This is a genomic window from Streptomyces sp. KL109B, from assembly GCF_030766935.1.
In the GTDB taxonomy this organism is placed as follows: domain Bacteria; phylum Actinomycetota; class Actinomycetes; order Streptomycetales; family Streptomycetaceae; genus Streptomyces.
The window spans coordinates 56,495-167,439 of the sequence record NZ_JASERL010000012.1; the positions used below are offsets into that span (position 1 = coordinate 56,495).

106 protein-coding genes (2 of these 106 running past the window's edge) are annotated in these 110,945 nt (G+C 72.2%); 55 read left to right on the forward strand and 51 right to left on the reverse strand.

Annotation, left to right across the window (positions count from 1 at the left end):
• Positions 1–150 carry the 3' portion of a hypothetical protein gene (locus RBJ65_RS32335; protein ID WP_306322760.1) on the forward strand. 99 nt of this gene lie to the left of the window's left edge, so 150 of the gene's 249 nt are visible here — the last part of the coding sequence; its start codon lies off the left edge, out of view; it ends in the stop codon at positions 148–150.
• Here the strand turns inward: RBJ65_RS32335 and RBJ65_RS32340 are convergent, their stop codons facing one another.
• The 3 genes from RBJ65_RS32340 to RBJ65_RS32350 form a co-directional block, all read right to left on the reverse strand.
• On the reverse strand, positions 151–1,797 hold the full coding sequence (locus RBJ65_RS32340) for a hypothetical protein (RefSeq protein ID WP_372341422.1): 1,647 nt from the start codon (positions 1,795–1,797) through the stop codon (positions 151–153).
• 189 nt (positions 1,798–1,986) lie between these two features.
• Positions 1,987–2,493, reverse strand: coding sequence for a nitroreductase family deazaflavin-dependent oxidoreductase (locus RBJ65_RS32345; protein WP_306322758.1), 507 nt, complete (start codon positions 2,491–2,493; stop codon positions 1,987–1,989).
• Between the two features lie 46 nt (positions 2,494–2,539).
• Positions 2,540–3,709 (reverse strand): NAD(P)/FAD-dependent oxidoreductase, encoded by a 1,170-nt coding sequence (locus RBJ65_RS32350; protein ID WP_306322757.1) that lies wholly within the window; start codon positions 3,707–3,709, stop codon positions 2,540–2,542.
• A 96-nt stretch (positions 3,710–3,805) separates the two neighbouring features.
• Between RBJ65_RS32350 and RBJ65_RS32355 the strand changes: the two genes are divergently transcribed.
• Positions 3,806–4,492 (forward strand): TetR/AcrR family transcriptional regulator, encoded by a 687-nt coding sequence (locus RBJ65_RS32355; protein ID WP_306322756.1) that lies wholly within the window; start codon positions 3,806–3,808, stop codon positions 4,490–4,492.
• Positions 4,485–5,069: a MarR family winged helix-turn-helix transcriptional regulator gene (locus RBJ65_RS32360; protein WP_306322755.1), complete on the forward strand. Its 585-nt coding sequence runs from the start codon at positions 4,485–4,487 to the stop codon at positions 5,067–5,069. The genes RBJ65_RS32355 and RBJ65_RS32360 overlap by 8 nt, the downstream gene beginning before the upstream one ends.
• Here RBJ65_RS32360 and RBJ65_RS32365 read toward each other — a convergent pair.
• A complete protein-coding gene (locus RBJ65_RS32365) occupies positions 5,066–6,802 on the reverse strand; it encodes a chloride channel protein (protein ID WP_306322856.1) in 1,737 nt (578 codons plus the stop codon). The genes RBJ65_RS32360 and RBJ65_RS32365 overlap by 4 nt on opposite strands.
• Positions 6,803–7,059: 257 nt before the next feature.
• On the opposite strand from RBJ65_RS32365, the gene RBJ65_RS32370 reads away from it, so the two are divergent.
• Positions 7,060–8,058 (forward strand): NAD(P)-dependent oxidoreductase, encoded by a 999-nt coding sequence (locus RBJ65_RS32370; protein WP_306322754.1) that lies wholly within the window; start codon positions 7,060–7,062, stop codon positions 8,056–8,058.
• Positions 8,059–8,067: 9 nt separating this feature from the next.
• On the opposite strand, the gene RBJ65_RS32375 is transcribed toward RBJ65_RS32370, so the two are convergent.
• The 4 genes from RBJ65_RS32375 to RBJ65_RS32390 form a co-directional block, all read right to left on the reverse strand.
• Positions 8,068–8,409, reverse strand: coding sequence for an ankyrin repeat domain-containing protein (locus tag RBJ65_RS32375; RefSeq protein WP_306322855.1), 342 nt, complete (start codon positions 8,407–8,409; stop codon positions 8,068–8,070).
• Between the two features lie 56 nt (positions 8,410–8,465).
• A complete protein-coding gene (locus tag RBJ65_RS32380; protein WP_306322753.1) occupies positions 8,466–9,929 on the reverse strand; it encodes a catalase in 1,464 nt (487 codons plus the stop codon).
• Between the two features lie 180 nt (positions 9,930–10,109).
• A complete protein-coding gene (locus tag RBJ65_RS32385) occupies positions 10,110–11,228 on the reverse strand; it encodes a sensor histidine kinase KdpD (RefSeq protein WP_306322854.1) in 1,119 nt (372 codons plus the stop codon).
• A 2-nt stretch (positions 11,229–11,230) separates the two neighbouring features.
• Positions 11,231–11,989, reverse strand: coding sequence for a response regulator transcription factor (locus RBJ65_RS32390; protein ID WP_306322752.1), 759 nt, complete (start codon positions 11,987–11,989; stop codon positions 11,231–11,233).
• Positions 11,990–12,103: 114 nt separating this feature from the next.
• Between RBJ65_RS32390 and RBJ65_RS32395 the strand changes: the two genes are divergently transcribed.
• The 3 genes from RBJ65_RS32395 to RBJ65_RS32405 all read left to right on the forward strand — a co-directional run bounded on the left by RBJ65_RS32395 (position 12,104) and on the right by RBJ65_RS32405 (position 14,370).
• A complete protein-coding gene (locus RBJ65_RS32395; RefSeq protein WP_306322751.1) occupies positions 12,104–12,805 on the forward strand; it encodes a glycosyltransferase family 2 protein in 702 nt (233 codons plus the stop codon).
• Between the two features lie 40 nt (positions 12,806–12,845).
• Entirely contained in the window at positions 12,846–13,484 is a 639-nt protein-coding gene (locus RBJ65_RS32400) for a DUF2064 domain-containing protein (protein WP_306322750.1), read from the forward strand.
• 124 nt (positions 13,485–13,608) lie between these two features.
• Positions 13,609–14,370, forward strand: a complete 762-nt coding sequence (locus tag RBJ65_RS32405) for a class I SAM-dependent methyltransferase (protein ID WP_306320366.1) — start codon at positions 13,609–13,611, stop codon at positions 14,368–14,370.
• Positions 14,371–14,698: 328 nt separating this feature from the next.
• On the opposite strand, the gene RBJ65_RS32410 is transcribed toward RBJ65_RS32405, so the two are convergent.
• Positions 14,699–15,931, reverse strand: a complete 1,233-nt coding sequence (locus RBJ65_RS32410) for a molybdopterin-dependent oxidoreductase (RefSeq protein WP_306320352.1) — start codon at positions 15,929–15,931, stop codon at positions 14,699–14,701.
• Between the two features lie 113 nt (positions 15,932–16,044).
• Between RBJ65_RS32410 and RBJ65_RS32415 the strand changes: the two genes are divergently transcribed.
• Positions 16,045–17,394 (forward strand): hypothetical protein, encoded by a 1,350-nt coding sequence (locus RBJ65_RS32415; protein WP_306320351.1) that lies wholly within the window; start codon positions 16,045–16,047, stop codon positions 17,392–17,394.
• A 22-nt stretch (positions 17,395–17,416) separates the two neighbouring features.
• Here RBJ65_RS32415 and RBJ65_RS32420 read toward each other — a convergent pair whose 3' ends face one another.
• The 4 genes from RBJ65_RS32420 to RBJ65_RS32435 form a co-directional block, all read right to left on the reverse strand.
• Complete coding sequence (locus tag RBJ65_RS32420; protein WP_306320350.1) at positions 17,417–18,043, reverse strand: NADPH-dependent F420 reductase; 627 nt, start codon at positions 18,041–18,043, stop codon at positions 17,417–17,419.
• Positions 18,044–18,107: 64 nt separating this feature from the next.
• Positions 18,108–18,839: a phosphoribosyltransferase gene (locus RBJ65_RS32425; protein ID WP_306320349.1), complete on the reverse strand. Its 732-nt coding sequence runs from the start codon at positions 18,837–18,839 to the stop codon at positions 18,108–18,110.
• Positions 18,840–18,852: 13 nt separating this feature from the next.
• Entirely contained in the window at positions 18,853–19,266 is a 414-nt protein-coding gene (locus RBJ65_RS32430; protein ID WP_306320348.1) for an SseB family protein, read from the reverse strand.
• 129 nt (positions 19,267–19,395) lie between these two features.
• Positions 19,396–19,809, reverse strand: a complete 414-nt coding sequence (locus RBJ65_RS32435) for a GNAT family N-acetyltransferase (protein WP_306320347.1) — start codon at positions 19,807–19,809, stop codon at positions 19,396–19,398.
• A gap of 199 nt (positions 19,810–20,008) precedes the next feature.
• On the opposite strand from RBJ65_RS32435, the gene RBJ65_RS32440 reads away from it, so the two are divergent.
• Complete coding sequence (locus tag RBJ65_RS32440) at positions 20,009–20,761, forward strand: response regulator transcription factor (protein WP_306320346.1); 753 nt, start codon at positions 20,009–20,011, stop codon at positions 20,759–20,761.
• On the opposite strand, the gene RBJ65_RS32445 is transcribed toward RBJ65_RS32440, so the two are convergent.
• Positions 20,731–21,405 (reverse strand): TetR/AcrR family transcriptional regulator, encoded by a 675-nt coding sequence (locus RBJ65_RS32445; protein ID WP_306320345.1) that lies wholly within the window; start codon positions 21,403–21,405, stop codon positions 20,731–20,733. The two genes, RBJ65_RS32440 and RBJ65_RS32445, sit on opposite strands and share 31 nt — an antisense overlap.
• Before the next feature lie 223 nt (positions 21,406–21,628).
• On the opposite strand from RBJ65_RS32445, the gene RBJ65_RS32450 reads away from it, so the two are divergent.
• The 4 genes from RBJ65_RS32450 to RBJ65_RS32465 all read left to right on the forward strand — a co-directional run bounded on the left by RBJ65_RS32450 (position 21,629) and on the right by RBJ65_RS32465 (position 28,644).
• Complete coding sequence (locus RBJ65_RS32450) at positions 21,629–22,114, forward strand: ATP-binding protein (protein WP_306320344.1); 486 nt, start codon at positions 21,629–21,631, stop codon at positions 22,112–22,114.
• Positions 22,115–22,264: 150 nt separating this feature from the next.
• Positions 22,265–23,653 (forward strand): hypothetical protein, encoded by a 1,389-nt coding sequence (locus RBJ65_RS32455; protein ID WP_306320343.1) that lies wholly within the window; start codon positions 22,265–22,267, stop codon positions 23,651–23,653.
• A gap of 176 nt (positions 23,654–23,829) precedes the next feature.
• Complete coding sequence (locus RBJ65_RS32460) at positions 23,830–27,465, forward strand: bifunctional glycosyltransferase family 2 protein/CDP-glycerol:glycerophosphate glycerophosphotransferase (RefSeq protein WP_306320342.1); 3,636 nt, start codon at positions 23,830–23,832, stop codon at positions 27,463–27,465.
• A gap of 39 nt (positions 27,466–27,504) precedes the next feature.
• Positions 27,505–28,644: a hypothetical protein gene (locus RBJ65_RS32465; protein ID WP_306320341.1), complete on the forward strand. Its 1,140-nt coding sequence runs from the start codon at positions 27,505–27,507 to the stop codon at positions 28,642–28,644.
• Here the strand turns inward: RBJ65_RS32465 and RBJ65_RS32470 are convergent.
• A complete protein-coding gene (locus tag RBJ65_RS32470) occupies positions 28,610–29,722 on the reverse strand; it encodes a Pr6Pr family membrane protein (protein WP_306320340.1) in 1,113 nt (370 codons plus the stop codon). The genes RBJ65_RS32465 and RBJ65_RS32470 overlap by 35 nt on opposite strands.
• A gap of 434 nt (positions 29,723–30,156) precedes the next feature.
• Between RBJ65_RS32470 and RBJ65_RS32475 the strand changes: the two genes are divergently transcribed.
• The gene (locus RBJ65_RS32475) at positions 30,157–30,687 is read left to right on the forward strand and encodes a flavodoxin domain-containing protein (protein WP_306320339.1); all 531 of its coding nucleotides are present in this window, start codon (positions 30,157–30,159) and stop codon (positions 30,685–30,687) included.
• On the opposite strand, the gene RBJ65_RS32480 is transcribed toward RBJ65_RS32475, so the two are convergent.
• From RBJ65_RS32480 to RBJ65_RS32490, 3 genes are all read right to left on the reverse strand, one after another.
• A complete protein-coding gene (locus RBJ65_RS32480; RefSeq protein ID WP_306320338.1) occupies positions 30,661–31,560 on the reverse strand; it encodes a GNAT family N-acetyltransferase in 900 nt (299 codons plus the stop codon). The two genes, RBJ65_RS32475 and RBJ65_RS32480, sit on opposite strands and share 27 nt — an antisense overlap.
• 29 nt (positions 31,561–31,589) lie before the next feature.
• Positions 31,590–32,654 carry a hypothetical protein gene (locus tag RBJ65_RS32485; protein ID WP_306320337.1) on the reverse strand — a complete coding sequence of 355 codons (1,065 nt, stop codon included), beginning with the start codon at positions 32,652–32,654 and terminating at the stop codon, positions 31,590–31,592.
• A 117-nt stretch (positions 32,655–32,771) separates the two neighbouring features.
• On the reverse strand, positions 32,772–33,395 hold the full coding sequence (locus RBJ65_RS32490) for a TetR/AcrR family transcriptional regulator (protein WP_306320336.1): 624 nt from the start codon (positions 33,393–33,395) through the stop codon (positions 32,772–32,774).
• Between the two features lie 203 nt (positions 33,396–33,598).
• On the opposite strand from RBJ65_RS32490, the gene RBJ65_RS32495 reads away from it, so the two are divergent.
• Positions 33,599–34,483, forward strand: a complete 885-nt coding sequence (locus tag RBJ65_RS32495; protein WP_372341322.1) for an aldo/keto reductase — start codon at positions 33,599–33,601, stop codon at positions 34,481–34,483.
• A 66-nt stretch (positions 34,484–34,549) separates the two neighbouring features.
• Here the strand turns inward: RBJ65_RS32495 and RBJ65_RS32500 are convergent, their stop codons facing one another.
• Positions 34,550–35,680: an NDMA-dependent alcohol dehydrogenase gene (locus RBJ65_RS32500; RefSeq protein ID WP_306320334.1), complete on the reverse strand. Its 1,131-nt coding sequence runs from the start codon at positions 35,678–35,680 to the stop codon at positions 34,550–34,552.
• Positions 35,681–35,879: 199 nt separating this feature from the next.
• Between RBJ65_RS32500 and RBJ65_RS32505 the strand changes: the two genes are divergently transcribed.
• The 3 genes from RBJ65_RS32505 to RBJ65_RS32515 all read left to right on the forward strand — a co-directional run bounded on the left by RBJ65_RS32505 (position 35,880) and on the right by RBJ65_RS32515 (position 39,640).
• Positions 35,880–36,950 carry an AraC family transcriptional regulator gene (locus tag RBJ65_RS32505; RefSeq protein ID WP_306320333.1) on the forward strand — a complete coding sequence of 357 codons (1,071 nt, stop codon included), beginning with the start codon at positions 35,880–35,882 and terminating at the stop codon, positions 36,948–36,950.
• Positions 36,951–37,070: 120 nt separating this feature from the next.
• Positions 37,071–38,621 (forward strand): acyl-CoA synthetase, encoded by a 1,551-nt coding sequence (locus RBJ65_RS32510; protein WP_306320332.1) that lies wholly within the window; start codon positions 37,071–37,073, stop codon positions 38,619–38,621.
• Complete coding sequence (locus RBJ65_RS32515; RefSeq protein ID WP_306320331.1) at positions 38,618–39,640, forward strand: phosphotransferase family protein; 1,023 nt, start codon at positions 38,618–38,620, stop codon at positions 39,638–39,640. Before RBJ65_RS32510 ends, RBJ65_RS32515 begins: the two co-directional genes overlap by 4 nt.
• A 15-nt stretch (positions 39,641–39,655) precedes the next feature.
• Here the strand turns inward: RBJ65_RS32515 and RBJ65_RS32520 are convergent, their stop codons facing one another.
• From RBJ65_RS32520 to RBJ65_RS32550, 7 genes are all read right to left on the reverse strand, one after another.
• Positions 39,656–40,543, reverse strand: coding sequence for an enoyl-CoA hydratase-related protein (locus tag RBJ65_RS32520; protein WP_306320330.1), 888 nt, complete (start codon positions 40,541–40,543; stop codon positions 39,656–39,658).
• Positions 40,544–40,597: 54 nt separating this feature from the next.
• Positions 40,598–41,428 carry a crotonase/enoyl-CoA hydratase family protein gene (locus RBJ65_RS32525; RefSeq protein ID WP_306320329.1) on the reverse strand — a complete coding sequence of 277 codons (831 nt, stop codon included), beginning with the start codon at positions 41,426–41,428 and terminating at the stop codon, positions 40,598–40,600.
• A gap of 33 nt (positions 41,429–41,461) precedes the next feature.
• Positions 41,462–42,826: a phosphotransferase family protein gene (locus tag RBJ65_RS32530; RefSeq protein ID WP_306320328.1), complete on the reverse strand. Its 1,365-nt coding sequence runs from the start codon at positions 42,824–42,826 to the stop codon at positions 41,462–41,464.
• Positions 42,823–44,022 carry an acyl-CoA dehydrogenase family protein gene (locus tag RBJ65_RS32535; RefSeq protein ID WP_306320327.1) on the reverse strand — a complete coding sequence of 400 codons (1,200 nt, stop codon included), beginning with the start codon at positions 44,020–44,022 and terminating at the stop codon, positions 42,823–42,825. Before RBJ65_RS32535 ends, RBJ65_RS32530 begins: the two co-directional genes overlap by 4 nt.
• The gene (locus RBJ65_RS32540) at positions 44,015–45,601 is read right to left on the reverse strand and encodes an AMP-binding protein (RefSeq protein WP_306320326.1); all 1,587 of its coding nucleotides are present in this window, start codon (positions 45,599–45,601) and stop codon (positions 44,015–44,017) included. Before RBJ65_RS32540 ends, RBJ65_RS32535 begins: the two co-directional genes overlap by 8 nt.
• Before the next feature lie 116 nt (positions 45,602–45,717).
• Positions 45,718–47,433 (reverse strand): PP2C family protein-serine/threonine phosphatase, encoded by a 1,716-nt coding sequence (locus tag RBJ65_RS32545; protein WP_306320325.1) that lies wholly within the window; start codon positions 47,431–47,433, stop codon positions 45,718–45,720.
• Between the two features lie 149 nt (positions 47,434–47,582).
• Positions 47,583–48,407, reverse strand: coding sequence for a triphosphoribosyl-dephospho-CoA synthase (locus RBJ65_RS32550; protein ID WP_306320324.1), 825 nt, complete (start codon positions 48,405–48,407; stop codon positions 47,583–47,585).
• Positions 48,408–48,673: 266 nt separating this feature from the next.
• On the opposite strand from RBJ65_RS32550, the gene RBJ65_RS32555 reads away from it, so the two are divergent.
• Entirely contained in the window at positions 48,674–48,895 is a 222-nt protein-coding gene (locus RBJ65_RS32555) for a hypothetical protein (RefSeq protein WP_306320323.1), read from the forward strand.
• A 57-nt stretch (positions 48,896–48,952) separates the two neighbouring features.
• Here RBJ65_RS32555 and RBJ65_RS32560 read toward each other — a convergent pair whose 3' ends face one another.
• Positions 48,953–49,648: a DUF899 family protein gene (locus tag RBJ65_RS32560; RefSeq protein ID WP_306320322.1), complete on the reverse strand. Its 696-nt coding sequence runs from the start codon at positions 49,646–49,648 to the stop codon at positions 48,953–48,955.
• Positions 49,649–49,925: 277 nt separating this feature from the next.
• On the opposite strand from RBJ65_RS32560, the gene RBJ65_RS32565 reads away from it, so the two are divergent.
• From RBJ65_RS32565 to RBJ65_RS32575, 3 genes are all read left to right on the forward strand, one after another.
• Positions 49,926–51,440, forward strand: coding sequence for an NAD(P)/FAD-dependent oxidoreductase (locus tag RBJ65_RS32565; RefSeq protein ID WP_306320321.1), 1,515 nt, complete (start codon positions 49,926–49,928; stop codon positions 51,438–51,440).
• Positions 51,441–51,526: 86 nt separating this feature from the next.
• A complete protein-coding gene (locus RBJ65_RS32570; protein WP_306320320.1) occupies positions 51,527–52,495 on the forward strand; it encodes a diiron oxygenase in 969 nt (322 codons plus the stop codon).
• A gap of 55 nt (positions 52,496–52,550) precedes the next feature.
• Positions 52,551–54,167 carry an FAD-dependent oxidoreductase gene (locus tag RBJ65_RS32575; RefSeq protein ID WP_306320319.1) on the forward strand — a complete coding sequence of 539 codons (1,617 nt, stop codon included), beginning with the start codon at positions 52,551–52,553 and terminating at the stop codon, positions 54,165–54,167.
• 15 nt (positions 54,168–54,182) lie between these two features.
• Here the strand turns inward: RBJ65_RS32575 and RBJ65_RS32580 are convergent, their stop codons facing one another.
• Positions 54,183–54,899 carry a TetR/AcrR family transcriptional regulator gene (locus tag RBJ65_RS32580; protein WP_306320318.1) on the reverse strand — a complete coding sequence of 239 codons (717 nt, stop codon included), beginning with the start codon at positions 54,897–54,899 and terminating at the stop codon, positions 54,183–54,185.
• A gap of 147 nt (positions 54,900–55,046) precedes the next feature.
• Here RBJ65_RS32580 and RBJ65_RS32585 point away from each other — a divergent pair, with 147 nt between their 5' ends.
• A complete protein-coding gene (locus RBJ65_RS32585; protein ID WP_306320317.1) occupies positions 55,047–55,907 on the forward strand; it encodes a universal stress protein in 861 nt (286 codons plus the stop codon).
• Positions 55,908–55,952: 45 nt separating this feature from the next.
• Here RBJ65_RS32585 and RBJ65_RS32590 read toward each other — a convergent pair whose 3' ends face one another.
• Genes RBJ65_RS32590 through RBJ65_RS32600 form a run of 3 tightly spaced genes read right to left on the reverse strand, consistent with a single transcriptional unit; the run spans position 55,953 to position 57,923 of the window.
• The gene (locus RBJ65_RS32590; protein ID WP_306320316.1) at positions 55,953–56,768 is read right to left on the reverse strand and encodes an SAM-dependent methyltransferase; all 816 of its coding nucleotides are present in this window, start codon (positions 56,766–56,768) and stop codon (positions 55,953–55,955) included.
• Positions 56,769–56,805: 37 nt separating this feature from the next.
• The gene (locus RBJ65_RS32595) at positions 56,806–57,057 is read right to left on the reverse strand and encodes a DUF397 domain-containing protein (RefSeq protein WP_306320315.1); all 252 of its coding nucleotides are present in this window, start codon (positions 57,055–57,057) and stop codon (positions 56,806–56,808) included.
• On the reverse strand, positions 57,054–57,923 hold the full coding sequence (locus RBJ65_RS32600) for a helix-turn-helix transcriptional regulator (RefSeq protein ID WP_306320314.1): 870 nt from the start codon (positions 57,921–57,923) through the stop codon (positions 57,054–57,056). The genes RBJ65_RS32595 and RBJ65_RS32600 overlap by 4 nt, the downstream gene beginning before the upstream one ends.
• 169 nt (positions 57,924–58,092) lie before the next feature.
• Between RBJ65_RS32600 and RBJ65_RS32605 the strand changes: the two genes are divergently transcribed.
• Entirely contained in the window at positions 58,093–58,473 is a 381-nt protein-coding gene (locus RBJ65_RS32605; protein WP_306320313.1) for a hypothetical protein, read from the forward strand.
• A 25-nt stretch (positions 58,474–58,498) separates the two neighbouring features.
• On the opposite strand, the gene RBJ65_RS32610 is transcribed toward RBJ65_RS32605, so the two are convergent.
• Positions 58,499–59,263: a dienelactone hydrolase family protein gene (locus RBJ65_RS32610; RefSeq protein WP_306320312.1), complete on the reverse strand. Its 765-nt coding sequence runs from the start codon at positions 59,261–59,263 to the stop codon at positions 58,499–58,501.
• Between the two features lie 413 nt (positions 59,264–59,676).
• On the opposite strand from RBJ65_RS32610, the gene RBJ65_RS32615 reads away from it, so the two are divergent.
• Positions 59,677–59,805, forward strand: a complete 129-nt coding sequence (locus tag RBJ65_RS32615) for a hypothetical protein (protein ID WP_306320311.1) — start codon at positions 59,677–59,679, stop codon at positions 59,803–59,805.
• On the opposite strand, the gene RBJ65_RS32620 is transcribed toward RBJ65_RS32615, so the two are convergent.
• A complete protein-coding gene (locus tag RBJ65_RS32620) occupies positions 59,806–60,567 on the reverse strand; it encodes an ankyrin repeat domain-containing protein (RefSeq protein ID WP_372341316.1) in 762 nt (253 codons plus the stop codon).
• A gap of 218 nt (positions 60,568–60,785) precedes the next feature.
• Here RBJ65_RS32620 and RBJ65_RS32625 point away from each other — a divergent pair, with 218 nt between their 5' ends.
• Positions 60,786–61,610, forward strand: a complete 825-nt coding sequence (locus RBJ65_RS32625) for an alpha/beta fold hydrolase (protein ID WP_372341315.1) — start codon at positions 60,786–60,788, stop codon at positions 61,608–61,610.
• Positions 61,611–61,822: 212 nt separating this feature from the next.
• On the opposite strand, the gene RBJ65_RS32630 is transcribed toward RBJ65_RS32625, so the two are convergent.
• Entirely contained in the window at positions 61,823–62,797 is a 975-nt protein-coding gene (locus RBJ65_RS32630) for a threonine/serine dehydratase (protein ID WP_372341314.1), read from the reverse strand.
• Positions 62,798–63,021: 224 nt separating this feature from the next.
• Here RBJ65_RS32630 and RBJ65_RS32635 point away from each other — a divergent pair, with 224 nt between their 5' ends.
• The 3 genes from RBJ65_RS32635 (at position 63,022) to RBJ65_RS32645 (ending at position 66,007) form a co-directional block, all read left to right on the forward strand.
• Positions 63,022–63,465 carry a hypothetical protein gene (locus RBJ65_RS32635; protein ID WP_306320309.1) on the forward strand — a complete coding sequence of 148 codons (444 nt, stop codon included), beginning with the start codon at positions 63,022–63,024 and terminating at the stop codon, positions 63,463–63,465.
• A gap of 128 nt (positions 63,466–63,593) precedes the next feature.
• Entirely contained in the window at positions 63,594–64,754 is a 1,161-nt protein-coding gene (locus RBJ65_RS32640) for a PLP-dependent cysteine synthase family protein (RefSeq protein WP_372341313.1), read from the forward strand.
• On the forward strand, positions 64,751–66,007 hold the full coding sequence (locus RBJ65_RS32645; RefSeq protein WP_306320308.1) for an MFS transporter: 1,257 nt from the start codon (positions 64,751–64,753) through the stop codon (positions 66,005–66,007). The genes RBJ65_RS32640 and RBJ65_RS32645 overlap by 4 nt, the downstream gene beginning before the upstream one ends.
• Before the next feature lie 65 nt (positions 66,008–66,072).
• On the opposite strand, the gene RBJ65_RS32650 is transcribed toward RBJ65_RS32645, so the two are convergent.
• Together RBJ65_RS32650 and RBJ65_RS32655 are read right to left on the reverse strand one after the other, a co-directional pair.
• Complete coding sequence (locus RBJ65_RS32650; RefSeq protein WP_306320307.1) at positions 66,073–66,507, reverse strand: RNHCP domain-containing protein; 435 nt, start codon at positions 66,505–66,507, stop codon at positions 66,073–66,075.
• Entirely contained in the window at positions 66,507–66,902 is a 396-nt protein-coding gene (locus RBJ65_RS32655) for an RNHCP domain-containing protein (RefSeq protein WP_306320306.1), read from the reverse strand. The genes RBJ65_RS32650 and RBJ65_RS32655 overlap by 1 nt, the downstream gene beginning before the upstream one ends.
• Positions 66,903–67,323: 421 nt before the next feature.
• Here RBJ65_RS32655 and RBJ65_RS32660 point away from each other — a divergent pair, with 421 nt between their 5' ends.
• The 7 genes from RBJ65_RS32660 to RBJ65_RS32690 all read left to right on the forward strand — a co-directional run bounded on the left by RBJ65_RS32660 (position 67,324) and on the right by RBJ65_RS32690 (position 74,880).
• The gene (locus tag RBJ65_RS32660; protein WP_306320305.1) at positions 67,324–68,286 is read left to right on the forward strand and encodes an acyl-CoA thioesterase II; all 963 of its coding nucleotides are present in this window, start codon (positions 67,324–67,326) and stop codon (positions 68,284–68,286) included.
• Positions 68,287–68,421: 135 nt separating this feature from the next.
• Positions 68,422–69,579: an acyl-CoA dehydrogenase family protein gene (locus RBJ65_RS32665; RefSeq protein WP_306320304.1), complete on the forward strand. Its 1,158-nt coding sequence runs from the start codon at positions 68,422–68,424 to the stop codon at positions 69,577–69,579.
• Positions 69,580–69,635: 56 nt separating this feature from the next.
• Entirely contained in the window at positions 69,636–70,394 is a 759-nt protein-coding gene (locus RBJ65_RS32670) for a 3-hydroxyacyl-CoA dehydrogenase (protein WP_306320303.1), read from the forward strand.
• 52 nt (positions 70,395–70,446) lie between these two features.
• Positions 70,447–71,607 (forward strand): thiolase family protein, encoded by a 1,161-nt coding sequence (locus RBJ65_RS32675; protein ID WP_306320302.1) that lies wholly within the window; start codon positions 70,447–70,449, stop codon positions 71,605–71,607.
• A 37-nt stretch (positions 71,608–71,644) separates the two neighbouring features.
• Positions 71,645–72,787, forward strand: coding sequence for an acyl-CoA dehydrogenase family protein (locus RBJ65_RS32680; protein ID WP_306320301.1), 1,143 nt, complete (start codon positions 71,645–71,647; stop codon positions 72,785–72,787).
• Positions 72,788–72,796: 9 nt separating this feature from the next.
• Positions 72,797–73,975, forward strand: coding sequence for an acyl-CoA dehydrogenase family protein (locus RBJ65_RS32685; RefSeq protein WP_306320300.1), 1,179 nt, complete (start codon positions 72,797–72,799; stop codon positions 73,973–73,975).
• Complete coding sequence (locus RBJ65_RS32690; RefSeq protein ID WP_306320299.1) at positions 73,972–74,880, forward strand: MaoC family dehydratase N-terminal domain-containing protein; 909 nt, start codon at positions 73,972–73,974, stop codon at positions 74,878–74,880. Before RBJ65_RS32685 ends, RBJ65_RS32690 begins: the two co-directional genes overlap by 4 nt.
• Positions 74,881–74,886: 6 nt before the next feature.
• On the opposite strand, the gene RBJ65_RS32695 is transcribed toward RBJ65_RS32690, so the two are convergent.
• Positions 74,887–76,071, reverse strand: a complete 1,185-nt coding sequence (locus tag RBJ65_RS32695) for a CaiB/BaiF CoA-transferase family protein (protein WP_306320298.1) — start codon at positions 76,069–76,071, stop codon at positions 74,887–74,889.
• A gap of 202 nt (positions 76,072–76,273) precedes the next feature.
• On the opposite strand from RBJ65_RS32695, the gene RBJ65_RS32700 reads away from it, so the two are divergent.
• Together RBJ65_RS32700 and RBJ65_RS32705 are read left to right on the forward strand one after the other, a co-directional pair.
• Positions 76,274–76,891 carry a TetR/AcrR family transcriptional regulator gene (locus RBJ65_RS32700; RefSeq protein ID WP_306320297.1) on the forward strand — a complete coding sequence of 206 codons (618 nt, stop codon included), beginning with the start codon at positions 76,274–76,276 and terminating at the stop codon, positions 76,889–76,891.
• Between the two features lie 136 nt (positions 76,892–77,027).
• Positions 77,028–77,402, forward strand: coding sequence for a hypothetical protein (locus RBJ65_RS32705; RefSeq protein ID WP_306320296.1), 375 nt, complete (start codon positions 77,028–77,030; stop codon positions 77,400–77,402).
• Positions 77,403–77,409: 7 nt separating this feature from the next.
• On the opposite strand, the gene RBJ65_RS32710 is transcribed toward RBJ65_RS32705, so the two are convergent.
• A complete protein-coding gene (locus tag RBJ65_RS32710) occupies positions 77,410–77,640 on the reverse strand; it encodes a hypothetical protein (protein WP_306320295.1) in 231 nt (76 codons plus the stop codon).
• A gap of 189 nt (positions 77,641–77,829) precedes the next feature.
• Complete coding sequence (locus RBJ65_RS32715; RefSeq protein WP_306320294.1) at positions 77,830–78,795, reverse strand: pirin family protein; 966 nt, start codon at positions 78,793–78,795, stop codon at positions 77,830–77,832.
• A gap of 111 nt (positions 78,796–78,906) precedes the next feature.
• On the opposite strand from RBJ65_RS32715, the gene RBJ65_RS32720 reads away from it, so the two are divergent.
• The 4 genes from RBJ65_RS32720 (at position 78,907) to RBJ65_RS32735 (ending at position 82,487) form a co-directional block, all read left to right on the forward strand.
• A complete protein-coding gene (locus RBJ65_RS32720; protein WP_306332189.1) occupies positions 78,907–79,602 on the forward strand; it encodes an ABC transporter permease in 696 nt (231 codons plus the stop codon).
• The gene (locus RBJ65_RS32725; RefSeq protein ID WP_306320292.1) at positions 79,599–80,276 is read left to right on the forward strand and encodes an ABC transporter permease; all 678 of its coding nucleotides are present in this window, start codon (positions 79,599–79,601) and stop codon (positions 80,274–80,276) included. The genes RBJ65_RS32720 and RBJ65_RS32725 overlap by 4 nt, the downstream gene beginning before the upstream one ends.
• Positions 80,273–81,229: an ABC transporter substrate-binding protein gene (locus RBJ65_RS32730; RefSeq protein WP_306320291.1), complete on the forward strand. Its 957-nt coding sequence runs from the start codon at positions 80,273–80,275 to the stop codon at positions 81,227–81,229. Before RBJ65_RS32725 ends, RBJ65_RS32730 begins: the two co-directional genes overlap by 4 nt.
• 85 nt (positions 81,230–81,314) lie before the next feature.
• A complete protein-coding gene (locus RBJ65_RS32735) occupies positions 81,315–82,487 on the forward strand; it encodes an FAD-binding oxidoreductase (protein WP_306320290.1) in 1,173 nt (390 codons plus the stop codon).
• A gap of 23 nt (positions 82,488–82,510) precedes the next feature.
• Here RBJ65_RS32735 and RBJ65_RS32740 read toward each other — a convergent pair whose 3' ends face one another.
• The 7 genes from RBJ65_RS32740 to rhaI form a co-directional block, all read right to left on the reverse strand.
• A complete protein-coding gene (locus tag RBJ65_RS32740; RefSeq protein WP_306320289.1) occupies positions 82,511–83,674 on the reverse strand; it encodes an ABC transporter ATP-binding protein in 1,164 nt (387 codons plus the stop codon).
• Positions 83,675–83,697: 23 nt separating this feature from the next.
• Complete coding sequence (locus tag RBJ65_RS32745) at positions 83,698–84,345, reverse strand: lactate utilization protein C (protein WP_306320288.1); 648 nt, start codon at positions 84,343–84,345, stop codon at positions 83,698–83,700.
• Positions 84,342–85,820 carry a LutB/LldF family L-lactate oxidation iron-sulfur protein gene (locus RBJ65_RS32750; protein WP_306320287.1) on the reverse strand — a complete coding sequence of 493 codons (1,479 nt, stop codon included), beginning with the start codon at positions 85,818–85,820 and terminating at the stop codon, positions 84,342–84,344. The genes RBJ65_RS32745 and RBJ65_RS32750 overlap by 4 nt, the downstream gene beginning before the upstream one ends.
• Entirely contained in the window at positions 85,817–86,590 is a 774-nt protein-coding gene (locus RBJ65_RS32755) for a (Fe-S)-binding protein (RefSeq protein WP_306320286.1), read from the reverse strand. The genes RBJ65_RS32750 and RBJ65_RS32755 overlap by 4 nt, the downstream gene beginning before the upstream one ends.
• Before the next feature lie 62 nt (positions 86,591–86,652).
• On the reverse strand, positions 86,653–88,101 hold the full coding sequence (locus RBJ65_RS32760; protein ID WP_306320285.1) for a rhamnulokinase family protein: 1,449 nt from the start codon (positions 88,099–88,101) through the stop codon (positions 86,653–86,655).
• Between the two features lie 314 nt (positions 88,102–88,415).
• Positions 88,416–90,455, reverse strand: a complete 2,040-nt coding sequence (locus RBJ65_RS32765) for a bifunctional aldolase/short-chain dehydrogenase (RefSeq protein WP_306320284.1) — start codon at positions 90,453–90,455, stop codon at positions 88,416–88,418.
• Positions 90,456–90,507: 52 nt separating this feature from the next.
• Complete coding sequence (gene rhaI, locus RBJ65_RS32770) at positions 90,508–91,674, reverse strand: L-rhamnose isomerase (protein ID WP_306320283.1); 1,167 nt, start codon at positions 91,672–91,674, stop codon at positions 90,508–90,510.
• Between the two features lie 254 nt (positions 91,675–91,928).
• Between rhaI and RBJ65_RS32775 the strand changes: the two genes are divergently transcribed.
• From RBJ65_RS32775 to RBJ65_RS32795, 5 genes are read left to right on the forward strand one after another with little or no spacing between them, the layout of a single operon-like run.
• Positions 91,929–93,449, forward strand: coding sequence for a sugar ABC transporter ATP-binding protein (locus tag RBJ65_RS32775; RefSeq protein WP_306320282.1), 1,521 nt, complete (start codon positions 91,929–91,931; stop codon positions 93,447–93,449).
• Complete coding sequence (locus RBJ65_RS32780; protein WP_306320281.1) at positions 93,446–94,501, forward strand: ABC transporter permease; 1,056 nt, start codon at positions 93,446–93,448, stop codon at positions 94,499–94,501. Before RBJ65_RS32775 ends, RBJ65_RS32780 begins: the two co-directional genes overlap by 4 nt.
• Positions 94,494–95,480, forward strand: a complete 987-nt coding sequence (locus RBJ65_RS32785) for an ABC transporter permease (protein WP_306320280.1) — start codon at positions 94,494–94,496, stop codon at positions 95,478–95,480. The genes RBJ65_RS32780 and RBJ65_RS32785 overlap by 8 nt, the downstream gene beginning before the upstream one ends.
• A 48-nt stretch (positions 95,481–95,528) precedes the next feature.
• On the forward strand, positions 95,529–96,608 hold the full coding sequence (gene rhaS / locus RBJ65_RS32790; RefSeq protein ID WP_306320279.1) for a rhamnose ABC transporter substrate-binding protein: 1,080 nt from the start codon (positions 95,529–95,531) through the stop codon (positions 96,606–96,608).
• A 36-nt stretch (positions 96,609–96,644) separates the two neighbouring features.
• A complete protein-coding gene (locus tag RBJ65_RS32795; protein ID WP_306320362.1) occupies positions 96,645–96,965 on the forward strand; it encodes an L-rhamnose mutarotase in 321 nt (106 codons plus the stop codon).
• An 18-nt stretch (positions 96,966–96,983) separates the two neighbouring features.
• Here the strand turns inward: RBJ65_RS32795 and RBJ65_RS32800 are convergent, their stop codons facing one another.
• The gene (locus tag RBJ65_RS32800; protein ID WP_306320278.1) at positions 96,984–100,091 is read right to left on the reverse strand and encodes an alpha-L-rhamnosidase; all 3,108 of its coding nucleotides are present in this window, start codon (positions 100,089–100,091) and stop codon (positions 96,984–96,986) included.
• Between the two features lie 239 nt (positions 100,092–100,330).
• On the opposite strand from RBJ65_RS32800, the gene RBJ65_RS32805 reads away from it, so the two are divergent.
• From RBJ65_RS32805 to hemC, 5 genes are all read left to right on the forward strand, one after another.
• Positions 100,331–101,359, forward strand: a complete 1,029-nt coding sequence (locus RBJ65_RS32805) for a LacI family DNA-binding transcriptional regulator (protein ID WP_306320277.1) — start codon at positions 100,331–100,333, stop codon at positions 101,357–101,359.
• 85 nt (positions 101,360–101,444) lie between these two features.
• A complete protein-coding gene (locus RBJ65_RS32810; protein WP_306320276.1) occupies positions 101,445–101,933 on the forward strand; it encodes a nitroreductase/quinone reductase family protein in 489 nt (162 codons plus the stop codon).
• Positions 101,934–101,975: 42 nt separating this feature from the next.
• Positions 101,976–103,280: an alpha/beta fold hydrolase gene (locus tag RBJ65_RS32815; protein ID WP_306320275.1), complete on the forward strand. Its 1,305-nt coding sequence runs from the start codon at positions 101,976–101,978 to the stop codon at positions 103,278–103,280.
• A gap of 29 nt (positions 103,281–103,309) precedes the next feature.
• Positions 103,310–104,062 carry a PIG-L deacetylase family protein gene (locus RBJ65_RS32820; protein WP_306320274.1) on the forward strand — a complete coding sequence of 251 codons (753 nt, stop codon included), beginning with the start codon at positions 103,310–103,312 and terminating at the stop codon, positions 104,060–104,062.
• Positions 104,063–104,111: 49 nt separating this feature from the next.
• Positions 104,112–105,044, forward strand: a complete 933-nt coding sequence (gene hemC, locus RBJ65_RS32825; protein WP_306320273.1) for a hydroxymethylbilane synthase — start codon at positions 104,112–104,114, stop codon at positions 105,042–105,044.
• A 65-nt stretch (positions 105,045–105,109) separates the two neighbouring features.
• Here hemC and RBJ65_RS32830 read toward each other — a convergent pair whose 3' ends face one another.
• From RBJ65_RS32830 to RBJ65_RS32840, 3 genes are read right to left on the reverse strand one after another with little or no spacing between them, the layout of a single operon-like run.
• Complete coding sequence (locus RBJ65_RS32830; protein ID WP_306320272.1) at positions 105,110–106,498, reverse strand: MFS transporter; 1,389 nt, start codon at positions 106,496–106,498, stop codon at positions 105,110–105,112.
• Positions 106,495–107,082: a TetR/AcrR family transcriptional regulator gene (locus RBJ65_RS32835; RefSeq protein ID WP_306320271.1), complete on the reverse strand. Its 588-nt coding sequence runs from the start codon at positions 107,080–107,082 to the stop codon at positions 106,495–106,497. Before RBJ65_RS32835 ends, RBJ65_RS32830 begins: the two co-directional genes overlap by 4 nt.
• Positions 107,083–107,142: 60 nt before the next feature.
• Positions 107,143–107,688 (reverse strand): TetR/AcrR family transcriptional regulator, encoded by a 546-nt coding sequence (locus RBJ65_RS32840; RefSeq protein WP_306320270.1) that lies wholly within the window; start codon positions 107,686–107,688, stop codon positions 107,143–107,145.
• Positions 107,689–107,751: 63 nt separating this feature from the next.
• Here RBJ65_RS32840 and RBJ65_RS32845 point away from each other — a divergent pair, with 63 nt between their 5' ends.
• The 3 genes from RBJ65_RS32845 (at position 107,752) to RBJ65_RS32855 (ending at position 110,142) form a co-directional block, all read left to right on the forward strand.
• Positions 107,752–108,750: an SDR family NAD(P)-dependent oxidoreductase gene (locus RBJ65_RS32845; protein ID WP_306320269.1), complete on the forward strand. Its 999-nt coding sequence runs from the start codon at positions 107,752–107,754 to the stop codon at positions 108,748–108,750.
• 76 nt (positions 108,751–108,826) lie between these two features.
• Positions 108,827–109,669 (forward strand): enoyl-CoA hydratase/isomerase family protein, encoded by an 843-nt coding sequence (locus RBJ65_RS32850; protein WP_306320268.1) that lies wholly within the window; start codon positions 108,827–108,829, stop codon positions 109,667–109,669.
• Between the two features lie 41 nt (positions 109,670–109,710).
• Positions 109,711–110,142 (forward strand): PPOX class F420-dependent oxidoreductase, encoded by a 432-nt coding sequence (locus RBJ65_RS32855; RefSeq protein WP_306320267.1) that lies wholly within the window; start codon positions 109,711–109,713, stop codon positions 110,140–110,142.
• A 10-nt stretch (positions 110,143–110,152) separates the two neighbouring features.
• Here RBJ65_RS32855 and RBJ65_RS32860 read toward each other — a convergent pair whose 3' ends face one another.
• Positions 110,153–110,945, reverse strand: the 3' portion of a protein-coding gene (locus RBJ65_RS32860; protein ID WP_306320266.1) for an SDR family oxidoreductase. The gene runs 152 nt beyond the window's last position; 793 of the gene's 945 nt are visible here — the last part of the coding sequence; the start codon falls outside the window, past its right edge — the gene reads right to left on this strand; it ends in the stop codon at positions 110,153–110,155.

Below are 110,945 nucleotides of genomic sequence, written 5' to 3' on the forward strand. Positions count from 1 at the left end.
CCGCGCCCGCACTACGCGTTGGACGGGACGACGTGGCACGACGGGCTGTGCGGGGCCTGTCACGGCAGCGGGAGGCGCGGCGGCGCGGGGGAGGAGGTGTGTGCCGATTGCCGGGGCGGTGGATTCTGCCTGTTGGAGGAGCAGGACTGATCAGCGGCCGGTCGCGGTCGTTGTCTCCAGGCGGCAGTGGCACGACGAGCGCACCGGGACGTCCGTCACCGCCAGGGCCGTCGTCAGTTGCGGGGCGATGATCCGGGCCTCGGCGGCGCGCCCGAGGCGGAGCAGGCACTCGTGGTAGCCGTGCAGCGCCCACACGTTGTTCGGGTGTCGCAGGGAGCGCGGCAGGGTGTCGTCGAGGCCCAGGTCGGCGGCGTAGACGTCGGCGGCCTCCGCGACCCTGCCCTGTTCCAGGAGCAGCGCCCCGTACGCGTGCCGGGTCGGCTGCATCCAGCCCCACGGCTCGTCGTAGGGGAGGGAGTCGTCCAGGTGAATGGCGCGGCGCAGGTCGGCGAAGGCGCGGTCGAAGTCGCCCGTGCGGTAGGCGAGTTCGCCGTCGAGCATGGCGGCGGCGATGGCGAGGAGGTCGCGGCACGTGTTGTTGTAGATGGTGCGGGATTCCGGTGCGCGCTCGCATGCCGACGTGAAGCGTTCGCGTTCGGCCGCCGCCTCCCGGGTGCGGCCGGTCGCGGCGAGGGCGACGCCCTTGCCGTAGTGGAGCATCGCCGTCGTCACGCGGTAGAGGTCGGGGTCGCGGGGCAGCGGCAGATCGACGAGGTCCTGCCAGCGGCCGAAGCGGACCAGGGCGTGCACCCGCATGCCAAGGAAGCCCTCCAGCCAGTCCGCCATCGGCGGGGACTCGACGCGCAGCAGGTCCTCGGGCACCGCCGCCTCAAGGCGGTCCACGGAGTCGAACGCCACCTCGGACTGGCCCGCGAACATCGCGGCGTAGAGCCGGAAGTGGAGGTTGTGGCAGCGGTACAGCGTGTAGAAGTTCATCGCGCCGCCGCGCGCGAGCGCCAACTCGTCCGCCTTCATGGCGCGGGTGTTGGCCGCGATGGTGCGCCGGTAGTCGCCGCACAGCACGTCGATGTGCGTGGGCATGTGGTGGAGGTGGCCCGCGTCCGGGACCAGGCCCCGGAGCCGGTCGGCGACCGGCAGGGCCTGCTCCGGAGTCGGGGACATCTCCATGAGGTGGATGTAGAGGTGCAGCAGGCCGGGGTGGTCGCGGCCGTCGGGGCGGGCGAGCGCGCGCTCCAGGGCCTCCCGCGCCTCCACCGTGCGGGCGCCGTCGGCGGGGCGGCCGGACGGCAGGTCCCACAGGGCCCACGGCGTCAGGTTCATCAGGGCGTCGGCGTACAGGGTCGCCACGTCGGGATCGTCCCGGTGGTTCGCGTAGACCTTGCCCATGGCCTGCGCGTACTCCTCGTTCCACACCGACTGGTCGGGGGCCGGAGCGGCCGACGGGTAGCGGGACTTGAGGGCGTCGATCAGCGCCTGCTCGGGCGCGGTGGCGCGCGCCGCGGCGAGCGTGGCGCGCCGCACCGCGTGGTGCGTGCGCTCGACGGTCGACACCAGGTCCAGTTCGTCGAACGCCTCCCACTGCTTGTTGTAGTTCGGGCCCAGGGCGTAGGCGAGCCCCCAGTGCGCCATCGCGCAGTCCGCGTCGGCCTCGACGGCCCGCTCGAAACAGGCGACGGCCTCCTCGTGGTGGAAGGCGTACACCCACACCAGGCCGCGGTCGAACCAGAGTTGGGCCTCGGGGGAGCCGGTGGTGATCTCGCGGTGGAACGTTCCCAGGTCGTAATAACCGTTGTCGAAGCCGTTGTCGAAGCCGTTGCCGTAGCCGTCGTTGCAGCCGTCGTCGCTCACGGGCGCCACCTTCGGCGAGTGTGCCGGGTCCGTCCCGGCGAGGGGCAGATCCGGCAATTGTCCCGCCGCGCTCGGCGTCGCACCATGGGCCCTGCCGACGTACGCGCGGTGGACGGGCTACGACCGCCGGGCGTCGTCCACCCGCTCCAGGCGTACGAAGGGAATCTGTCGCCCTGCCGCCCGGAAGGACTCCTCGCCGCCGTCGGTGTCGAAGCCCATGAAGGAGCACAGCGTGCGGGCGGCGCGCGGGTGTTCGGGGGCGTAGCGCGCCATGACCTCGGCGCCCTCCTCGGGCGTGAGGAAGTGCGCGTCGACGAGATACCGGTGGGAGCCGTGCTGGATCAGGGTGCGCGGGGTGTTCCTGAGGTTCTGGTACCAGGCGGACTTGGGGCCGAAGCCGGAGGCGACCGTCCAGGTGCCCTGCTCCTGGTCGTGCGCGACGACCTCCAGGACCACGCGCCGGTGCCGGCCCGACACGCGGCCCTTGTGGTGCAGCAGCAGGAGCCGCTTGCCGAGCAATGGGCCGAGGCCCGCGCGGTACAGGCCGATGGGGAGGCGGGCAAGCCGGCGCTGGAGGCCGGTGGGCAGCGCCGGACGTCCTTCGGGGGTGCGGGGGAGGGGCATCGTCGGCGCCTTTCGCTGGGCTGCGGGACTGTTGGCCGGTGCCGGGTCACGCCCTCGTCGGGGTCCGCTCCGCCTCGCGCGCGCCGGTGAAGAAGTCAACGAGCCCGTACGGCGCACGGTCACCGAGGCAGAGGTCCAAGATGTCACGCGCGTCCTCGTAGAACCCGGAGGTGCGGGCGAACATCGCCGTCTCGTACGCGGTGAGCGCGGCCTCGATGTCGCCCGGGTGCGCGGCGATGAGCCTGCCGAGTTCGGCGCCGTCGAACATGGCCAGGTTGGCGCCGTCGCCGGACGGCGGCATCAGGTGCGCGGCGTCGCCCAGCAGCGTCACTCCCGGCACCCGGTCCCAGCGGTGCCCGTCGGGCAGCGTGTGGACCGGGCGCGCGACCGGGGCGGACCCGCCGTCCGTGATCAGCGCCGTCAGCTCGGGCGCCCACCCGTCGAACTCGGCCACGACACGGGCCTTCGCCGCGTCCGCGTCCGCGAAGTCGATGGCGGCGAACCAGTCGGCGGGGCGGGTCAGTTGGACGTACGTGTGGATGATCCCGCCGGCCTCGCGGTGCGCGTTGATGCCCTTGCCGGGGGACGGGGCGAGCATGGCGCCGGAGCCGACCGCCTCGGCGGTCGCCGCGTGCCGCTCGTCGACGTCGTGCAGGTAGGTCTCGACGAACGTGGTGCCGGTGTACGCGGGTGTGGCGTCGGAGACGAGCGGGCGCACCTTCGACCAGGCGCCGTCGGCGCCGACGAGCAGGCCCGTGGTCACGGTCGAACCGTCGGCGAAGGCCAGCTCGTGGCGGCCCTCGCCGAGCGTACGGACGCCGGTGATCTTGTGTCCCCACTGGACGGTGCCCTCGGGCAGCGAGTCGAGCAGGATCCGGCGCAGGTCGCCGCGGAGCACCTCGGGGCGCTTCTCGTCGCCGTCGTCGGGCTCGTCGAGCAGCACCTCGCCGTGCTGGTCGAGTACGCGCAGCGCCTCGGCGCCCTCGTGGATGATCGCGCGGAATTCCTCGGTGAGACCCGCCGCCGCGAGCGCGGCCTGCCCGTCGGCCTCGTGTATGTCGAGCTGGCCGCCCTGGGTGCGGGAGTCCGGCGAGGGGTCGGCTTCGTAGACGGTCGCGGGAATGCCGTGGACGTGCAGGACGCGGGCGAGGACGAGCCCGCCGAGGCCCGCGCCGACGATGGTGATGGGGGTGGTGGTCTTCGTGGTGGTCTTCATGGTCTTGCTCCTTTACCAGTGCTACTGTCAGTGCTGCTGGAACGTTGTTCCAGAACCAGTTTGGAACAACGTTCCAGTCATGTCAAAATGGGACCCATGGCGACCAGGGCACAGCGCACCGAGCGGCGCGGCGACGCGCTCTCCAAGGGGCGGATCGTCGAGGCGGCGATCGGGATCCTCGACACCGAAGGCGAGAAGGGGCTGACCTTCCGCGCGCTCGCGGCGCGCCTCGCGACCGGCGCCGGAGCGATCTACTGGCACGTCGCGAACAAGGACGAGCTGCTCGCGACGGCCGCCGACGGTGTCATCACGCAGGTCGTGACGGACGTGGCCCGGGGAGCCGAGCCGCGCGAGGGGATCCGGCTGCTCGCGCTCGGCGTCTTCGACGCGATCGACGCGCACCCCTGGGTGGGCACGCAGCTCTCCCGCGAGCCGTGGGGTTCCGCGCTGCTGCAGATCTTCGAAGGGCTCGGCGGTCGGCTGCGGGAGCTGGGCGTTCCCACGGCCGAGCAGTTCAACTCCGCCTCCGCGCTGCTGAATTACGTACTGGGGGCCGCCGCGCAGAACTCCGCGAACGCCCGCCTCGTGCTCCCGGGCGCGAGCGACCGCTCGGCGTTCCTCGGCGGGATCGGCGCGCGGTGGGCGGAACTCGACGCCGCGCGCTATCCGTTCCTGCGTCAGGTGGCGGCGGAGTTGTCCGAGCACGACGACCGCGCGCAGTTCCTCGCCGGGATCGACCTGATTCTGGCGGGCATCGACACGGCGAGGAGGGCGCATGGCTGAGCGCGGGAACGGGGGCCCGACCGAAGGCGAGGGCGGGGACGAGGACGGGGACGAGTACGGGTACGGGGATGCCGACGTCGACGCGGTGACTCGCGCGGTGCTCACCGCGTCGCGACTCCTCGTCGCGGTCTCGGCCCGGTCGCTCGCCGAGGTGGAGGACCGGGTGACGCTGGCTCAGTTCCGCATGCTGGTGGTGCTGTCGACGCGCGGCGCCACCAAACTCGTCACGCTCGCCGAGCAGTTGGGCGTGGCGCCGTCGACGGCGATGCGGATGGTGGACCGGCTCATCGCGGCGGGCCTCGCCGACCGCCGCGCCAACCCCGCCAACCGCCGGGAGACGCTCCTGCAGTTGACCGACGAGGGCCGCCGCACCGTGGAGAACGTGACGGCGCGGCGCCGCCAGGACATCGCGGGGATCGTGCGGCGTCTCGCCCCGGAGCAGCGGGCCTCGCTGATCGGCGCGCTGGACGCGTTCAACGAGGCGGGCGGCGAGCCCTCGGCGCCCGGCACCCCCGACCCGACCCTGCATCCACTGGGCTGGGCCGACCTGCCGACGGGGTCCGTGGGCCCCAACTAGGCGGGCTGTGCCTGTGCGGGCGGTGGAAGCGGTGCCGGGTCCCCGGCCGCGTCCGGCTCCGGATGGTGCAGGGCCCGCAGCGCCCCTTGGTGGCTGAGCCACCCCACCGGCCCGTCCGCCCCCGCGGCCAGCACCGGAAGACCCGTCCCTGGCGCCGCGAGCAGGGTGTGCAGCGCCGTCGCGAGCGGCTGGTCCGTGGTCACGCTTGGCGTGTGCAGGGTGAGTTCGCCCACGGTGGCGGGCGCGCCGTCCGGCTGCTCCGCCAGCGCCTCGGCCACGGCCTGCGCCGTCACTACGCCGAGGTGGGCGCCGTTCCCGTCGCGCACCGGCAGGGCGCCGTGGCCCGAGCGGCTCAACTGGTCGGCGGCGTCGGCGAGTTCAAGGGGTGCGGGCAGCGGAGTGGGGAGCGGTTCCAGGACGTCGGCGACCAGTTGACCGCCCAGCGGAGCGTCCGGCGCGGGGCCGTCCAGGTCGATGCCGCGGCGGCGCAGCTTGAGCGTGTAGATGGTGTCCCGCGTGAGGAGCCGGCTGATGGCGGTGGCCAGCACGATCGCCAGCATCAGCGGCAGGATGATCGAGTACTCGCCGGTCAGCTCGAAGAGGATCACCACGGCGGTGATCGGGGCCCGGGACGAGCCCGCGAAGACGGCGCCCATGCCGATGAGCGCGTACGCGCCGACGGGCCCCGCCGTACCGGGCAGCAGGCCGTGCGCGACGGCGCCGAACGCGGCGCCCAGCATCGCCCCGATGAACAGGCTCGGCGCGAACACCCCGCCGGAGCCGCCGATCCCGATGGTCAGGCTCGTCGCGATCATCTTGCCGACGAGCAGGAGCAGCAGGAACCCGATGGCGTACCCGCCCTCCGTCGCCTTCTCCAGGACCGGGTACCCGACCCCGTACATCTCGGGAAGCGCCAGCAGGACGAGTCCGAGCGCCAGGCCACCGACCGCCGGGCGCAGCCACTCGGGGCCGCGCCACAGCCAGTCGCAGGCGTCCTCGATCGCGTACAGGACGCGGGAGAAGCCGACGCCGACCGCGCCCGCGACGACCCCGAGGACCGCGAACAGGGCGTACTGGCCCAGGTGTTGGACCGGGAAGTCGGGCAGGTTGAGGAACGCCACGTCGCCGAACGCGGCCCGGCCGATCACGCTCGCGGTGACGCTGGCCAGGACCGTCGCGCCGAACGCCTCGACGGTGAAGGCCCGCAGGATGAGCTCCATCGCGAAGAACACGCCCGCGAGCGGCGCGTTGAAGGTCGCCGCGATGCCGCCCGCAGCGCCGCACGCCACGAGCAGCTTCAGCCGCTCCTCGGTCAGGCCGGTGATCCGGCCGAGCGTCGAACCGAGCGCCGAACCGATCTGCACGATCGGCCCCTCCCGGCCCACCGAACCGCCCGAGCCGATGGTCAGCGCCGACGCCAGCGTCTTCACCACGGCGACCTTCGGGCTGATCCGGCCGCCGCGCTTGGCGACCGCGAGCATCACCTCCGGGACCCCGTGCCCGCGCGCCTCCTTGGCGAACCGGTTGACCAGCGGGCCGTACAGGAGACCGCCGACCACGGGAGCCACGACGACGAAGAAGGGGCCGAGCCAGGGCACGTGCGGATTGGCGCTGCCGGGGGCCGCCGCGTAGTCGGTGTGTCCCGACAGCAGCCGCGTGAACGTCTGGATGCACCAGCGGAAGACGATCGAGCCGAGGCCCGCCCCCGCGCCGACGAGCACCGCGAGCATCATCGTCGAACCCCGGCCGCCCAGCATCGGGCGCCTTGCGCCCAGCGTCGGGCGCGGCGCCCGCAGGGCGCCTCCTGTGCCGCTCACTCTTTTCCCTACCTTACTTTTGCACCGTGCAAGACTCTGACCTTTGCATTATGCAAAACGTGTCAAGGGGGCGAGCGGGAGGGGGCATGCGTCGGGCGGGAGGGGTCTTACGGAGTCGTGACGCATCGGCCCGGTGGCGTGGTGCGCGGGGCCGGGGACCCTAGCGTGGCGGCATGCGAGTTCTGGTTACCGGCGGTGCCGGGTTCATCGGGTCCCATGTCGTCGAGGCGCTGGCCGCGCGCGGGCATGAACCCGTGGTGTTCGACGCGCGGGAAGACCCCGGCGCCGACGTGCGGGATCCGGAGGCGGTCGCCCGCGCGCTGGCGGGCGTGGACGCCGTGTGTCATCAGGCGGCGATGGTCGGGCTCGGCGACGGGGTCGCGGACGCGGCCGAGTACGTCTCCCGCAACGACCTCGGGACGGCCGTGCTGCTCGCCGCGATGGCCGACGCCGGAGTGCGGCGGCTCGTGCTCGCCGGGTCGATGGTCGTCTACGGCGAGGGGCGCTACGCCTGTCCCCGGCACGGCGACGTACGGCCGGGGCCGCGCGCCGTCGCCGATCTGGACGCGGGCCGCTTCGAGCCCACGTGCCCGCGCTGCGCCGCCGAGTTGGAGCCGGGGCTCGTCGGCGAGGACGCCCCCGCCGACCCGCGCAACGTGTACGCCGCGACCAAGCTCGCGCAGGAGCACCTCGCCGCCGCCTGGGCGCGCGCGAGCGGCGGTACGGCGGTGTCGCTGCGCTACCACAACGTGTACGGACCGCGGATGCCCCGCGACACCCCGTACGCCGGCGTCGCCTCCTTCTTCCGCTCGGCGCTCGCCCGCGGCGAGGCACCCCGGGTCTTCGAGGACGGCCGCCAGCGCCGCGACTTCGTGCACGTACGCGATGTCGCCGAGGTCAACGCGGTGGCGCTTGAGGTCGACGCCGAGCCGGGCGCGCTGCGCGCCTACAACGCGGGCAGCGGCACCCCGCACACCGTCGGCGAGCTGGCGCACGCGCTCGCGGCGGCGTACGGCGGGCCCGAACCCGTCGTGACGGGGGAGTACCGGCTCGGCGACGTCCGGCACATCACGGCGGACTCGGCGCGGCTCCGCGCCGAGCTCGGCTGGAAGCCGGAGGTGCAGTTCGACGACGGCGTACGGGAGTTCGCGCGGGCCGCGATGCGGCGGTGACCCCGGCCCTCAGCCGGCCCGGTCGGCCAGCAGGTGCTCGCGGCCGAACAGGGTGGCCGCGGCGCGCGCCGTCGGGGTGCCGGCGTCGAGGTCGGCGCCCGCTTCGATGAGCACCGCCACCACGCCGTCCTCGCCCTTGAACAGGGCCCCCGCGAGCGGGGACTGGTCGCGGGCGTTGCGCAGGTCCGGGTCGGCGCCGAGGCGGAGCAGGGTCCGGACCGTGTCGGCGTGACCGTGGTAGGCGGCCAGCATCAGCAGGGTGTTGGCCTGCGCGTCGGCCGCGTCCACGGGGAGCCCGTGGTCCACGAACTCGACGAGCTCGGCGGAGCGGCCCGCCCGCGCCAGATCCATGGCGAGGGCGAGGACACGCTCCGTCTGCTCGGGCGTCAGGGCGCTCCCGCTCACGCTCAGAGCTCTCCCGCCGCCAGGGCCTCGACCGCCTTGCGGACGCCCTCGCCGTAGGCCGGGTCGGCCTGCGTGCAGTTGGCGATGTGCCGCTCGACGGTCGCCTGGGACGCGCCGTTGATCGCGCGCGCCGTGTTCGCGAACAGCGCCTGCTGCTGCTCGGGGTTCATCAGCCGGAACAGGTTGCCGGGCTGCTCGAAGTAGTTGTCGTCGTCCTCGCGGAAGTCGAACCGGTCGGCGACGGCGCCCACGGCCTGGCTCGGCTCGCGGTAGGCGGGCTGCTCCTGCCAGCGGCCGTACGAGTTCGGCTCGATGCCCGGCGTGGACCCCTGGTTGCCGTCGACGCGCATGGAGCCGTCGCGGTGGTAGGAGTTCACGGGGTTCTTCGGCGCGTTGACCGGGATCTGGTGGTGGTTCACGCCGAGCCGGTAGCGCTGCGCGTCACCGTAGGAGAACAGCCGGCCCTGCAGCATCTTGTCGGGCGAGAAGCTGATGCCCGGTACCACGTTCGCGGGCGTGAACGCGGCCTGCTCGACGTCCGCGAAGTAGTTGTCGGGGTTGCGGTTGAGCTCCCACTCGCCGACCTCGATCAGCGGGTAGTCCTTCTTCGACCAGACCTTGGTGAGGTCGAAGGGGTGGAAGCGGTAGTTCTCCGCGTCGGCCTCCGGCATGACCTGGATGAACAGCTTCCACTTCGGGAAGTCGCCGTTCTCGATCGAGTCGTAGAGGTCGCGCTGGTGGGACTCGCGGTCCTTGCCGACCAGGGCCTCCGCCTCGGCGTCCGTGAGGTTCTTGATGCCCTGCTGCGTGCGGTGGTGGAACTTCACCCAGAACCGCTCGCCCTCGGCGTTGACCAGGCTGTACGTGTGCGAGCCGAAGCCGTGCATGTGCCGGTACGAGGCCGGGATGCCGCGCTCCGACATGATGATCGTGACCTGGTGCAGGGCCTCCGGGAGGTTGGTCCAGAAGTCCCAGTTGTTCTCGGGGTCGCGGAGGTTGGTGCGCGGGTCGCGCTTCACCGCGTGGTTGAGGTCCGGGAACTTCAGCGGGTCGCGGAAGAAGAACACCGGCGTGTTGTTCCCGACCAGGTCCCAGTTGCCCTCGTCCGTGTAGAACTTCAGGGCGAAACCGCGGATGTCGCGCTCGGCGTCGGCGGCGCCGCGCTCGCCGGCGACCGTGGAGAACCGGGCGAACATGTCGGTCTTCTTGCCGACCTCGGAGAAGATCTTCGCGTTCGTGTACCGCGTGATGTCGTGCGTGACCGTGAACGTGCCGAACGCGCCGGAGCCCTTGGCGTGCATACGGCGCTCGGGGATGACCTCGCGGTCGAAGTGGGCGAGCTTCTCCAGGAACCACAGGTCCTGCAGCAGCATCGGCCCACGGGGACCCGCGGTCACCGAGTTCTGGTTGTCGGGAACCGGCGCACCGGCAACCGTGGTCAGCGGCTTCTGGTTGTTCTCGGGCAAGGCTGGCTCCTTCGGTGCGATCAGTGATGAATCGGATCGTGATTCCGATCCTAACTTGGACTATGTCTAAGTCAAGCATGGATCCAGGCGTCGTTTTCCGTCCGACACGATCACGTCCATTGGAACGCGGACCCGGTGCGCGCGCGAGCGGCGGCGCGATCGGGCCCGCGTCGCCGCAGATCAGGAGGGTGTGGGCGCGTTCGGCAGCGTCACCTCGAATCGGCAGCCGCCGGGGATGTTCCGGACCGTCGCACGGCCCGCGTGCGCCTCCACGATTCCGCGCACGATCGCGAGTCCGAGGCCCGCGCCCGCCGGGGGCGTACGGGCGTGGCTGCCGCGCCAGCCGGTGTCGAAGACGCGCGGCAGGTCGTCCTCCGGGATGCCGCCGCAGCCGTCCGACACCGACACCACGACGCCGTCCGGCGAACGGTGCGCGGCGACGGCGACCGTGCCGTCCGCCGGGGTGCGGCGGATCGCGTTCACCAGGAGATTGCCCAGGACCCGGCTCATCTCCTTGCCGTCCACCTCCACCGGCAGCGGCTCCACCTCATCGCCGACGAGCCGCACCCCGTGCTCGCGCGCGAGCGGGTCCGCGCCCGCCAGCGCGTCGCTGACCAGGTCGTACAGGGAGAGCCTCGCCGGGGCGAGCGGCAGCGCCCCCGCGTGGATGCGGGACAGCTCGAAGAGGTCGCCCACCATGCCGCCCAGTCGCTCGACCTCCGTACGCATCTGCCGCAGATAGCGGTCCGGGTCCGCTGCGACCCCGTCCTCCAGGGCCTCCGCCATCGCGCGCAGGCCCGCGAGCGGGGTGCGCAGATCGTGCGAGATCCAGGCGACCAGCTCGCGCCGCGAGGTCTCCAGGGCGCGCTCGCGCTCCCGGGACGCCGCGAGCTTGGCGCTGGTCGCCGCCAGCTCCCGGCTGAGCTCCTCCAGTTCGGCGGTGGCCGGGGCCGCGGGCGCCGCGAAGTCGCCGCCGTCCCCGAACGAGCGGGCCGCCACGGCCAGTTCGCGGCTGCGCGCCACCACCCATCGGCCGAGTACGAGGGCGGTGCCGAGCGAGACGACCGCCGCCATCGCGACCACGAGCGTCACCACGGTCAGGTCGTGCGGCGACAGGAACATCGCCCATGCCACGGCGAGGGTCCCCGCCAGCATCGCGACGACGCCGACCGTCGAGACCACGGCGAGCGAGGCGGTGAGCGAACGCCGCCGCAGCAGCCGCAGCGCCCCCGCCCCCGCGAGACCCGTGGCGGCGGCGCCCGCGAACGCGTACAGGGCGATGAGGAGGGTGTCGCGCACGGTCACGGTCGGTCCTCCCGCGCGGCGGGCTCGACGCGCGCGTCCGGCTCGAAGCGGTAACCCACGCCCCACACCGTCCGGATCAGGCGCGGCCGGGCCGGATCGGCCTCGACCTTGCCGCGCAGCCGGCGGATGTGGACGGTGACCGTCGACAGATCGCCGAACTCCCAGCCCCACACCTCCCGCATCAGATCCTCCCTGCTGTACGCCCGCCCCGGATGCCGCAGGAAGTACGTCAACAGGTCGAACTCGCGCAGCGTGAGGGCGAGTTCGGCGCCGTTCCGGGTGGCCGTGCGCGCCGCCGGGTCGACGGTGAGGCCCGCCGCGTGCAGCGGGAGCTGCCGGTCCGTGGCGGGGCGGGCGCGGCGCAGCACCGACTCCACGCGCAGCACCAGCTCGCGCGGGCTGAACGGCTTCGTCACATAGTCGTCCGCGCCGACCTCCAGGCCGAGGATCCGGTCGTCCTCGTCGCCGCGCGCCGTCAGCATGATGACCGGCACGGGCCCGCGCGCACGCATCCGGCGGCACACCTCAAGGCCGTCCATGCCGGGCAGCATCAGGTCGAGCACCACCAGGTCCGGGCGGTGCGCGGCGGCGCGGGCGAGCGCCGCGGGGCCGTCGTCGGCGCGGTCCACGCGATACCCGGCCCGGTCCAGATAACCCGCCACCACCTCGGCGACGGTCGGGTCGTCGTCGACGACCAGGACGCGGGCCGCCCCGCCGTCCTGGTCCGCGCCCGTGGGCTCGTATGACTGCTGCATACGTCCAGACTCGCACCACGTCGCGGCCGCGTGACGCCGCGACCGGGCGACGGCGGCCGACGTCCGTGTTTCGTAAGGAACCAGTGTCCGGTATGTCGGAATCCGGCTCGTAGGGTGAGAGCCGTGACAAGCCCACCCACCACGGTCGACGTGGTCCTTCCCTGTCTGAACGAGGCCGAGGCCCTGCCCTGGGTGCTGGAGAGGATCCCGCCGCACTGGCGGGCCCTGGTCGTCGACAACGGCTCCACCGACGGGTCCGCGGGCATCGCCCGCTCGCTGGGAGCCCGCGTCGTGCGCGAGGAGCGGCGCGGGTTCGGCGCCGCCTGCCACGCCGGGCTCACCGCGTCCGACGCCGACATCGTGTGCTTCTGCGACTGCGACGCCTCCCTCGACCCCGGCCGGCTCGTCCCCTTCGTACGCGAAGTGGCCGGCGGAGAAGCCGACTTGGTGCTCGGCCGACGCCGCCCCACGGCCCGTGGCGCCTGGCCGTCCCACGCCCGCGCGGGCAACCTCGCGCTCGCCCGCATGCTGCGCCGCAGGACCGGCCTTCGCCTGCACGACCTCGGACCGCTGCGCGCCGCACGGCGCGACGCGCTGCTCGGCCTCGACCTCACCGACCGGCGCAGCGGCTACCCGCTCCAGATGGTGGTGCGCGCCGCCGACGCCGGGTGGCGGATCGCCGAGCACGACGTGCCGTACCTGCCGCGCACCGGCGCGTCCAAGGTGACCGGTACCTGGCGCGGCACCTGGCACGCGGTGCGCGACATGAGCCGGGTCCTCAACGAGACCCCCGTACGAGAAGGGAGTTCGAGGTGAGCGCACCCCGCACGACCCCTGTACGGGAAGGGAGTTCACGGTGAGCACACCCCGCACCGCGCCGGTCGACCTCCTCGTCATCGCCAAGGAGCCGCGCCCCGGCCGCGTCAAGACCCGCCTCACCCCGCCGTTCACCCCGCAGGACGCGGCGGGGCTCGCCGAGGCCGCGCTCGCCGACACCCTCGACGCGGTCGCCGCGACCCCGGCCGCCCGCCGCGTCCTCGTCCTCGACGGCGCCCCCGGCCCCTGGCTGCCGCCCGGCTTCGAGGTCGTCCCGCAGTGCGCGGGCGGCCTCGACGAGCGCCTCGCCGCCGCCTTCGCCGCGTGCTCCGGGCCCGCGCTCCTCATCGGCATGGACACCCCGCAGGTCCGCCCCGACCTCCTCACGGTCGACTTCGCGGACTGCGACGCCTGGTTCGGCCCTGCGCTCGACGGCGGCTTCTGGGCCCTCGGCCTGGCCGCTCCCGACCCGGAACTGCTGCGCGGCGTCCCCATGTCGACGGCGCACACCGGCGCCGCGCAGCGCGCCCGGCTCGTCGAAGCGGGCCTGCGCGTACGCGAGTTGCCGCCACTGCGCGACGTGGACACCGCGGCGGACGCCGCGATCGTGGCAGCGCAGGCCCCGCACGGCCGGTTCGCGGCGCGCCTCGCGCGCTGTACGGCGGGGGCCGGACGGTGAGCGCGCGCACGACCGCCCGGTGTCCGCGCGTCGAAGCGCCCCCGGGCGGGCGGCCACCCGCCACCGCCGGCACGCCCCGGCCGCCCGCCGCCCGCCTGTCCGCCCGCACGACGAAGGCCCCCCGATGAGCGCCCCACCCGCCGCCCCCTGGGCGAGCGCCGACCCGTACTCCACCGCCCTGCGCACCGGCCGCGGCCCGCTCTTCCTGCGCCGCACCGACGGCTGGCTGCTGCCGCTGGAGGTCGAACGCTGGTGCGCGCGGGCCGACACCGTGGACCGGCGGGTGCTCGACCGCTGCGAGGGCGCCGTGCTCGACGTCGGCTGCGGGCCCGGACGGCTCGTCGCGGAACTCGCCGCGCGGGGCCGCGCCGCACTCGGCGTCGACGTCAGCGAGACCGCCGTCGCACAGACCCGCGGCCTCGGCGGTCAGGCCCTGTGCCGCTCGGTGTTCGACCCGCTGCCGGGCGAGGGCCGTTGGGGCACCGTGCTCCTGATGGACGGCAACATCGGCATCGGCGGCGATCCGCACACCCTCCTCGCCCGGGTCGCTCAACTCCTCACCCCGGGCGGCCTGTTGATGGCGGAGGCCGCGCCCGTCGACGTGGACGAGCGCGCCAGCGTCCAGGTCACCGACTCACCCGGACACCTGGGACACCCTGGCGACCACCCCTTCCCCTGGGCCCGCCTCGGACTCCCCGCCCTGCTCCGGTACGCCGCCGGGGCCGGGCTGCGCCCCGCCGGTCAGTGGTCCGTGGGCGGCCGCAGCTTCGCCGCCCTGCGCAGCCGCACCGCGAGCAGCACCCCGGACCCCGCGAACAACGCCGCCGTGACCAGCAGCCAATGGCCCAGGTACACCTCGGCGGAGCGGCCCGTCGCCGACCGGTAGCGCTCGTCCACCGCCCCGCCGATCAGCGGGAACCAGACGAGCAGCAGCAGCGCCGACAGGGCGGCAGGCACCCGCACGTACCCCACCCGCTCGCGCCGCCCCGCCGCCGCGCACCCCCGCACAAGGAGACGGTCCACCCCCGCGTACAACGGCACCAGCACCAGATCGTGCACGAGCGCCGCCCCCACGAACCACAGCGCCACGCCGAACCAGTCGTCGGCAAGGAGTCGCACCCCCGCGTACCCGGCGAGCGCGAACGAGCAGAGCAGCAAAAGGAGTTGGAGAGGACTGCCGAAAGGAATCCGGCGTACGGGGATCGCCATGCGGATCACACCTTTCCGAAGGTGAGCCGGGCGACCCACTTGGTGTTGAGGACACCCGGCGCGGCGGGCACGATCACCCGCGCCGGATAGCCGTGGTCGGCGGAGAGCGGCTCCCCGTTGACGTACAGGGCGAGCAGTGAGCGCGGGTCGGCGACCTGGTTGCCGCGCAGCGCCGCGCGGCGGAAGGCGCCGCGCCGTTGCAGCGACTCGACGAGCACGTCCGGCGGATCGTCGCCCTCGGCCGGAAGGTCCACAAGCGCCGCCAGATCCCGCAGCCGTACGCCGCGCCACCACTGGTCGGACGTCGACCAGCCCTCCACGCACGCGATGGGCAACGCCGAGCTGTACAGGGGGAGTTGGGTGAGTTCGGTGCGGCCGAGGCGCACCGTGCGCCCCGCCCGCCCGACCACGACGAGCCGCCACGCGTCCTCGGCCGTCTCCGCGCGGTCGATCCCCGCGTAGGCCGCCGTCTTGTTGATCTGGAAGCCGTTCGGTCCCGAAGCCGGATCGGCGCCGCCGTGCGGGGCCAGCAGCGCGGTGCGGCGCAGCGGACCGTCGAATCCCTGCCCCACCGTCGTACCGAACAACAGCAGCGAGCCACCTCCCACGAACCACAGCGCACCCCGCCGCGACACCGTCGGCGGATCCGGCCGCGACGCCACCAACTCGCCCTCCTCCCGCGCCTTTCGCACATTGCGCACCGCCGCGGGCACCTTCAGCACGGCATGCGCCACGAACGCGGCGAAGAACACCCACGCCCCGTAGAAGTGCAGCGGATAGAACGAGCCGGGGAAGAGATAGTCGAGCTGCACGTTCAGCACACCCGTCACGAACTCGAACAGCCCGCCGCCGACCAGGAGCAGCAGCGAGACACGTTCAAGCGCGTGCGTCAGCGAGCGGGCGGGCGGCAGCGCGAACAGCTTCGGCACCACCGACCACAACTTCGCCAGCAGTACGGGAATCAGCGTGACACCGAGCGTGACATGGACGCCCTGCGTCAGCCGGTACAGCCAGTGCGGGTCCGTCGGCCACGCGAAGAGGTAGAAGCCGAGCAGCCCCTTGTCCGGTGTCTTGTCGTTGATCCGGGACAGATCCGGGTTGTACGCGGCGTACGAGACGAGGCCCGTCACGAACAGCACGGTGATGCCGAGGAGGAGGACGAGGCCGAGGACCGAGGTGAACCACGGGCCGCGCAGCGGGCTGCGCCAGAAGGAGGGCGAGGCGGGAGTGTCGCGCATGCCTCGACCGTAGAGCGGCGCCGCGCCTCAAAGGGGTGCGCGACTCATGACGAAACGCTGACATCAGGGCCGGTCGGCGCAGTACCGACCGCCTCTCGGCCTAGCGTTCCCCTGTGACCCCCCGCACCGAACCCCGCGGCACGCGCCGCGACCTGTACGCCGCCGCGGCCGCGCTCCTCCTCGTCCTCGCCGCCGTGGTCGTCGGCCGCCACATCGAGAACACCTACGGCACTTTGCACGTCGGCGTCCCACCCCTGTACGGGAAGTGGCTCCCGCACATCGGCCCCGGCACGCCCGCCGCGCTCGCCGTCGCCGCCGCCGTCGTGGCGTACGGGCCCCCGCTCGCGGCCCGCCTGCGGTGGGGCGCACTGCTCGCGGCCGTCTGGGCCACCGCCACGGCCTGGATCCTCTCCCTCGCCCTCATCGACGGCTGGCACCGAGGCATCGCGAAGAGGCTCACCACCAAGTACGAGTACCTCCAGGTCATCGACCGCTTCCACGACATCCCGGCCACCCTGCGCGACTACACGCGGCACATCCTCATCGACTCGCCCGACCACTGGCCCGCCCACACCGCCGGACACCCGCCCGCCGCGCCGCTCACCTTCGTCCTCCTCGACCGGATCGGACTCGGCGGCGGGGCCTGGGCGGGCATGTGGTGTGTCGTCGTCGGGGCGACGGCGGGGGTGGCCGTGCTCGTCGCCGTGCGGGCGCTCGCCGGGGAGGAACTGGCGCGCGGCGCCGCCCCGTTCCTCGTCCTCGTGCCCGGCGCGGTGTGGATGGGGGCATCGGCCGACGCGTACTTCGCCGCCGTCGCCGCGTGGGCGGTGGCGCTGCTCGCGCTCGCCGTCAGCGGGAGATCGGTCGGGTGGGCCGCCGGGTCGGGGCTGCTGTTCGGGCTCGTCTGCTATCTCTCGTACGGGCTGACGCTGTTCGCGGTGATCGGGCTCGCCGTGGTGTTCCTGGGGCGGGCGAGGGTGCGGGAGCGGCCGGTCGCGTTGGTGGGGTTGTTCGGTGCCGGGCTGGTCGTCGTGCCGCTCGCGTTCACGCTCGCGGGGTTCGACTGGTGGGAGGCGTACCGCCTGTTGAGCACCCGCTACTACCAGGGCGCGGGCGGCATCCGGCCGTACGGCTACTGGGTGTGGGCCAATCTCGCGTGCACCGTCCTCGTCGTCGGCACGGCGACGGTGGCGGGGCTGCGGCGGGCGGCGGGGCGGCTCGTCCGGACGCAGGAGCGGGGCGGGGGAGCGGGACGGCTCGCGCTCCTGGTGACCGCCGCGCTGCTCGCCCTGCTCGTCGCCGACCTGTCCGGCATGAGCAAGGCGGAGACCGAGCGCATCTGGCTGCCCTTCGCCCTGTGGCTGATCCCCGCCTGCGCCTTCCTGCCCCGGGCCCGGCCGTGGCTCGCCGCGCAGGCGCTGCTCGCGCTGCTCGTGAACCACCTGCTGCTCACCGGCTGGTGACGGCGACCCGTGACGGCGCCGCTCATCTCACGTGCAGCCACGCGTCCATGTCGCGGGCCGACAACTCCGAGGCGTACACCGGTGTTCCGGGCTGGTGCCTGCGCCCGCCGCCGCCCAGGTAACCCGCGTCGACCGGGTCGAAGCCGATGTCGCGGATCAGGCCCGACACGACGGCCTTGGCCTCCTCGTCGTCCCCGGACAGCGGGATGGCGAGGCGCTCCGGGCTGCCCCTGGGGGCGCGGCGGTCGCGCAGGTTCTCCCAGAAGATCGCGTTGAACGCCTTCACGAGGTTCGCGTCCGTGATGCCGCGCAGCTTCTCGCTCGACGTGGTGGCGTCGGTGTCCAACTCGGCGTCGTGGCCGTCCCGTTCGGGATCGTAGTTGCAGGTGTCGACGACGACCTTGTCGCGCAGTTCGGCCGTGGGCAGTTCGTAGATGCGGCCGAAGGGGACCGACACCACGACCACCTGCCCGAAGCGCGCGGCCTGCGCCGCGTCCACGGCGGTGACCGGGCCGTGGATGTCGGCGACGACGTCCTTGAGGGTGGCGGGGTCGCGGGAGTTGGCGAGGGCGACGTCGTGCCCGATGCCGGCGAGGTGCCCGGCCAGCGTGGAACCGATGTGTCCCGCTCCGATGATCCCGATGCGCATGGGTGCCTCCTGGTGGGGTCAGTGGCTCCTGGTGGGAGGGTCGGTGGCCTCCCGGCGGGAGGGGTCAGTGGCCGCGCCCGCTCTTCTCGTGGCGCTCGTGGTGTTGGCGGTGTTCGTGGTGTTCGTGGCGCTCCTCCTGGGCGTGGAACGCGTTCAGTACGTCCATCACCTCCGTGTCCGAGACCTGCGGGAACCGTTCGTAGCCGGCGCTCACCGCGTGGAAGTGCGGCGGCTGGTCGAGGCAGAGCACGTCGTCGGCGTGGCCGCGCAGGTCCGCAACGGTGTGCGGGCTGCCCACGGGGGCCGCGAGGACGAGGCGGGCCGGGCCCCGGCGGCGTAGCGAGAGCAGGGCGACGGTGGCGGTGAGTCCGGTGGCGAGGCCGTCGTCGACCAGGACCACCGTGCGGCCCTCGACCCGAGGGGCGGGGCGGTCGGAGCGGTACAGGTGCTCGCGGCGGCGCAGTTCGTCGCGGGCCTCGGCGACGTCGGGGCCGAGCCGGTCCTCGCTCAGGCCCAGGAGTTCGAGGGCCGCCCGGTCGAACAGCGGGGGCTCCTCGCCGACGAGGGCGCCGATCGCGGTCTCGCGGCGGCCCGGCACGCCGATCTTGCGGGCGACCAGGACGTCGAGGCGCGCGTGCAGCGCGTGCGCGACGGGCGCCGCCACCGGGACACCGCCGCGCGGCAGCGCGAGCACGACCGGGTCGACGAGCCCGCCCGCCTCGGACCTGGAGTCGGCCCATTCCAGCATCCGCAGGGCGAGTTCCTCGCCGGCGTGGGTGCGGTCACGAAAGGGCACGGGGCACTCCGGCTCAGGAGCGGTGGCCGAGGAGTTCCCTGACGCCCTCGCCGTTGAGCGTCAGGGCGTCGGGCGAACCCGCGTCGATCGTCATGGACAGCTCCGTCGGCCAGCGCGCGGCGAGCGCGCCCAACGGCACGGGTGTGCAGCGCGAGATGAACGGCAGCAGCTCCGACATGCGCAGCTCCGACGTGAACAGCGGCACCAACTGCTCGCCGCCGGGCTGCTCGATGACCGGCAGGGACAGCGAGGGGGATTCCGAATCCGGCTCCTCGGCCATCTCGTCGGGCACGGGCACCAGGACCTCGCACTCGGCGAGCGTGTCGAGCGCGCCCTGGTCCTCGGTGTTCAGGCTGAGGGCGCTGAGCGCCTGTTGAGCGGTGGAGGGGCCGTTCTGCGGGATGTCGTTCATGTCGTTCAGGTTCATGGTCGAGTCGCCTCTGGTCTGTGGACGGGTGGCGCCCCGTGTACCCGTGGGGCGCCGGTCCATGCCAGGGGAGTCCGGGGAGGTCCGAGGAGGTCCGGGGGCGGTGACCGGGAGGCGACGGCGGTCGGGTCAGGCCGCCGTCCGTCTCGCCCAGGCGCGGCCCCACCGCCCCATCATGTGCGGGCACAGCGGCCGGCCGTGCAGCAGCTCGACACCCTCCGACGCGCTCGTGGCGACGAAGAAGCGGCGCCCCATCGACGACTGCAGTGTGGTGGTCCAGCGGAAGCCGTCGCCGACGGCGATCGCGCCGCGCAGCAACTCGTGTCCAATGCCCTCGCGGCGCCACGCCTCGTCCACCCAGATCGCCTGGATCCGGCCGACCGCGCAGTCCGCGCACAGCCGGAAGCTGACCTCGGCGATCTGCCGGCCGTCCTGGGTGCGGGCGGTGATCCGCCACAGGCCGTCGGCGCCGGGGCGCTCTTCGGCGAGCATCACCACCGTTCCGTCACCAGTGGTGAACAGCCCGCCCGTTCTCCTGCGCATGCGGAGCCTCCTGCGGGCGTGCTGTGTGGGAGTTGTGCCCGCGCATCCTTTCACGCGGCGGGTCGGTGGGGACAGGGGGTGCGCAGGGTGAAGAGGCGCGCAGGGTGAAGAGGTGCGCAGGGTGAACCAGGGGCCCGGTCGGAGGGGGCGCGCGGGGCGGCACCGCCCGCTCGTGCTGCCCGTCTGCCTAAGGTGAGGCGTGCATTCCGCCTATCTTGGACACTTTCGCAAGGCTCTCCTCGGCTGCGGCGAGCACCTCCCGACCGAACGCGCGGCCATGCTGTGCAAGGAGTTCCTCGGCCTCGACGCCGTGACCGCGATGACGGCCGCCGAACTCGTCGGGCGGGCCGCGGACTCCGCCCCCGACGTGCTGATCAGCGTGACCGACCTGCCGGACGGCAGCGCGATCGACGTGGTGCGGGAGCTGCGCGGCGGCGGGGACTTCGTGCCCGTCGTCCTGCTCACCCGGCACACCGAGGTCAACCGGCGGGTGGCCGCGTTCGCGGCGGGCGCGGACGAGTACATCGTCGTGCCCGCCGACCTCACCGAGATCCAGATGCGCATCCGTGCGCTGATCCGGCGCTGCGTGTGGGAGCGCGAGGGCGCGGCCCCGAAGGAGTCGCCGCGGACCGAGGAGCCGGAGGCCGCGACCGGCGTGCGGGTCGGTGACATCCTGCTGGTCCCCGAGACGCGCGCGGTCACCCGCGACGGCACCCCCGTCGAGCTGACGCCCACCGAATACGGCCTGCTCGCATTCCTCATGGCGCACCCACGGCAGGTGCTGTCGCGGCAGCAACTCCTCGACGCCGTGTGGGGCCCGCACCACCAGGGCCGCGACGCCGTCGACACCTACATCCGGTATCTGCGCCGCAAGCTCGACCCCCTGGGGCCGCCCGCGATCCACACCAAGCGCGGCTACGGCTACGTATTCGACCCCGACCGCGGGCCCTGACCCTCGCCGCCCTCCGCCGCGGCCGGCCCGTCGACCCCCGCGCTCATCCGCTCCAGGAGCGCGACGAACCGCTCGTCGAGCTCCCGCACCCCGATGCCGAACTCCTTGGCCAGCGAGGAACGCGCCAGTACGTAGCCGTAGTTGACCGACTGCAGAAAGGCGTGCAGCGCGACGGGGTCCGCGTCCGCTGCCAGGTGCCCGCTGTCGATGTCGGCGCGCAGCCGCTCCTGGGTGCGCTCGCGGTGCGGCATCGTCTTGAGTTTCGTGTCGCCGTCCAGCATCAGCAGCATGAGCAGCCGGATCGACGACGCGAACCGCACGCAGCCGCGCACGGACCGGGCCACCCGGTCGCCGAAGCGCCGCGGCCCGTCCTCGACCAGCAGCCGGGCCCGCCGCTCGGCGGCCGTGCGGCGCAGCGCCGCACGCACCAGGTCGCGGCGCGAGCCGAAGTAGTGGTAGACGAGGCCGCGGTTCACCCCGGCCCGGTCGGCGACCTCGCGCAGGTTCAGACCCGCCAACACGCCGTCCCGCTCGATCAGTTCGAGGGCGGCCTGCTCCAGGAGCCTGCTCGTGGCCTCGCTGTCCATGGCGGCCTTCTTGCGGGGCGCCGCCGCGCCCGCCGTGCCGTGTCCGCTGTCCGCCAAGTCCGCCTCCCGAGACCGCCTCGCCACTCCGCTGAGCTGCGCTCACCGTACGCGACGCGCGGCGCGGGGCCGGTTCCCGGCGGATTCCCACAGAACTCCCGGCGTTCGCCCGGCGCATCCAAGACGGTTTCCCGGCTACTCCGAATGTCATGGAAAGGGTGCCACCCGGCCACCGGCCATCCGGCCACCAGTCACTCACACGTACGGATCCGGAGGAACCGTCATGTACGTCTACCGCGCGAACGGGGCGAGGGAACAGTCGAGGGATTCAGGACCCGCGCCCGGCCGGCAGGCGCTGCCCGAATACGCCGAGCGCTCCCGCCCGTTGCTGACCTGGAACCAGGCCGTCGAATTGGCGGCGGCGCAGGCCCGGGAGCGGGTGCGGCGGGCCCTTGAGGCGTACGCCGTGGACGCGCGGACCCTCGACGCGGCCGTCCTCGTCGCCAGCGAACTCGTCGCCAACGCCTGCGAACACGCCCGCGGCCCCTACCAGTTGCGCCTCAGCGTGAGCCGCACCCTGTGCGTCGAGGTCATCGACCGCGGCCCCGGACTGCCCGCCGCTGTCCTGCGCCGCGCGCCCGTCGCGCCGGGATCGGTCGAGCGGGGGCGCGGGCTGCTGCTCGTCGACCGTCTCACCGGCGGGGCCTGGGGCAGCCGCTGCCTCGCGGGCGGACGGCACTGCGCGTGGGCCGAGATCCCGGCGCGCTGAACGCTGAACTCCCGTACGACTCCGGTGCAACTGCCGTACGCGGCCCTGACCTTGCGCAGATCATTGACGGAACGCTAAACGCTGCCTAGATTCGCGCCACCGTGGGACCGAGTTCGTCCAGCGGTCCACATGACGTGATTTGGGAGCGCCATGCGATTGAGATTCCCGACGAGACTTCCGGCGAGGTTCCCGCGAGGGAAGGGGCACCGGCTGCTGCCCGCCGCCGCTGCCTGCCTGCTGCCCGCCGCCGTCCTCGCCGCCCCGCCCGGCTCGGCCGCCGCGGAGCGCCACGAACCCACCACCGCCACCGACAGCGCGAGTTCCTGCTTCTGGACGGGCCCGTTCACCCCCGACCAGGACAAGTTCAACTACGCCTATCTCGACACCGGCGCCCTGTACTGGTCGAGCCACTACACGCTCCCCAAGGGCGCGAAACTGACCCTCGACGGCGCCTACGCGCACGCCCGCTACCAGTCCCTCAACTCCTACGAACCCGTCGCCGCCACCCCGCTCACCGCCCTCAACGACCAGCAGATCCAGCCCGACCGCGGCTCCCGGAACCCGTTCCTCGCGGGCGCCAAGCGCACCTTCCCGCACCGCGACTGGACGGTCCGGGTCGACCCGGGGACCCCGCCGAAGGACCCGGCGGACCAGGAGCCGAACACCCTGTACGCGGGCAGGCCGGGCAGCAGCGCCCAGTCGCTCGTCTACCGCGTCTACGTCCCCGACCGCGGCCGCGACGCGTCCGGCGGCGTCGGACTGCCCGAGCCGGTCCTCACCCTGGCCGACGGCACGAAGGTGACCGGCTCCAAGGTGTGCGACACCCTCGAACCCGGCGAGCCCGGCGGTCCCCGGATCCAGCCCATCGACGAGTACAACAAGCTGCGCGAACAGCCCGGCAAACCGGCCGGCTTCCCGGCCTCCGACCCGGTGCGCTGGCACGCCGCCTACACCACGCAGTGGCAGCGCGACTGCGCCTACCACGACCAGTGCGTGCCGGCCCCGCCGCGCTCCGTCGGCCAGTACTCCAACCTCGACAACGCCTACGTCGCCGCCCACCTCAGCCGCGACCTCGGCCCCGTCGCCGTCCTGCGCGGCAAACTGCCGACGACCCCGGCGACGTACGACGGCGACAAGCGGATGGGGACGGGACAGCTGCGGTACTGGTCGATGTGCTCGTACGAAACGTGGAGCACCCGCGTCGAGGGCAAGCGGAGCTGTCTGTACGACGAGCAGGTGCACCCCGACAAGGACGGCTACTACACCGTGGTCGTGAGCCGGCCAGGGGACCGGCCGCGCAATGCCACGGCCGCGTGCGGCGTCGACTGGATCGCCTGGCCGGAGAACGGCGACGGGGCCGGGCACGTGAACGACGCCTATGTGCTGATGCGCAACATGCTCCCGGACAAGGGCTTCACGCACGTTCCGCAGAACACGAGGACCGGTGACGACGAGAAGCGGGTGATGGGCCCGTACCTGCCCGACGGCAGCCACACCAGCACGGCCGCCTTCGAGAAGCGGGGGTGCTCGGCGGGGTGACCCGCTCCGTTTCCGTGAATCCGCCGGGAGCCGCCGCGCGCGGTTCCCGGCGGACTGCCAGGCGATGCCCCGACGTCTCCCACGGATACCCCGGACTGCCCCGCTTTGATGGAAATGGCTGGTCGCAGAGCTTCCGCTCCTGCCCGTGACCGGCGTCCGTCCAACCCGGAGGCACCATGTCCGAGTCCGCCCCGCGACTCAGCGTCGTCGTACCGTTCCAGAACGTGGACACCTATCTCGAGGAGTGCCTGCGGTCGATCGCCTCGCAGACCTTCCAGGACTTCGAGGTCGTCCTCGTCGACGACGGGTCCACCGACGGCTCCGCCGGGCTCGCCGCCCGGCACTGCGCCGCCGACCCGCGCTTCCGGCTGATCCGCCAGGACGCGCACGGCCCCGGCCACGCCCGGAACACCGGGCTGCGGGCCGTCCACCCGGACGCCGAGTTCCTCGCCTTCGTGGACGGCGACGACGTCATCCCGGAGTACGCCTACGAGCTGCTGATCGGGACCCTGGCCAAGAGCGGCTCCGACTTCGTGTCCGGCAACGTACGCATGATGAACTCCCGCACGTCCTGGCCGTCCACCCTGCACCACAAGCGGCTCTCCCGGGACCGGCGCGGCACCCACATCACCCGCCACCACGACCTGATCTTCGACCGCACCGTGTGGAACAAGGTGTTCCGCCGCTCCTTCTGGGACCGCACCGGCATCACGTACCCGGAGGGCATCCTCTACGAGGACGTGTGGGTCAACCTCGTCGCCCACTACAGCGCCGAGCGCGTCGACGTCGTCGCTGCGCCCGTCTACTACTGGCGGCGCAGGGACCGGGGCGCCGCCCCGTCGATCACGCAGACCAACCAGGCGCTCGGCAACGTCCGCGACCGGATCACCGCTGTCGGCTCGGTGAGCCGCTATCTCGCCGAGCGGGCGCGCGAGGACGCGGCGTACGTCCAGCACAAGCGGCGCTACGACCGGGCCTGCCTGGAGTCCGACCTCATGATCCACCTCAACGTGCTGCCCGACGCCGACGACGAGACCCGCGGCTACTTCATGCGGCACGCCGCCGACTTCGTCGAGGGCGCGAGCGAGGGCATCGTCGAGGAGCTGGGCGCCGTCGACCGCGTGAAGTGGAGCCTGGTGCGCGCGGGCAGGCTCGACGAGCTGCTGTCCGTCCTTGAATTCGAGCGCGGGAACCGTGGCTCGCTGCCGGTGCGCCGACGGCTGCGCCGCCACCTCGCCTACCCGCACCTCGGCGACCGCCGCACCGGCGTGCCCAAGAGCGCCTACCGGCTGGGCCCCGAGTTCACCCTGCGCGGCTCCCTGGTCAGCGCCGAGTGGGAGGACGGCAGGCTGAAGCTCGCGGGCCGCGCCTACATCCGCAACCTCGACGTCAGCAAGCGCCGCCACTCCCTCAAGGCCGTGGCCCTGCGCCAGAAGAAGCAGGGCCGGTTCCTCGCGCTGCCCGCCCGGACGACGTACGCGCCGGAGGCCACCGAGCACTCGGGCCAGCAGCGGTACTCCTACGACTGGTCGGGCTTCGAGGCGACCATCGACCCCGAGCGGCTCAAGCGCAACGGGCAGTGGGTGGAGGGGACTTGGGACGTCGCGGTCGGCGCGTTCAGCCGCGGCCTGTTCCGCTACAAGTCGATCATCGCCGGTGACGCGGGCAGCGCCTCCCACCCCAGGGACTTCTACGTCGACAAGAACGTCCGCGTCGTCCCCCTCTTCGTGGGCGGCGCGCTCAAGCTCCGCGTGGAGATCGTGCGCGCCCGCGTCACCGGGCACCGGGTCAGCGGCGACCACCTTGAGCTGCGGGGCGTACTCCTCGCGCCGGAGACACCCGAGACCGCGGTGTTGCGGGTGCGCGCGCTCACCGGGGCCGCCGAGCACGCGGCGCCCGTCGACTTCACGGACGGCGGCGAGGGCTGGTGCACGTTCCGCACCCGGATCCCGCTGCGTGAACTCACCGCGCAGGGCACCGCCACCGCCCTGGGCGCGGGCAGCAACGGCTGGAAAACCACGCTGCACATACCCGGCCGCAAGCGTCCGCTGTACCCGGTCGTCGCCCCCGACACCGCCGACGGCGCCCACCCGCTGCCCGAGCGGGTGGCCGCCGACCGCGAACTCGTCGTGCTCCGCAACGCCTCCGGCTACCTGGTGCTCTTCGTACGCGACGAACTGCCGGTCGCCGACCGCTGCACCTGGTCGGACGACGGCACCCTGACCGTCGAGGGCGCCTTCCCCGGGCAGGCGAACCTGACCGCCGACGAGCGGGCCGGGCTGCGCCTCGTGGTGCGTTCGCGCGCCAAGGGGGAGGAGCGGGAGTTCCCCGTGGCATGTGTGGCCGGGCGGTTCCGGTTCGCACTCGACCCCGCGCGCGTGCACGGGCTCTCCGGTGCGGTGCCGCTCGCGGCGGGCCGCTGGGACTTCGCTTTCCGCGTGCCGGGCCGCGAACGCGACCTCGTACTGAAGGCGCGCCGCGACCTGATCGCCGCGCTGCCCAGCGAACACACCGTGGCCGGACGCCGCTTCGAGGTGCAGTCGCAGCAGCACGACCGGTTCACGCTGCGCTCCCACTCCGGCATCCCGGCCGCCGCCCGAGGCCCGTACGGCCAGCGGCAGTTGCGCACCCGCCACTACCCGGCCTGCCGCAAGCGCCCGGTGCGCGCCGCCGTCCTCTTCGACAGCTTCCGCGGCGCGCAGATCGCCGACAGCCCGCGCGCCATCTACGACGAACTGGTGCGCAGGGGCTCGGAGTTGGAGCTGCTGTGGGTCGTCCGCGACGACCAGGTCGAGGTGCCCGAGGGCGCCCGCGCCGTCCGCATGTGGTCGCCCGAGTGGTACGAGGCCCTGGCCCGCTCCCGCTACCTCGTCTACAACAACCACTTCCCGGCCTGGTTCCGGCGCCGCGAGGGCCAGAGGGTCGTCCAGACCTGGCACGGCACCCCGCTGAAGAAGATCGGCCACGACATCGAGTCCGTGCACTTCTCCGACCAGGGCTACCTGGACCGCCTCGGCACCGAGGTCGGCCAGTGGGACATGCTCGTCTCGCCCAACTCCTTCAGCACACCCATCCTGCGCCGCGCCTTCGGCTTCGAGGGCGAGATGCTGGAGACCGGCTACCCGCGCAACGACGTGCACCACCACGCGCCCGCCGAGCAGGAGCGGCGCGCGGCGATCGTGCGGCGGCGTCTCGGTCTGCCCGCGGACAAGAAGGTGGTCCTGTACGCGCCGACCTGGCGCGACGACCAGTACCACGCCGCCGGCAAGTACACGCTCGACTTCCGTGTCGACCTCGACGACGCGCGGGCCCGGCTCGGCGACGACCACGTCCTCCTTGTGCGCCGCCACCCCAACGTCGTGGACCCGGTGCCGGGCGCGGGCGACGGATTCGTCTTCGACGTGTCCACGTACAACGACATGGCCGACCTGATGCTGGTCACGGACGTGCTGGTCACCGACTACTCGTCCTTGATGTTCGACTTCGCGAACACCGGCAGGCCGATGCTGTTCTTCACGTACGACCTCGACCATTACCGCGACACGCTGCGCGGCTTCTACTTCGACTTCGAGCGCTCGGCGCCGGGCCCGCTCCTCGACACCTCGCGTCAACTCGTCGACGCCGTACGGGACATCGACGCGATCTCCGGTACGTACGCCCTCAAGTACCGCCACTTCAAGGAGCGTTACTGCGACCTGGAGGACGGTTCGGCCGCCGCCCGGGTCGTCGACCGGATGCTCGGGGTGCCCGAGCGCCGCGCCCTGCCCTCCCGCACCCTGCCCTCCCGCACCCGCTTCCGCCGCGCGGCCTGACCGCCCACCCCACACACCATCAGCAGAGGAACACCCCGCATGTCCCGCACCGCCACGTCCCACGGCCGCCGCCTGTTCACCGGTACCGACACCACCGGAGCCGTCCCCGTCGACTACCGCTTCTTCCACGCCAGGGGCGGCAACCGGCGCCTGGTCGTCGTCTTCGCCAACTTCGACGCCCCCGACGAGTACGGCTGGTCCACCGGCGTCCTCGACACCGTCCGCGCCAACGTCCTGTGGATCCGTGACAGCTTCGACGGCCACAACAGCTACTACCTGTGCAGGGACGGCGAGTTCGGCATCGAGGACTCCGTCGTCGCGCTCATCGACCGCTTCGCCGCCGCCCTCGACCTGACCCGCGAGGACTGCGTCCTGCTGGGTACGTCGAAGGGCGGCAGCGCGGCCCTGTACTTCGGCCTCAAGTACGGCTACCGCGACGTCGTGTCCGTCGTACCGCAGTTCAGGATCGGCTCGTACGTCATGAACCGGCATCCCCGCACCGCCGCGTACATGCTGGGCCGTAATGCCGAGGCGCGCGCGGTCGAGCTCGACGAAGCGCTGCCCGCGCTGGTGCGCGACAGCGCACACCGCGACACCAACATCTACCTGGTCTCCGCCGTCGGCGACCCCCAGTACCGCACGGAGATCGAGCCGCACCTGACGCTGTTCTCGGACTACGCCAACTTCAACTTCATCCTGACCGACTCCCCGCACGCCCCCGCCCACGACCGCGTGGCCCGCCGCAACGTCCCCGTCGTCATGGGCCTGCTCAACCTCCTGATCGACGGCATCGCGCCCCGAATCGGCTTCGCGCGCAACGGCTACGAGGACCCGGGGACGCCCCGCCCCGACCTCGACGCCCACCTCAAGTCCACGGCCGCGCCCGGCACTTGGGTGGACGCCCCGCGCGTCACGGCACCCGCGACCGGCGCGGAAGCGGTGCGCTTCGAGGGCGTGGCGGCCGGCGCCGCCGAGGTCCAGCTCTGGGAGAACGCCCGGTTCCTGGGCAAGGTGCCGGTCGCCGCGGACGGGGCCTGGGCGTGGACGCCCGGCATGCCGCTCGCGCGCGGCGAACACGTCGTCAAGGTCCTGGCGCTGAACGCCGACGGCGTCGACTCCGAGCGCACCGTCGTACGCTGCCGCGTCACATGTGATCGGGAAGTGGCAGCGGCCGCTTGAGCCGCCGCGTGATCACCCGGTCGAGCCACGCGAACAGACAGACCAGCACCACCGCGACGACGATCACCCCGGCGATGTTCCGCAACGCGAGCCCGTACCCGCGCGCGTGCACGTCGAGGAACGGATACGGATACCAGTCCGTGACGGCGCCGTGTGCGAGCGTGTACGCGATCCACAGCACCGGCCACACGAACGCCCACGCCACGGACCCGGCGTCGATCCGCCCCCGCGGCCCGAACGCGAGCCAGCCCACGAGCGTCATCGGCGGTGCCACGTAGTGCAGCCCCACGGTGACCCACAACGACACACCTTCGAGGTGCACCTGCGGCGCCAGCACGATCGCGAACACCAGGCCGGTGATGGTGATTCCGAGCAGCGCGTCGAGCCGCAGGACCCGCCACACCGGCCCGTCACGCTGGGGCCGCAGCACCAGTGACACGGCGCAGAGCAACACAAGAATGTTGCTCTGAATGGTGAAGTAACTGAACATCCGCACCAGCCGGGTCCCCACCTCCGCCTGATCCCGCGTCGTGTCCCCGGCCCCGGCGGCCGAGCCGCCGGTGAACACGAGCGCGAGCTGCGTGACGAGCGCCGCCAGGACGACGACGGCCAACACGCCGTGCCACAGCCGGGAGGCACCGGAGGCCCGTTCAACGGCCGCACTGTGCGCGGGTCCTGTGATGGTGATGACGGCCTCCTCAGGCAGTGACGTCGTGCATGTTGTGCCGATTATGACCGATATGGGGATGGTGGTGAAGGTGGGGTGCGAGGGAGTCGTTGCAGGCACCACGGGATGCCGTTCGGCGTGTTCATAGAAAACGGTCGCGACAGCGGCCGTCCATGGGACACAGGCCGAGGACGTCGTGTCCGGCGGGAAGCTGCCGCCCAGCCGCCGCTTCCAGCTCAACAGCGACGGCAGCCGCAGGCTGAGCCGCATGTACCTCGGCGGCTTCGGGCACGGCGCGCAGATCGGCGTCGAACCGACCGCGTACGGGGCGCCGCCGCGCATCTGGGTCGAGTACGCGTCCACGCCCAGCAAGGACGGCGAAGGGTTCGGCACGGCGCTGTGCCGGATCACGTACAAGGGCACCCCCGAAGGGCACGGGCACCCGCGCGCCTTCCACTGGAACAGCACCGCGGACGCGAAGGGGTGCGACGTCTACGGCCTGGACACGGTCACCTCGGGCCGCTTGGGGACGCCGCTGCTGCGCCGCCAGAACCTCTTCGTCCCGCCGCAGACCCCGCAGGGCTTCTGCCTGTTCGGCTCGAACCTGTATCTGCTATCGGGAACCGGAAGGCATGGGCATCCGGATCGGGACCGGGCCGATGCCCCGGCCACAGCTCTGCTTCGGCTTCTCCTCGCACTACAAGGCCCGGCGCGCGACCATCGCGTACAAGGAACGACTCGTGTAACGCCCGCACCAGGGCCGATGGGCCCAGTGACAGCGCGCCGCCCCTGCGCGAGATTTCTCCCTGTCGGTATCGGTACCGGTGTCGAGGGGGTCGGGGCAGATGGGTTCACAGGAGCCGAGGGTGCTCGTCGCCTACGCGACGAAGAACGGGTCCACCGCAGAGATCGCCGAACACGTGGCGGGGGAGCTGGCCAAGGCCGGCTGCGCCGTCACGGTGCGGCCGGCCGCGCAGGCCTGGCGGATCGTCGGCGAGTACGACGCCGTGGTGCTCGGCGGCGCGCTCTACGCGGGCCGCTGGCACCGGGACGCCCGCCGCTGCGCGTGGCGGGCCCGCCACGAACTGGCCGCCCGCCCGGTGTGGTTGTTCAGCAGCGGACCGCTGGACGCCTCGGCGTCGGAGCGTGACATCGCGCCGGTGGCGGGAGTGCGTCGGCTGGCGGACCGGACGGATGCTCGCGGGCATGTCACGTTCGGCGGGCGCCTCGACGAGAACGCCCGCGGCCGGATGGCCCGGATGATCGTCAAGAACGGCAGGGGCGGTGACTTCCGGGACTTCGAGCGCATCGGGGCGTGGGCACGCGGGATCGCGGGCGAGTTGGTGACGTCATCCGACGGCAGCCGAAGCCACTGAGTCCCGGTAGGCGAACCGGAACCCGGCGAAGTCCGCGACGTGGACGTAACCGATGCGCTGATACAGGGCGTTGCTCGTCGGGTTGTCCGGGTCCGTGAACAGGACGACGTCCGTCGCCCCCGCGGCGAGCGCGGCGCGGCTCGCCGCGGTCGTCACGGCGCCCGCGTAGCCACGGCCGCGGAGCGGCGCCGGGGTGTAGACCGGGTCGATCCGGGTCACGCCGCCGACGAGCGAGGTCGCGGCGGCCATCGCGGCGGGGGAGCCGTCCGGGGCCTCCCAGAGGGTGAAGTGCCGGTCGCCGAAGCGGGATTCGGCCCAGGATCCTGCGTCGATCAGATCGATGGAGCGCTGCTCGCCGACGTCGACGCAGAACGCGCGGCACCAGCGCACGACGTGCTCGTGGTCGGCCCCGCCCGCCGTCCGCGCCCGTCCCCCGGGGTGCGGACTCGGCGGGGTGAGCGTGCCGAGCCGGTAGAGGTGGGTCCGCCAGAAGGGCTCGGGCTCCGCGCCGGTGTGCCGCTGCCACGCGTCGGCGAACGCGGTGGCGGTGTCGTGGTCCGCGATGACGTCGGCGGGCGTCTCGCCGAGGGCCGCGAGGCGGGCGGCGAGGTGGTCGGCCTGCGGGGCGGAGAGGGGCGTGAGGCCGAGGCGGCCGCGCGGGGTGCGGTAGCAGGCGGCGCGGACCTCGCCCTCCGACTCCAGTCGGCCGAAGACCGGGGTTTCGGGGCCGCGTGTCTGCGGGGCGCGGGTGCGCAGCTTCTCGATGTCCGTCAGTGGTGTGTTGTGGAGCGCGGGGCGGGAGGAGAGGAAGTCCCCGGCCCGGGAGAGGAAGTCGTCGACGTCTTCGGTGAGTTGCCAGTCGTCAGGGAGCATGCCTCATGATCCCGTACGCCTGGCCCGGCTCACTCGTACATCACGTACGAAGGACGTGGGCGCAGGCCGAGGACCTGGTCGGGGGTCATCAGGTGGCTGCCGCCCTCCGTGTCCTCTTCGAAGAACAGCTTGAAGCCGGTGCGGAGGCGGTCGGGCATGCGGTCGACGAGGCGTTCCCAGGTGTGCCGTTTGAGGCTGGGGTCGCCTATGCCGTCGGCGCTCTTGACGACGGCGACGCCTTCGGGGATGTCGAGTTCGCGCTCGTCGTGCACGACCGACTCGGCGACCTGGTGGTAGACCAGCACCTTCTCCGGCAGGTCGTGGCGGTCCACGAGGGAGGCCAGGTGGGCGGCGACGCGGGTGAGTTCGGGGCCCGTGGTGTGGCCGTACGTGTCGCCGGGGATCTGGCCGGGATCCATCTCCCACTCGGGGTCGAGGGCGATGCCGACATCGGGGTGTGCCAGCCACTTGTCCAGGGCCTTCACCTCGTCGAGCGGATCCGCGCGGCCCGGCTGGATGTTGAGCAGGAGCAGCGCGTCGTGCCGGCGCGCGGCCTCGTGGAAGGTGCGGATCGTCTCATCGGGCGTGCGTGTGCGGTACGTGCCGTCGGGGCCCGCGGTGGGGTTGGCGACGGTGGCGAGCAGTTCGAGGACCGGCAGTACGCGGCGCCCGTCGGCGTAGGCGCGTCCGCGCCGTTCGAGTTCCTTCACCCGGTCGTCGAGGTCACCCGTGCCGAGCCGGCCGAGCGCGGTGGCACCCGGTAGTCCGCAGTATCCGACGAGCCGGTGCTCGGGGAACACGCGGCGGCCACCGCGCGGGAGTTCGGGCCTGCGGCGGGTGGGGCGCGGCGAGGGGGAGCGCGAGGTGTGTGCGGGGGAGGGGGCGGCCCGGCCGGCGCCGGGTGGTTTCTCGTCGGCGCCCGAGGTGCCGCATCCCGTCAGGAGTCCCGCCGCGGTCGTGGCTCCGGCGGCCAGCAGGGTCCGCCGCCTGGTCGTCCCGCTCGCCCGGAAGCTCGTCCCGCTCGCCCGGAAGCTCGTACCGCTCGCCCGGAAGCTCGCATCGCCGTCGCTGTCGCCGTGCCCGCTCGCCCGCACATGGCCTCCCGTCCGCGGCCGCGCGGGTGCCGGGGCCGCAGGTCGTGATCATCGTCCGGGGCGCATTGCCTACGTGTGCGGGGGTGAAACCTGAGCCGGGCGGACGGGCGGTGCGGTTCAGCCACGTCCCGGCGGGCGCAGCGCGTCGACGACGAGGTCGAGGAGCGGGCCGGTGCGTTCCGAGCGGTCGCCCTTCGACGTGGACAGGAAGATGCCGAGCAGCATCGTGATCACGTCGTCGGCGGGGACGTCCCCGCGGAGCGTGCCCGCCCGCGCCCCCGCGTCGAGGAAAGAGGCGACCGACGCCGTGAGGCGCTCCCGCGTGTTCGCCGTGACACCGCGCCCGGAGGCAGGCGCGAGGGTGAGGCTGCCGGCCATGGCGCGCTTGGCCGTGACGAGGTCCGCGTACCGGTCGAGCCAGGCCCGCAGCGCGTCCCGCGGCGGCAACTCCGCGAGCAGCGGCTCGACCGCGGCCGTGACCGCGTCCAACTCGGCCGAATACACGGCCTCGACGAGGGCCTCGCGGGTCGGGAAGTGCCGGTAGAGGGTGCCGATGCCGACCCCCGCCTCGCGGGCCACCGCGTCGAGCGGCACGGTCGTGCCGTCCCTGGTGAAGGCGGTACGGGCGGCGGCGAGCAGCCTTTCGCGATTGCGGCGCGCGTCCGCGCGGGCGGGGCGCTCGGCGGCCGCCTTGGCGGACGGCGGTTTCGGGTCACTCGGCTCAGAAGTGGACGCGGGCAAAGCGGAGGCTCCTCCGGTTGTGCTACCTTCGACGTAACGGAGGATCCTCCGTTTTCTCCATCTTCGCACGAGGCGGGATTTCCATGACCTCTTCCGCGTCTTCTTCCAATTCCTCTGCTTCTTCGTCCTCTGCTTCTTCTGCTTCTTCTGCTTCACCTTCCGTCACGGCTCGCGGCGTCGCGCGCCCCGGTGGCGCCGGGCGGCTGCTCGGCCGTGACGTCTCGCGCGTCGGGTTCGGCGCGATGCAGCTGCCGCGCCTGGCGCCCGACCGTGCCACGGCCGTCGCGCTGCTGCGTCGCGCCGTCGAGCTCGGCGTCGACCACGTCGACACCGCCGAGTTCTACGGACACGGCTTCTCCAACGAGGTCATCCGCGAGGCGCTGCGCCCCGAGGACGACGTCCTCGTCGTCAGCAAGGTCGGCGCCGCCCCCGACACGGAGGGCCCGCTGCCGCTGCGGCTCGCCCAGCGGCCCGAGGAGCTGCGGGCCGGTGTCGAGGCCAACCTCAAGAGCCTCGGTGTCGACCGGATCCCGCTCGTCAATCTGCGGCGCGCCGAGAAGGCCGGGCCGGGACTGCGGGCCGAGGGCGACCAGGTCGTCGACATGGACGACCAGATGGCCGTCATGACCGAGCTGCGCGACGAGGGCAAGATCGGCGCCATCGGGCTCAGCAACGTCGACCTCCACGAGCTGCGCCGCGGCCTGCCCGCCGGGATCGCCTGCGTACAGAACGCGTACAGCCTCGTGGCCCGCGACGACGAGGAGCTGCTGCGGCTCTGCCTCGCCGAGGGCATCGCCTGGGTGCCGTTCTTCCCGCTGGGCAGCGCCTTCCCCGGCATGCCCAAGGTCACCGACGAGCCCGCCGTGATCGCGGCCGCCGACTCGGCGGGCGCGACCCCGGCGCAGGCCGGCCTCGCCTGGCTGCTGCACCACGCGCCGAACGTGCTGCTGATCCCCGGCACCGCCGACCCCGAGCACCTCGTGGCGAACGTCGCGGCGGGCGCGCTCACCCTCGACGCGGAGTCGCTGGCCGCGCTGGACGCCGTACCGACACGCTCGGGCGACATCGAGATCGACGGGCACGAGTGAGCGGGCCGGCGGCCGGGTGGGAGAGCCGGCGGCCGGTCGAGTGCGCCCGCGGTCAGTAGCGCGCGGTCAGTAGTCCGCGTCGCCGTAACGGACCACGCCGCGCAGGTTCTTGCCGTCCCGCATGTCCTGGTAGCCCTGGTTGATCTCCTCAAGGGTGTAGGTGCGCGTGGTCAGTTCGTCGAGTTTGAGCTGACCCGTGCGGTACTGCTCCAGCAGGCGGGGGATCTGGGTGCGGGGGCTGATGCCGCCGAAGATGGCGCCCTGGATCCGCTTCTGCAGCAGCGCGAGTTCGAACAGGCCGACCTTGGCGTCGAGCTGCGTCATGTCCGCGATGGCCGTCACGACGACCTGGCCGCCCTTGGCGGTCATCGCGAGCGCCGGGGCGAGCTGATCGCCCTGCAACTCGCCGACGGTGAGGATGACGGTGTGGGCCTGGGCGCCCCAGGTCAGTTCGGTGACCGGCCCCGCCGCCTCCTCCATGGAGGCGAAGGTGTGCGTGGCGCCGAACTCCAGTGCCTTGGTCCGCTTGAACTCGACCGGGTCCACCGCGATCACGAACCGCGCCCCGGCCGCCGCCGCGCCCTGCACCGCGTTGATGCCGACGCCGCCCACCCCGACGACCACGACCGTGTCGCCGGGCCGGGTGTCGCCGATGGAGACGGCGGAGCCCCAGCCCGTGGAGACACCACAGCCGAGCAGGGCGGCCGTCTCCAGGGGGATGTCCTTCTCGATTTTGATGACGGAGGACTGGTTGACGGTGACGTACGGGGCGAACGTGCCGAGCAGACACATCGGCGTGACCGGGTCGCCCGAAGCGGTGTGCGTACGGAACGTGTTGTCGGCGATCGACTGGCCGGTGAGCAGGTTCGCGCCCTGGTCGCACAGGTTCTGCAAGCCCTGCGAACAGGGGCGGCACACACCGCACGCCGGGATGAACGCGAGGACGGCGTGGTCGCCCTCCTCGATGCCGGAGACACCCGGGCCGACCTTCGTCACCACGCCCGCGCCCTCGTGCCCGCCGAGCAGCGGATAGGAGGCGGCCAGGTTGGCGCCGCCGCGGAAGTGCTCGTCGGAGTGGCACAACCCCGAGGCGGCCAGGCGCAGTTGCACCTCTCCCGCGATCGGGTCGCCGACGTCGATGGGCTCGACCGTCCAGTCCTCGCCGGGCTTGTGGAGCAGCGCTCCCTTGGTCCGCATTCGTCCTCCCAGGGGGTGGTCGGGGCCGACGCCACCTGCCTCATATGCCTCAAGGCAGGCTTTCCACGCTATGGGGCGCCGCGCCGACGCCTCCATGACCGAAGCGGACAACGGCGGGACAGATTCGGACACGACGCCGGGTTGTGACCGCTGAGAGCCGCGTGCTGTCATGAACTCCCCGGGAGACGGAGGGCCGGTCATGACCGTGTCGGTGGACACGGCTGCCGCGCAGCCGGAGGTCATCGCCGAAGGATTCACCGACTGGGACTTTCCGCGCGCCGCCTCCGGCGTGGTCCTGCTGCTCGACTTCGCGGCGGAGCGCGGCATGGGCGCCGCCGACTGCCTGGCGGGCTCCGGCATCGCAGCGGACGCGCTCCGCGACCCGCACCACCTGGTCGAGGCCGCACAGGAACTCGCCGTCGTCCGCAACCTGTTGCGCGGCCTCGGTGACCGTCCGGGCCTCGGCATCGAGGTGGGGGCGCGCTACCACGTCACCACGTTCGGCCTGTTCGGGTACGCGCTGCTCAGCGCCCCGACGCTGCGCGACGTGTTCCGCTGCGGACTGCGCTATTCGGCGCTGACCTTCGGCTTCGCCCGGCACAGCGCCGTGCTCGACGCGGCGGGTCAGGTCGAGCACCGCATGGACGGCGGCCGGATCCCCGCCGACGTACGCCGCTTCCTCGTCGAACGGGACTGCGCCGCCAACCTCGCCCTCGGCCGCCAGGTGTTCGCCGGCGGCCCGCCCGTCCCGCTGCGCCGCGTCGACCTCGCCTTCCCCGAGCCCCGGGGCGGCGAGCAGCCCGCGGCTCTCGACGGCGCGCCCGTCCGCTACGGCGCCGGGACGACCGCCCTCGTCTACGACGCCGCCTTCCTCGACCACCCGCTGCCGCACGGCAACCCGCACACCGCGCAGATCTGCCGCGAGCTGTGCGAACGCCTCGTGGCGCAGCGGGCGGGCGGCGGCAGCGGCGCCGCCCGCACCGTGCGCCGGCACCTGCTGGCGGGCGGCGGCCCCGACCCCGGCATCGAGCACGTCGCCCGCCGCATGAACCTCACCTCGCGCACCCTGCGCCGCAGACTCGCCGCCGAGGGCACCACCTACCGGCGCCTCCTGGACGACGTACGGCTCACCCTCGTACAGGACGGACTGCGCCACGAGCGGCTCTCCGCCGCCGAGTTGGCGCACCGGCTCGGCTACTCGGAGCCCTCCAGCTTCATGCGGGCCTTCCGCCGCTGGACGGCCGCCACCCACGGCGACACCAGCCCCTGAACGAACGATCAATTCATGGTGTCGCACGTCTTGCTGACGCCTCGCACGGTGACTTAGAAAGAGTCAACGGCCACCAGAGTCAACGACCACCGGCGTCCACGTCCCCGCGAAAGGCGTCCCGTGTATCCAGGTGCTCATGCCCGTCAGCATCCGCAGCGCCCCGCCGTCGTCATGGCGTCGACCGGCGACCAACTGACCTACGCCGAGCTGGACGAACGCTCCATCCGGCTCGCCCACGTGTTCAGCGCGGCGGGCCTGCGGCGCGGTGACGTCGTCGCCCTGCTCACCGACAACTCCCCGCACACGTACGAGGTGTACTGGGCGGCGGTGCGCTCCGGGCTCTACATCACCCTGGTCAACCACCACCTGTCCGCGCCCGAGATCGCGTACATCGTCGAGGACTCCGGCGCCGCAGCCCTCGTCGTCTCCGCCGCCCTGGAAGACCTCGCGCGGGACGTCGCCGGGCAGGTCCCGGACGCGGTGCGGGTACGGCTCGCCTACGGCGGGAGCGTCGAGGGCTACGACGACTACGCGGCCGCCCTCGCCGGGGCCTCGGCGCAGCCGCCCGCCGACCAGCCGCGCGGCGCCGACCTGCTGTACTCGTCCGGCACCACGGGCCGCCCCAAGGGCATCCGCCCCGAACTCCCGGACCGCCAGGTCGGCGACCCGGGCGACACCCTCGTCGAACTCCTGCGCCTCTTCTACGGCTTCGACGAGAACGCGGTGTACCTGTCGCCCGCGCCCGTCTACCACGCCGCACCGCTGCGCTACGGCGCCTCCGTGCACGCGCTCGGCGGCACCGTCGTCATGATGGAGCGCTTCGACCCCGAGGACGCGCTGCGCGCCATCGAGCGCTACCGCGTCACGCACAGCCAGTGGGTGCCGACCCACTTCATCCGCATGCTGCGCCTGCCGGATGCGACCCGCGCCGCCTACGACCTCTCCAGCCACCGGGTCGTCGTGCACGCCGCCGCGCCCTGCCCGCCCGACGTCAAGCGCGCGATGATCGACTGGTGGGGCCCGAAGCTGTACGAGTACTACTCCGCGACCGAGGGCATCGGCATGACGCTGATCACCTCCGAGGAGTGGCTGAAGAAGCCCGGTTCGGTCGGCCGGCCCATCCTCGGCCAGCCCAGGATCTGCGACGACGAGGGCCGCCTGCTGCCCGCCGGGGAGACCGGCACCGTCTACTTCGCGCGCGAGGGCGACGGCACCTTCGAGTACCTCGGCGACCCCGAGAAGACCAAGGGCGCACGGCACCCGGAGCACGACGACTGGGCGACGCTCGGCGACGTCGGCCACGTCGACGAGGACGGCTATCTCTTCCTCACCGACCGCAAGACCTTCATGATCATCTCGGGTGGCGTGAACATCTACCCACAGGAGATCGAGAACGTCCTCGCCCTCCACCCCGACCTCGCGGACGTCGCCGTGATCGGCGTCCCCGACCCCGTCATGGGCGAGGCCGTCAAGGCGGTCGCCCAGGTCGCGCCCGGCGTCCCACCGGGACCGGACCTCGAAGAGCGCCTGATCGCCTACGTACGTGAGCGCATCGCGCACTACAAGGCGCCGCGCAGCGTCGACTTCGTGGACGAACTGCCGCGCACCCCGACGGGCAAGCTGGTCAAGGGGAAGCTCAAGGCGAGGTACGCCCAGCAGGGCCCGGCGTGACGAGCGGCGTCGGCCCCGGGGTGGGGGAGTGGCTCGCGGCGCACGTCCCGGGCCTCGCGCCACCGCTCACCTTCGACCTGGTCTCCGGAGGCCGCTCGAACCTCACCTACCGGGTCACCGACGCCACCGGCACCGTACGGGCGCTGCGCAGGCCACCGACGGGCCAAGTGCTCAGCACCGCGCACGACATGAGCCGCGAGTGGCGTTTCCTGACCGCTCTGGCACCCACCGATGTGCCGGTGCCCGAGCCGCTCGCGTACTGCGACGATGCCTCGGTCACCGGGGCCGAGTTCTACGTCATGGGCTTCGTCGACGGCGTGGTGGGCGCCGACCGGGACTCCGTGCGGGACTGGCCGCAGGGCGCGCGGCGCCGGGCGGGCGAGAGCCTCGTCGAGGTGCTCGCCGCCCTGCACCGCATCGACCCGGAAGACGTCGGCCTCGGCGACATGGCGCGCCCGCGCGGCTACGTGGAACGCCAACTGCGGCGCTGGCAGCGGCAGGTGCACCAATCCGGCGCCCCCGACCCGAAGCTCCTCGACACCGTGCACGACGCGCTGCTCGCCCACGTCCCGGCGCAGCGCACGGGCATCGTGCACGGCGACTTCCGGCCCGGCAACCTCTCCTTCGCGCCCGACGGCACCGTGCTCGCCGTCCTCGACTGGGAACTCGCCACGCTGGGCGACCCGTTGGCGGACCTGGGCTGGCTCGTCTCCACGTGGGAGCGCCCCGGCGACACGGTGCCGCCGACGACAGCGGGCCCGAGCACCGCGCCCGGCTTCTGCGACCGCGCCGAACTGGTCGACGCCTACGCGAAGGCCGCCGGCCTCGATGTGTCGTCGCTGCCGTACTACGTAGCGTTCTCACGGTGGCGCTCGGCGTGCATCGGCGCCGGGGTCGCGGCCCGGTTCGCGGCGGGTGTGATGGGCGAGAACGAGCTGCCCGTCGAGGAGTTGCGGCGGCAGGTGCTGCGCCAGAGCGAGGCCGCGTACGAGGCGGTACGCGACCTCGGCCACCTATAGCCCGGCCACTGGCTCTCAGCGCACGTCCTGCGGCGGCTCGGGCCACGACGGCAGAGTGTCCGTGTGGTCGGCGAGGACGGACGGGAACTTCGCGGGGCGCTTCTCCAGGAACGACATGACACCCTCGGCGGCGTCGGGCCCCTGACCGAGCCGGAGCATGGCCGCCGAGTCGGCGCGGTGCGCGTCCCACGGCGAGGGCGCGCCGAGCATCGACCACATCAGGCGCCGCGCGTGCGCCACCGACACGGCGGAGGTGTTCTCGGCGATCTCGGCGGCGAGCGCGTACGCCGTCGGCAGCAGTTCGGCGTCCGGGACGACGCGCGACACCAGGCGCCCCTCAAGGGCCTCCGCCGCGTCGAAGAGGCGACCGGTCGCCACCCACTCCATCGCCTGCGAGATCCCCACGACCCTCGGCAGGAACCAGCTCGACGCCGCCTCCGGCACGAGCCCGCGCCGCGAGAACACGAAGCCGAAACGGGCCGACTCGGCGGCGATCCGGATGTCCGCGGGCAGCGTCATCGTCGAACCGACGCCCACCGCGGGCCCGTTGACCGCCACGATCACCGGTTTCACGCTCGCCGCGATGCGCAGCGCCACACACCCGCCGCCGTCGCGCGGCGCCCCGTCGATCGTGCCGAAGTCCGTACGCCCACCGGCCCGCCCGACCGCGTCGTGGTCGAACGTGGCCGCGCCGCCCGCCAGGTCCGCGCCCGCGCAGAACCCGCGGCCCGAGCCGGTGATCACGACGGCCCGCACGTCGTCGTCGGCGTCGGTGGCGTCGAACGCGGCGATGAGTTCGGCGGCCATGGTGTGCGTGAAGGCGTTCAGGCGGTCGGGCCGGTGCAGGGTGATGGTGGCGACGTGGTCGGCGATCCCCAGCCGGATCTCCGTGAACTCGGTCATGTGGCGGTCCTCGGTCTTCCTGTACGTACGGATGTCGATGGCGGGCAACGGGTGTCAGATGTCGGTGAAGCGCGGCGCCCGCTTGCCGAAGCGGGCGGCGACCGCCTCCGCCTGGTTGGGGCTGCCGATGAGCGCGCCGATCTCCTTCTGCTCCTCGGCGAAGCCGGTCGTGAGGTCGGTGCGGCCCGCGAGGTCGAGGAGCCGCTTCGCGGCGCGTACGGCGTGCGGGCTCTGGCCGGCGATCTGCCGCGCCGTCTCCAGGGCGGCGGCCAGCGGGTCGTCCGCCGTGTACGTCGCCAGGCCGATGCGGGCGGCCTCCTCGCCGCCGACGATCCGCGCGGTGTACGTGAGTTCCTTCGCCACGTCGCGGCCCACGAGCTCGGGCAGCAGCTGTGTCCCGGTCATGTCGGGGACGAGCCCCCACGCCACCTCGAACACGCTCAGCCGGGCGTCCGGCGCCACGATCCGGATGTCGGCGCCGAGCGCCACCTGGAGCCCGCCGCCGAGCGCGTTGCCGCGCAGCGCCGCGATCACCGGCACGGGCAGCTCCGCCCACACGTACGCGGCGCGCTGCCCGGCCGCCTGCGCCGGGCCGTCCGATGGCGGCAGCGCGGCGAGCCCGGAGAGCCGCTCCCCGTCGCGCATCGCCTCGAACGCCGCGAAGTCGAGCCCGGCGCAGAAGTCGGGGCCCTCGCCGGACAGCACCACGGCCCGCACGCCCGCCTCGGACTTCAGCCGTTCACCGGTCGTGACGAGCGCCTCGAACATCGCCGGGTCGAGCGCGTTGCGCTTCCCGGGCCGGTTCAGCCGTACGTCGGCGACCCCGTCGGTCACGGTGACGGTGACCCGCCGGTCCGTCTCGGGCGCGGCCTCGCTGCTGGTCATGCGGGTGCTCCTTAGGTATGTGTTCCTTCGGGCCTACGTGCTCGCCGCGTACGCCGGGTTGGCGACCGCCAGCCTGTCCAGGACGCCGCCGCGTACGGCGTCCAGGACCGCGGGGTCGTCGATCGCGACCGCGCCGTCGCGGATCGCCTCGGCGAGGCCGCGGTCGTCGGCGCGGCCGAGCGCCGCCAGGCGGCGGGCGTGGGCCTCCGCGTGGGCGGGCGCGAGGAGGGCCTCGCGGCGGGCGACGGCGATCGCGGTCGCCGCCACCCTGGACTGGTAGCGCAGCCGGGGATCGGCCGCGGACTCCTCGGTGAGGAACGTCTGCACGGAGCGCAGGAGCGCGTCGGCGCCCGGCCGGTCGTGCGGGGGAGCGGCGGAGGTGCCGTCGCGGCGGTCGGCGAGGACGTCCGGCACGGCGGCCGGTGCGACGACGCCGAGCGCGAGCAGCACGTCGTACTCAGGCTCGCACACCTTGCGCCCCAACACGGCGTACTCCACGGCCTGTTCGGCGCCGGACAGGAAGCGCTCGGCCTGCATGCGGCACAGCGCCGCCCAGCGCAGCGTGCCGTACAGCTCCCACCAGCGCAGCTCCGCGTCGCTCGGCCGCTCGCCCGCCAACTCGGCGTAACCGGCGAGGAGTTCCTCGCGTGCGCCGAAGCCGCCCACGGGCTCGGCGGACCCGAAGCGCCAGGCCCTGACGCACAGCCAGCCCAGGTCCTCCACGGGGTCGCCGATGTGGGCGAGTTCCCAGTCGAGGACGGCTCGTACGCCGCTCTCGTCGACCATCAGGTTGCCGTTGCGGAAGTCGCCGTGGACGAGGCGGGGCCCGCGGGCGGACGGCGGGGGCCGGTGCTCGGCGAGGTGGCGCAGGCCGAGTTCGACGGCCGGACGTGGGTCGTCGAACTGCCGGTAGAGGTCGGTGAGTTGGCGTACCGGGTCGACGTCAGGGAGTCCCGGCACGGATTCGACGGGGACGGCGTGGACGCGGGCGAGGATCCGGCCGAGCTCCCGGGCCAGCTTCGGGCGCACCGCCGCGAACCGCTCGTCCCGCAGCAGCCTGCGCGGGATCGTCTCGCCCTCGACGCGCTCCATGAGCAGGTGCGCGCGGCCGAGCCCCGTGCCGTGATCCACGAGCCGGGGCACGGGCACCCCGGCCTCGGCCGCCGCGGCCAGGGCGGCGGCCTCCCGGGCCATCACCTCGGGGTCCGCCCTGACCGGCGGGTCGCAGCGCAGGACGAGCGGGTGTGCCGCGCCGTCCGCCGCGATGGCGTCGAGCGACCAGGAGTCCCGGCTGGCGCCGCCGGACAGCCGCCGCCACCCCTCGACGGCCACGGGCCCGCCCCACAACTCGGCGAGCCGCGCCCGCAGCCGCTCCCGCAGCTCCTCGGCCTCGCTCACGCGGGCAGCCCCGCCCACGGCGCCGCACTCGCGTCCGCGAGCAGCTTGCGCGCCACGACCATGCGGTGCACCTCGTCGGGCCCGTCGTAGATGCGCGCGTAGCGGGCCCGCCGGTACATGCCCTCAAGGGGTGTGTCGGCGGTGACGCCGAGCGCGCCGTGCACCTGGATGGCGCGGTCGACGACGTTGTGCAGGACCTGCGCGCCCCAGAACTTCACCATGCTGATCTCCAGGCGGGCCTGCCCGTCCTGGTCGTAGCGGCGCGCCGCGTCCAATGTCATCAGCCGGGCCGCCTGGATCTCGGCCGCCGACTCGGCTACGTAGCGCCGGATCTCGCCCTTCTCCGCGAGCAACGACCCGTGTGCGTAACGGGTGTTGGCGCGCTCGACCATCAACTCGAAGGCCCGCTGCGCCTGTCCGAGCCAGCGCATGCAGTGGAAGATCCGGCCCGGTCCCAGTCGGCGCTGCGCGATGGTGAAGCCCTTGCCGCGCTCGCCGAGGAGGTGGTCGGCGGGCACCCGTACATCGGTGAGGCGGAGTTCGCAGTGGTCGCCCTCGGTGTCGCCCATCGTCTCCAGGACGCGGGAGATCTCCAGGCCGGGCGTACCGGCCGGGACGATGATCGCGGACACGGCGCCGTGCGGGTTCTCGGCGTCGTCCTCGGTGCGCGCGAAGACCGTGGTGAAGGCGGCCTGGCTGGCCCCGGTGGTGAACCACTTGTGGCCGTTGATCACCCACTCGTCGCCGTCGAGCACGGCCGTCGTCGCGATCCGGGTCGGATCGGAGCCCGCCACCTCCGGTTCGGTGAGGCCGACGCTCGGGCTGATCTCGGCGTTGGCGAGGGGCGCGAGCCAGCGGTCGCGCTGCGCCTGGGAGGCGTACAGGTCGAGCATGATCGAGTCCTGCATGGTGTACGTGCCGACGGCCAACTGGCCGTACTCCGAACGCCCGATGATCTCGTTGACGAGCGCGAAGTCGTACAACGGCAGCCCCTTGCCGCCGAGTTCGACGGGATGGCCGAGGATCCACAGGTCGAGTTTCCTCGCCCGGTCCTGGAGGGCGGCGAGCGTGGCGCGGGCCTCGGGGGTGCGGCCGGCGAGGGCTCGCTCGGCGGGGATCACCTCGTCGTCGATGAACGCGGCCATGCGGGCGCGCAGTTCGGCCAGGTCCAGGTCTTCGTGCGGCGCGTCAGACATGCGGCTCCGTCTCCTGTCGGTCGTCGGCGGCGGCCTCGCGCAGCCGCACCTTGAGCACCTTCCCGGAGGCGTTGCGCGGCAGCGCGTCGAGGGCGACGACCGAGGTCGGCTTCTTGTACGAGGCGAGACGTGTGCGGCAGAAGTCCGCGATCTCCGCCTCGGTCGGTGGGTCGGCCGGGTCCACCGGCACGACGTACGCGCGCGGCGTCTCCACCCACTCGGGGTGCGGCACCCCGACGACGGCCACCTCGGCGACCTTCGGATGCTGGTCGACGACGGCCTCGACCTCGGCGGAGTAGATGTTCTCGCCACCCGAGACGATCATGTCCTTCTTGCGGTCGACGACGTAGATGTAGCCCTCGTCGTCCATCCGGCACAGATCCCCGCTGTGGAACCAGCCGCCCTCGAAGGCGGCGGCCGTCGCCTCCGGGTTGTTCCAGTAGCCCAGCATGAGGTTCGCGCCCCGGTACACGATCTCGCCGACCTCTCCCACGGGCACGTCCCGCATCTCCTCGTCGACGATCCGCGCGTCCACATGCCGGACCGGCTTGCCCACGGAGCCGAGCTTGCGGACCGCGTCCTCGCCGTCCAGGTAGCAGGTCACCGACGACATCTCGGTCTGGCCGAAGGCGCTGCGGATGACGACGCCGGGGAACGTGTCGTTCATCGCCTCAAGGACGGAGGGCGGGGCGGCGGACGCGCCCCAACTCAGGCTGTTCAGCACCAGTTTGCGGTCCTTGATGCCCGGCACCTCGCAGATCGCCTTCCACTGGCTCGGCACGAGGAAGCAGCCGGTGATCCGCTCCCGTTCGAGCAGGTCGACCGTCTCGGCGGCGTCGAAACCGACGGTGGCGCCGATGACGGTGCAGGTGCCGTTGAGGACGGCGGCGACGATCGAGTCGACGCCCGCGATGTGGAACATCGGGATGTTGAGCAGCCCCCGGTCGGTGGGCTTCGGCGCCTGCACCTCCACCATGTGGAGGGTGTTCACCACCAGGTTGAGATGGCTGAGCACCGCGCCCTTGGAACGGCCCGTGGTGCCCGAGGTGTACATCAGGAACGCCGGGTCGTTCTCGTCGACGTCGACCTCGACGGCAGCGGCGTCGTACGCGTCGCGCACGGCGGTGAAGTCCTCCGTGCCGGCGGGCGCGGGCCCGTCCCCGAGGTGCAGCACCCGGCAGTCGGAGCCGGCCAGGCGGCGCGCCTCCAGACCCACCTCCGTGAGCGGCCCGTCGACGACGAACACCGTGGGCGCGCAGTCGCCGAGGACATGCGCCACTTCGGCGGGCACCAGGCGGAAGTTGACCGGCACGGCGATCGCGCCGAGCCGCAGCGCCGCGAACCACGCCTCGACCGTCTCGATCCGGTTCGTGGTCAGCGCGGCGACCCGGTCGCCGTGGCCCACACCGCGCTCGGCGTAGGCGCGCGCGACCCGGTTCACGCGCGCGTCGAGGTCGGCGTACGTGATCTCCCGCCCGCCGTGCCGCAGGGCCGGGGCATCGGGCGTACGCCGTGCCTGGCGGGCCAGTTGGTGGGCGAGGGACAGGCGGCGACCGGCTCTCAGGGGCGCGTCGGACACGTGGGGCTCCCGTCGTCGGCTGGACTGATCGAACGTTAAGCGGGCTCGCCGTCCGCCGACAACCCCCAGGACGCGAGGCGGGGTTGGGGGCCGCCCCCCGCCGGCGTGAAGGATCGCTAGGAGCGCCGCAGGGCCAGGAGCGTCGCGTCGTCGGAGCGGTGCGGACCGTCGAGTTCGGCGACGACGCGCTCGGCGTACTCCTTGAGGGCCTCGTGCCCCGAACCGGGCGCGGCCTCGCGCACGCACCGCTCGGCGGCGTCGAAGAAGCGCAGGGTGTCGAGGTCGGGGTCGCTGGCACGGCGCTCGGTGAGACCGTCGGAGTACATCAGGACGATGTCGCCGGGGCGCAACGTCGTCTCCGCCGCCGTGTACGTCTCTCTGCCCAGGACGCCGAGCGGGAGCCCGGGTCCGCCCATGGGGTCCGGGAGTTGGGCCGCCGTGCCGTCGCGAACGAGGACCGGGCGCGGGTGGCCCGCGCAGGTCCAGCGCAGCAGGCAGCGCTCCGGGTGGTAGCGGGCGATGATCGCGGTCGCGGTGGACTCGAATCCGTCGGCGCAGGCCAACTCGTTGAGCCACTGCGTGAGTTGCTCGACGCGCTGCTCGGTGTAGGCGAGCCCGGCGAGGGCGTAACGGAGCTTCGCCATGAGGGTGGCGGCCGCCAGACCGTGGCCGCGGGCGTCGCCGAGCGCGACGAGGAGGCGGTCGCCGGGGAGCCTGCGCGCCTTGTACCAGTCGCCGCCGACCCCGGCCTCCCGCGCGCTGGGCCGGTACACGGCCGCGGCCTCCAGGCCGTAGGCGGCCAGCTCGTCCTGGAAGTGCGGCAGAACGGCCTCGCGCAGCACGTCGGCGACCTCGGCGACGGCCTCCGCGCGCTCGCGCTGGCGCCGCGCTTCGCGTTCCGCGCACTCGACGCTCGCCCGGCGACGCCGCTCCGCGGTCACGTCCGTGAGCACGGCGCGCAGCGCCCAGACCAGGCTGCCGGGGGCGATCCGCACCGGCTCGGCGGTCATCCGGATCACCCGGGAACCGGCGCCGTTCAGGCGCAGCTCGCAGACGCCGGTGCGCTTGCGCAGGATGACGTCGTACAGCGTCCGGTACAGCTCGGGCAGGCCATCCGGGGCGACGGCGGCGGCGAGCTCGGACAGGGTCGGGACGGCCGCGCGGCCGTCGATGCCGAGCACGGAGCGAAAGCCCCGCGAGGGGTCGACCCGGTCGTCGCCGAGGTTCCACTCCGCCCAGCAGGTGCGCACCAGCTTCTGGGCGGCGGCCGCCATGTGCAGGCGGTGCCCGCGCTCCCAGCTGATCAGCAGGTGCTCGCCGCACGGCGCGACCCGCACCTCGTCGTTGATCCGCACCGGGCCCGACGACGTGCTCACGACCCACTCGATCGGCGTGGGCCCCTGCGCGGAACGCTCACGCAGGACGTCGGCCAGGATGTCCGGCAGCCGCGACCCGCGCAGCGAGGGAAACCGCTCGAACAGCGACGTCGGCCCCTCCCACGGAGGGACGCTGCCGTGGGGGAGACGCTCGGCGGCGTAGGCGCGGGCCGCCTCGTTCTGCGCTACGTACAGGGCGTCATGGAGGCGGCCCGTCTCGTCCAGGAGCGGCGCCACGAGCAGCGCGGGCTGGGGAAAGGCGTCGAGGACCTCGCGACCCGAGGGCGTGAGCGGCGGGGACGCGCTCGCGTCCGCGGCCGTGGCCGGTGGCGCGAGCGCGTCCTCGTAGGACTCGGAGTACTTCCTGATCCGCCGTCGCTGGGCCCGCAGCAGTTCCCGGATCGCCCGCAGCGCCAGGTGGGTGCGGGCGTCGGGCACCGGGGTGGTGGCGTCCATGCGGGGGAGGTGCCTCCTGAGCGCGACGTGGGTGGTGCGGGTGGTGCGGGTGGTGCGGGCAGTGCTGGCGGTGCGGACGGTGCCCTTCAGCCTCTGTGCCGGGGTGGTGGCGGGCCAGTCCGCCTACGCCATGCGGTGCCCGGCGGCCGTCAGGTCGTGAGCGGCAGCGGGCGTTCGACGACGGAGTCCAGGAAGAACAGCACCGTGAGCAGGGCCCCGCTGGTCGCGGGGCAGATCCCGTACCGGCGCGTCTCCTCGTCGAGCTCGGCCAGCAGCCGGCGCCCCTCCTCGGTGCCGGCGCCGCCCGCGGCCAGCACCGCGGCGGCGTCCTGCTGGATCAGGCGCACGGCCAGCGGCCCGTTGTCCCGCAGCACGCGGTTGTCGTCGATGGACGCGATGAGCGTGAGCAGGGCGTCGAGCTGCGCCGTCTCCTCGGGGACGCCCTGCGCCCGCGCCGAGCGGAGCGCGGGGAGGGCGGCCAGGGCGGCCCCCATGTGGCGCTGTCGGTCCTCCGCCGGCAGCGCCCGGTAGTTGTCGTGGAAGTCGCCCGACGGCTCGATCAGCGCGTCGAGGTCGAGGGCGAGGCGGCACGCGTGGTCGGCGCTCCGCGCGCCCTGCGCCCACGCCGCCGACAGCAGGCACAGCGCGCGGGCGGCGACGTCGAGGCCGTTGAGGGAGCCGACATAGGGGACATGGAGCTGCGCGTCGTCGCAGGCCGCGGAGAGCCGCCCCAGGTCCGCCCCCGCGTCGGCGGCGGCGCGGAACGAGCCGTGCAGACCGACACCGGCACCGACGAGCGAAGAGAAGACGGAGTTCGCCGGGGTGTGCGCCGTCCGGCAGTCCGGCAGCCCCGGTTTCGGCGTCAGGAACACCACGCGGGTGAAGGCGGCCACGGCGAGATCCGCCAGGTGGTCGGCGGCGTCGTTCGGCACGGAGGCGGGGGTCGTCGGCTCGGACGGGTTGCTCGTGAGCATGCTCGGTCGCTTCCACTGGACGGACTCGGTCACGGCCCGGCCCGAAGGGCCGGACGCAACGGACCTGCTGCCCGGCACAAAGACGGCCGAACCAGGACCAAAGTCCCCAGAAGCCAGGGCCGAACAGCCCCGATTGATCATGGGCGCACGGGAGCCGCCCGCGGTGGCGTCCCCGCGCGCACGGGGAGTGGTCGGTTGGACACCCCCAGGGCGCGTCTGGCAGGGTCGCCCGTCCGATCCCGTGAAGTCCCGATGGGAGGGGCGCGATGAACGAAGTGAGCACGATCAGCGTCGAAGAAGCGACGGCCATCGCCCGGCTGCGCATGAGCACCACGACGCTGGACATCCCCAAGGGCTTCGACCTGCTGTCGCCCGAGGAGATGTCGGACTGGCTCGACCAGACCGAGGACGACCCGGACGTCTCCGACGCCGACTTCTACGAAGCCCGCAAGACGGTGCACCGCGTACTCGGCGTCGAGGACGACTGACCGGGTCCGCGCGTTCGGCAGCGGGTGCGCCGGGGTGGCACCTTCCGGGGTGGAACCTCAGCCGCCACCCGCGCCGTAGGCCGCCGCGATCTCCTGCGACGAGGCCCATCGGCTGTACGTCGGTGACTTGGGCCAGCCCGCGGGAGAGTCCTGCCACTCCTCCTGCCGCCCATACGGCAGGACGTCGATCAGGCCGAACAAGTAGCTGAACTGCTCGACGCCACGCCCGTCGGTGTGCCAGGTGCGGTACACCGTGTCGCCGTCGCGCAGGAACACATTGAGCGCGAACCCGGCGTCGGGCGGGGCGCCGACATCGGCGCCGAAGGGGCTGTTCGCGGTGGAGTACCACGTCATCGTGTTGCCCACCTTGCTCCGGTACGCGAGCGCCTCGTCGATCGGCCCCTGAGTGACGACGACGAACCGGGCGTCGAACTTCTCCAGGCCCGCGAGCCGCGTGAACTGGGACGTGAATCCGGTGCAGCCGGGGCACTGCCACGCGGCGCCCTCGTGCCACATGTGGCTGTAGACGATCAACTGCGGGTGCCCGCCGAAGACTTCCGCGAGCCGTACCGGGCCTTCCTCGCCCTCGAGCACGTACTCGGGCATCTCGACCATCGGCAGTCGGCGCCGCTGCGCCGCGATGGCGTCGAGCTCGCGCGTGGCCGCCTTCTCCCGGACCCGGAGGGCCGCCAGCTCCTTCTCCCACGTGGCGCAGTCGACGACGGGTGGAGTTGCGTTGCCGGTGCTGGTCATGGTGCCTCCGGACGACGGGGTGCGCTTCTCGCGCCTTCGCTGGTGTGGACCCTCCGGGTCGCCGGAACTCATCGCTCGGCGGGTGCTTTGCGCGCGAATTGCGCCGATTCCTTCCTACGTCAATGTGACCCACCTCACGTTACCGGCGGTATCTGAAACATGGTGTCGCAGGTAAATTGCGGGAACGCACATCTGTGGAACCACGCGTCTGAAGCACCGTCAGTGTCCCGAGCAGTACCGAGTAGGGGCCCGCGAGCGAGAGTGAGGACCCTCCGCAATGGAGCAACACCACGTCGACGTCATGGTCATCGGCGCCGGAATATCCGGCATCAGCGCCGCTGCCCACGTCCTGCGCGATCAACCCGGCGCGTCACTGGTCGTGTTGGAGCGGCGCGCCCGGGTCGGCGGCACCTGGGACCTGTTCAAGTACCCCGGCATCCGCTCCGACTCCGACATGCCCACCTTCGGCTTCGGCTTCCGCCCCTGGCGCGACGCCCGCATCCTCGCCGACGGCGCGCAGATCCGGCAGTACGTCGAGGACGCCGCCGCCGACCGCGGCGTACTGGAACGCATCCGCTTCGGGCGCCGCGCCCTCAGCGCCAACTTCTCGCACGAAACCGGTCGTTGGGACGTCGAGGTCGAGGACGAGACCACCGGCGAGCGCGAGTCGTACAGCGCCGGCTACCTCGTCGGCGCGACCGGCTACTACGATTACGACCGGCCCTACCGCCCCGAGTTCCCCGGCGAGGCCGACTATCAGGGCACCCTCGTCCACCCCCAGCAGTGGCCCGAGGACCTGGACTACAAGGGCAAGCGCGTCGTCGTCATCGGCTCCGGCGCCACCGCCATCACCCTGCTGCCTGCGATGGCCGACGACGCCGCGAGCGTCACGATGCTGCAGCGCTCACCCACGTACGTCCTCACCCTGCCGAAGATCGACCCGCTCACCTCGGTCATGCAGAAGCTGCGCGCCCCCGCCCGGCTCACGCACAAGGTGGTCCGCACCCGCAACATCGCGCTGCAGCGCGGGAGTTACGCCTTCTGCCGCAAGTACCCGAAGCTCGCCCGCAAGGCGCTCCTCGGCCTCGTACGGGCCCAGGCGGGCAAGGGCGTCGACATGCGGCACTTCAGCCCCACGTACAAGCCGTGGGACCAGCGGCTGTGCGTCGTGCCCGGCGGCGATCTGTTCAAGGTGCTCAAGAGCGGCAAGGCGGACATCGCTACCGACCACATCGACACCTTCACCGCCGACGGCATCCGCCTGAAGTCCGGCGAGGAACTGAAGGCCGACATCGTCGTCACCGCGACGGGCCTGAGCGTCCGCCTCATGGGTGGCATGGACCTGACCGTGGACGGCGCCCCGGTGGATGTCACCAACCGCGTGCTCTACAAGGCGGTTCTCCTCGAGGGCGTGCCCAACATGTCCCTCGTCATCGGGTACACCAACGCCTCCTGGACCCTCAAGGCGGACCTCGCGGCCGACTACACCGCCCGCCTGCTGGCCTATATGCGGCGGGGCGGGCACGACATCGCCACGCCGGTCGCCTCCGACGGTGACCGTTCCCAATTCTCGGTCATGGGCGAGGCGTTGACCTCCGGGTACATCACGCGGGCCGACAAGGTCATGCCGCGCCAGGGCACCCGCGACCCGTGGAAGCTGTGGAACAACTACTACCGCGACCGCGCCATGCTCCAGGACGCCGCCATCGAGGACGCCCCCCTGCGCTTCGAGAAGGCGGGCCGGAAGACGGGCGAGACGGCCCGCGCCGAGGAACCGACCCGCGCCGCCTGAGAGTCCGCGGAGTCCGCCCGCACCGACCCGCCCGCACCGCCCGGCCCAGCACCCGCGCCACCGACAACCGAGGATCGAGGACGAAGATGACCCCGAACCTGTCCAAGAAGGACTACGACGACCGGCTGCGGACCCTGTCCGAGGGCTCCGTCAACGTCAACTTCAACGCCTTCGTCGACATCAAGTGGGACGACCCCGAGTTCGCCGTGGACACCGACGACCCCCGCTGGGTCCTCACCTCCGCGGACGCCCTTGGCGCCCACCCCTGGTACCAGAAGCAGCCGCTGGAGACGCAGATCCGCATCGGGATCTGGCGCTGGGCGGTCATCGCCAAGGTGGGCATGCAGTTCGAGAACCTGCTGATGCGCGGGGCGCTCGACTACATCTACCAACTGGGCAACCAGAACCAGGAGTTCAGGTACCTCACCCACGAGATCACCGAAGAGACCCACCACACCCAGATGTTCCAGGAGCTGGTCAACAGGACCGGCGTGGACACCCCCGGCGGCAAGCGCTGGTTCCGTCAACTCAGCCGCGTGCTCCCGCTGTTCGGCTCCCTCTACCCCGAGGCGTTCTTCACCGGCATCCTCGCCGGCGAGGAGCCCATCGACCACCTCCAGAAGGGCGCCCTGCGCAGCGGCGAGCCCGTGCACCCGCTGCCCCAGCGGATCATGCAGATCCACATCGCGGAGGAGGCCCGGCACATCTCCTTCGCCCACGAGTTCCTGCGCCTGCGCGTCCCGCGCTACGGCAAGGCCCGCCGCGGCGCCCTGTCGGTCCTCTTCCCGCTCATCATGCGGATCCTGTGCGACGTCATCATGATCCCGGACAAGAAGTCCGCCGACATCGTCGGCATCCCGGACTGGGTGATCAAGGAAGTGTTCTGGAAGTCCGACGCGGGCCAGAAGATGCTCGTCGAGCTCTTCTCCGACGTGCGGATGCTCGCCCAGGACATCGGCCTGATGAACAAGGTGTCACGGCCGCTGTGGCGGGCGCTGCGCATCGACGGCCGCCCCGCGCGCTTCCGCGGCGAGCCCGCGCCACTCGCCGACTGAACACCCCACCCCGCACCGCCCTGTCGTAGAACGCCCGAACGGAGACCAGCCCGCCGTGCCGTACGTCGTCACCCGATCCTGCTGCGCCGACGCCTCCTGCGTGCTGGCCTGCCCGGTCAACTGCATCCACCCCGCGCCCGGCGAGCCCGGCTTCGCCACCGCCGAGATGCTGTACGTCGATCCGCGCACCTGCGTGGACTGCGGCGCCTGCACCTCGGCGTGCCCGGTGGACGCCCTCAAGCCCCACACGAAGCTCACCGAGGGCGAGTTGCCGTTCCTGGAGCTCAACGCGTCCTACTACAAGGAGAATCCGCACGCCGACCGCGCGCCGATGTACGTCGTACCGAAGCAACGCGCCCTGCCGGAGGGCGAGTTGAGCGTGGCCGTCGTCGGCGCGGGGCCCGCCGGGCTGTTCGCCGCCGACGAGCTGCTGCGCCACCCCGGCGTCCGCGTCACCGTCTTCGACCGGCTCCCCACCCCGTACGGTCTCGCGCGGGCCGGGGTCGCGCCCGACCACCAGGACACCAAGCAGGTCACCGAGCTCTTCCGGGCCATCGAGTCGCAGCCCGGCTTCGGCTACCGGCTCGGCGTCGACATCGGCACCGACATCACCCACGCCGACCTGCTGCGCGAGCACCACGCCGTGATCTACGCGGTCGGCGCCGCCACCGACAAGCGGCTCGGCATCGAGGGTGAGGACCTGCCCGGCAGCGTCTCCGCCACGGACTTCGTCGCCTGGTACAACGGCCACCCCGACCACGCCGCCGACCCGCACCCCCTCGACACCGAACGCGCCGTCGTCGTCGGCAACGGCAACGTCGCCCTCGACGTCGCCCGCATCCTCACCGCCGACCCCGAGGCCCTGGCCCGCACCGACATATCCGACCGGGCGCTCGCCGCGCTGCGGACCAGCAAGGTCCGCGAGGTCGTCCTCCTCGGCCGCCGCGGCCCCGCCCAGGCGGCGTTCACCGTCCCCGAACTCCTCGCCCTCGCCGCCCTCAAGGACGTCGACGTCACGGTCGAAGGCCGGCCGGAAGACCTCGCACCCGACGCCACGGACAAGACGCGGCTGCTCGCGGAGCTGGCCGCCCGCACCCCGGTCGAGGGCCGCCGCCGCATCGTGCTGCGCTTCCTGACCAGCCCGGTGCGGCTCACCGGCGAGGACTCCGTACGCGCCCTGGAGATCACCCCCACCGAACTGCGCACCGACGACGACGGCACGGTCCGCGCCGTCCCCACCGGCGCCACCGAAACCCTGGAGACGGGCCTCGTCCTGCGCTCCGTCGGCTACCGCGCCCGCCCCGTACCCGGCCTGCCCTTCGACGAGGCGCGCGCCACCGTGCCGCACGAGGGCGGCCGCGTCGAGCCCGGCGTCTACGTAGCGGGCTGGATCAAGCGCGGCCCGAACGGCTTCATCGGCACCAACAAGACCTGCGCCCACGAGACGGTCGAGTCCCTCCTCGACGACTTCGCCGCGGGCCGCCTCACGGGTCCGGCCTCCGCCGTCGGCGTGGCCGCGGACGCCCTGGGCCTGGACGCCTGGCGCGCGATCGACCACGCGGAGCGCGCGGCGGGCGAGGCCGAGGGCCGACCGCGCGTCAAGCTCACGGACACCGAGTCGCTGCGCCGCGCCGCCCAGGCGGAGCCGACGGCCGTCCCCGGGGTGCGCTGAACCGAAGGCCCGCGCTCACGCCCCTTCCAGATCCGCCACGCGCTGCTGCGGCGACAGCTCCATCCCCAGGTCCCGCAGCGTCGCGTCGAGAACCGCCCACACCGAGCGGCACAGCATCGCGCGCAACTCCTCCTTGGACAGCTCGCGTTCCGGGTCGCGCACCCACTGGTTGACGGCGGTGTCCACGAAACCCACGATGCCGACCGCCACCGAACGGATCGGCGCCTCGGGCACCCCCAGCGCCTTGAGTACGTCCCCGAAGCGCTCGCTCAGCATCAGCGCGATGGCCGTCTTGGTGTCGGCGACCAGAGAGCCGTCCCCCATCGCGTGCTCGCCGACGCCCATGTAGACGTACAGGCGCGGGTGCTCGGCCACCCAGTCCAGGTGCGCGCCCACCACCCGCCGCACAGACTCCTCGATGGTGCCCTCGAAGCTGAGCGTGGGCTCCATCCGGCGCATGAACGACTGCACCACCCGCCGCCGGATCAACTCGTCGAGTCCTGCCCGGTCCTTGAAGTGCCGGTAGAGCACCGACCGCGGCAGGCCCACGCGCTCCGCGAGGCGCTGCACCCGGAAGGGCGTGCCCTCCTCCTCGATGAGCGCGACCGCCGCGTCCACCAACTCGCCCTGGCGCTGCGCCCTGTGCTCGTCCCAGCGGGTGGAGCGGCCGTCGCGGCCGGCGCGCTCTTCGCGTTCGTCGATCCGCGGCCCACCGCCGGTTCTGTCAGCCATCGCCCCAGGATATCGGCCATTCGAACACCCGGGTGCCCACCTGGGACCCAGCCCCCTCGCCGTGCGCCGCTCGCCCCCTCGGGTCAGTCTGGAAGGGGGCGGGCAGCAAGGGACGACAGCAGCAAGGGACGACAAGGGAGCGCACGTATGGCGGGCCATGTGCTGGTCGGGGCCGACGGGTCCGAGTCGAGTCTCGACGCGGTGGCGGTCGCGGCCCGGGAAGCACGACAGCGCGGCCTCGGGCTGCGGATCGTGCACGCCTTCATCTGGCCGCTGATGAAGGCCCCGGTCGGGGCGGCGGCGGAGGCGCTGCGCGGACAGGCCGACACCATCGTCTCGGGCGCCGTGCAGCACGCGCGCGCCACGGAGCCCGACCTCACGGACGTCGAAGGCGAGGTCGTCACGGGCGAGCCGCTGAGCATTCTCGCCGTCCGCTCGGAGCGCGCCGACCTGGTCGTCGTCGGCAGCCGCGGCCTGGGCGCCTTCACCGGCCTCCTGATCGGCTCGGTCGCCGTCCACCTGGCGGCCCACGCGCACTGCCCCGTCCTCGTCGTCCGGGGCCGCGCCGCCCCCGAGGGCCCCGTGGCGGTCGCCGTCGACGGCTCCGGGGACGCGGGCGCCGCACTCGACGCGGCGTTCTCCGAGGCCGCCCGCCTCGGCAGCGCACTGCTCGCCCTGCACGTCTGGAACACCTGGACGGCCGACGGCCAGGAACGCCCCCACGCGACGGCCCCGCTGGTCTCCAACCTCGACGACCTGCGCAAGGACGCCGAGCTGACCCTCACCGACGCGCTCGCGCCCGGCCAGGCGGCACACCCCGACGTCTCCGTGGAACAACGCGTCCTTGAGGGCAGGGTCCGCCCGGCCCTGATCGACGCGTCGAAGGAGTCCCGGCTGCTCGTCGTGGGCGCCCGCGGCCGCGGCGGTTTCCAGGGCCTGCTGCTCGGCTCGGTCAGCCAGGCCCTGCTGCAGCACGCGCACTGCCCGGTCCTCGTCGTACGAGGATGAGGCGCGGGCAGCCGCTGACGATCGCCCCGGTTCCGGTGGCCGGGGTCAGTGCTTGATGCCGACGCCCGCGAGCAGGCTGATCTCGGCGTCCGCGATCTCCGTACCGGCGTCGGGGGAGTCGGGCCGCCAGCGGTGGCAGCAGATGATGCCGGGCTCGATCAGGTCCAGGCCGTCGAAGAAGCGGGCGACGTCGGCGTGCGAGCGGAACTGCACCGGAGTCCCGGAGTTCGTGTACGCCTCCGCCACGTTGTTCCACGTGACCGGGTCGAAGTCCGGCGTGCAGTGGTTCATGGCGAGGGCGCTGCCCGGCGGGAGCGGGTCGAGCAGCCGGCGGACGATGGCGTACGGGTCGTGCGGGTCCGTGACGAAGTGCATGAGGGCGTTGAGGGACAGCACGATGGGCTGCTTGAAGTCCAGCACCTCGGCGTCCTCCACGCGGTCCATCAGCGCGTCGGGATCGGTCACATCGGCTTCTACGTAGTCCGTACGCCCCTGCGTCGTGCTGCGCATCAGGCGCTCGGCGTACTTGAGGACGAGCGGGTCGTTGTCCGCGTACACGACGCGGGCGTCGACCGCGACGGACTGGGCGACCTGGTGCAGGTTCGGCTCGGTGGGGATGCCCGTGCCGATGTCGAGCCACTGCCGGATGCCGTGCTCCTGCGCGAGGACACGCGTGGCGCGGTGCATGAACGCCCGGTTCTCACGGGCGGTGACAGGGAGGCCGGGGTGGGCCTTGGCGGCGACCATGGCCGCCTCCTTGTCGACCTCGAAGTGGTCCTTGCCGCCGAGGAAGTAGTCGTACATCCGGGCCGAGTGCGCCCGGCTCGTGTCGAGGCCCCGGCCGGCCTGCCTGGTGCTCATGTGCTTCCCTTCACGCGTATGTCTGTCCGCCGCCGGGTCACCCGGCGGCCAAGTGATCGGCGAGGCCCTGCTTCACCCCGCGTACGAACGCGGCGATCTCCTCCGGCGTGTAGATCAGCGCCGGGCCCGCCGGGTCGGTCGACTGCCGCACGGCCACGCGGCCGTCGGCGAGCAGCTTCGTCTCGACGCACTGACCACCGTTGGGCCCACTCCACGGGCGCTCCCAGCCCTGCTCCCCGAGTTTGCGGGCCGGCATCCCGTTGTAGACGCCCTCGTCGGTGACCGTCATGAATACTCCTTGCGCATACGGTTCAAGAGCGCCCTGCTGTCGTCGGACGACGTCAGCAACGCCATCCGGGAGTGCGCCTCCAGATGGGCGACGACGTCCGGGCGCTGGTCCAAGTAGACGGAGGCGGAAAGCAGTTCGCTGTAGACGATGTCGGGCAGCTCGGGTTCCTCGAACCGGAAGTACGTGAACGGGGCGCATGCCCCGACGTGCGCACCGGCCGAGAAGGGCACGATGTCCAGGCTGATGTGCGGGAGTTCGGACATGTCCAGGAGCCGCTCGATCTGTTCCCGCATGACGTCGTCGCCGCCCACCTCCCGGTGCAGGACGGCCTCCTCCATGACCACCCACAACGTGGGCGCGTCCGGCCGCTCCAACAGGCCCTGGCGGCGCAGCCGCAGGGCCACGCGCCGCTCCAGGTCCTCCTCGGTGCCGTTCGGCAGGCCGCCGCGCAGCACCGCGCGCGCGTAGTCGGGAGTCTGCAACAGGCCCGTCACGTACTGGGGTTCATAGGTGCGCAGGGTCTTGGCGTCCGTCTCCAGACTGACGTACGCGGTGAACCAACTGGGCACGGCGTCGCGGTAGGAGTGCCACCAGCCCGGCTCGTTGGCCCGCTCCGCCAGGTCGACGAACTCCTCGATCTCCTGGCGGTCCGCGCCGAACGTCTCCAGAAGCTTCTCTACGTAGAGCGGCTTCAGCGCGACCTCGGCCTTCTCCAGCCGACGGATCGTCAGAGGCTTCACGCGCAACGCCTTCGCCGCGTCCTCCAGCGAGGCACCCGCCGCCAGCCGCATGTCCTGCAGCCGACGGCCGAGGATCATGCGCAGCACGGTCGGTGCGCTGCTCGCGCTGGAACGGGCTTCCGTCACGCCCAACCTCCTGAGGGAACATCAACAAGACCATTCTGGCAGTCAGTTCATGACGACGCCAGGGTGATACCCGGCTTGCTGAAATTATCAGGGAGTCGGTTGCAGCGTGTGCGCGATCACGCGCATAGTGAAGGCACATGAAGGCGCGTTTCACCTACAGGAGGCGTCCATGATTTCCCGCGGCGACACCGCAACTCCCGCCGTGCTGTACGTATGCGCCGACCGGGCCCCGGGTGTGGTCGGGTCCGCCACACAGTGCGCGCAGGCGGAAGGCCGCGCCTTCGCCCAGGAACGCGGCCTCACGATCGCCGAAGTCGTCACCGACACCTACGGCGAGCCCGACCCCGCCCAGCGCCTCGGGTGGCGGCGGGTGCGGCAGTTGGTGCAGAAGGGGCACGTCACCGCGGTCCTGGTCCGCTGGCCCAGCGCCATCGCCCCGGAGTCCGCGCACGAACTGCGACACCGCGAGACCACCTGGCTCCAGGACCACGGCGTGCGCGTGCGGTACACGTGGGCGCCCCTGACCTCCATGAGCGGCGAGGCACGCTGACCGCTCCCGCCGCGCCTCCCGACGGCTACGCTTCGGTGAAGCGGCCGAGGTGCCGGTCCAGGAACCGGCAGCCGTCATCGAGTTCGAACCACGGCGTGCCGATGTGCCCGCCCGGGTTGGCGTGCAGTGTCTTCTCCCTGCTGCCGAACGCGTCGAACAGTTCCAGGGCCCGTTGCCGGGGGTTCCCCTCGTCGTCCCACTGGAGGAGGAACAGCAGCGGGATGCTCACCCGCCGCGCCTCCTCGCGCTGGGTGCGCGGCACATACCCGCCCGCGAAGAAGCCCGCCGCCACGATGCGCGGCTCCACCACCGCGAGGCGGATGCCGAGGGCGGCCCAGCCGCCGGAGTAGCCCACCGGGCCGCGGACGTCCGGCAGTTCGAGGAGGGCGTCCAGAGTGGTCCGCCACTCCGGGACGGCGCCTTCGACCAGCGGGCCGATGAGCGCCTCGAAGTGTTCGTCGACCGGCTCGCCCGCCCGCATCGCCCGGCGGAGTTCGGACCTGGCGTGCTCGGCGGCGGCGGAACGGGGCCGGTCCCCGCAGTCCGCGGCGTCGATCGTGGCCACCGCGTAGCCGCGCGACGCGGTGTACCGGGCGCGGGCCACCAGCCGCGGGTCCGCCATGGGCAGGCCGTTGTTGTGCGACATGAGGACCAGCGGGGCGGGGCGGCCGGGGGCGGCGGATCCGGGGGTCCACAGGGTGCCGGGGATGTCGCCGAGGGTGAATGAGCGCTCGACGACTGCGCCGTCGCTGTCATCAAGGCGTTCTTCGGAAGTGAAGTGGAGATGCATGGTCGTGCCTTTCGGGAGAGCACAGGAACGGCGCTCCCGGACGACGACCTATCGCCCGACCGTGACCTCGGAGGAGAGCACCCACGTCGATACGTTCACGGGTACCACCTCCTCGTTCTGCTGCACGGCCTCGGCAAGGGTAGCCCACGGCTCACCCACGGACCGGCCGTCGGGGCCTTTGTCCCTGTTGTGAGCCGACGGGAGTCGTTTTAATTCCCTCATGACCGACAGACCGGTGCCGGTCCGTCGGTCGCATGGGCTTCGAACCGGACCTCGCGGATCGCCCCGCACCCACTCTCCGAACCCCCTGATCCCCACCCCTCCCACCCGATGCCAGGAGTTGCACCTCATGGTCCCCCATCCGTCTGACGCCCGGCAACTGCGTCATGGTGCCGCGCGGTGAGCGCCTGTCCATGGCCAACCACACCGACCGGCCCGCCGTCCTGCTCGCGGTCCTCACCCGCAGCGACTTCGTCGACGGCCTGCCGCGCTCGCGGCGCCGGGCCACGCGGGCCCCGCGCCACCTCGCCGTAGCGGCGTGATCACGCCCCCGCGTCCCGCAGCAGCGCCGCGATCTCGTCGTAACCGCGCTGTTCGGCGTGGGCGAGCGGGGTGACACCTTCGCCGTCCGCCAGCTTCGGGTCGGCGCCGCCGTCGAGCAGCAGGGAGACGACGCGCTGGTGGTCGCGGCCGCCGTCGCCGAGGATGATCGCCTCCAACAGGGCGGTCCAGCCGAGGTTGTTGACGTGGTCCACGTCCATGTCGGTGCCGCGCAGCACCTCGCGCACGTAGTCGGCGTGGCCGTGCTCGCCCGCGGGGATCAGCGACGTACCGCCGTACCGGTTCTCCAGTGAGTAGTCCGGGTCGGCGGGGACGAGGGCGCGGGCCATGGCCGCGCTGCCCGTGACCCCGGTGACCAGCCAGGCGCTGTCGTCCTGTTCGTCCTGCGCGTCCGGATCGGCGCCCGCCGCGACGAGGACCTTCGCCGCCGCCACATGGTCGCCGAGCGCGGCGAGCAGCAGCGGGGTGCGGCCCCGGTCGTCACGTACCTCCGTGTCGGCGCCCGCGCGCACCGCCGCGCGGACCGCGTCCGTGTCACCGTCCCGCGCGGCGCTCAGCAGGTCGGCGGAGGACTCCGGCGAGGCGGCGGGCCGGGACCGTTCGCCCGAAGCGCTGGACGAGCTCTTCGGGGACCGGGTGTCCGTCCCGGCGTCGTCCGGCGCCGCGGTGCAGGCCGCGACGAAGGCGAGCGCGCCGACCGTGACGGTGCCGTACAGGCGGGTGCGTAGGCGGCGGTTGGTCATCGCGCGTACCTCCGTCGGGTGTGGTGCGTATAGGAGTAGGGCGTTGTCACGATCCTGACCCGTGGTGTGCGCGGGAGGCGTCGCCCCGTCGGGTACGTGCCGTGCGCAAGGGGACGACCCCGATGTCGTCCGATCGGTCGATGCGCGCCGGTCACGGTGGGTGTCTTGATCGCGAAATCGGGTGGACCGGTGCGGATGGGGCGTGCGACGGTCCTGGCATGGATGCCCCCGACTCGTGCGAGTCTTTCGAGTCCTTCGAGTCCTTCGACGGGACCGACGTCGCCTACCGGAGGTTCGGCGACGGGCCGCCCGTGGTCATGGTCCATGGCTCCGGCGGCGGTCCGCACTCGTGGCGGCCGGTGGCCGAGCACCTGGCCGACCGGTTCGAGCTCTGGCTGCCGGCCCGCCGCGGGTACGCCCCGAGCGGCCCGGGCCGTTACGCCAAGCGCTTCGCCGACGAGGTGGGGGACCTCGCGGCGCTGATCTCCGGAATCGGCCGCCCCGTCGATCTGGTCGGCATGTCCTACGGCGCGAATGTCGCCCTGCACGCCGCCGCTGCGGAGGCCGGGCTGCCGATCCGTTCCCTGGTGCTGTGGGAGCCGCCGTTGTACGCGGCGGGTGAGCAACTGGAGCCTGTGCTGCGCGAGTTCGAGGAGCTCAATGCCAAGGGGGAGCGGCGGCGGGCCGACCGGCTGCTGGCCGAGAAGGTGGCCCGTGTCCCGGCCGCGCTGCTGGAGCTCATGGACGCGGGTGAGTCGGCGGACGACGAACCCGACGAGGCGCCCGGCTGGTGCCGGGACCTCGAATCGCTGGTCGCCGACTCGGTGGACGTGGCACGCTGGTCCGCCGTCACCGTACCCACCCTGCTGATGCGCGGCGCGGACACCTGGCAGCCGATGCCGGACACCCTCGACCGTCTCGCGGCCGCGCTGCCCCATGTCACGTACACGACGGTGCCCGGCCAGACACACTTCGCGCCGTCGCTCGTCCCCGAGGCCGTGGCGGCGGAGATCGGCGGGTTCCTGTCCCCGCCCGTGAGGTAGACGTCGCTGACGAAGACGCCGGTGTTGCCGGAGTCGTCGTCGGTCTTCGCCCACCAGAGGTTGGTCCACGTGCCGTGGGTGTCCCGGTGCCGGAGTCGTACGAGGTGGCTGTGGACGGTGCGGCGCCCGCCAGCACCACCGAGGCCACGGCGGCGTCGATCGTGCCACGCCGCCGCCCGCCTCCCCAGCCGCACCGTCTCCGGCACGGCCATTCAGTACACGCCGAGGTCCTTGGCCCAGGTCACCACGTCCGGCACGCTCGCGTTGCCGCCGCACACCACCAGGCCCAACTCGGCGTCGGCGCCGACGCGCTCCCGTACGAGGCGGGCCGCGGGCAGCAGGCAGCCCGCGGCGGGCTCGGTCCAGAGCTTCGCGTGCTGGGCCAGGTCGAGGGTGCCCCGGACGGCCTCGGCGTCCGTCACCGTGAGGACCTCGGTGACCAGGGCGGAGACATGTTCGTACGTGAGTGGGGACACGGACGGCGGGGCGAGCGTCGAGACGATCGACGACACCTCGACCGGAACCGGGCCCCCTGCGGCCAGCGCCTCGGTCATGCACCGGGCGCCCTCGGTCTCCACACCCCAGACGCGGACCCCTGGCCGCAGCCCCCGCAGCGCGGTGGCGACACCGGACACCAGGCCGCCGCCCCCGATGCTGACGAGCACGTCGGTGAGTTCCCCTGCGTCCCGCGCGAACTCCAGGCCCACCGTGCCCTGCGCCGCGACCACGACCGGGTCGTCGAAGGGGTGCACCAAGGTGTGTCCCGCGGCCCGGAGTTCGCCGGCGAGGGCGAACGCCTCCTCCACGGTGTCGGTGATGTGCACGCTCGCCCCGGCGGCCTCGGCGGTGCTCCGCGCGGCCGCGGGCGCGGAGCGCGGCATCACCACGGTCGCCTTGATGTCCAGCAGACCGGCCATCGTGGCGAGGGCGATGCCGTGGTTGCCCCCGCTGACCGTGACGACACCGGCCGCCCGCTCGGACGCGTCGAGCGCGAGCAGCTTCGCCGTCGCGCCGCGCACCTTGAACGAGCCCGTGTGCTGCAGCAGTTCCAGTTTCAGCGTGGTCGGCACACCCAGCAGCGCGGAGAGCCCGGGGCTCGGCACCGTCGGGGTCCGCACGACATGCCCGGAGATCCGCTCGGCCTGCGCCTCCACGTCCGCGACAGTTATCAACACATCCGCCTCCATCACACGATCCGCACAGCGCGATCCGCGACGCGCGGACCGCACCTCACGGTCTCTATCCCATGATCCGCGCGGCCCGCCACCCCGTTTCGGCCGACCGCCGCCGAACCCCCGTGCTGAGTCCGCGTACGCGTGGCGACTCCCCGGCGACTCCCCGGCCCGCCGCGTCAACTCGCGCTCCCTGTGTCGAACATGACGACCCGTGACCGATCGATTACGGTGTGCGGGTGATCGGATCCCGTATCGGCCCTGCCACCCCCTCCGGGCGGTGGGGTCGGCTGGTGTCCGTGATCGGGTTCGTCGTGGTCGTCATCGCGCACCTCGCCGGTACCGTGCACGCCTCCACCCCGGCCGGCGGTCACCTCGATGTCACGGTCACGGCCTGCGGCCACCACGGGGCGGCGCAGTCGCCGGGGCAGGCCGCCGCCCCGGGGCCCGCGCACCACCACTCCGCCGGAGACGGGCACGTCGAGCACCTCGCCGACCGGCCCCGCGCGTCGGGGCCCACCGGTCCGTCCCTGTCCGGCCCCGACGCGCCTCCGCTCACTCCGCTCGCCCTCGCCACCACCACCCACGGCCCGGGCGTCCCGGACGGTCATCCGCCCGACCGGCCGCCCCGCCCATCCTCCGGCGGGGCCGCCCACCTGCTCCTCTGCGTCTGGCGCCAATAGCCGATCCGATCCCGCACGCCGACAGCGCGCACCCGCGTCCGCGTCCGCGTGCCCACGTGTCATCACGCCAGGATCGACCCACCGCCTCGCGCCGTCACGCGCGCCGGGCGTCAAGGAGCCGTACCTTCATGGACTTCATGGAACTGTCCCTGCGGGGCCCGGCCGGAGCGCTCGCCCCGGCCCCCTTCTCCGCCCGCCGCCCCGCCCAACTCGTGGGCAACACGCCCGTGTTGTGGATCGACGAGCCGTTCGCCCCGGCAGGGCGCGGCTTCCACGCCAAGCTGGAGGGCGCCAACCCCGGCGGCATCAAGGACCGGCCGGGCCTGCACATGGTCCGTGAGGCGCGCCGCCGCGGCGAACTCGCCCCCGGCGCCCCCGTCGTCGAATCCTCCAGCGGCACCCTCGGCCTCGGCCTCGCCCTCGCCGGACTCACCTACGGCCACCCGGTGACCGTCGTCTCCGACCCCGGCATGGAACCGGCGATGGTCCGCCTGCTCGCCGCGTACGGCGCGAGCGTCCAACAGGTCCGCGAACCGCACCCCGAGGGTGGCTGGCAGCAGGCCCGCCGGGAGGCCGTCGCCGTGCTCATGGCCCGCACCCCGGGAGCGTACTGCCCGGACCAGTACCACAACCCCGACAACGTAGCCGCGTACGCGCCCCTCGCCACCGAGCTGATCGCCCAACTCGGCCGCGTGGACGTACTGGTGGCGGCCGTCGGCACCGGCGGCCACTCCGCGGGCACCGCGCGTGTGCTGCGCGAGACGTTCCCCGGGATGGCGCTCATCGGCGTCGACGCGACCGGATCCGCGATCTTCGGGCAGCCCGCCGGGCCCCGCCTGATGCGCGGCCTCGGCTCCAGCATCCACCCCACGAACGTCGACTACGCCGCGTTCGACCAGGTCCACTGGGTCGCCCCGCATGAAGCGGTGTGGGCGGGACGCCAACTCGCCTGCGCGCACTACGCGTCGGGCGGCTGGAGCGTCGGCGCGGTCGCGCTCGTCGCGGGCTGGGCGGCACGGGTGCACCCGCCGGGCACCCGCGTGGCCGCGATCTTCCCCGACGGCCCGCACCGCTACCTGGAGACCGTCTACAACGACGACTGGTGCGCCGGGCACGGACTCCTGGGCCACCAACCACCCACCGAGCCGGACGAGATCGCCGAGCCCGACGCGTACGAGATCACCTCCTGGACCCGCTGCGACAAGATCCGCGACCCCCTCGGCCGCCCCACCGAGAAGAGCCGGGCCACCCCACAGCACACCCCCGCCGCGAAGGACGTCGTCCGATGAGCAGCTTCCGCGCCCAGTTCACGTCCTTCAACCGGCCCGCACGCCTCCTGATGGTGAATCAGTTCGCCATCAACCTCGGCTTCTACATGCTGATGCCCTACCTCGCAGACCACCTCGCGCACGGCCTCGGGCTCGCCGCGTGGACCGTCGGTCTGGTGCTCGGCGTCCGCAATCTGTCCCAGCAGGGCATGTTCCTCATCGGCGGCACACTCGCCGACCGCTACGGCTGCAAGCCGATGATCCTCGCCGGGTGTGTGCTGCGCACGGTCGCGTTCGCGCTGCTCGGACTCGTCGACTCGCTGCCCGCGCTGATCGCGGCATCCGCGGCGACCGGGCTCGCCGGGGCGTTGTTCAACCCTGCGGTGCGGGCGTACCTGGCCGCCGACGCGGGGGAGGAGCGAAGGGTGGCGGCGTTCGCCACCTTCAACGTCTTCTACCAGGCCGGCATCCTCGTCGGCCCGCTCGTCGGACTCGCCCTGCTGGCCTGGGACTTCACGGCGGTGTGCGCGGCAGCGGCGGTCGTCTTCGGCGGCCTGACCGTACAGCAGTGGCGAGCGCTCCCGGCCCGCGCGCCGAAGAACCGTACGGCGGAACCCGCGTGGCGTGCCGTCGCACGGGACTGGCGGACCGTCGCGGCGAACCGGCCGTTCCTGCTGTTCGCCGCCGCGATGACCGGCTCGTACGTCCTCGCCTTCCAGGTCTATCTGGCGCTGCCCCTGCGTGCCCGTGAACTCTTCGGTGACCGTACGGGGTTGGTGACCGGAGCCGTCTTCGCCGTGTCGGCGCTGGCCGCGCTGTCGGGGCAGCTGCGGCTCACCGCGTGGGCGAAGCGGACGATGTCCGGGCCGCGCGCCATCGCCTACGGGCTCGCGCTGATGGGCGTCGCCTTCCTGCCGCTGCTGCCCCGCGCCGAAGGACCGGTGCTCGGCGTCCTGGCGTTGACCGCGTGCGCGGCGCTTCTCGCGTGGGGCGGGGCGCTGCTCTACCCCTTCGAGATGGACACCGTGGTGCGCCTGTCGGGTGACCGCCTCGTCGCCACGTACTACGGCGCGTACAACACCGCGTCCGGCATCGCGATCTCCCTCGGCAACCTGGCCGTCGGGGCCCTCTTCGACACGGGTGTCGCGTGGCTTCCGTGGGTGTGTCTGGCGGCGACGGGGCTGCTGTGCGGGGCGGCGGTGGCGTGGCTGCACCGGTCGGGACGGCTGCGACCGGTGCCGCGTGAAGGGGACTTGACGGTGACGGCGGCCTGACCGGAACACGGGGCGCGAGACACGGCCTGCCGGTACAAGGGAGCCTCGTACCGGCAGGCCGTCCGTCACAGCATCAGCAGCGTCCGATGCGCCGCCTGCCCCGTGTTCCGCAGCGGCCGCACCGCGAGCCGCATGAGCACCAGTACGTTGTCGTCACCGGCCACACGGTTCGTGGAGAGCTCGCCGCACGAGAGGCACTCGTGGACGATCAGCCATTCGCCGTCCGGGCGCGCGGACACCGTCAGCGCGGTCATCCGCCCGCGGCACGGCGACGCCCGGTCACCGGGTATCCGGGCGTCCACGTGCAGGCTGGCCAGGCAGTTCGGGCAGTGGTTGCGATGGCCGCTGCCCGGCGCGTCCAGTGACACCTCAAGACGGCAGCCCACACACCGGAAGTCCCGGGCGCGGTGTCCGTCCCGCTGGTCGTGGAGCACGTCCTTGTCCCGCTGACGCCGCCGCCCGGAGTCGTACCGGTCGGATGTCCTGTTGCGGCGCGGCATCACAGTGTCCCGAACGCTTCGAGAGGGAACGGTGGTTGGGCCAGCGGCCGCACCGCCATCCGCATCAGGACCAACTGGTTGTCATCGGGGCTCACCGGGTTCGAGGTGAGCTCGTCGCACCGAACGCAGCGGTGGACGATCATCCAGTCGCCGGTCCTGAGCACGGCGATGGCGATCGGCGACATCCGGCCGTGGCACTCGGTACGGCCGCCGTGGACGTGGTCCAGGACATGCCGCGAGTGCAGACACGAAGGGCAGTGGTTACGGGTCCGCCCGTCCGGGTCGGTGCTGGTCACGGTAAGGCCGCACCAGGCGCAGACGAAGGTGCTGACCTTGAGGGTGGGGCTGGGATTGGGGCTGGGGGTGTTGCTGGGGCTTGGGGTGTGCTCGGACACCGGGTGCTCCTTGCTGGGGAGTTGGTCATCGACAGCAAGAGCAGGCCGAGTGGCCTCGACGGCTGAATCGGTCGGCTACCCGCGGTGTGCGCACGGCACGGCGGGGCGAGGCGCACTCGGCGCGGTCCGGGTCATCAAGTACACCCTCTCGGTGGGCCACAGGGCCCGGTCGTTCGGCCGCACGGGCAAGGAGCGCCGGTGCGGAAGCAGCGGAGCCAGCCTAGGCAGGCCCGCGCCGCGTACGCGACCCAATTAATTCCGCCACCGGGCACACCACGTAGGCGGTGACGGCGGTGACGGCGGTGAGGGAGGTGAGGGAGGCGTTCGAGGGGGCAGGTGCGGGCATCGTGACCGTGGCCGTAATGATGGTGGCCGGGCCCGGCTGCCTGCGGGCCCTTCGAACCCTAGGTGTGATGGGCGGGTGAGCGGGATCGTGGTCGGCGAACCGACGGCGGTGGGCGAGCGGTGTGCGGGCGGTACGGGGCGGGAGGGCGAGCCGGGGCGGGCGGGTGAACCGGGTCGGGCGGGTGAACCGGGCCCGCAGGTCGCGTTCGGCCCGCTCGGCAAGGGCGAGAACGTCTCCGTGGCCGAGACGGACACCCCTGGAATCTTCGAGGGGCACTGCCACTCCGGGCGCGCCGCCGGCCGCGGTTACGGCGGCGCCGCCCTCGCCCAGACTCTCGCCGCCGCCCACCGCTCCGTCGCCGACGACGGCCGGGTCGTGCACTCGCTGCACGCCTACTTCCTGCGCCCGCTGTCCCCGGAGCGGCCGGTGCGCTACATACCCGAGACGGTCCGCGACGGCCGCAGCTACTCCGTGCGGCAGATCACCGCGGAGCAGGACGGCAAGGAGGCGCTCACCATGAGCGTCTCCTTCAAGGTGCCGCAGCGGGGCGGCAGTTGGCGCGGCCCCGGCATGCCGGACGTGCCGGGGCCGGAAGGGCTCGCCAGCGGCTGGGCGTACCGGCCGGCGGATCATCCGCTCCGTACGTCCGTGGAGTACCGGGAGGTGCCGCGACCCGCCGCCGCGTCCGTCACCGGGGAGGTCACACGTCAGGCGTGGATGCGCACCGTCGGCGCGCTCCCCGACGACCCGGGCCTGCGCGCCTGCGTCCTCGCCTACATGTCCGACGCCCCGCTCGCCCCGACCGCCCTCGTCCCCTACGGCGAACCCCGGCCGAAGGGCGTCGTCCTCGCCTCCCTCGACCACGCGATGTGGTTCCACCGGCCCGCCGCCCCGGACGAGTGGCTGCTGTACGAGTGCCGCAGCCGGATGGCGGGCGACGGACGCACCCTGGCGTACGGCGAGTTCTGGAGCCGGGACGGCGAACTCGTCGCCTCGGTGACGCAGGAGGCGCTGCTGCACTTCCGCCACTCGGCGTGAAGCAGATCACCCCGGTTCGCGGGTTCTGGACAGGGTTCGCCGTACAGACATAACTTAACGATCGTTCGACGCGGGAGTCTGCGGCACAGGTACATCAATGGCACCACGCACCGTCACCCACTCGAAGGAGTCGCCGTGCGCCGTACGGTGTTCAACGAGGACCACGAGGCGTTCCGTCGGACGCTTCGGGACTTCATCGCCAACGAGGTCGTTCCCGTCCACCACGAGTGGGAGGAGCAGGGGCATCCGCCGCGCGACTTCTACCGCAGGCTCGGCGAGTTGGGCGTTCTGGGGATCCAGGTGCCGGAGGAGTTCGGCGGGGCCGGCGAGGCCAGCTTCAAGTTCGCGGCCGTCGCCGCCGAGGAGACCACCCGCGCGGGCGTCTCCTTCGGCAACTACTCGGTGCACTCGAACCTGATCCTGCCGTACCTCATCACGTACGCGACGCGGGAGCAGAAGGAGCGCTGGCTGCCCGGCTTCGCCACCGGCGACCTCATGACCGCCATCGCGATGACCGAGCCGGGCACCGGATCCGACCTTGCCAACATCCAGACGAAGGCCGAACTGTCCGCCGACGGCACGCACTACGTCCTCAACGGCGCCAAGACGTTCATCACGGGCGGCGCGCTCGCCGATCTCGTCCTGGTCGTCGCCCGCACCGCCGCCTTCGATCCGGAGGACCGCCGCGCCGGACTGTCCATCCTGTGCGTGGAGTCGGCGAGCGAGGGCTTCTCCGTCGGCCGCAAGCTGCGGAAGATCGGGCTCAAGGCCTCGGACACCGCCGAACTCGCCTTCGTGGACGTCAAGGTGCCGGTGGAGAATCTGCTCGGCGAGGCGGGCAAGGGCTTCTCGTACCTGTCGCACAACCTCGCGCAGGAGCGGCTGACCATCGCCATCGGCGGCGCCGCGACCGCCGCGGCCGCGCTGCGCTTCGCCACCGACTACGTGAAGGAGCGCACCGTCTTCGGCAAGCCGGTCGCCCACTTCCAGAACACCAAGTTCGTGCTCGCCGAGTGCGCCACCGAGGTCGAGGCCGCGCGGCTGATGGCCGACCGGGCGCTCGAACTGCACGACGAGGGCGAGCTGTCGGTCGCCGACGCCGCGAAGGCGAAGCTGTTCTGCACCGAGGTCGCCGGCCGCGTCATCGACAAGTGCCTTCAGCTGCACGGTGGTTACGGCTACGTCACCGAGTACCCGATCGCCCGCCTCTACGCCGACACGCGTGTCTCGCGGATCTACGGGGGCACCAGCGAGGTCATGAAGACCATCATCGCCAAGTCGCTCGGCCTTTGAGTCTTCCGGCCGAACTCCCCCTGTACAGAAGCCAGGATCCACAGAAGGGAACCGACATGCAGATCGACGCCACCTCCTCCGCCCTCGTCACCGGCGGCGCCTCCGGCCTCGGCCGCGCCACCGCCGAGCGCCTCGCCGCCTCCGGCGCCCGCGTCGTCATCTTCGACCTGCCCAGCTCCGACGGCGAGAACGCCGCCAAGGAGATCGGCGCCACCTTCGTCGCCGGTGACGTCACCAGTGAGGCCGATGTCACCGCCGCGATCGGCGCCGCCACCGCGCTCGCCCCGCTGCGCATCACCGTCAACTGCGCGGGCATCGGCGGCGCGGGCCGTACCGTCGGCAAGGAGGGCCCCTACGACCTGGACGCGTTCCGCAAGGTCGTCGAGGTCAATCTGATCGGCACCTTCAATGTGATCCGGCTCGCCGCCCAGGCCATGAGCGGCAGCGAGCCTCTCGACGGCGACCGCGGCGTCATCGTCAACACCGCCTCCGTAGCGGCGTTCGACGGGCAGATCGGCCAGTGCGCGTACTCGGCGTCGAAGGGCGGCATCGTCGGCATGACCCTGCCGATCGCCCGCGACCTGGCGCGCGCGAACATCCGCGTGATGACCATCGCGCCCGGCCTCTTCGAGACGCCGCTGCTCGGCCGCCTCCCGCAGGAGGCCAAGGACTCGCTCGGCGCCCAGGTGCCGCACCCGGCGCGCCTCGGACAGCCCGCCGAGTACGCGCGGCTCGCCGAGTCGATCGTCACGAACCCCATGCTGAACGGCGAGACGATCCGCCTCGACGGCGCGATCCGCATGGCCCCGAAGTAGCCATCGGCGCAGTGATCGGGCTCAACCCACCGACGTATCCAAGGAGTTCAGCATGCGTGACGCAGTGATCGTCGACGCCGTACGCACCCCCGTCGGCAAGGGCAAGCAGGGCGGCGCCCTCTCGGGCATCCACCCGGTGGACCTCTCCGCCCACGTCCTGAGGTCGCTGGCCGAGCGCAACGGCCTCGACCCGGGCACCGTCGACGACGTCGTCTGGGGCTGTGTCTCCCAGGTCGGCGAGCAGGCGGGCGGCGTCGGCCGGTACGCGGTGCTCGCCGCCGGGTGGCCGGAGTCCGTGCCGGGCCTGACCATCGACCGGCAGTGCGGCTCGTCCCAGCAGGCCGTGCACCAGGCCGCGGCGGGTGTCATAGCGGGGCAGTACGACATCGCCGTCGCGGGCGGCGTCGAGTCCATGTCCCGGGTCCCGATGGGGTCCACGCGGGCGGGCGGCCAGGTCGGCGAGCCGTTCGGGCCGCTGGTCGGCGAGCGCTACGACCACTTCCGGTTCAACCAGGGCATCGGCGCCGAGATGATCGCCGAGGAGTTCGGCCTGACGCGCGCCGAGCTCGACCGGCACGCCGTCGACTCGCACGAGCGGGCCGCCCGCGCCATCGACGAGGGCCGTTTCAAGGAGCAGATCACCGCGGTGACCCTCCCGGACGGCACCGTCTTCGACACCGACGAGGGCGTGCGCCGCGGCAGCGGCGTCGAGGCGCTCGGCGGCCTGAAGACCCCGTTCAAGGAGAACGGTGTCATCTCGGCGGGCAACGCCTCGCAGATCTCCGACGGCGCCGCCGCGCTGCTCGTGACGACCTCGGAGATCGCGCGGCGCAACGGCTGGACGCCGCTCGCGCGCTTCCACACCGGCGTCGTCACCGGCGTCGACCCGATCACCATGCTCAAGGGCCCGATCCCCGCCACCGCCAAGGCACTTGAGCGGTCGGGCATCGCCCTCGACGAGATCGGCACGTACGAGATCAACGAGGCGTTCGCGTCCGTCTCGCTCGGCTGGCAGCGGCAGACCGGCGCCGACTACGAGCGCCTCAACCCCAACGGCGGCGCCATCGCCCTCGGTCACCCGCTGGGCGGTTCCGGCGCCCGCCTGATGACGACGCTCGTGCACCACATGAAGGACAACGGGATCCGCTACGGACTGCAGGCCATGTGCGAGGGCGGCGGCATGGCCAACGCCACGATCCTCGAAAGGCTCTGACCCCGCCCTCGCAGCGTAAGAACCTGGAGCTCACACCATGGAAGCCGCCGACTTCAATGCCGTACGGGACGCGGTGCGCCGTCTCGTACGAGAGGACGTCGTTCCCCGCGAGGACGAGATCGAGGAGACCGACGCGATACCGGAGGGCCTCCGGCGCAAGGCGGCGGACATGGGCCTGTTCGGGTACACGCTGCCCGAGGAGTACGGCGGACTCGGGGCGTCGCTGACCGAGGATGTGCGGCTGGCGTTCGAGTTCGGCTGGACCACGCCCGCGTTCCGTTCCATGTTCGGCACGAACAACGGGATAGCGGGCCAGGTCCTCGTCAACGCCGGTACGCGGGAGCAGCGGAGCGCCTGGCTGCCCCGGCTCGCCGAGGGCGCCGTCGCCTCGTTCGCGCTGACCGAGGCCGAGGCGGGCTCCGACCCGTCGGGGCTCACCACGCGGGCGGTCCGGGACGGCGACGGGTACGTACTGAACGGCTCCAAGCGGTTCATCACGAACGCGCCGCTCGCCGACCTGTTCGTCGTCTTCGCGCGCACCGGCGAGGAGCCGTACGGCACGAAGGGCATCTCCGTCTTCCTCGTCGAGGCGGGGTCGGCCGGTGTCGCCGTCGGGCCCAAGGACCGCAAGACCGGGCAGGCGGGCGCCTGGACGGCCGAGGTGTTCTTCGACGACGTACGGGTGCCGCGGTCCGCGCTCGTCGGCGAGGAGGAGGGCGCCGGCTTCGGCGCCGCCATGAAGTCCCTGGTGCGCGGGCGCGTGCACATCGCGGCGCTGTGCGTCGGGATGGCCGAGCGGATCCTGGACGAGTCCGTCTCGTACGCCGCGTCCAGCAGGCAGGGCGGCCGGCCCATCGGCGAATTCCAGCTCGTCCAGGCGATGTTGGCGGAGATCCAGACCGGGGTGCTCGCCGGCCGTGCGATGGTCCTGGACGCCGCGGAGAAGTACGACTCGGGGGAGGACCGCAAGATCCGGCCATCGGCCGCCAAGCTGTACTGCTCGGAGATGGTGTCCAAGGCCGCCGATCTCGCCGTGCAGATCCACGGCGGCATGGGCTACATGCGCGGCACCGTCGTCGAGCGCTGCTTCCGCGACGCCCGCCTGTTCCGCATCTACGAGGGTACGAGCGAGATCCAGAAGACGATCATCGGCCGTGCCCTCCTGAAGGGTGTGAGGTAGCCGATGGCCATGACCGAGATCCCGCTCATCGCGCGCCTGAGCGACGACGAACGCGCCGTCGTCGAGGTCGTCGCCGACTTCGTCGACAACGAAGTCCTGTCCGCCGTACGGGAGTTGGAGCACGCCAACGCCTACCCCGAGAAGCTCATCGAGCAGATGAAAAGACTCGGCGTGTTCGGGCTGCTCGCGCCCGCCGAACACGGCGGCGTCGACGTGTCCACCGCCTGCTTCGCCCTCGTGGCACAGGAGTTGGCGCGCGGCTGGATGTCCTTGTCCGGCGCGATGGGCGGCCACTCCGTCGTCACGTACCTCATCCGCGCCTTCGGCACGCCCGAGCAACAGGCCGCGTACCTGCCGCGCATGGCCACCGGCGAGCTGCGCGCCACCATGGCGCTCACCGAGCCAGGCGGCGGCTCCGACCTCCAGGCCATGCACACCAAGGCGGTCCGCGCGGACGGCAGTTGGACCATCAACGGCTCGAAGACATGGATCACCAACTCGCGCCGCGCCGGGCTCATCGCGCTGCTGTGCCGCACCGAGCCGAAGGAGGGCAAGGGCTTCTCCATCCTGCTCGTGGAGAAGGACGCCGGGTACGTCGTCTCCAAGGACCTGCCCAAGCTCGGCTACAAGGGCGTCGAGAGCTGCGAGCTGATCTTCGACGACGTGACGGTGCCGGAGAGCGCCGTGCTCGGCGGGGCCGCCGGGGCCGGCTTCGCGCAGATGATGCGCGGCCTGGAGATCGGCCGCATCCAGGTCGCCTCCCGCGCCCTCGGCGTCGCCCAGGCCGCCCTGAACGACGCCACCCGCTACGCCCAGGAGCGACACACCTTCGGGCAGCCCATCTGGCGGCACCAGTCCATCGGCAACTACCTCGCCGACGGAGCCACCAAGCTGCGCGCCGCCCGGCTGCTCACCCTCGACGCCGCCGCGCGCGTCGACGCGGGGGAGCGGGCCGACATGGAGGCCGGCATGGCGAAGCTCAACGCGTCCGAGGTGTGCATGGAGATCGCGCTCAACGCGGTCCGCGTGCACGGCGGTTACGGCTACTCCACCGAGTTCGACGTCGAACGCTACTTCCGCGACGCCCCACTGATGATCGTCGGCGAGGGCACCAACGAGATCCAGCGCAATGTCATCGCCAAGCAGCACATCGCCCGCCATCGAGTCGACGACGGAGGCCGCCGATGACCGCGTCGGGGATGGGTCACGCGGACGCGTTCGCCCGTATCGAGGCCGAGTGGCGCCCCGAACCGGTCGAGACGACGGAGTTCCTCACCGTCGCGCCCGCCCGGGCGCTGTCGGGCCTGTTCGACCAGGAGCCGGTGGTCGGCGGCGTGGGCGACGCCCTGCCCCCGCTCTGGCACTGGCTGTACCTCCTCGACCGGCCCGCCCAGGCGGAACTCGGCGAGGACGGCCACCCGCGCGACGGCCTGTTCCTGCCACCGCTGCCCGAGCGCCGACGCATGTTCGGCGGCGGGCGCTACACCTTCCGCGCGCCGCTGCGGGTGGGCGACTTGGTGACGCGCCGCTCGGAGGTGGTGTCCGTCCGCGTACGGGAGGGTGGCTCGGGGCCGCTGCTCCTGGTGACGGTCCGTCATGCGTACGCCGTGGAGGGCGAGGTCCGCACAGTCGAGGAGCAGGACATCGTCTACAAGCGGCCGGGTGGTGTCGTGGCGGGCGCCCCCAAGCTGTCCGAGCAAGCCGCCGCCACCACCCCTGAGCAGCCGCCCCAACAGCCCACCACCCGCTGGTCGTTCACCCTGCGCCCCGACCCGTCGCTCCTCTTCCGGTTCAGCGCGCTGACGTACAACGCCCACCGCATCCACTACGACCGCGACTACGCGCGCGACGTCGAGGGCTATCCCGACCTCGTCGTGCACGGGCCGCTGCTGGCCCTGTCGCTGCTCGAACTGCCGCGCCGGTACGCGCCCGAGCGCCAGGTCGCCGCGTTCTCCTTCCGGGCGAAGGCGCCGTTGTTCGCGCCCCGGGAGTTCGCGGTGCGGGGCGCACCCGAAGGGGACGAGCGCGTCGCGCTGAACGCGGGGCTCCCGGGCGTGGCACCCGGCATCACGGGCGAGGCCACCTTCGCCTGAGGCCGTTCACAGCACGCCGCCCGCGCGCAGTGCGGAGATGGCGTCGGCGTCGTAACCGAGGCTGCGCAGGACGGAGTCGGTGTGTTCGCCGACGGCCGGTACGGGGTCCATGCGCGGGGTGAGGCCGCCGGGCGTCGCGGGCGGAAGGAGGGCCTTGACCGGGCCGCCGGGGGTGCCCACGTCGCGCCAGCGGTCGCGGCCCGCGAGGACGGGGTGGTCCCAGAACTCGGCGACCGAGTTGAGGCGCGCGTTGGCGACCTTCGCCTCGTCGAGCAGCGCGACCGCCTCGGCCGCCGTCAGTTCGCGGAAGCGGGCGGCGACGATGGCGTTGAGCTCGTCGCGGCGGGCCACACGCGAGGAACCCTTGTGGAAGCGCTCGTCGGTGGCGAGCGGCGCGTCGCCGAGGAACACGGCGCAGAACGCGGCCCATTCGCGGTCGTTCTGGATGGCGAGCAGCACCGTCGTGCCGTCGGCGGCGTCGTACGGGCCGTAGGGCGCGATCGTCGCGTGCTGCGCGCCGACGCGCTTCGGCTGGTTCCCCGAGTACGCGGTGTAGTACGCGGGGGAGCCCATCCACTCCGCCAGCGCCTCGAACAACGACACCTCCACGGGGCGCGCCACGCCCGTCGTCCGCCGCTCGTACAGCGCGGTCAGGATGCCCGAGTACGCGTACATGCCGGCCGCGATGTCGGCGATGGAGATGCCGACCTTCGCGGGCTCCTCGGGCGAGCCGGTCAGCGACACGACGCCGGTCTCGCACTGTACGAGCAGGTCGTACGCCTTGCGGTCGGCCCAGGGGCCTGTGGTGCCGTAGCCGGAGATGCCGCAGGTGATCAACGACGGGTGTCGGTCGGCGAGTTCGGCGGCGCCGAGTCCGAGGCGGTGGGCGGCGCCGGGCGCCAGGTTCTGCACGAGCACGTCGGCGTCGGCGAGCAGCCGCTCCAACACCTCACGCCCGCCCGGGGACTTGATGTCGAGGGTGAGGGATTCCTTGGAGCGGTTGAGCCAGACGAAATAGCTGGACTGGCCGTGCACCGACTCGTCGTAGCCGCGCGCGAAGTCGCCGGGGCCCGGCCGTTCGACCTTGATGACTCGGGCTCCGAGGTCGGCGAGTTGGCGGGTCGCGAAGGGGGCGGCGACGGCCTGTTCCAGGCTGACGACGGTGATGCCTTCGAGGGGGAGGCGGGGCATGCGGACTCCAGGGGGTGCGGGGTTGGGCGAGCGGAATTGAGCGAACGTTCATCACGCGCGGTGTACCTCACAAGTACCTGGGTGTATCACGCCTCCGATTGGCGGGACGGGGCGGGCGATAACATGGCGAGGATCGTCGCCCGTTGTACGAATGTTCAGTTGCGGGGCGAACTGAGCCGTCGCCAGCCCGGATCGGAGCAACGTGTCCACTCGACCCGCAGGTCACAAGGCCATCATCGAGGCCGCCCGCGAGGAGTTCTCCGAGCAGGGCTACGGGGCCACCTCGATCCGCGACATCGCCAAGCGCGCCGGGGTCAGCCTGTCCGCGCTGTACTACTACTACAAGGGCAAGCAGGAACTCCTCGTCGCCATCCTCGACGAGGGCCTCGACGCCTACTTCGGCACCTGCGGCACCGCCCTCGAAGAGGCCGGCGACGACCCCGCGGAGCAGTTGGAGGCCCTCGTCACGGCGACGGTCCGGTTCCGCATCGAGCACCCGGTCAAGAGCAGCATCGTGCTCACCGAGGGCCGCAGCCTGGAGCCCGAACACCTCGCCCGCTACCGCAAGAACGAGGAACGCGGCACCCAACAGTTCCGCGAGGTCATCGAACGCGGCGTCACCGAAGGCGTCTTCCTCACCCCCCACCCGGACGACGCCCGCCGCGCCGTCATCGCCATGTGCAACGCCATCGCCCAGTGGTACCGCCCCGACGGCGAGGTGACACCGGACGAACTCGTCGCGCGATACGTGTCGTTGGCGCTCACGGTGGTGGAATACCGGCCACGCTCGGTGCGCCGCCCGGCCCGGGGGAACGCCTGACGCCAGGACCGGCCGGGCGGGGGCCGCGTGGGTTCACGGGCTCTCCGGGCTCCGAGGACCCCCCGGCGAGACCGCTCCTCACGGTCAGTTGACCTGCACGGTGCTGCTGGCGGTTGTCCTGCCCTGGCGTCGGCAGATGATCGCCCCCACTGTCGTCAACGCCAGGAAGGCGCTCATCACCACCGCCATGGGGGTCGTGCTGCGCGTGCCCAAGAGGCCGATGAGAGGCGAGGCCGCGGCGCCGAAGGAGAACTGGGCTACGCCGAGCAGCGCCGACATCGTGCCCGGGGCCGCCCGGCCGCGGCTCTGGCCCACGGCGCTCAAGGCCGGGAAGAGGAGACCGAAGGAGGCGACGGTGATCAGTAAGCACACACAGAAGGACCACAGATGCAGCGTCCCGGACGCCTTGGTCCTCATCAAGGCCCGGGCCTTCCGCGACGGCACGACCACGAGCGACGTCGCGAACCGGATAGTCCACTCCGGCCTGCGGCTGACGGGCGAGTCGGGGTGACGCGTGGCTACTGGGAGCGCACTTCCGCCGTCCGCTCCTGGCCTCCCTCGTCGGCACGCAGGCGGACGAGATCCAGCGACGTGACGTTTCTGTCGCTCATCTGCCGGGCACGGTCACGCATCACCTGGGCCCGCTTCCTCATCTCCGAGGAGCGCTGCACGGCGATCCGGGCCTCCCGACGGATGGCTTCCAGGTCCCGGTGCCGCGTCCACCCGGACGATCCTGCTGTCGTCCTCACCGTTTCACCTCGGAACTCGCACCGATGTCGGATCGTCGGGTACCCCGTACACCGTCGGCAAGCCCACTCGATCCACCTGCGTCCACGTCAAGCGTCAGGTGCGCCATGCGCAATCGTGGAGACCGGTGAGTGGCGAGGCGGTTTCATCGTTCACTCGGCTCTGCCCGAAACAGACGGCAGAAGTGCGGCTCAACGCACCCGACCCCGCGGTTTCAGCGGCACGGGCGGCAGCTCAGGAGCATCCAACCGCTCCCCGTCGTACCCCTTCACGTCCCCGAACCGCGACCCCGTCATCCAGTCCTCCCGCGCCTGCGTGATCTCGTCCTGGTTGCGGCCGATGTAGTTCCACCACATCACCAACTCCTCCTCGAACGGCTCCCCGCCGAGCAGCATCAACCCCGCGTCGGACTCCGCGCGCAGCGGGAGTTCGGTGCGGCCGCAGCCGAGGTAGAGCATGGAGCCGGGGAGGAGGGGGACGTTGTCGACGTGGGAGTCGCCGGACATGGCGAGGACCGCGTATTCGAAGTCGGGGTTCAGGGGGAGGCGGGTCTCCGTGCCGTGAACCAGGGACAGGTCCGCGCCGACGATGGGGGTGTAGGTCGTGCCGGGGGAGGCCGTGCCGTCGAGGGAGCCGAGGATGACGGTGGCGGTCAGGCCGGGGGACGTCACCGTCGGCAGGGAGCCGTGGTGTTCGAAGTGCGGGTCGACGTGGCGGTGGGTGTCGGGGAGGGCGACCCAGAGTTGGGCGCCGTGGAGGTAGCGGGCGTGGGAGCGCGGACTCTCCTCCGAGTGGGAGATGGCACGGCCTGAGGTCATGAGGCCGAGCTCGCGGGGGCGGATCGTCTGCAGGCTGCCCGTGCTGTCACGGTGCAGGACCTCGCCCTCGTGCAGCCAGCTCACCGTCTGCAGCCCCATGTGCGGGTGCGGCGGCACCTGCATGCCGGGCTCGTCCGCGATGTCGTCCGGGCCGTAGTGGTCGACGAAGGCCCAGGCGCCGACCATGCGGCGTCCCAGGTTGGGCAGCAGACGACGGACCTCCGTGGACTCGCCCAGCTGGACGCGGCGTGGGCTGAGGAGTTCGCGGACCGGCTCCGCCACGACGAATCCACGCCCACCGCACACCGACGGCACCGCCTCGCGGTCAAGGTTGCTCATGACGGACAACCTAGACCCTGTCCTCGGACTCCCGGCAGCGCCGCGACGCCCGTACGGGTCACCCGGCGCGCCGAGCCGCGGCCGAGCCACTGGAATGGTCGGGTGCGCCTCGTGAACGGTGGGCCCGGCACCGCGCCGCCCGACGACTGTCTCGCCCGCAACGACTGGATCTGCGGCGAGTATCTGAGCACGCGTCGGCACATTCTGCTCGACGCCACCGTGCAGCACCTGGAGATCACCGTCGTCGCCGTCGCCATCGCGGTCGTCATCGCCGTGCCGCTGGCGGTCATGGCGCGCAGGTGGGGGTGGGCCGCCGGGCCCGTGCTCGCGCTGACGACCGTGCTCTACACGATTCCGTCGCTCGCGATGTTCTCGCTGCTGCTGCCGGTCTACGGGCTCTCCGCGACGCTCGTCGTCGCCGGGCTCGTCCTCTACTCGCTCACCCTCCTCGTACGGAACATCCTCGCCGGGCTGCGCTCCGTACCCGAGGACACCCGGCAGGCCGCGCGCGGCATGGGGTACGGGCCGATCAGGCTGCTGCTCACCGTCGAACTGCCGCTCGCGCTGCCCGCCGCGCTCGCCGGGCTGCGCATCGCCACCGTGTCCGCCGTCTCGCTGGTGACCGTCGGAGCCATCGTCGGGTACGGGGGCCTCGGGAATTTGATCTATGCCGGGATGAATACGAACTTCAGGGCCCAGGTGCTCAGCGCCTCCGTGCTGTGTGTCGTGATCGCGCTCGTCGCCGATGTTCTGTTGCTGGGAATCGGGCGGGCGCTCACTCCCTGGACGAGAGCGGGGCGCGCGTGAATCTGCTGTCCGACTCCTGGAACTGGCTCGCCGACTCCGCCAACTGGGCCGGGGACAACGGCGTTTGGCACCGGCTCGCCCAGCACGTGAGCCTGACCCTCATCTGCCTCGTCATCAGTTGCCTCATCGCCCTGCCCGTCGCGCTCGTGCTCGGGCACCTCGGGAAGGGCGGGGCGCTCGCCGTCAATGTCGCCAACGTGGGGCGGGCCGTGCCCACCTTCGCCGTCCTGGTGCTGTTGCTGCTCACGCCGCTGGGGCAGTTCAGCGAGGGGCCGACGGTGGTCGCTCTGGTGCTGTTCGCGGTGCCGCCGCTGCTCACCAACGCGTACGTCGGGATGCGCGGCGTCGACCGGGGCGTCGTGCAGGCGGCCCGGGGGATGGGGATGACCGGGCGGCAGATGCTGGTGAAGGTGGAGGTGCCGCTCGCGTTGCCGATGATTCTGAACGGGGTGCGGATCGCGGCGGTGCAGTTGGTGGCGACCGCCACGATCGCCGCCATCGCGGGTGGGGGTGGCCTTGGGCGGATCATCACCGCCGGGTTCAATCTCGCCAGTACGCCGCAGGTGGTCGCGGGGGCCGTGCTCGTGGCCGGGTTCGCGCTCGTCGTCGAGGCGGCGTTCGAGATCGTCGAGCGGTTCGGACCCGGGTGGGTGCGGGGGAGGAGGGCCGGATGAGGAAAGGGAAGTGGGTTGCTGTGGTGGTGGGGGTTCTGTTGTTGGTCGGTGGGTGTGGGGGTGGGCCCTCGCTCGAGAATCGGGGGGAGGTGACCTCGTCGCCCGGCGACAGCAAGCATCTCGTCATCGGGTCCGCCGGGTTCACCGAGAGCGATCTGCTCGCCAATATGTACGCGCTGCTGCTGAAGCAGGCCGGGTACGGGACCGAGCTGCTGTCCGTCGGCAACCGTGAACTGTACGAACCCGCCCTGGAGTCCGGGCAGATCGACGTCGTGCCCGAGTACGCGGCCACCTTCGCCGACTGGCTCAACGCCAAGGCCAATGGCGCCGACGCGAAGCCAGTCGGGTCGCCCGATCTCGACGAGACCATGAAGCATCTCCGTTCGCTCGCCGCGCCGCGCGGGCTCGATGTCCTCGACGCCGGGAAGGCCGTCGACCAGAACGCGTTCGCGGTCACCGAGGCGTACGCGAAGAAGCATCACCTCAAGACGCTCAGCGACCTCGGGGACTCCGGGCTCAAGGTGCGGGTGGCCGCCGGGGACGAGTGCGTACAGCGGCCGTACTGCCAGCCCGGGTTGGAGAAGGTCTACGGCATCGACGTGACCGGGATCGACCCCAAGGGCGTAGGCACCACGCAGGCCAAGAACGCCGTCAAGAACGGGCAGGACCAGATGGTGCTCACCACGACCACCGACGCCACCCTCGGCGACTTCGGGCTCGTGCTCCTCGACGACGACAAGAAGCTGCAGAACGCCGACTACATCGTGCCCGTCGTCAACCGCTCCCGGGCCGGCAACGACAAGGTCGCGAAGGCGCTCGGCGCGCTCAACTCCGTACTCACCACCCAGGATCTCGCCGCCCTGAACCAGCAGGTCGACAGCTGGCGCCGGCTGCCCGAGGACGTCGCGCGGGCATACCTGGAGGACAAGGGACTGTTGCGGCAGGGCGGTTGAGAGGTGTGTGCTGCGGTTCGGCGGGAAATCGGGGGCTGACCAACCGCAGCAGCGGCACACATCCGCGACACGTACAGGAAGCCGTATGAATCGAGCCGTCGTCGTCGGAGCGGGCGTCCTGGGCGCCTGCGTCGCCTACCACCTCGCCCGCGCGGGCGTCGAAGTCGTCGTCCTGGAGGAGGCGGGGCCCGCCTCCGGGACCTCCGGAGCCACCTTCGCCGCCGACGTCACCCACCTCAAGACCCCGCACACCTACTACCGGCTCAACCGCCAGGGCTCGGACGGCCACCGCGCCCTCGCCGACGAACTCGACGGTCCCGACTGGCGGCACCCGGCGCCGCTCGTGCAGTGGGCCGACAGCGACGAAGCGCAGCGCTCGCTGCGCGAACGGGCCGATCGCGTACGGGAGTGGGGCCACGACTGCCGCACCGCCCCGGCCTCCGTACTGCGCGAGCTCGCGCCCGCCGTCGACCCGGCCGCCTGCGCCGTCGGCGAGATCGTCGTGCACGACGCCACCGCCTGGTTCGACGCGCCGCGCCTCGTGCACGCCCTGCTGGACGCGGCGGTCCGGCGGCACGGCGCCGAAACGCACTACGGCACCCGCGTCACCGGGCTACGGCGCGCCGCTGACGGCACGGGGATCGTCGGGGTGGAGGCCGGGGACCGGAGCTGGGGCGCCGACGCCGTCGTGAACTGCGCGGGGCCCGCCGCCGACCAGATCGCCGCGCTCGCCGGGCAGCGGCTGCCGCTGCGGCACGTCCCCGGGCTCGTCGCGGAGACCGGACCCCCGGCCGAAGGGCCGCTCACCGCGATCCTCTCCGCGCCCGGCATCGACCTGCGGCCCACGGCTGACGGCGGCGTGCTCGCCCTGTCCTGGGAGGTCGACGCGCGGCTCAACGGCGCGGGCCACGACGGCCTCGCGGCGGAGCTGCACCGGCGCGCGAGCACCGTCGTGCCGGGCCTGGGCGCGAGCCGGATCGCCGACGCGCGCATCGGCGTACGACCCGTGCCGCTGGACGGACTGCCACTGGTCGGAGAGGCGGCCACGGCGCCCGGCCTGTACCACCTCGTCTCGCACAGCGCGGTGACCCTCGCCCCGGTCCTCGGCCGGCTCGCCGCGCGGGAACTCACGAGCGGCAGACAGGCCGAGGAACTGGGCGCGTACCGGCCCGGACGGGCCGTGGCCGACGGCGACGTACAGGACGAGAACCTGCGCGCGATGAACCACCGCGGATCAAACCCTCAACCTAAAGTTTAGGGTTACGTGGCTGTCCCCTGGGCCTACGCGTCCGCCACCGAGTCGAACTCCACCTCGTCCCGCCCCACACCCTGCGCGTCCGCGTCCACCGAGCGCCGCAGTGCCTCGTGCAGCTTCGCCGGGGTCAGGACGCCGAGGAAACGGGCGCCGTCGAGGACCGCGACCCAGCCCGCGTCGTGCTGGAGCATCACCCCGAACGCCTGCTTAAGCGGGGCGCCGACCGGTACCCACGCGTTCATCCGGTGCGCGAGCTCGCCCACCGTGCCGTCCGGACCGGCCAGCGACGCCTCGTCGACCCCGATCCAACCGTGCAGGTCACCGCCCTCGTCGAGCACCACCGCCCAGCGCGCCCCCTCCTCACGCATCCGGGCGGCGGCCCGCGCGGGCGGCTCGGCGAAGCGGGCCACCGACGGCTGCTCCAGGTCGTCCGGCTCGATCTCCGTGACCGAAAGCCGCTTCAGGCCCCGGTCGGCGCCGACGAACTCGGCGACGTACGGCGTCGCGGGCGAACCGAGCACCGCGCCCGGCGTGTCGTACTGCTCGATGCGTCCCTGCCCGTACACCGCGATGCGGTCGCCGAGCCGCACCGCCTCCTCGATGTCGTGCGTGACCAGCAGGACCGTCTTGCGGACGGCCGCCTGCATCTTCAGGAACTCGTCCTGCAACTGCTCACGCACCACCGGGTCCACCGCACCGAACGGCTCGTCCATGAGGAGGACCGGCGGATCGGCGGCGAGCGCACGGGCGACCCCGACGCGTTGGCGCTGGCCGCCGGAGAGCTGCTCGGGATAGCGGTTGCCGTACGTCTTCGGGTCCAGGCCCACCAGATCGAGCAGCTCGGTGGCGCGCGCCCGTGCCTTCGCCTTCTTCCAGCCGATGAGGGCGGGCACGGTCGCCGTGTTGTCGAGGATCGTGCGGTGCGGGAAGAGGCCGACCTGCTGGATGACGTAGCCGATGCGGCGGCGCAGCTGGACCGGGTCGACGTCCGCGATGTCCTCGCCCTCGACGTGGATGTGACCCGACGTCGGCTCGATCAGCCGGTTCACCATCATCATCGTGGTGGTCTTGCCGCAGCCGGAAGGGCCGACGAGCGTGACCAGTTCGCCCTCGTTCACCTCGAACGAGAGGTCGTCCACCGCCGTCGTGCCGTCCGCGTACCGCTTGGTGACATGGTCGAACCGGATCATGTCACCAACGCTAGCCGCGCCCCTCAGCCGCCGCTCACCAGGACGACCTCAAGGGTGCGCGGTCCGTGCACGCCCTCGACCCGGTCGAGTTCGATGTCGCTGGTCGCGGACGGGCCCGAGATCCAGGTGAGCGGGCGGGCCGGGTCGAGCCGTTCGAGGGCCTGCGGGACGGACGACACGACCTGGTCTTGGACGCGTACGACGCAGATGTGGTGGTCGGGGACGAGGGTGATGCGGCGGCGGCCCTGGTCGCCGGAGCCGTCGAGGACGATCGTCCCGGTCTCGGCGATGGCCACCGCGCAGGCGGTGACGACGCTGTCGACGGCGTCGAGTTCGGCGGGGGTGTTCGCGGCGCGGTCGTGGACCTGTGTGGGGTCCGCCCCGGCAAGCCACTCGCGCGGCAGCTCCTGCGGCACGGCCACGGTCCGCGAGCCGTGCTCGGCGAGCAGCCGGGCGATGGTGGCGGGCAGCTCGTCGGCGGTGGCGCGGTGCACGATCGCCCGGTAGTCGGCGAGGTTCTCGGCGAGGAGCTCGACCGTCTGCTCCGTCGTACGGTTCCCGTGCTCGCGCAGATAGCCCCGGTCGATGTCCGTGCCGTACGAGGTCGGGGCCCCGACCGGCCCGCCGAGCGCGCGCCGCACCCGGCCGAGGATCACGTCCCTGCTGCTCACTTCGCGGTGTCCTTTCCGCCGTTCGTACGCTTCCACCAGTCGCGGAACGGTTCCGCGGGCACCTTCGGCAGGTCGCGGGTCGCCGTCCACGCCTTGCCGGGGCCCGGCACCGTACGCGGGTGGAAGCGGCGGGTGCGGGAGGCCAGGCGTTGTCCTGTGGCGAGGGCGGCCGGGTGGGTGAAGGCCCAGGTGGCGGCGCGCATCGCGGCGCGTTCGGCGGCGTGGCCCTTGGCGGGGCGGAGCATGACCTTGTTGCCGTTGCGCGTGGCCGGGCCGCCCGCGACGACCCGCTCGCGCAGATGCACCAGCACCTCGGGGATGTCGATGGCGACGGGACACACCTCGTAGCAGGCGCCGCACAGCGACGAGGCGTACGGCAGCGAGGCGTCGATCTCGCTCTGGGTGCCCCGGAGTTGGGGGCTGAGGATGGCGCCGATCGGGCCCGGATAGACCGAGCCGTACGCGTGGCCGCCCGCGCGCTCGTACACGGGGCAGACATTGAGGCAGGCCGAGCAGCGGATGCAGCGCAGCGCCTGGCGGCCGACCTCGTCGGCGAGGGTGTCGGTGCGGCCGTTGTCGATGAGGACGAGGTGGAAGGTGTGCGGCCCGTCGGAGTCGGTGGTGCCCGTCCAGGTGGAGGTGTACGGGTTCATGCGCTCGGCCGTGGAGGAGCGGGGGAGCGTCTGGAGGAAGACCTCCAGGTCCTGCCAGGTCGGCACGATCTTCTCGATGCCGACGACGGAGATGAGTGTCTCGGGGAGCGTGAGACACATGCGGCCGTTGCCCTCGGACTCGACGACGACGAGGGTGCCGGTCTCGGCGACCATGAAGTTGGCGCCGGAGATGCCGATCTTAGCGCGCAGGAACTTCTCGCGCAGGTGCAGGCGCGCCGCCTCGGCGAGCTCGGCGGGTGTGTCGGTGAGGTTCTCCGGGGCCGGACGGCCCCAACTCCCCATCTCCTTCTCGAAGATGTCGCGGATCTCGCCGCGGTTGCGGTGGATGGCGGGGACGAGGATGTGCGAGGGCCTGTCGTGGCCGAGCTGGACGATCAGCTCGGCGAGGTCGGTCTCGTAGGCATTGATGCCCTCGGCCTCCAGGTGCTCGTTGAGGCCGATCTCCTGGGTGGCCATCGACTTGACCTTGACGACCTCCGACTCGCCGGTCTCCCGGACGAGCCCGGTCACGATCCGGTTGGCCTCGTCGGCGTCCCGCGCCCAGTGCACGGTGCCGCCGGCGGCCGTGACGGACTCCTCCAGCTTCAGGAGGTAGTGCTCCAGGTGGTGGAGGGTGTGGTCCTTGATCTCTTTGCCGGCCTGGCGCAGCCGCGCCCAGTCGTCCAGCTCCGAGACCGCGCGTGCGCGCTTGTCGCGGATGGTGTGCGTGGCGTGCTTCAGGTTGGCGCGCAGGGTGGTGTCGCGTACGGCGTCGTGCGCGGCCTTCGGGAAGGCCGGCATCCCGACGAATGTGCCGCTCATGACAGGGGCTCCTCTTCGGTGCCGGCCAGGATCTCGGCGATGTGGACGGGGCGCATGCCGACGTTCAGGCGGGTCATGGTGCCGCCGATGTGCATCAGGCAGGAGTTGTCGGCGGCGCACAGCACGTCCGCGCCGGTCGACTCGGCGTTGCGCACCTTGTCGGCGCCCATGGCCGACGACACGTCCGCGTTCTTGACGGCGAAGGTGCCGCCGAAGCCGCAGCACTCGGCCGCACCCGGCAGCTCGGCGAGCTCAAGTCCCTTGACCTTGCTGAGGAGTTGGGTGGGGCGGTCGCCGAGACCGAGGGAGCGCAGGCCGTGGCAGGTGGGGTGGTAGGTCACTTTGTGCGGGTAGTACGCGCCGACGTCGGTGACCTTCAGTACGTCGACGAGGAACTCGGTGAGTTCGTACGTCTTGGGAACGACCGGCGCGAGGGTGGTGGCGAGCGCGGTGCCACGCCCCTCCGCGCGCGCCCGCTCGCCCATCCGCGGGTACAGCTCGCGGACCATCGCCGCGCAGGATCCGGACGGCGTGATGATTGCGTCGTAATCACCCGCGGCGAGACCGGGTCCGAAGGTGTCGGCGTAGTGGGTGGCCAGCGGCTCGGCCTCGCGGCGGTAACCGGTGTTGTAGTGCGGCTGGCCGCAGCAGGTCTGCGCCGCCGGGAAGTCGACCTCCACGCCCAGCCGGTTCAGGAGCTTCACGACGGCGCGGCCCGTGTCCGGGTAGAGCGTGTCGTTGACACAGGTCAGGAAGAGTGCGACACGCATCGGGGCCCCTTCGGCTTGTCGATCATCGGTCGGGTGCAGCGTACGTCGTGGGCGGGGGCGGGTCACGGGGTGTGGACACGTGCCGCCGCGGCGTCCCACGCGGCCCGGTCGCCGCGCGGCTGGTAGCGCGCGAGCGGCTGTGTGTCGGCGACGAGCCGGCGCATCGCGGCCCGGTCACCGAGGACACCGTCGGCCCGTGCCTGCACGAGTACGTTGCCCAGCGCGGCGCCCTCCGCGGGGCCCGCCACGACGGGCAACCCGCAGGCGTCCGCGGTGAGTTGGCACAGCAGGGGGTTGCGGGCGCCGCCGCCGACGATGTGCACGACGTCGACCGGCTGGTCGGCGAGGCGGGCGGCGTCCTCGATGGCGCGGCGGTGGGCGAGGGCGAGCGAGTCGAGGATGCAGCGGGTGACCTCGGCGCGGGTACGGGGTTCCGGCTGGCCGGTGGCGCGGCAGGCGGCGGCGATGCGGTCCGGCATGCCGCCGGGCGGGAGGAAGGCGGGGTCGCCGGCGTCGACGACGGAGCGGAGGGGGGTGGCCTTCGCTCCGTCGTCGAGGAGGTGGGTCAAGTCCGGTTCATTCCAGGCGCGTTGGCATTCCTGGAGGAGCCACAGGCCCATGATGTTGCGGAGGTAGCGGACCGTGCCGTCGATGCCGAGCTCGTTCGTGAAGTTCGCGGCGCGGCTGTCCTCCGTGAGGACCGGGGCGTCCAGTTCGAGGCCCGCGAGGGACCAGGTGCCGGTGCAGATGTACGCGAAGTTCGGCTCGGTGGCCGGGACGGCGGCGACGGCCGACGCGGTGTCGTGCGAGGCGACGGTGGTGACGGGGACCGGGCCCGTGAGGCCGGTCTCGGCGAGGACGTGCGGGAGGAGGTGGCCGGCCGGGTCGCCGGGGCGGCGGAGTGGGGCGAAGAGGTCCAGGTCGATGTCCGCGCGGGCCGCGATGTCGTGGGACCAGTCGCCGGTGCGGGGGTCGATGAGCTGGGTGGTGGAGGCGTTGGTGAGTTCGGTGCCTTGGTGGCCGGTCAGCCAGTAGGTGAGGAGGTCGGGGATGAGGAGGAGGCGGTGGGCGGCGGCGAGTTGGGGGGTGCCGCGGGCGGCGGTCAGCTGGTAGATCGTGTTGAACGGGACGTACTGGAGGCCGGTGGCGGCGTACAGCTCCGCCGGGGGGATCTTCGCCCACAGTCGCTCGGCGGTGCGGTCGTCCGTGCGGGTGTCGCGGTAGTGGTACGGGTTGCCGAGGAGGGTGCCGTCCGCGGCGAGGAGGCCGTAGTCGACGGCCCAGCTGTCGATGCCGACGGAGCGGATCGGGGTGCCGGTTCGGCGGAGGCCGTCCAGGATGCCGGTGTAGAGGGCGAGGATGTTCCAGTGCAGGCCGTCGGGGGTGCGGGCGGGGGTGTTCGCGAAACGGTGGGACTCCGTCAGGGTGAGGGTGTCCGGCGTGACGTCGGCCGTCATGACCCGGCCGCTGGAGGCGCCCAGGTCTATCGCGGCGTAGGGGGTGGTGGGCATGTGGTGGCCTTTGAGGGGGTGGGTGGGGTGTTGGTGTTGGTGTGTGGCGGGTGGCCGTGGTTGGGGTGCGCGGTTCCCCGCGCCCCCAAGCGACGGGGCCCGGGGCGGGGGAGTGGTGTGTGGCGGTCGATCGGGGTTGGGGTGCGCGGTTCCCCGCGCCCCCAAGCGACGGGGCTGGGCGTGCAGTCCCCTCCCCGCCCCCGGTTTTTGGAGCCCCTGCGGCGATTGAGCAGCGGGGGCCGGGGCGGAGCCCCGTGCGGGTGGGCTGAGTCGGACGGGGTGCGCCCACCCGTACGGGTCAGCCCCCGGAGGGGTCAGCGGAGGAAGGCCGCCGCGACGCCCGCGTCGACCGGGATGTGCAACCCCGTCGTGTGCGTGAGGTCGCCACCCGTAAGCGCGAAGACCGCGTTCGCCACGTGTTCCGGAAGCACCTCCCGCTTCAAAAGGGTCCGCTGCGCGTAGAACTCGCCCAGCTTCTCCTCCTCCACCCCGTACACCGCCGCCCGCTTCGCACCCCAGCCCCCCGCGAAGATGCCGGAACCGCGCACCACCCCGTCCGGGTTGACCCCGTTCACGCGGATGCCGTCGCCACCCAACTCGGCCGCCAGCAGCCGCACTTGGTGCGCCTGGTCCGCCTTCGTCGCCGAGTACGCCACATTGTTCGGACCCGCGAACACCGCGTTCTTCGACGCGATGTAGACGATGTCGCCGCCCATGCCCTGCGCCCGCATCACCCGCGCCGCCTCCCGCGACACCAGGAAGGAACCGCGCGCCATGATGTCGTGCTGGAGGTCCCAGTCCTTGGCCGTGGTCTCCAGGAGCGGCTTCGAGATGGAGATGCCCGCGTTGTTGACGACGAGGTCGACCCCGCCGAAGGCCAGCGCCGCCGCCTTGAAGGCGTCCGCGATCTGCTCCTCCGACGTGACGTCGACCGTGACCGCCACCGCCTTGTCGGGGCCGCCCAACTCCTCGGCCACCGCCGCCGCGCCGTCCGCGTTGAGATCCGCGACCACGACACACGCGCCCTCCGCGACGAGCCGGTGCGCGATCGCCTTGCCGATGCCGGAGCCCGCGCCCGTCACCAACGCCACCCGCGTCGCGAGCGGCTTCGGCTTCGGCATGCGCTGGAGCTTGGCCTCCTCCAACGCCCAGTACTCGATGCGGAACTTCTCCGACTCCTCGATCGGCGCGTACGTCGACACCGCTTCCGCGCCGCGCATCACGTTGATGGCGTTGAGGTAGAACTCGCCCGCCACCCGCGCCGTCTGCTTGTCCTTGCCGAAGGAGAACATGCCGACACCCGGCACGAGCACGATCGCCGGGTCCGCGCCGCGCATCGCGGGGGAGTCGGGCGTCGCGTGCCGCTCGTAGTACGCCGCGTACTCCTCGCGGTACTCGGCGTGCAGCTCCTTCAACCGCTCGGCCACCGCGTCGAGTTCGGCCGTCGGCGGCAGGTCGAGGACGAGCGGGCGGACCTTCGTACGAAGGAAGTGGTCGGGGCAGGACGTGCCGAGCGCCGCCAGGCGCGGGTGTTCGGCCGACGCCAGGAAGTCGAGGACGGCGCCCGAGTCGTCGAAGTGGCCCACCTGCGGGCGGTCCGTGGACGCCAACCCCCGGATGAGCGGCGCGAGTTCGGCCGCCCGCGCCCGGCGCTCGGCCGCGCCCAACGCCGCGTAACCCTCGATGACCGGGCCGAACGGCTCCTCCTTGCCGCGCTCGGCGAGGAACGTCTCGGCGGTGCGGATGATGAAGAGGGAGTTCGCCTCGCACTCCCGCGCCGTGTCGCCCCACGCCGTGATGCCGTGGCCGCCGAGTACGCAGCCGATGGCCTCCGGGTTCGCGGCCTTGATCTCGGCGATGTCCAGGCCGAGTTGGAAGCCGGGGCGCCGCCACGGCACCCACACGACCTTCTCGCCGAAGCACTCGGCGGTCAGCTTCTCCCCGTCGGCGGCGCAGGCGAGCGCGATACCGGAGTCCGGGTGCAGGTGGTCGACGTGCGCCGCGTCCACCAGGCCGTGCATGGCCGTGTCGATGGACGGCGCGGCGCCGCCCTTGCCGTGCAGGCAGTAGTCGAACGCGGCGACCATCTCGTCCTCGCGGTCCACGCCCGGGTAGACCTCGGTCAGCGCCCTGAGCCGGTCGACCCGGAGGGCCGCGAGCCCGGCCTCCTTGAGCGTGCCCAGGTCGCCGCCCGAGCCCTTGACCCACATCAGCTCGACGTCGCCGCCGGTGACCGGGTCGGTCTCGGTGCCCTTGGCGGAGGTGTTGCCGCCGGCGTAGTTGGTGTTGCGGGGGTCGGCGCCGAGCCGGTTCGAGCGGTCGAGAAGGGCGGCGACCTGAGGGTGCGTAGCCATGAGAATTCCTAAATCCCTGAGGAGGTACGGGTGTTGGACTGACTGGTGACGGTTACGCGCCCCACCCCGCCTGCTCCCCACCGACCCGCTCCGCCACGATCCGCTCCTGCCACCCGGACGCCGCGTACCCGGCCACCGGATCCGCCGCGAGCCCCCGCTCCGTACGCCACTCGGCCAGCAGCGGCCGCACATCGGTGTTGTACGCGTCCATGATCACGGAGTTCGCGGTCAGCACGTCGCCCGCCGCCTGCGCCGCGCCCAGCGCCTCCCGGTCCACGAGCAGCGCCTTCGCCGTGGCCTCCTGCACGTTCATCACGGAGCGGATGACCGCCGGGATCTTCGCCTCGATGTTGTGGCACTGGTCGAGCATGAACGCCACGTTCGTCGCCGGGTCGAAGCCGCCGTTCTTCGCGACCTCGTGCAGGATGCGGAACAGCTGGAACGGGTCGGCGGAGCCCACCATCAGGTCGTCGTCCGCGTAGAAGCGGGAGTTGAAGTCGAAGCCGCCGAGTTTCCGCTCGCGCAGCAGCAGCGCCACGATGAACTCGATGTTCGTGCCCGGCGCGTGGTGCCCCGTGTCGACCACGACCTGCGCCTTGTCGCCGAGCTTCAGGCACTGCAGGTACGAGGTGCCCCAGTCCGGCACGTCCGTCGTGTAGAAGGCCGGCTCGAAGAACTTGTACTCCAGGAGCAGCCGTTGGTCGTCGCCGAGGCGTTCGTAGACGGTGGCGAGGGACTCGGCGAGGCGATCCTGGCGGGCCACGATGTCGTCCTGGCCGGGGTAGTTGGTGCCGTCGGCGAGCCAGATCTTCAGGTCCTTGGACCCCGTCGCGTCCATGATGTCGACGCACTCCAGGAGGTGGTCGACCGCCTTGCGGCGCACCGCCGGGTCCGGGTGGCACACGCTGCCGAGCTTGTAGTCGTCGTCCTGGAAGGTGTTGGAGTTGACGGTGCCCAACTCGACGCCGCGCTCCTTCGCGTACGCCGAGAGCGCCGCGTAGTCGTCGACCTTGTCCCACGGGATGTGCAGCGCGACCTTCGGGGCGATGCCGGTGAATTCGTGCACCTTCGCCGCGTCGTCGAGCTTCTCGTGGGGTGTGCGGGGCACACCGGCCTGGGCGAACACCTTGAACCGGGTGCCGGAGTTGCCGTAGCCCCAGGACGGCGTCTCGATCCGCTGGTTGGCGAGTGCGGCCTTCACGGCAGCGATGTCAGGCATGTCCACCTCTGACTTTGACTCTGGCTCGGTTCAGACGGCTCTGAATCGATTCACTTCGCAGGCGAAGCTAACCCCGTGCGCAAGGGGCGTCAAGAGGGTGTGCGGCACCTTCTTCGCGTTACTGAATCGTTCTGTGCGTAGCGGGAGTCCGGCGGTTCCAACCCCTTGACCTGCGGCGAGCGGCCTGGCTAGCTTCCGGAACGTTTCACTGAAACATTTCACGCCGGGTGCCCTTCGACCCCTGGAGACCTGTCATGACGCCACCTGAACCGGAGCCCACCGGGGTGACTCCGGTGCTCGCGCTGGAGGAGGTGAGCAAGTCCTTCGGCGCCGTGCGCGCCCTGCGCGGTGTGTCCCTGAGCCTGCGCGCCGGTGAGGCGCACGCCCTCGCCGGTGAGAACGGCGCGGGAAAGTCGACGCTCATCAAGACCCTCGCCGGGGTGCACCGCCCGGACACCGGAACCGTCCTCCTCGACGGCTCCCCGGTCGAGTTCCACGGCCCGGCCGACGCCCGCGACGCCGGTGTCGCCGTCATCTACCAGGAGCCGACGCTCTTCCCCGACCTGTCCATCGCCGAGAACATCTTCATGGGCCGCCAGCCCCGCCGTACCTTCGGCCGCGTCGACCACGCCTCGGTGAAGGACGCGACGGCCGCCCTGTTCAAGCGACTCGGCGTCGACCTCGACCCGGACCAGCCGGCCCGTGGTCTGTCCATCGCCGACCAGCAGCTCGTCGAGATCGCCAAGGCACTGTCCTTCGACGCCCGCGTCCTGATCATGGACGAGCCGACCGCCGCGCTCACCGGCAGCGAAGTGGCCCGCCTCTTCGGCGTCGTACGGACGCTGCGCGAACAGGGCGCGGCGGTGCTCTTCATCTCGCACCGCCTTGAGGAGATCTTCGAGCTGTGCCAGCGCGTCACGACGCTGCGCGACGGGGCGTGGGTGGCGAGCGAGCCGGTCGACGGGCTCACCGAGGACGACCTGGTGCGCCGCATGGTCGGCCGTGACCTCGACGAGCTGTATCCGAAGCAGGACACCGAGCTCGGTGAAGTGGCCCTCAGTGTGCGGCGGTTGACCCGCGAAGGCGTGTTCACCGACGTGTCCTTCGAGGTGCGGCGCGGCGAGATCGTCGGCCTCGCCGGGCTCGTCGGCGCGGGCCGCAGCGAGGTGGCCCGCGCCGTGTTCGGCGTCGACCGCTTCGACGGCGGCGAGGTGGAGGTGCTCGGCCGGAAGCTCAAGCCCGGTGCGCCGAGCCTCGCGATGCACGCCGGCCTCGCCCTCGTACCGGAGGACCGCCGCGCCCAGGGCCTCGTGATGGACATGTCCATCGAGCGGAACATCGGCCTCACCGGCTTCGCCGACACCTCCCGCGCGGGCCTGATGAACCGTAAGGCAGAGCGCAGCCGGTCCCTCGACTGGTCGGTGAAGCTCCAGGTCAAGTACGCGCGGCTCGCCGACGTCGTCGGCACGCTCTCCGGCGGCAACCAGCAGAAGGTCGTCCTCGCGAAGTGGCTGGCCACGGGACCGCAGGTGCTCATCGTGGACGAGCCGACGCGCGGCATCGACGTCGGCACGAAGGCCGAGGTGCACCGCCTGCTTTCGTCGCTCGCGGCGGACGGCGTCGCCGTCCTGATGATCTCCTCCGACCTGCCGGAGATCCTCGGCATGGCAGACCGGGTGCTCGTCATGCACGAGGGACGCCTCGCCGCGGAGCTGTCGCGCGGCGAGGCGAACGAGGAGTCCGTGATGGCGGCGGCGACGGGGAGGGCGGCATGACCGTCACCGCACCACCCGTACGCGAGGACGCGGCGCCGCCGCCCACCGCGGGCCGCCGCCTCCTCGACAAGGTGTTCAAGGCGCGCGAACTCGCCGTCGCCGCCGTGCTCGTCGTGATGCTGCTCGCCACCGAGGTGTCGAACACCGAGTTCCTCTCCCAGCAGGGCGTCAAGGACCTCCTCCTGAACGCCACCATCCTCGTCCTCGTCGCCACCGGACAGGCCGTCGTCGTCATCACCCGCAATGTCGACCTGTCCGTCGGCTCGGTGCTCGGCATCTCCGCCTTCGCCGCGGGCAACTACCTTCAGGGCGGCGGCAATTCACTCGTCGCCGTCGTGTACGCCGTCGCCATCGGCGCGGTCTTCGGCGTCCTGAACGGCGCCCTCGTCAGCCTCGGCAAGGTGCCCGCGCTCGTCGTCACCCTCGGCACGCTGTACGTGGTGCGCGGCATCGACTCCATCTGGGTCGGCTCGCAGCAGATCGTCGCCGCCGACCTGCCGGACGCCTTCGTCGACTTCGGGCACGACGGCGTATGGATCGTGCCGTGGCTTGCCGTGCTCGCCGCCCTCGTCCTGGTCGGTGTCGGCTACTACCTGCGCAGCTACCGCAGTGGCCGCGAGATGTACGCGCTCGGCTCAAGCCCCGAGGCCGCGAACCTCGCCGGCATCCCCGTCCGCAAGCGGATCATGACCGCGTACGTGCTGTGCGGCGCGCTCGCCGGACTCGCGGGCGCCCTCTACTTGGCGCGCTTCGGCAATGTCGACTCCGGTACAGGCAACGGCTACGAACTCACCGTGGTCAGCGCCGTCGTCGTCGGCGGCGTCGCCTTCACCGGCGGCTCCGGAACCGTGTACGGGGCCGCGCTCGGCGCCCTGCTGCTGACCTCCATCAACAGCGTGCTGCCCGCCATCGGCGTCAGCTCCGTCTGGGTCACCGCCATCAACGGGATCCTGCTGCTGCTCGCCATCGCCGTCGACCGGATCGTGGCCCTGCGCGTCGCCGCGGTGCTGCGCAAGCAGGCCGCACTGATGAGGAGCGCCCGCCATGCCTGACTCCCTCAAGCACTCCGTGCGCTGGGACACCGCCGTCGGCGCCCTCCTCGTCGTGCTGCTGCTCTGCTCGTTCGCGTTCGTCGACAACTTCGGCAATGCGCTCAACCTGTCGTTCCTGATCGGCAACACGCTCCCGATCGCGATCATCGCGCTGCCGATGACGATGCTCGTCATCTCCGGCGAGGTCGACCTGTCGGTCGGCTCGACGGTCGGCCTGTCGGGCGCCGTGATGGGCGCGCTGTGGAACAACGGCATGGCCATCGAGACGATCATCCCGATCTGCCTGCTCCTCGGCGTCGTCTGCGGGCTGGTCAACGGGCTGCTCGTCACCCGCCTCGGCCTGCCGTCCCTCGCCGTCACCATCGGCACCATGGCCGCCTACCGGGGCATCGCCCAGATCGTCCTCGGCTCCGACTCGGTCACCGACTTCCCCTCCCAGTACCTGGACTTCGGCGCGGGCCGGTTCGGCGACTCGTTCGTCCCGTACGCCGCCCTGCCGTTCGCCGTGCTCCTCGCCATCGCCGTCGTCGTGCTGCACGCCACCCGCATGGGCCGCTCGCTTTTCGCGACCGGGGCGAACGAGGAGGCCGCCCGGTTCGCGGGGGTGCGCGTCAAGCGGCTCAAGCTGTCGATGTTCGTGACGACGGGGCTGCTGTCCGCGCTCACCGGCGTCTTCTGGGCGCTGCACTACGCGAGCGCCCGCTACGACAACGCCACCGGCCTCGAACTCTCCGTCATCGCGGCGGTGTTGCTCGGCGGCATCGACTTCGACGGCGGCAAGGGCACGCTCGGCGGAGCGATCGCGGGCGTGTTCCTGCTCGGCACGCTGCAGAACGTGATGAGCCTGCTCAACGTCTCCGCGCAGTCCCAGATCGTCGTCACCGGAGTGCTCCTCGTGATCTCCGTCCTCGCGCCGCGCGTCGGCCGTCAGATCGCGCAGGCGAGGTCCCGGAAGCGGACGGCCGAAGCGGCCACGTGAGCGCCCACCCGTAGAACTCACCCCGTCCACCCCACGTAAGGAACCGCCATGTCCCACCAGACCCGCCGGATCGGCGCGGCGCTCGCCGTCACCACCGCCCTCGTCCTCGGCGCCACCGCCTGCGGCGGCACCACCAAGTCGGACGCCAACAAGGAGGACGCCAAGTCCGCCGCCGCGGGCAAGGCCGACCCGAACGCCAAGACCAAGAAGGGCCTGTCGGTCGCCTTCCTGCCCAAGCAGGTCAACAACCCGTACTTCACGACCTCCGACAACGGCGGCAAGAAGGCCCTCGCCGGGCTCGGCTCGAAGTACCAGGAGGTCGGCACCAGTTCCGGCACCGACACCTCCGGGCAGGTCTCCTACGTCAACACCCTCACACAGCAGCAGGCCGACGCCATCGCCGTGTCCGCGCAGGACCCGGGCGCGCTGTGCACCGCGCTCAAGCAGGCCATGAGGAACGGCGTCAGCGTCGTCACGTACGACTCCGACACCAAGGTCGACTGCCGCAACGTCTTCGTCTCGCAGGCCTCCGCCGAGGACCTCGGCCGCACGCAGGTGCAGCAGATCGCCCAGCAGATCGGCGGCAAGGGCGAGATCGCGATCCTCTCGGCGGCCCAGACGGCCACCAACCAGAACACGTGGATCAAGTACATGAAGGACGAGCTCAAGAAGCCCGCCTACAAGGACATCAAGCTCGTCACGACCGCCTACGGGGACGACGACGCGCAGAAGTCGTTCCAGCAGACCCAGGGCCTCCTCCAGGAGCACCCGAAGCTGAAGGGGATCATCTCCCCGACCACGGTCGGCATCAAGGCCGCCGCCCAGTACCTCTCCGGCTCCAAGTACAAGGCCAAGGTCAAGCTGACCGGCCTCGGCACCCCCAACGACATGCGCGCCTACGTCAAGAACGGCACCGTGGAGGCCTTCGAGCTGTGGGACCCGGCGAAGCTGGGCGCGCTCGCCGCGCACACCGCCGTCGCCCTGGAGTCCGGGCAGATCACCGGCAAGGCGGGCGAGAAGTTCACGGCCGGCGACATGGGCGAGTACACGGTCGAGAAGGACGGCGTCGTCACCCTCGGCAAGCCCACCGTCTTCAACAAGAAGAACATCGACGACTACAAGTTCTGAGCGGGAAGAGGACACAGGAACCGAACCATGACTGACATGCAACGCGTCTGCTTCCTCCTCAAGGTCAGGGCCGACCGCATCGACGAGTACCGCCTCCGCCACGAGGACGTGTGGCAGGACATGCGGGAGGCCCTGACCGCGAGCGGTTGGCACAACTACTCGCTCTTCCTGCGCGAGGACGGGCTGCTCGTCGGCTACCTGGAGACCGAGGACTTCGACAAGGCGCGCGCCGCCATGGACGCCACCGACGTCAACGCTCGCTGGCAGGCCGAAATGGGCGAGTTCTTCGAGGCGTTGGACGGGCAGGCGCCCGACGCCGCGATGCGCCCGCTCACCGAGGTCTTCCACCTCGCGTGACCGCCGGTGGCGCGGCGTTTACCGCACGGTGCTGGTCACCCGGTACCTCCCCGGCGCCAGCCGGTACGTCGCCGCCTTGTCGGCGAAGCCCTCGAAGCGCGCCCCGTCGGCCTTCGCCAGCGGGGTGCGGCCCTCCCGGACCGCGTCCGCCGAGACCGCGGGCAGGGTGAGGGTCGCCTCGGTGCCGGGCGGGACCACCGCCTCGTGGGACAGCGCGCCGTCGTCGGACAGCGACCACGAGCTGGTGATCTCCCCGTAGGGGGACAGGTGCCGGGCCTCGACCTCGGTGACCTTCCCCGTCGGGTCGAGGTGCGGCTGGAGGCGGAAGCGGCGGAAGCCCGGGTGGTCGGGGTCGCGGGCGATGCCGGCCATGTAGGCGTACATCCACTCCATGATCGCGCCGTACGAGTAGTGGTTGAAGGAGTTCATCTCGACCGGGCCGAAACCGTCCTCCTTGGAGTACGAGTTCCAGCGCTCCCACACCGTCGTCGCACCGTTCTTCACCGAGTACAGCCACGACGGCATCGCGTCCTGGTGCAGCAGCTCGTACGCCAGGTCGGGGCGGCCCTCGTCGGTGAGGACGGGCGCGAGGACGTTCACGCCGAGGAAGCCCACGGAGAGGGTGTTCTCCGCGTAGTCGACACGGGCGCTGTCGGGGTGGGCCTCCTTGTACGCCGCGTCGTTGCCGATGTTGTCCGCCAACAGGCCGACCAGGGCGCGGCGTTGGGCCTGCGTGTCGTAGAAGCCGAGCTTGAGGACCCACAGGAGGGCCGACTGGCTGTTGTCCTCGGGGTCGCCGCCCATGGCGGGCTTGCCGCCGATGCTCGACCGCACGGTGATCTTGTCGCCGTCCACGGCGACGTACTTCTTCATGAAGGCGCGGCGGATGTGGGCGAAGAGGTCCTCGTACGACGTCGCCTCCGCTGTGCGGCCGGTGGCGCGGGCCATCTGGGTCATGAGGCGGACGCTGTAGGCGTAGTAGACGTCGCTCATGAGCTGGGTGCCGGTGTTCTGGAAGGCGAGCCAGTCGGCGAAGATCGCGCCCTGTCCGGCGTAGCTGTCGCCGCCCTTCTTCCTGATCCAGTCGAGGTAGCGGACCATCGCGTCCCAGCTGCGGTCGACGATCGTGGCGTCGCCGCTCATCTGCCACACCGTCCACGGCACGACGACCCCGCAGTCCGCCCAACCGCTGCACGGCGCCGCCGCGTTGTACCGGTTGCCGGGCGCGACCGCCGTGAACTGGGCGCCGTCGACGCCGTACGTCTTCTGGGACTCGATGAGGATGTCCTGGAAGTGCGAGAGGAAGGCGACCGAGTCCGTGTTGTAGAGCCCGGTGTTGGAGAAGACCTGGGTGTCGCCGGTCCAGCCGAGCCGTTCGTCGCGCTGCGGACAGTCGGTCGGCACCCACAGATAGTTGCCGCGCTGGCCCCAATGGACGTTGCTGATCAGCTGGTTGATGTCGGCGTCGTTCGTCCTGATGTCGCCCGTCTCGCGGAGCGCGGAGGTGGCGACCTTGCCGGTGAGCCCGGAGACGGTGACCTCCGCGTCCCGCGTGGTCACCTCCACCGACACATAGCGGAAGCCGTAGAAGGTGAGGCTGTCCTGGTGGGTCTCGCCGTTGTCCGCGCCCTTGAGGACGTACGTGCTGGTGGCCTTCGCCGAGCGGAGGTTGGCGCGGTAGAGCGAGCCGACCGGGCCGTCCGCGCCCTTGCTGTCGTCGTTGAGCATCTCGCCGAAGCGGACGACGACTTCGGCGCCCGCCGGGCCGCGCAGGGTGTAGCGGGGGACGCCGACCATGTTCTGGCCGAGGTCGAAGACGGCCGTATCGCCGTGGCGGAGGGTGACGGGGCCGGGTGCCGAGTCGGTGGAGCGGGCGGGGTCGGGGACGACGCGGCCCTTGCCGTTGGGGCTGGACTCCTCGCCCGTGACCTCGGAGTACACGGTGAGGGACCGCGGAGTGCGGTCCCACTTCGCCATCAGGCGGGCCGTCTCTCCGGGGTACGCGGTGAGCTTGGCGTCGGGGTACTTCGCCGCGTAGCCGACCTCCTCGACGTCCGACCACTTCGAGGCGTCGAAGCCGCCGGACGTCCAGCCGTCCAGCTCCTCGCGGGCGTCGTAGGTCTGCCCGTCGTAGATGTCGTCGGCGCGGTAGGGGCCGGTGTCGGTGGCCTTCCAGCCGGCGCCCGGCTTCGTGACGACGCTCTGCGTGCCGCCGTCGGCGTACCGGATCAGGAGCTTCGCCTTCAGCGCGAGCGGGTTGCCGTCCTTGGAGTAGTACGTGCTGCCTTCGGAGACGCGGGAGTTGTACCAGCCGTTGCCGAGGACGGCGGCCAGCGTCACGTCGCGGGCGCCGCCGCGCTTGACCGACTCCGTGACGTCGTACGTCATGTAGTTGACGCTGGTGTCGTAGTTGGTCCAGCCCGGGGTGAGCAGTTCGGGCGTGAGGCCGTCGGCCTCGGGGACCGTGACGCGCTCACCGTTGACGTACGCCTCGTAGACGCCGAGCGCCGTCACGTACAGGCGCGCCTCGCGGACCGGCGCCTTGCGCAGCGCCGCGCGGCCGCGCAGCAGCGGCGCGCCCGCCGAGTTCGGCTTCTTGCCCTTCATGCCGATCCACTGGGCGCCGTCCCAGCGGGTGGTGCCGTCGGTGCTCAGGAGCGCCGTCTCGAAGCGGGCGGCGGGCGCGGTGCCGACCGGGCGGCCGTCGGTGTCCCAGACGGTCACCGTCCAGAAGTAGCCGGTGGACGGCCGTAGTTCGGGCCCGTCGTAGGCGACGGCCACCGAGTCGGACGACGTGACGCGGCCGCTGTCCCACACGTCCGCGCGGCCCGCGGCGAGCCGCTGCGGCGTCGACGCCACGGTGATCCGGTACGCCCCCTGCGCGAGCCCGCGCCGCCCCGGACCGAGCCGCCAGCCGAAGCGGGGCCGGGCGGCGTCGGTGCCGAGGGGGTCGGTGCGGTGCTCGGTGGTGAGGCCGGTGACCGGGCCTCCCGGGGGAGTCGGCGCGGTGGGGGCGGCGGCCGGTGCGGCGGGGGCCGCCGTGGCGGACGGGGCCGCGGAGGCGATGACGGGCACGGCGCCCGCCGTCGCGGCGAGAACGGTTCTGCGACGTATGTCGCTGCGCATCTCGGGGTGTCCCTTCGTCGGTGAAGGTGGTCCGCCTCAAACGATTCAATGAGGCACCGCGAGAGGCAAGAGGTGTGCACGAGGTAGGTGTGAGGCAATGTGGGGTGGTGTGGGACGGTGGGCCGGAGCGGCTGGCGGAAAACGATTCACCCATGTGTCCGAGTTGTCGAACATCGGCCGGGTCGCTCCACGTACACTCCCTCTGCCGCCGCACCAGCTCACCAGGAGGACCACACCCGATGGGACAGTCCGTGGGGATCAAGGACGTCGCCCGCGCCGCGGGGGTGTCCGTCGGCACGGTCTCGAACGTGATCAACCGGCCCGACGCCGTCGCCGACGCGACCCGCGCGCGCGTGCTCGCCGCCATCGAGCGGCTCGGCTACGTGCGCAGCGAGTCGGCGCGCCAACTGCGCGCCGGGCGCAGCCGCATCATCGGCCTGCTCGTCCTCGACATGGGCAACCCGTTCTTCGTGGACGTCGCGCGCGGCGCCGAGCGTGCCGCGCGCGACGCCGGGCTCGGCGTGATGGTGTGCAACAGCGCGCAGAGCCCCGCCGAGGAGGCGGACTACCTGTCGCTCTTCGCCGAACAGCGGGTGCGCGGCGTGCTGTTGACGCCCGCCGAGGCGACAGGCCCGACCGTGGAGGCCTTCCGCCGCCACGACATCCCCTTCGTCCTCGTGGACCGGGTCGCCGAGGGCGCCACCGAGTGCTCGGTCTCCGTCGACGACGTCAACGGCGGCGCGCTCGCCGTGCGCCACCTCATCGACGCCGGCCACCGCTCCCTCGCCTACGTCAGCGGCCCGCACACCCTCAACCAGGTCGAGGACCGCCGCCAGGGCGCCCTGCGCGCGCTCAAGGAGGCCGGTCTCCCGGACACGGCCCTGCGTGAACTCCCCACCGAGCGCCTCGACGTGGCGGCGGGCCGCGACGCGGGCGCCCGCCTCCTCGGCCTCACCGAACGCCCCACCGCCGTCTTCTGCGCCAACGACCTCCTCGCCCTCGGCGTCCTGCAGTCCCTGTACGCGGCCGGGGTGCGGGTGCCGGACGACATGGCGATCGTCGGCTACGACGACATCGAGTTCGCGGCGGCGGCCGCCGTCCCGCTGACGTCGGTGCGGCAGCCCGCGGTCCACATGGGCGCGCTCGCGGCGGACCTCCTCCTTGAGGAGATCGAGGCGGCGGACGAGCCGGGCCGCGCGCACGAGCACCGGCGGGTCGTGCTGCAGCCGGAGTTGGTGGTGCGGGGGTCGAGCTTCGGGCCGCGCTGACCCCGCTCCGGGGACTGTCCGGCACGGTCGGCCACGGCTACCGTGCTGCGTTACCGCAGTCGAGTGCGCGTGGGGGGAGGCCGCCATGGCGACCGAGGACCGGACGAAACCTCCGTGGCTGCCGCCACGCCCGATCATCCGCCTCATCTGGTCGGCGCACCGGGGCGCGTACCGGGCCACCGGCGGCCGGGCCGGGCTGTGGAAGCCGCGCGGCAAAGGGTGGGGCACCCTGCGCCTGACCACGACGGGCCGCCGCACCGGCCGTCCGCGCGGCGTCATCATCGCGTACGTGGCGGACGGGCCGCGCCTGGTGTCGCTGGCGATGAACGGGTGGGGCGAGGCCGAGCCCGCGTGGTGGCTCAACCTCCAGGCGCACCCGGAGGCGGGCGTCGACCTGGGGCGCGAGCGGCGGACGGTACGGGCGCGGGCCGCGACCGGCGAGGAGCGGGAGCGGCTGTGGGCCCGCTGGCGCGAGGCCGAACCGAAGCTGGACGCCCATGCGGCGCTGCGGCCCGCAGGGACGGCGGTGGTGGTCCTGGAACCCGTGCCCACCACTCCGACGACCATGTGCTGAACTGGGCGGACGCCCTATTCGTACCGCCGCACAGGAGCCGCATTGAGCGCCGCCAGCTACCGCCAGGCCGGGGTCGTCCTCACCGACCGACGGTTCTCCGTCCCCCTCGACCACGACGCCCCCGACGGGGAGCGCATCGAGCTCTTCGCCCGCGAGGCCGTCGCACCGGGGCGCGCGCACGAGAACCTGCCCTGGCTGGTCTACCTCCAGGGCGGCCCCGGCTTCGGCGCCAACCGCTTCTCCGGCACCCCGAACTGGCTCGGCCGCGCCCTCAAGGACTACCGGGTCCTCCTCCTCGACCAGCGCGGCACCGGCGCCTCCGCCACCGTCAACCGCCAGACCCTCCCGCTGCGCGGCGACGCCGAACAACAGGCGGCGTACGTCGGTCACTTCCGGGCCGACTCGATCGTGCGGGACTGCGAGCACATCCGCCGCGAGGTCACCGGCGGCGCGCCCTGGACGATCCTCGGCCAGAGCTTCGGCGGTTTCTGCGCCGTCCGCTACCTGTCGTCCGCGCCCGAGGGCCTGGAAACCGCGATCATCACGGGCGGCCTCCCGACGCTGGACGGGCACGCCGACGACGTCTACCGCGCCGCGTACCCGCGCGTCGAGCGCAAGGTCCGGGCGCACTACGCCCGTTACCCGATGGACGTCGAGCGGGCGCGCGACATCGCCTCGTACGTCCATGAGCACGAGCCCGTCCTCCCGAACGGCTACCGGCTGACCGTCCCCGCCTTCCAGTCCCTCGGCATCTGGCTCGGCGCGGGCGACGGCAGCGACCGGCTGCACTATCTGCTTGAGGACGCCTTCGTGCGGACCCCGGGCGGGCGCGAGCTGTCGGACGCGTTCCAGGAGCAGGTCGCGGGCGCGCTCTCGTACCGCTCCCACCCGCTGTACGCCCTCGTCCACGAGGCGATCTACGCGCAGGGCGGCCGCCCCACCGACTGGTCCGCGGAGCGCGTGCGCGCCGAATTCCCGCAGTTCGACGGGGCGAAGGCGGTCGCGGGGGACGGCCCGCTGCTGTTCACCGGCGAGACCATCCACCCCTGGCAGTTCGACTGCGACCCCGCGCTGCGCCCGCTGCGCGAGGTCGCCGAGCGGCTCGCGGCCCGCACCGACTGGGCGCCCCTGTACGACCCGGCCCGGCTCGCCGCGAACGAGGTCCCGGCCGTCGCCGCCGTCTACCACGACGACATGTACGTCGACACGGAGCACGCCCTGCGCACCGCCCGCGCGATCCGGGGCCTGCGGCCGTGGGTGACGAACGAGTTCGAGCACGACGGCCTGCGGGCGGGCGGCCCGCGCGTCCTCGACCGGCTGCTTGCGATGGCACGCGGCGACGTGTGAGTTCGCGGGCGGGGTCCTACGCTGCCCGTATGACCCCGCCCGAACCGAACGCCCAAGCCCCGCTCCACCCCATGCCGGAGGACTGGCGGCGCGCCCTCGCCGTCGTCGCCCACCCGGACGACCTGGAGTACGGCTGCGCCGCCGCCGTCGCGGCCTGGACCGACGCGGGCCGCGAGGTGACCTACGTACTCGCCACCCGTGGCGAGGCCGGCATCGACACCGTCGAACCCGCCAAGTGCGGCCCGCTGCGCGAGCGGGAGCAGCGGGCGAGCGCCGCCGTCGTGGGCGTGGAGACGGTCGAGTTCCTCGACCACCAGGACGGCGTCATCGAGTACGGCACCGCGCTGCGCCGCGACATCGCCGCCGCGATCCGCCGCCACCGCCCCGAACTCGTCATCACCCTCAACCACCGCGACACCTGGGACGGCGCCCACTGGAACACGCCCGACCACGTCGCCGTCGGCCGCGCCACGCTCGACGCGGCGGGCGGCGCGGGCAACCGGTGGATCTTCCCCGAGCTGACCGGGCGGGGCCTGGAGCCGTGGGGCGGGGTGCGGTGGGTGGCCGTCTTCGGTACCGCGCACCCCACGCACGCCGTCGACGCCACGGCCGGCCTCGAACGCTCCATCAGCTCCCTCCTCGAACACCGCACGTACATCGAGGTATTGACGAGCGAGGACCCGGAGACGTACTGCCGCGGCTTCCTCACGGAGAACGCGCAGGCGACGGCGGAGCGGTTCGGCGGGACGCCGGCGGTGCCGTTCGAACTGTTCAGCAGGTGAGCGGCGCCCCCTTGAGGAAGCCGCGAGCCGATTGCCCTACAGTTGCGCCATGGCAGCCGAGTTGATCCGTATCGTCTCCCGCTCCTCGCCCATGGCGCTGGCCCAGGTGGAGCGCGTCCGCGCCGAGCTCGCGGCGCTCCACCCCGGCATCCGCACCGAGGTCGTACCCGTCACGACCAGCGGCGACAAGTGGATGGGCGATCTGTCGAAGCTCGGCGGCAAGGGAGCGTTCACGAAGGAGGTCGACCGGGCGCTGCTCGACGGTGAGGCCGACCTCGCCGTGCACTGCCTGAAGGACATTCCGGCCGACCGGCCGCTGCCGGAGGGGTGCACGTTCGGCGCGTACCTGAAGCGGGACGACGTCCGGGACGCGCTGATCGACCCGGCGGGCCGCACCCTCGACGAACTCCCCGATGGCACCCGCGTAGGCACCTCTTCGGTGCGCCGCGTCGCCCAACTCGCCGCCTCCCACCCGCACTTGGAGTGCGTCCCGATGCGCGGCAACGCCAACCGGCGGATGGAGAAGATGGCGGCGGGCGACGCGGACGTGCTGCTTCTGGCCCTTTCCGGACTCGAACGCATCGACCGCACCGACGTCATCACCGAGGTGCTCACCCCGGAGGTCATGTGCCCGCCGATCGGCGCCGGCATCCTCGCCCTCCAGTGCCGCGAGGACGACGAGGCGACGCTCGACGCGGTCACCGGTCTCGGCCACCGCGACACCTGGCGCGAGGCGACGGCCGAGCGCATGTTCCTGCACGTCCTCCAGGGTCACTGCAACTCCCCGATCGCCGGCTACGCCCGCGCCGAACGCTCCGGCGACCTGTCTCTGCGCGCCTGCGTCTTCACCCCCGACGGCAAGCGGGTCCTCAACGCGCAGGAGTGGGCGGGCCCGTTGGACCCGGCGACGCTCGGCATGTCGGTGGCGGTGGCGCTGCTGCGGCAGGGGGCGCGGGAGCTGATCGACGGGATCCCGCACTGAGGCCTTGAGGCCGCTGATTCTGATGCGCGTCGCTCCGGCCCGTCGTTCCGGCTGGGCCACGCGCGTCAGGGCGTCTCCGTGCGGGCTCGGGCCGATCCTCGCCGAGCCGTTCTGCCGGGCAGTCGTATCGCCACCGCACCGGCCACGAGCAGCGGGACCGCGAGCGCGGTCAGCGTCACGCCCATCGACGCGACGAAGTCCGTCCCGGACGCGAGCAGGGTCGTCGCCGTCGCCACGCCGAGCGTCGGACCCACGTTCATCGCCGTCTGCTGGAGACCGCCCGCCACGCCCGCCGCGCCGAGGTCGGCCCGGCGGACCAGGCACTCCGTCGCGCCGACCAGCACCGTGCCGAAGCCCGTACCCATCGCGAACGCGCTTGCCGAGATGGCCAGTTGGCTCGCCGACGTGTCGAGACGGCCGAAGCCGAACACTCCGGCAGCCAGGAGCAGCGTCCCGCCCGCCGTCGTCGCCCGGGTCCCGCAGCGGCGCAGCAGTACCGGGGTGAGCGGCGCCGCGAGCACCATGCACAGGGCGGCTGGCAGCATCCGCAGCGCCGTGCCGAGCGGGTCGAGGCCGAGCACGTCCTGAAGGAAGTACGTGGCCGTGAACAGCGTGCCGAACAGCGCCGCCGAAGCCGTCAGCAGGATGCCGAGCGCCGTCGCGACCGCCGGGGACGCGAGCAGCGCGGGGGACAGGAGCGGATCCTTCGCGCGACGTTCGTGCACGACGAAGGCCGCCAGCGCCGTCCCCGCACCGGCCGCGAGCAGCACCGTGCCCGCCGACCAGCCGGCTCCCGGCAGCGCGGCCAGCGCCGCGACCAGGCAGCCGAGCGCCACCGCGAGCAGCAGCGCACCGACCGGATCGAGCCCGGCCGTGCGCGGCTCGGGGGACGGCGCCCGGTCCCGAACCAGCAGGACGAGCACCGCGATCGCCGCCGCGGGCAGCACCCCCAGGAAGAACACCGAACGCCAGCCCAGATGCGCCGTGAGCACCCCGCCGACCAGCGGGCCCGTGGCCGCCGCGAGCCCGATCGCGCTGGTGCGCAACGCGATCGGCATGCCGAGCGACTCCGCCGGGTACGCCGCCCGCAACATGCCGAGCGTCGCCGGCTGCAACAGCGCGCCGCACACCCCCTGGACCATGCGCAGGGCGATCACCCAGCGGATGTCCGGCGCGAAACCGACCCCGGCGGAGGACGCGGCGAATCCGAGCATCCCGTACCCGAAGAGCCGTGTGTGTCCGTAGCGGTCGCCGAGCCGCCCGGCGAACACCAGCAGGCTCGCCACCGCGATCAGATAGCCGGTGCTGGTCCACTGGACCTGCGCGAGGGAGGCGCCGAGATCGTCCTGGAGCGCGGGCTGGGCGACGGTCAGGACCGTGCCGTCGAGCGCGACGAGGACCGCTCCGACGACGCTGCCCGCGAGCGTGACACACCGATGGGTGCGGCCGCTCATCGGGGCTCCGGGCCCAGGTGGGCGTCGAGCACCGAGGCCAGCAGCGGCTCGATGCCCTCGACGGCGGCGGCCAGTTGGAGACTGCCCCAGCCCCACAGCTGGGCGAGACCGTGCAGATTCGCCCACAACGCGCCCGCCACCAGTGCGGGTTCCGCGTCCGGGCGTGCCGCCGCGACCCGGTCCGTGAGTACGGCGAACAACCGCAGGCTGGTCTCGCGCAGCCCCAACTCGCCGCTCTCCAGCAGGTCGTGGCGGAACATCAGCTCGTACATGCCGCGGTGTCGCGCGGCGAAACCGAGATAGGTGCGCGCCAGGGCGGCCACCTGGGCGCGTGGCCCCTGCCCGGCGTCGGCGAGCGCCCGCGTGGTCTGTTCGCCCAGGTCGGTGAAGCCGCGGCGGGCGATCGCCGACAGCAGCTGGAGGTGGGTGGGGAAATGGCGGCGGGGCGCGCCGTGCGAAACCCCTGCCCTGCGGGCGATCTCGCGCAGCGACAGCGCGGCCGTGCCCTCCGTGTCGACGAGTGTCACGCCTGTGTCGATGAGGTGCTCGCGGAGGCTGCCGCCGGAGGTGTCGGTCGTGTGCATAGACACTGTCTACCGGAAGGGAGTAGACAGTGTCTACTAGTGGATGGGGAGGGGGTGGTGTCAGTGCAGCAGCAGGGCGACCGCGGTCGTCATCCGGTCCACGTAGAACTCCCGTGACGCGGCCTGGTGCTTGAGGCCGATCGACGTGCTGATCAATGTCCGGGTGATGGGAGCGGCCGCCGCGGCTCGGCCCGACTCGGCGGCGATCGCGTCGGTGACGAGTTCCTCGAAGCGGCGTGGCGCGGTGTCGGCGATCTCGCCCAGGAGGCCGGGGTTGTCCTCGATGACCGTCATGATGTCGCCCGCGAGCGGGCCGATGTACCGGCCGGCCCACCGGTCGAACGCCTCCACGAGGCGTTCCGGAAGGGGGCGTTCGGTGTCGGCCAGGGTGCGGTCGATCGCGCTGATGTCCCGCTCCAGGGTCTGGGTGACCGCGGCACGGAACAGGGTCTCTTTCGAAGAGAAGAGGAAGTAGAGGCCGGGCCGGGAGATGCGCGCGGCTTGCGCCACCTCCTCCATCGAGGTCTTGCGGTATCCGAAGCGCGCGAACGTGGTCATGGCGGAGTCCAGGACCAGGGTGCGCCGGTCGGCGTCGGGGCTGCTCATGGGCTGAGCGTAGGAGTACTGGGAGCGCTATACAAATACAGTCAAGTGCGTATAGTTGAGCGCATGGATGCTCCCGCCCTCATCACCACGCCCTTCACTGCCTCCAGTACCGCGGACGAGGTGCTGCGCGGCATCGACCTCTCCGGTCTGCGTGCCGTCGTGACGGGGGCTTCCTCCGGGCTCGGGGCGGAGACGGCGCGCGTGCTGGCCGCCGCCGGGGCCGAAGTGACGCTCGTCGTCCGCGACACGGTCGCCGGTGAGGCCGTCGCCGCAAGGATCGAGAAGTCGACCGTTCGGGTCCGGCCGCGGGTCGTCCGTCTCGACCTCGCCGACGCGGCCTCCGTCGGGCGCTTCGCCGACGGGTGGGACGGCCCGCTCCATCTGCTGATCAACAACGCCGGCGTCGTCACCGGCGGCCTCGAACGCAACCGTGCGGGTTGGGAGTTGCAGTTCGCGACGAATCACCTGGGCCACTTCGCGCTGGCCGTCGGGTTGCGACGCGCCCTGGCGCGGGGAGCGGCCGAGCGCGACGGGGCGCGGATCGTGGCGGTCAGTTCCACGGCCCATATGCGTGCCGGAATCGACTTCGACGACCTGCACTTCGAGCGTCGCACCTACGACCCGCAGCTCGCCTACGCCCAGTCCAAGACGGCGAACTCGCTCTTCGCCGTCGAGGCGACCCGCCTCTGGGCGGCCGACGGCATCGTGGCCAACGCCGTGAACCCAGGGGGTGTCGCGACGGGACTGCAGCGGAACTTCACGCCCGAACAGAAGGCGTCGCTCGACGCGGCCGAGGCGGCAGGCGTCTTCACGTACAAGACGGTCGAGCAGGGTGCCGCCACCGGCGTCGTCGCGGCTGTCGCCCCGCAGTTCGCCCGCACCGGGGGCCACTACCTGGACGACGGGCAGGAGGCGTACACGGTGCCGGACGACGCCGAACTCGCGCAGCACCCGCACGGTGTCAAACAGTGGGCGCTCGATCTCGCGACCGCCGAGCGCCTGTGGAGTGTCTCGACCGACCTGCTCCGCCCGGTGCTGGGGGCGTCGTCGCTCGGCCTCTGAACGCGCCCTGCAGCGGACGCGGTTCGGCAGGCGCACGTGTCTTCAGGATGCGGGACTCCGCCGCTACCCTGCGCGGATGATCGACACGACCGACACTCGTATCCCCGAGGGCGATGAACGGCGGCTGCGCCTCGATGTCGACGACAAGAACGGCGTCGGCGTGCTCACGCTCTGCCGTCCCGGCAAGCTCAACGCCTGGAGCTGGGAGTCCAGTCGGCAGCTCGGCGTGATGGCCGACCGGATCCGCTTCGACGAGCGGATACGGGTCGTGCTGTTGCGCGCCGAGGGGCGGGCGTTCTGTGCCGGTATCGATGTGACCGCGCCGGGCGGTGGCATCGAGGGGGAGAGCGGTGCGGCGCGGCACCACGCGTACTACGAGGGCATCCGGTGGGCGCACGAGCGGTTCGCCGCGTTCGCGCGGCTGCCGCAGCCGGTGGTCGCGGCCGTGCAGGGGTATTGCCTGGGGTTCGGCTTCGAACTCGCGCTGATGGCGGATGTGCGGATCGCCGCCGATGACGCCGTGTTCGCCCTGCCGGAGGCGCAGTTGGGGGTCGCCGTCGACGCGGGCGGTGATCTGCGGATCGCGCGGGAGGCGGGGGCCGGGTGGGCGAAGTTCCTCGCGCTGACCGGGCGGCGGATTGACGCCAACACGGCGCGGCGGCTGAATCTGTTGCAACAGGTGCTCCCCGTGGGGGAGTTGGAGGACGCCGCGCGTGACCTCGCCGCCGAGATCGCCGGCAACGCGCCGCTCGCCGTGCGGTCCGTCAAGCGCGACATCGACGCCTACGCCGACGCCGGGCTCGACGCCGCCCTCGACCGCGTCGCCATGAGCGCCGCCCTCACGCTCACCTCCGAGGACTCGACCGAGGGGTACACGGCGAAGGCGCGGCGCAGGCCGCCGGAGTTCCGCGGGGCCTGAACGGGCGGAATCAAGCGTGCGCGGGGGCTGTTGACCCATGTATGACGACGACAGGTTTCGCCCCGCGCATCCTCCTCGCCGAGAGCGGGCTCGGCGTGCTCGCCACCCTCAAGTCCGACGGCCGGCCGCAGCTCTCGCCGGTGCAGCCGTTCTACGACCCCGACACCGAGACCCTGTACGTGTCGATGACCGAGGGCCGCGCCAAGACCGCCAACCTGCGCCGCGACCCGCGCGCCGCGCTCGAGGTCACCAGCCCGGACGGCAGGGCCTGGGCCACCGCCGAGGGCGCCGTGACCCTCGTAGGACCGGGCACCGACCCCAAGGGGCCCGAGGTCGAGGCGCTCGTCGACTACTACCGCAAGGCCGCGGGCGAGCACCCGGACTGGGCCGAGTACCGCTCGGTGATGGTGTCCGACCGGCGGGTGCTGATGGTGATGGCCGTGGACCACGTGTACGGGCAGCGCATCGGCTGACCTCGACCCGTCAGCCGCCCTCGAACGGGCCGCGCCCCAACTGCTCCCGCACCGGCGTCACCGGCGCGTTGACAAGCGCCCGCCGCTGCCAGTTCGCCCCGTCCACCACCAGCGTGTGACCGCTGACGAAACGGGCGTAGGGCGAGGCGAGGAACGTCGCGGCCCAGCCCAACTCCCGTGGCGCGCCCACCCGGAGCGCGGGCTGGCGCCCGGCCGGGTCGTCGGCGCGGTCGATACCGCTCGCACGGTCGACGCCGTTCGCGCGGTCCAGGTTCTGCCGGATGTCGGGCGTCATGTCCTCGTGCGGCATGAGGCCCGGCACCAGACCGTTCACCTGGATCCCGTACGGGCCCCACTCCACGGCCAGCGTCTCCACCAGGTTCTTCACGCCCGCCTTCGCCGCCGAGCTGTGCGCGTAGCCGGGGCCGCCGGTCCACGCGTACGAGGCGCCCACGGCGATCACCGAACCCGGCGTACCCGCCGACAGGTGCCGGCGGCCGAACTCGCGGGTCATGAAGTACGTGCCGTTGAGCGTGATGTCGACCACCGAGCGCCAGCCGTTCGGCGACAACTCCTCGGCCGGAACGGGGAAGTTCGCGGCCGCGTTGTTCACGAGGACGTCCGGGATCCGGCCGTGCGCCGCGAACGCCGCGTCGTACACCTCCGTGATGCGGGCCGGGTCTCGGATGTCGCACGTCGCCGCCGTGACGAGCCCCGCGCCCTCGACCGCCATCAACTCCTCGCGCGCGGGCGCCAGATGCTCCGCCTTCCGGCTCACGATCATCACCCCGGCCCCGAGCCGC

Bases quoted from the DNA above. Each gene is read 5' to 3' on its own strand.
- RBJ65_RS32345 (WP_306322758.1), bottom strand. From the start codon at position 2,493: ATGCCCCTCCCCCGCACCCCCGAAGGACGTCCGGCGCTGCCCACCGGC.
- RBJ65_RS32350 (WP_306322757.1), bottom strand. From the start codon at position 3,709: ATGAAGACCACCACGAAGACCACCACCCCCATCACCATCGTCGGCGCG.
- RBJ65_RS32355 (WP_306322756.1), top strand. From the start codon at position 3,806: ATGGCGACCAGGGCACAGCGCACCGAGCGGCGCGGCGACGCGCTCTCC.
- RBJ65_RS32360 (WP_306322755.1), top strand. From the start codon at position 4,485: ATGGCTGAGCGCGGGAACGGGGGCCCGACCGAAGGCGAGGGCGGGGAC.
- RBJ65_RS32365 (WP_306322856.1), bottom strand. From the start codon at position 6,802: ATGATGCTCGCGGTGCTCGTCGGCGCGGGGGCGGGCCTCGGCTCGATC.
- RBJ65_RS32370 (WP_306322754.1), top strand. From the start codon at position 7,060: ATGCGAGTTCTGGTTACCGGCGGTGCCGGGTTCATCGGGTCCCATGTC.
- RBJ65_RS32375 (WP_306322855.1), bottom strand. From the start codon at position 8,409: ATGGATCTGGCGCGGGCGGGCCGCTCCGCCGAGCTCGTCGAGTTCGTG.
- RBJ65_RS32390 (WP_306322752.1), bottom strand. From the start codon at position 11,989: ATGCAGCAGTCATACGAGCCCACGGGCGCGGACCAGGACGGCGGGGCG.
- RBJ65_RS32405 (WP_306320366.1), top strand. From the start codon at position 13,609: ATGAGCGCCCCACCCGCCGCCCCCTGGGCGAGCGCCGACCCGTACTCC.
- RBJ65_RS32410 (WP_306320352.1), bottom strand. From the start codon at position 15,931: ATGCGCGACACTCCCGCCTCGCCCTCCTTCTGGCGCAGCCCGCTGCGC.
- RBJ65_RS32420 (WP_306320350.1), bottom strand. From the start codon at position 18,043: ATGCGCATCGGGATCATCGGAGCGGGACACATCGGTTCCACGCTGGCC.
- RBJ65_RS32430 (WP_306320348.1), bottom strand. From the start codon at position 19,266: ATGAACCTGAACGACATGAACGACATCCCGCAGAACGGCCCCTCCACC.
- RBJ65_RS32435 (WP_306320347.1), bottom strand. From the start codon at position 19,809: ATGCGCAGGAGAACGGGCGGGCTGTTCACCACTGGTGACGGAACGGTG.
- RBJ65_RS32450 (WP_306320344.1), top strand. From the start codon at position 21,629: ATGTACGTCTACCGCGCGAACGGGGCGAGGGAACAGTCGAGGGATTCA.
- RBJ65_RS32455 (WP_306320343.1), top strand. From the start codon at position 22,265: ATGCGATTGAGATTCCCGACGAGACTTCCGGCGAGGTTCCCGCGAGGG.
- RBJ65_RS32460 (WP_306320342.1), top strand. From the start codon at position 23,830: ATGTCCGAGTCCGCCCCGCGACTCAGCGTCGTCGTACCGTTCCAGAAC.
- RBJ65_RS32465 (WP_306320341.1), top strand. From the start codon at position 27,505: ATGTCCCGCACCGCCACGTCCCACGGCCGCCGCCTGTTCACCGGTACC.
- RBJ65_RS32475 (WP_306320339.1), top strand. From the start codon at position 30,157: ATGGGTTCACAGGAGCCGAGGGTGCTCGTCGCCTACGCGACGAAGAAC.
- RBJ65_RS32480 (WP_306320338.1), bottom strand. From the start codon at position 31,560: ATGCTCCCTGACGACTGGCAACTCACCGAAGACGTCGACGACTTCCTC.
- RBJ65_RS32500 (WP_306320334.1), bottom strand. From the start codon at position 35,680: ATGCGGACCAAGGGAGCGCTGCTCCACAAGCCCGGCGAGGACTGGACG.
- RBJ65_RS32505 (WP_306320333.1), top strand. From the start codon at position 35,880: ATGACCGTGTCGGTGGACACGGCTGCCGCGCAGCCGGAGGTCATCGCC.
- RBJ65_RS32520 (WP_306320330.1), bottom strand. From the start codon at position 40,543: ATGACCGAGTTCACGGAGATCCGGCTGGGGATCGCCGACCACGTCGCC.
- RBJ65_RS32525 (WP_306320329.1), bottom strand. From the start codon at position 41,428: ATGACCAGCAGCGAGGCCGCGCCCGAGACGGACCGGCGGGTCACCGTC.
- RBJ65_RS32535 (WP_306320327.1), bottom strand. From the start codon at position 44,022: ATGTCTGACGCGCCGCACGAAGACCTGGACCTGGCCGAACTGCGCGCC.
- RBJ65_RS32545 (WP_306320325.1), bottom strand. From the start codon at position 47,433: ATGGACGCCACCACCCCGGTGCCCGACGCCCGCACCCACCTGGCGCTG.
- RBJ65_RS32550 (WP_306320324.1), bottom strand. From the start codon at position 48,407: ATGCTCACGAGCAACCCGTCCGAGCCGACGACCCCCGCCTCCGTGCCG.
- RBJ65_RS32555 (WP_306320323.1), top strand. From the start codon at position 48,674: ATGAACGAAGTGAGCACGATCAGCGTCGAAGAAGCGACGGCCATCGCC.
- RBJ65_RS32560 (WP_306320322.1), bottom strand. From the start codon at position 49,648: ATGACCAGCACCGGCAACGCAACTCCACCCGTCGTCGACTGCGCCACG.
- RBJ65_RS32565 (WP_306320321.1), top strand. From the start codon at position 49,926: ATGGAGCAACACCACGTCGACGTCATGGTCATCGGCGCCGGAATATCC.
- RBJ65_RS32570 (WP_306320320.1), top strand. From the start codon at position 51,527: ATGACCCCGAACCTGTCCAAGAAGGACTACGACGACCGGCTGCGGACC.
- RBJ65_RS32580 (WP_306320318.1), bottom strand. From the start codon at position 54,899: ATGGCTGACAGAACCGGCGGTGGGCCGCGGATCGACGAACGCGAAGAG.
- RBJ65_RS32585 (WP_306320317.1), top strand. From the start codon at position 55,047: ATGGCGGGCCATGTGCTGGTCGGGGCCGACGGGTCCGAGTCGAGTCTC.
- RBJ65_RS32590 (WP_306320316.1), bottom strand. From the start codon at position 56,768: ATGAGCACCAGGCAGGCCGGCCGGGGCCTCGACACGAGCCGGGCGCAC.
- RBJ65_RS32595 (WP_306320315.1), bottom strand. From the start codon at position 57,057: ATGACGGTCACCGACGAGGGCGTCTACAACGGGATGCCGGCCCGCAAA.
- RBJ65_RS32605 (WP_306320313.1), top strand. From the start codon at position 58,093: ATGATTTCCCGCGGCGACACCGCAACTCCCGCCGTGCTGTACGTATGC.
- RBJ65_RS32610 (WP_306320312.1), bottom strand. From the start codon at position 59,263: ATGCATCTCCACTTCACTTCCGAAGAACGCCTTGATGACAGCGACGGC.
- RBJ65_RS32615 (WP_306320311.1), top strand. From the start codon at position 59,677: ATGGCCAACCACACCGACCGGCCCGCCGTCCTGCTCGCGGTCCTCACC.
- RBJ65_RS32620 (WP_372341316.1), bottom strand. From the start codon at position 60,567: ATGACCAACCGCCGCCTACGCACCCGCCTGTACGGCACCGTCACGGTC.
- RBJ65_RS32625 (WP_372341315.1), top strand. From the start codon at position 60,786: ATGGATGCCCCCGACTCGTGCGAGTCTTTCGAGTCCTTCGAGTCCTTC.
- RBJ65_RS32630 (WP_372341314.1), bottom strand. From the start codon at position 62,797: ATGGAGGCGGATGTGTTGATAACTGTCGCGGACGTGGAGGCGCAGGCC.
- RBJ65_RS32640 (WP_372341313.1), top strand. From the start codon at position 63,594: ATGGACTTCATGGAACTGTCCCTGCGGGGCCCGGCCGGAGCGCTCGCC.
- RBJ65_RS32645 (WP_306320308.1), top strand. From the start codon at position 64,751: ATGAGCAGCTTCCGCGCCCAGTTCACGTCCTTCAACCGGCCCGCACGC.
- RBJ65_RS32650 (WP_306320307.1), bottom strand. From the start codon at position 66,507: ATGCCGCGCCGCAACAGGACATCCGACCGGTACGACTCCGGGCGGCGG.
- RBJ65_RS32670 (WP_306320303.1), top strand. From the start codon at position 69,636: ATGCAGATCGACGCCACCTCCTCCGCCCTCGTCACCGGCGGCGCCTCC.
- RBJ65_RS32675 (WP_306320302.1), top strand. From the start codon at position 70,447: ATGCGTGACGCAGTGATCGTCGACGCCGTACGCACCCCCGTCGGCAAG.
- RBJ65_RS32680 (WP_306320301.1), top strand. From the start codon at position 71,645: ATGGAAGCCGCCGACTTCAATGCCGTACGGGACGCGGTGCGCCGTCTC.
- RBJ65_RS32685 (WP_306320300.1), top strand. From the start codon at position 72,797: ATGACCGAGATCCCGCTCATCGCGCGCCTGAGCGACGACGAACGCGCC.
- RBJ65_RS32690 (WP_306320299.1), top strand. From the start codon at position 73,972: ATGACCGCGTCGGGGATGGGTCACGCGGACGCGTTCGCCCGTATCGAG.
- RBJ65_RS32695 (WP_306320298.1), bottom strand. From the start codon at position 76,071: ATGCCCCGCCTCCCCCTCGAAGGCATCACCGTCGTCAGCCTGGAACAG.
- RBJ65_RS32705 (WP_306320296.1), top strand. From the start codon at position 77,028: ATGATCGCCCCCACTGTCGTCAACGCCAGGAAGGCGCTCATCACCACC.
- RBJ65_RS32715 (WP_306320294.1), bottom strand. From the start codon at position 78,795: ATGAGCAACCTTGACCGCGAGGCGGTGCCGTCGGTGTGCGGTGGGCGT.
- RBJ65_RS32730 (WP_306320291.1), top strand. From the start codon at position 80,273: ATGAGGAAAGGGAAGTGGGTTGCTGTGGTGGTGGGGGTTCTGTTGTTG.
- RBJ65_RS32735 (WP_306320290.1), top strand. From the start codon at position 81,315: ATGAATCGAGCCGTCGTCGTCGGAGCGGGCGTCCTGGGCGCCTGCGTC.
- RBJ65_RS32740 (WP_306320289.1), bottom strand. From the start codon at position 83,674: ATGATCCGGTTCGACCATGTCACCAAGCGGTACGCGGACGGCACGACG.
- RBJ65_RS32750 (WP_306320287.1), bottom strand. From the start codon at position 85,820: ATGAGCGGCACATTCGTCGGGATGCCGGCCTTCCCGAAGGCCGCGCAC.
- RBJ65_RS32755 (WP_306320286.1), bottom strand. From the start codon at position 86,590: ATGCGTGTCGCACTCTTCCTGACCTGTGTCAACGACACGCTCTACCCG.
- RBJ65_RS32760 (WP_306320285.1), bottom strand. From the start codon at position 88,101: ATGCCCACCACCCCCTACGCCGCGATAGACCTGGGCGCCTCCAGCGGC.
- RBJ65_RS32765 (WP_306320284.1), bottom strand. From the start codon at position 90,455: ATGGCTACGCACCCTCAGGTCGCCGCCCTTCTCGACCGCTCGAACCGG.
- rhaI (WP_306320283.1), bottom strand. From the start codon at position 91,674: ATGCCTGACATCGCTGCCGTGAAGGCCGCACTCGCCAACCAGCGGATC.
- RBJ65_RS32775 (WP_306320282.1), top strand. From the start codon at position 91,929: ATGACGCCACCTGAACCGGAGCCCACCGGGGTGACTCCGGTGCTCGCG.
- RBJ65_RS32780 (WP_306320281.1), top strand. From the start codon at position 93,446: ATGACCGTCACCGCACCACCCGTACGCGAGGACGCGGCGCCGCCGCCC.
- RBJ65_RS32785 (WP_306320280.1), top strand. From the start codon at position 94,494: ATGCCTGACTCCCTCAAGCACTCCGTGCGCTGGGACACCGCCGTCGGC.
- rhaS (WP_306320279.1), top strand. From the start codon at position 95,529: ATGTCCCACCAGACCCGCCGGATCGGCGCGGCGCTCGCCGTCACCACC.
- RBJ65_RS32795 (WP_306320362.1), top strand. From the start codon at position 96,645: ATGCAACGCGTCTGCTTCCTCCTCAAGGTCAGGGCCGACCGCATCGAC.
- RBJ65_RS32800 (WP_306320278.1), bottom strand. From the start codon at position 100,091: ATGCGCAGCGACATACGTCGCAGAACCGTTCTCGCCGCGACGGCGGGC.
- RBJ65_RS32805 (WP_306320277.1), top strand. From the start codon at position 100,331: ATGGGACAGTCCGTGGGGATCAAGGACGTCGCCCGCGCCGCGGGGGTG.
- RBJ65_RS32810 (WP_306320276.1), top strand. From the start codon at position 101,445: ATGGCGACCGAGGACCGGACGAAACCTCCGTGGCTGCCGCCACGCCCG.
- RBJ65_RS32820 (WP_306320274.1), top strand. From the start codon at position 103,310: ATGACCCCGCCCGAACCGAACGCCCAAGCCCCGCTCCACCCCATGCCG.
- hemC (WP_306320273.1), top strand. From the start codon at position 104,112: ATGGCAGCCGAGTTGATCCGTATCGTCTCCCGCTCCTCGCCCATGGCG.
- RBJ65_RS32830 (WP_306320272.1), bottom strand. From the start codon at position 106,498: ATGAGCGGCCGCACCCATCGGTGTGTCACGCTCGCGGGCAGCGTCGTC.
- RBJ65_RS32835 (WP_306320271.1), bottom strand. From the start codon at position 107,082: ATGCACACGACCGACACCTCCGGCGGCAGCCTCCGCGAGCACCTCATC.
- RBJ65_RS32840 (WP_306320270.1), bottom strand. From the start codon at position 107,688: ATGAGCAGCCCCGACGCCGACCGGCGCACCCTGGTCCTGGACTCCGCC.
- RBJ65_RS32845 (WP_306320269.1), top strand. From the start codon at position 107,752: ATGGATGCTCCCGCCCTCATCACCACGCCCTTCACTGCCTCCAGTACC.
- RBJ65_RS32850 (WP_306320268.1), top strand. From the start codon at position 108,827: ATGATCGACACGACCGACACTCGTATCCCCGAGGGCGATGAACGGCGG.
- RBJ65_RS32855 (WP_306320267.1), top strand. From the start codon at position 109,711: ATGACGACGACAGGTTTCGCCCCGCGCATCCTCCTCGCCGAGAGCGGG.